Source organism: Burkholderiaceae bacterium, from assembly GCA_024235995.1.
GTDB lineage: Bacteria > Pseudomonadota > Gammaproteobacteria > Burkholderiales > Burkholderiaceae_C > Ottowia.
The window spans coordinates 1004546-1116484 of the sequence record JACKLI010000001.1 but is presented as its reverse complement, the minus strand read 5'-3'; the positions used below and the strand labels follow the sequence as shown (position 1 = coordinate 1116484).

Genomic DNA, 111939 nt, shown 5'->3' with positions numbered 1-111939 from the left:
GCCGCCCGCCTGGAGGCGCGCAACGCCCGCGCCGACCACCAGCTCACCGCCGTCAGCCCGCAGCAGGCGCTGGCCAACGAGCTGCAGCGCTGCGCCGTGCTGCCGCCCTTCTACAAGAGCGACTGCGAGGCGCGCGTGCGCGGCCAGGCCGGCACCGTCTCGGGCAGCGTGATCGGCGGCGGCATGATCCGCGAGACCGTCACCACCATGCCCAAGGAGCAGTTGCAGACGCTGCAGCGCAACCCGCAGGAAATGGACTTTCCCAAGCCCCTGCGCCAGCGCTGACCGGCACGTCAGCGCAGCAGCGCCACCGCGGCTGAAAAGCTGAAGAAGGCAAGCGCCGTCGACACCAGGATCACGCGCGCCACGCGCCCGTTGTCGGCGCCGAAGCGCTCGGCCAGCAGCGACACGTTGCTGGCCGCGGGCAGGGCGGCCGTCAGCACCAGCGGCGCCAGCAGCGCGGCCGGCCAGGCCCCGGCACGCACGGCGGCGGCGCCCAGCGCCCACACCAGGGCCGGGTGCACCGCCAGCTTCAGCAGCACGATCAGCCCCACGTCGTTCGGCGCACGCGCCGCGCCGGCGGCGGGCGCGCCGGTCTGCATCTGCGAGCGCGCCAGCACCGCGCCGATGGTGAACAGCGCCACCGGCGAGGCCGCATCCGCCAGCAGCTCGACCGTGCGCCCGATGGGCGCCCACGGCTCGAAGCCGGTGGCGCCGGCCAGCGCGCCCAGCAAAATCGACCACGGCATGGGGTTGCGCAGCACGCCCTGCAGCGCCCGGCCCAGGGCCTTGGCCGCGCCGTGCTCGCCGGCCGCGCCCCACTGCGACAGGCCGATGCACACCGAGGTGGTCACCACCAGGTCCACCAGCAGCGTGGCCATCACCGGCCCCAGCGCGCCCTCGCCCAGCAGCGCCAGGATCAGCGGCACGCCCATGAAGCCCGAATTGGGAAAGACGGCCACCAGCGCGCCCATGGCCGCGTCCGGCCAGCTGGCGCCGCGCCGGCGCGCCCAGCCCGCCGACACCGCCACCAGCAGGGCGGCCGCCAGCATCCAGATCAGCGCCACCACCGGGCTGAACAGCTGCGCCACCGGCGTGCCGCTGCCAAAGCGGTACAGCATGCACGGCAGCGCGAAGTACAGCACGAACATGTTCAGCCCCGCCACCGCGTCCAGCGGCAGCAGGCGCGCGCGGGCGGCCAGGTAGCCGCACAGCACCAGGGCGAAGAAGGGAAAGGTGACGGCAAGGATGCCGGACAGCGCCTGCATGAGGACGCGAGCGTAACAAGAGCGCAACCCGCGGCTCCCGCGCAGGCCGCCCGCTATGATCGGCGCTGCGCATGTCCGACCGCCTGAACCTCGCCCAGCAAGACGCCGTCAACCACCTGCGCGGGCCCTGCCTGGTGCTGGCCGGCGCGGGCTCGGGCAAAACGCGGGTCATCACGCACAAGATCGCGCGCCTGATCCAGACCGGCGTGGCGCCTTCGCGCATCGCCGCCATCACCTTCACCAACAAGGCTGCCGCCGAGATGCGCGAGCGCGCCCGCGGCCTGGTGGGCAAGGCCGCCGGCGAGGTGCTGATCTGCACCTTTCACGCGCTGGGCGTGCGCCTGCTGCGCGAGGACGGCGCGGCGCTGGGCCTCAAGCCCCAGTTCAGCATCCTGGACAGCGACGACGTGCTGAGCCTGCTGAAGGACTGCGGCGCGACGACCGACGCCGCCACCGCGCGCCAGTGGCAATGGGCCATCAGCGGCTGGAAGAACGCTGGCCTGGATGCCGCCGGCGCGCTGGCCCAGGCCCGCGGCGAGGGCGAGCGCCAGACCGCGCTGCTGATGGCGCGCTACCAGGAGCGGCTAACGGCCTACCAGAGCGTGGACTTCGACGACCTGATCGGCCTGCCGCTGCGTTTGCTACAAAATCATGAGCAGGTGGCGGATAAGTGGCGCGGGCGACTGGCCCATATCCTTGTCGATGAATACCAGGACACCAACGCCACGCAGTACGAGCTGATGAAGCAGCTGGTGGGCCGCGCCGGCCACTTCACCGCCGTGGGCGACGACGACCAGAGCATCTACGGCTGGCGCGGCGCCACGCTGGACAACCTGCGCCGCCTGCCGCAAGACTACCCGCAGCTCAAGGTCATCAAGCTGGAGCAGAACTACCGGTCGACTTCCGCCATCCTGCGCGCGGCCAACAACGTCATCGGCCCCAACCCCAAGCTGTTTCCCAAGCGGCTGTACTCCGAGCTGGGCGAGGGCGAGCCGGTGCGCGTGGTGGATTGCGACCACGAGCAGCACGAGGCCGAGCGCGCCGTGGCGCGCATCCAGGGCCTGCGGCAGAGCTCGCCGCACAAGGAGTGGCGCGACTTCGCCATCCTGTACCGCGCCAACCACCAGGCCAAGGTGTTCGAGCAGGCGCTGCGCCGGGCGCAGATTCCGTACAAGGTCTCGGGCGGGCAGAGCTTCTTCGACCGCGCCGAGATCAAGGACCTGTGCGCCTGGCTGCGCCTGTGGATCAACGAGGACGACGACCCGGCTTTTCTGCGCGCCGTCACCACGCCCAAACGCGGCATCGGCCACCAGACGCTGGCCGCCCTGGGCGAGTTTGCCGGCAAGGCGCATCTGTCGCTGTTTGGCGCGCTGTTCGCACACAGCCTGCCGGCCGCCCTGCCCGCGCGCGCCATCGCCGGCTTGCACGAGTTTGGCCGCGCACTCAACGACCTGCGCCACCGCGCCGGCCACACGCAGGGGCACGAGGCGGCACGCGCCTTTTTGGCCGACTGGTTGAAAGACATTGGCTACGAGCAGCACCTGCACGACAGTGCCGACAGCCCCGCGCAGGCCGCCGCGCGCTGGGCCAACGTGCTGGACTTTTGCGACTGGATGGCCGGGCGATGCGGCGGCCAGATCGAGGACGCGGCGGGCGTCAGCCTGCGCACCGAGCCCAAGACCCTGCTGGAGGTGGCGCAGACCATCTCGCTGATCTCCACCCTGAACGAGCGCGAGCAGGACCCCAACGTGCTCACCCTGTCCACCCTGCACGCCGCCAAGGGCCTGGAATGGCCGCACGTGGTGCTGGCCGGCGTCAACGAAGGCCTGCTGCCCTTTCGCCCCGACGAAGACGCGGGCGCCGCCGCGCAGGCCGCGCGCATCGAGGAGGAGCGCCGCCTGATGTACGTGGGCATCACCCGCGCCAAGGTGACGCTGGCCGTCAGCTGGACGCGCCGGCGCAAACGCGGGCGCGAGGTGGTGGCCGCGCAGCCCAGCCGCTTCATCGCCGAGATGGCGCTGGACCAAAACACCGTGCGCGAGGACCCGCGCGAAAAGCTCAAGGCCCTGCGCGCCGAATTTGCCCGCCGCGCGGCCGACGCCTCGGCCGCCGCGCCCACGGGCTCGGCGGCGTAGAGTCTCGCTCAGGGCCACCGGCCCGCCTTGCCGCACCATCATGAACACGCCATGGACCACGGGTTTGCGCCAGCCGGGCGTGGCCGCCGTCCTGGGCGCCGCGCTGCTGTTCGGCGCCGGCACGCCGCTGGCCAAGCTGCTGCTGGCGCAGGCCAGCCCCTGGCTGCTGGCGGGCCTGCTCTATCTGGGCTCGGGGCTGGGCCTGGGCGCCGTGCGCCGGCTGCGGCGCGCGCCGGCGGTCCAGCTGTCGCGCGCCGAGTGGCCCTGGTTGGCCGGCGCCGTGCTGGCCGGCGGCGTGGTCGGCCCGGTGCTGCTGATGCTGGGCCTGACGCGCATGCCGGCATCGGGCGCGTCGCTGCTGCTCAACGCCGAAGGCGTGTTCACGGCCCTGCTGGCGTGGCTGGCCTTCCGGGAAAACGTCGATCGCCGCATCGCCCTGGGCATGACCGCCATCGCGCTGGGCGCCGCGGTGCTCAGCTGGCCCGGCCAAGCCCGCTTTGCCGGTGCCTGGCCGGCGCTGGCGGTGCTGGGCGCCTGCCTAGCCTGGGCCATCGACAACAACCTGACGCGCAAGGTGTCGCTGGCCGACGCGAGCTGGATCGCCTCCGTCAAGGGCCTGGCGGCCGGCTCGATCAACCTGGCGCTGGCCTTCGGGCTGGGGGCCACGCTGCCGCGCGCGCCGGTCGTCGCCGCGTCCCTGCTGGTCGGGTTTCTGGCCTATGGCGTCAGCCTGACCTGGTTCGTGCTGGGCCTGCGGCACCTGGGCACGGCACGCACCGGGGCGTACTTTTCGATCGCGCCGTTTTTCGGCGCCGTGCTGGCGGTGGCGCTGGGCGAGCCCGTTACGGTGCCGCTGCTGCTGGCCGGCGCGCTGATGGCCGTGGGCATCTGGCTGCACCTGACCGAGCGCCACAGCCACGAGCACACGCACGAACCGCTGGCGCACGAGCACATGCACGTGCACGACGCGCACCATCAGCACCGGCACGATCCGCCCGTCCCGCCGGGCACCCGGCACAGCCACTGGCACCAGCACGAAGCCCTGACGCACACGCACCCGCATTTTCCCGATGTCCACCACCGCCACAAGCACTGACGCGCAACGCACGCACCCCGGCAAGACCGCCTGGAAGGCCGTCCAATTTTCTATGGTTTTGATAGCTTCTTGCGCGCTGTCTGCCTGCGCCACAGGCCCATTCGATTCAAAACCCGGCGTCCAGGCCAAGGCGCCAGCCAGCACGGTCAACCCGGCCTGCCCCGACCTGGCCCGCTGGGGCGCGCCCCAGCTGTACGGCAGCTGGACCTTCGAGCTGAGCGCGCTGGGCCAGCGCGGCCGCATGCAACTGCGCCAGCACCCCGACTTCGCCGCCAGCCTGCGCGGCGAGCTGGACTACGGCGGCGCGCACGCCATCGCCTCGGGCGACCTCGAGGACGGCGAGCTCAACCTGGACGAGTCGCGCGACGGCAAGAGCCTGTACGCCTTCTGGACCGGCCAGCTGGTGCCGGCCCGCTGCGGCCGCGAGATCCGCGGCACCTGGGAGCAGGTGCCGAAGGCCGGCCAGCCGGCGCTGAAAAGCCCCTTCGTGCTGCGGCGCGTGGACGGCGGCGATCGCTGGTGATCCATCGGCTCAACGCCGTATCACGGCCCGGTAGCTGAACTGATCGGGGCGAAAGTAAACGTCTGAATACAGAAGCGGCATCCCCGTGATGTCATAGGGCACGAAGCGCATCTGCAGCAGCGGCGCATCACTGCCCACCCCCAGCAAGGCTCCGCGCGCACGTCCGGCCCGCACGGCGGTCGCCGTGATCTGGGTGTGATCGAGGCGCATGTCCAATGCATCCTCCAGCAGAGTCATGGCGTCCTCCTCGTGAATGCGCCGCGCCAGCAGCTCTCGGCCTTGGGTCGGTTCGTAGTAGGCATGCACGATCGATGCCGGCACGTCGTCGATCAGGCGCAATGCGCGAACCTCGGACACGAGCGCGCCACGCTCCAGACGCAAGGCCTGCGCCACGCGCGCAGGCACCGGACAGCTTCGCGCACTCAACAGCCGGCCGCTGGGCACGCGCCCGTGCGATCGAACCAGGTCATTGAATCCAGCCAGCATGCCCAGGCGCGGCGCCCCCGCCGGCCGGGTGACGAAGCTGCCTTTTCCATTGATGGTGTGGATCAGGCCGTCGGCCTGCAGCTCAGCCAAGGCCTGGCGCACGGTGATCCGGCTGACGCCAAAGATCTGCTGCAGCCTGGCCTCGGACGGGAGCTTCTGGTCGGCCAGCAACCGCTTGTCCAGGATATCTTGGCGCAATCGCGCCTTGATCTGGGCAAAGCGCGGCAGCGCCACAGGCCGTCGCGGCTGGGGCTTGGTCGTGACGGGCTTGTCGGTGGGGGCCGGTGCGGCGGAAGACAAGACAGGTACGGCGCGGTTCATGGCAAAAAACTCAGGGAAGGCATTTCAGTATATCCATCACCTGTCATAACAGCTATTGCGCCCGATCCGATTCGAACCTATCATGACAGGTCAAATCGCTGTGCCCGCATCCATCCTCTCAGGAGATCTGTCATGAAGCACCGTTCCATCATCCGCACCATCCTGGCATCGGTCCTTTGCACGGGCCTCGCCGTGCCCGCGCTGGCCGCAGACCCCTATCCAGTCAAACCCATCAGGGTCATCGTTCCCTATGCCGCAGGCGGCGTGGTCGACGTGCAGACACGCGCGGTCACGGAATCGATGGCGCAGTTTCTCAAGCAACCCATCATCGTCGAGCCACGCCCTGGCGCCAGCGGAAGCATCGCGGCCGAAGCCGTGGCTCGGGCAGAGCCCGATGGCTACACATTGCTGGTATCGGCTTCCTTCCTGTTCACGCAACCACTGCTGGAAAGCCACCTGCGATGGTCGATCAAGCAGTTCACGCCTGTCGGCCGCTTCGCTCTGTCCCCCAGCTATTTCGTCGTTCCCAACAACTCACCGGCAAGAACCCTCAAGGAATTCGTGGATTACGCCAAGAAGGCCAGCCCTCCCCTGCAGTATGCGAACGGCGGAGATGGCGCCCCGCAAACAATGGCAACGGAACTCTTCCGCGTTGCGGCCGGCATCAAGCTGGAGCCGGTGATGTACAAGGGCGCGCCACCGGCCGTGCCCGATCTGATCAACGGGAGGGTTGCGCTTGGCGTCCTGCCATCGACAGTGGGCTTCCCACAGATCAAGGGAGACCGGCTGCGCGCACTGGCCAACGCAAGCGATCAGCGCTCATCCCAACTGCCGGGCGTGCCAACCATCGGCGAGGCCGGCTTCCCCTCGGCCACGGTCAATTCGTGGTATGGCCTGCACGCTCCCGCAGGAACTCCGCCCGAAATCATCCGGATACTGAGCGAAGCGATGAAAGCCGCGACCGCCATGCCGGAGGTGAAAACGCGCCTGGAAGCAGCGGGTGGCGAAGTGGCATACATGGGCACGGCGGACTTCACCCAGTTCCTGAGCAACAACGCCAAGCAATGGGCAGATGCCGTCAAGTTGATCAAGACCAACTGATCGACCTTCCATGAAGACTCGCCCTGAAGCGGAATACACCGCGCTGATCGACACCCTGCGCGAGTTCATCGACGCCGAGGTGATTCCGCGCGAAGACCTGAAGACCGCGCATGACAGCGACGCGGTGACATGCATGGCCAGCGAGCTGAACGCCCTGGCTCGCGCACGCGGACTGGGCGCGCCGCGCGCTCGCGTGGAAGACGGCGGCCTGGCACTCAGCTGGACCGAATGCTGCGCCTACCTGGAGCAGGCCGGCCGCAGTTTTCTGGGCCCGCAAGCGCTGGGCTGCGCTCCTCCCACACAGCCGGACGTGTTCGCCCTGGACGCACTGGCCAGTCCCGCACAGCGCCAGCGCTACCTGGAACCCCTGATGCGCGGTGAGCGCAAGTCCTGCTTTGCCATGACCGAACCCGCCCCCGGTGCCGGCTCCGATCCGCGCATGCTGAGCACCCGGGCGCGTCGTGACGGAAACGGCTGGGTGATCGACGGCCACAAGTGGTTCATTTCGGGCGCCATGCGGGCGGACTTCGCCATCGTGGTGGCGCGCACCGAACACGGGCCTTCGTGGTTCCTGGTGGACGCCGGCACGCCCGGCTTCGAGATCGTGCGCGACATTCCAACCATGGAGCCGTTTGACACGGGCGGTCACGCCGAGATTCGGCTGGACGGCTGCCGGGTGGGCGCCGACGCGCTGGTCGGCGAAGAGGGACAGGGCCTGGCGCATTCGCAACTGCGGCTGGAAGGCGCCCGCCTGTTCCACTGCATGCGCTTCATCGGGCTGGCCTCGCGCGCCATGGCAATCGCCCAGGACTACGCCTTGCAGCGGGAATCGCAAGGCGCCAAACTGGCCGAACACCAGATGGTTCAAGCCATGATCGCGGACGCGCACATTCAACTCTACGCCGCGCGCATGATGACGCTGGACGTGGCGCGCCGGCTCGACGCCGGCGAGTCCATCCGCCACCATTCCTCCATGGCCAAGGTCTTCGTGGCCGAGGCGGTCTACAGGGCGGCCGACTCGGCGGTGCAGATCTGCGGCGCGCTGGGCGTGTCCGAGGATGTGCCCGTGTCCATGATCCTGCGCATGCTGCGGCCCTTCCGCATCTATGACGGGGCTTCCGAAGTCCACCGCTCGGCCATCGCCCGGCGCGCGCTGCGCCACCGCCTGCCTGCTTGAGAGCCTGCCCATGAGCGATACCCCCGACCTGGCGCACTTTCGCCAGGACATTGACCGCTTCGTGCGCGAACGCCTGCCTGCCGGGCTGCGACAGACCGTGCGCCAGGGCCAGCAGCCCACGCGGGAGCAATTGACCGGCTGGCACGAGGTGCTGGCGGCCGAGGGGCTGCTGGTGCCCCACTGGCCGGAACCATGGGGCGGACGCGGCTGGAGCGTGCGCCAGCAGATGGTCTTCGACGAGGCGATGGCGCTGGGCGACGCTCCCGAGCTGAACGCCATCACCTTCGACATGATCGGCCCGGTGCTGATGCGCCACGGCAGCCCCGAACAACAGCAGCGTTTTCTGCCCGCCATCGCCTCCGGGCGCCAGTGGTGGTGCCAGGGCTATTCGGAGCCGAATGCCGGCTCGGACCTCGCCAGTCTGGCCACGCGCGCGCAGCGCGACGGCGACGACTACGTGGTGAACGGCTCCAAGATCTGGACCTCCTACGCCCAGTACGCCGACTGGATGTTCGCGCTGGTACGCACCCGCCGGGAAGGCAAGCCGCAGGAGGGCATCAGCTTTCTGCTGATCGACATGCGAAGTCCCGGTATCACCGTGCGTCCCATCGTGGGCGTGCACGGCTGGGTGGTGTTCAACGAAGTGTTCCTGGACGGCGTGCGCGTGCCGTCAAGGCAGCGTGTCGGCGAGGAAAACCACGGGTGGACGGTTGCCAAGTCGCTGCTGGAGTTCGAGCGGCTCAAGCTGGCGCGCATCGGCGAGAACAAGCGCCGCATGGCCCGCGCCAGGGAGGTGGGGCTGACCCGCTGGCGCGAGGGCCGGCGCGTGGCGGATTGGCCGTGGTACCGCGCGCGCTTCGCCGACCTGCGGGCGCGCCTGATTGCCCTGGAAGCCAACACGGAACGCTTTGTGGCGCGTCAGATGGCAGGCGAACAAATCGGCCCCGAAGTCTCCATGCTCAAACTGCGCGGCAGCCGCCTCATCCAGCAGTGGGAGGAGTTGATTGTCGACGCCCTGGGTCCCGAGGCTGCCCCGCTGTCGCCGCACTGGCTGCAAGCCAGGCCCGGCGCCGCGCCACTGGACGCGCTGGCCGGCACCGCCTCGTCGCGGCGCTTTCTCGCACGCGGATACACCATTGCCGGGGGTTCCAGCGAGATTCAGCACAACATCCTGGCCAAGCAGGTGCTCGGACTATGACAATGGACATCGATACGCGGCGGATGCTGGTCGACAGCGCTCGCCGCTGGGCTGCGCAAGCGTGCGGCAAGGCCGACCGCGAGCAAGCCAGCGCCCACCCGTCCGGCTGCCCACCGGAGCGCTGGCGCGCTCTGGGCGAGCTCGGATGGCTGGCCATGGCCGTGCCGGAGGCCGATGGCGGCCTCGACGCCGGGATGCCAGCACTGTGCCTGCTGGCGGAGGAACTGGGCCGTGCCCTCCTGGTCGAGCCGTTCGTGTCCTGCGCCATCACGGGATGCGGCCTGCTGGCCGACGCCGCCGCCATGGGGACGGAGCGGAGTGCGTGGCTCGCGGCGCTGGCCACGGGCGAGCGGCGTGTGGCCTGGATGGCGTGGGAGCCCGATGGCACCGCCGGGAGCATGCCCTCGGCCACGGCCGCCGCCGACGGCGCCGAATGGCGCCTGAACGGGAGCAAGGGGCTCATGCCGGGCGCCGGCGGAGCCGACGCGCTGCTGGTCACGGCCCACATGCCGGGCAGCTCGGACCGTGTGGGCCTGTTCCTGATCGAATCCGGCATATCGGGTATCCTCCTCGACGACACCCTGCTCTACGACGGCCGCCACGGCGCGCGCCTGAGCATGGCCGATGCGCATGGCCGCCTGCTGCGCAACGGTCCGGCCGGGGCCATGGCAGCTCTGCTGGAACCCGCGCTGGCGCGCGGGCGCATCGCGCACTGCGCCGAAACCCTGGGTACCGCACAGGCGGCGTTGGAGATCACGCTCGACTACGCCCGCTCGCGCAAGCAGTTCGGGCGACCGCTGAGCGGCAACCAGGTCATCCAGCACCGCTTGGTGGACCTGTATGTCGAGCAGCAGGAAACGCGCGCGCTGTGCCTGGCTGCCGCCGAGGACAGCACGCCCGAGCGTGTCGCCGCGCTCGGCGCGCGGGTTGCCGAGGTGGCGCGCCTCACCTGGAGCGAGGCCATCCAGCTGCACGGCGCCATCGGCATGACCGAGGAATACGCGCTGGGCGAATACGTCCGGCGCCTGGCGCTGGCCGCCGACCTGTACGGCAGCGCCGACAGCCATCTGGAACACCTGGCCGGCCTCTCACTGGAAATCAACCCATGACTTCACCCGGTATTCCCAAGGACGCGGTGCTGACCGAACGCCGCGATGGCGTGATCCAGCTCACGCTGAACGCGCCGCACAGCCGCAACTCGCTGCAATCGCCCGGCATCTACGAAGGCCTGATGGCGGGGCTGGACGAGCTGGAAAGCAACCCCGGCCTGCGCGCGGCCATCATCACGGGCGCCGGCGGCGCCTTCTGCTCCGGCGGCGACCTGCGTGCCCTGGCCCGCGGCAGCGAGGACGAAGTGCGCGCCAGCATGGCACGCAACACATGGCTGTATCGGCGCATCGCGCTGTCCGACAAACTGGTGCTGGCCGCCGTGGACGGCCCGGCCTACGGCGCCGGCCTGGGCCTGGCCGCGGCCTGCGACTGGGTCGTGGCGGGGCAGACCGCCCGGTTCTGCTGCGCCTTCACACGCGTCGGCGCCATGCCCGACGCCGCATTGTTCTGGTCCCTTCCGGCGCGCGTGGGCATCGCCCGGGCGCGCCGCATGATGCTGTGGGCCACCGAAGTCGATGGCGCCGAGGCGCTGGCGAGCGGCCTGGCCGACGACCATGCCGTCGCCGACGGCGCCCTTGCCCTGGCGTCGACCTGGGCGCGGCGCGCGGCCGCAGGCCCCATCCGCGCTTACGGCCGCATCAAGGCGGGCCTGCGCCAGGCACCGATGTCGATCGAACACGCCCTGGGCTTTCAACTCGACAACGCGCCAGGGCTCTTCGCCAGCGCCGACTTCAAGGAAGGCGCCGCGGCCTTCTTCGAAAAGCGCGCGCCACGCTTCGGGCTGAACGGGACATCACCATGAATGCAACCGCCTCGCTCCTTCCGGCGATGGACGACCCGCCGCTGCACGGCGTGCGCGTGCTGGATGCCGGGCAGTACATCGCCGCACCCGCCGCCGCCCAGACACTGGCCGACCTGGGCGCCGATGTCATCAAGCTGGAGCCGGCCGGCGGCGACGCCTCGCGCCACGTCGGCTGGACGAAGGATGCCTACGGCCCCATGTTCAGCGCCTACAACCGCGGCAAGCGCTCGGTGGTGCTGGATCTGCGCAGCGAAGCCGGGCGCAGCCAGGCCCGGCGCCTGGCGCTGAGCTGCGACGTGGTGCTGGCCAACGCCCGCCCGGGCGCGCTGGAAAAGCAGGGCCTGGGCGCCGCACAGCTGATGGCCGAATCGCCCCGTCTGATCTACGGCCGCGTCAGCGCCTTCGGCCAGCAGGGGCCGGCCAGCATCCGCCTGGGCTTCGACATCGCCGCGCAGGCCGAGAGCGGCATGATGAGCCTGAACGGCGAGTCCGACCGCGATCCGGTGCGTGTCGGCTTCACCGTGGTTGACCTGCTGGCGGCCAATTCCCTGACGACCGGCGTGCTGGCCACCTTGCTGCGCCGCGGCCGCACCGGGCGGGGCGGCCTGGTCGACCTGTCGCTGATCGACGTGGCGGTCTGCGCCCTGGCGAATGCCTGGACCGAATACCACTTGACTGGACAGATGCCCCTGCGACGGGGCAATGGGCAGCCCTCAGCGGCACCTGCGGCGGACGTGATCACCACCCGCGACGGACAGATCGTGCTCTCGGCCTACATGCAAGAGCATTTCGCTCGCCTGTGCGCGACCATTGGCCAGCCGCATCTGGCCCACGACGAGCGCTTCGCCACCAACCAGGCGCGGGTGGCCAACCGACCTGCCCTGGTGGCGGTACTGCGCGACGCGCTGAGCCATTTTGACTCCGACACGATTGTCGACATCCTGGCCCAGGGCGGCATCGTGGCGGGGACCATCCGCACGATGGACCGTGTCCAGCCAGGACACGCCGGCGTCAGCGCCGACCTGTTCACGGCGGTGGAAACACCAGGCCGGGCGCCCGTGCGCGTGCCGGGCCTGCCCTTCAGCCTGGACGGCGCGCGGCAGCCGGCCGGCCGACTACCCGCAGTGGGCGAACACACGCAGCAGGTGCTGGCCGAACTGGAGATACCGCAGGCCTAGGAAGCTGCTCGCCTACACCCGCCCGTAGACCGGAATCAGCGCGCCGTGAATGGCGCGCGCGGCATCCGAGGCCAGGAACGCAATCACCTCAGCCAGCGCGGCAGGCGCCACCCAGCGCGTGGGGTCGGCGTCGGGCATGGCAGCGCGGTTGGCGGGCGTGTCGATGGTGGACGGCAGCACACAGTTGACGTTGATGCCCGCATCGCGCAGCTCGGCCGACATGGATTCGGTCAGGCGCATCAGCGCGCTCTTGGCGGCGCTGTAGGCACCCATCTGCGCGCCGCCCTTGACACCCCCGCCGGCGCCCACGGTGACGATGCGGCCTGCACCCTGCGCCAGCATGCGCGGCACCACGGCGGCGGCCACGTGGATCAGGCTGGCGGCGTTCAGGTTCATCATGAAGTCCCACGCACTGGCCGGCGTGGCGTGCACCGGCTCGCCCATGTGAAAGCCTCCCGCCAGGTGGCACAGCACATCGACGCGGCCGGCCGGGCCCAGCGCCGCGTGCACGCGCTCGGCCACTTCATCGCGCGCCAGCAAATCCACCGCCAGCAGTTGGGTGCGCGCCAGCGCGCCGAAGTGGCTGGCCAGCGCCTTGGCATCGCGGTCGAGCAGCACCAGTTGCGCGCCCTGGTCGTGAAAGCGCCGCACCACGGCGGCGCCCAGTTGCCCGGCGGCGCCGGTGATCATGACGACGGGGGCGCTCATGGTTTGTTCTCCGGATTGCGTTTGGCCGCGTGGTAGCGCCCGCTGCCGCGCGTCAGCACGCGGTCGCTGGGCAGCACGTCGCCCGGCACCAGCGCCCGCTCCTGCGTCACGCGCGCATACACCGGGTCGAAATCGGTGTGGGCCAGCGCCAGCAGCTGGTCCAGGTTGTCGAGCACGAAGTACGTTTCCTGAAAGTCGTCGATACGGTAGCGCGTGCGCATCACGCGCTCCAGCTCGAAGCCGATGCGGTTGGGCGAAGCGTCCTCCAGCGCAAACACCGATTCGGTGGCGGACGAAACGATGCCCGCGCCGTAGATGCGCAGGCCATCGGGCTGGCGCACCAGGCCGAACTCCACCGTGTACCAGTACACGCGGGCCAGCAGGTCGAGCACGCCCTCCTTCTTGGCGCGCAGGCCGCCCTGGCCATAGGCCTGGATGAACTCGGCCATCACCGGGTGCATCAGCATGGGCACGTGGCCGAACACGTCGTGGAACACGTCGGGCTCTTCCAGGTAGTCGAGCTGGTCGGGCCGGCGAATGAACTGCCCGGCCGGAAAGCGCCGGTGCGCCAGGTGGTCGAAGAACACCTCGTCGGGCACCAGCCCCGGCACCGCCACCACGCGCCAGCCGGTGCGCTTGTGCAGCACGTCCGACAGGCGCTCGAAGTCGGGAATCTGGTCGTGGCGCAGCGGCAGGTCCTTCAGCCCGCTCAGAAAATCGTCGCACGCCCGGCCCGGCAGCAGGCGGCTCTGGCGCTCGAACAACGTCTTCCAGGTGGCGTGCTCGGCGGCGGTGTAGCTGGCCCAGCCTTGGTCGATCGTCCAGTCGGCCGAAGGCGGCGTGGCGTTGCCGGCGGCCAGGCCGTGCTTGTCGGTGGTGGCGGATGCATTCATGGTGTCGGCTCCTGGGCTTGCTGCGCCAGCGCAGCCGCCACGCGGTCCATGGTGCGCGCCAGCTCGACGTCCTTCATCGACAGGCCGCCCGCATCGTGCGTGGTCAGCGTCACCTGCACGCGGTTGTAAACGTTGAACCACTCGGGATGGTGGTTGCGGCGCTCGGCCACCAGGGCGATCTGGCTCATGAAGCCGAAGGCCTGGGCAAAGTCGCGGAAGGTGAATTCGCGCACGATGAGTCCGCCGCGCGCGGCGTCGAAGCGCCAGTCGGGTAGCGTTTGCAGCAAGGCTCTGGCGTCGGTGGGCGTGAGTTTCATGAGTGAAGTCTCCTGATAACTCAATTGTCGCGCGCTCACGCGCACATTTCCGGCGTTCTGGCTACCCCGCGGTCGACCCGGCGCTCAAGGGACCGGCAAATCAAGACGCAAGACCCCGCTGACCATCCAGCAAGGCGAAGATCAACGCCATGACCGGGCTGGCACCCCCCGCTCACTCCACCGTCACGCTCTTGGCCAGGTTGCGCGGCTTGTCCACGTCCGTGCCGCGCGCCACCGCCGTGTGATAGGCCAGGAGCTGCAGCGGCACCACGTGCAGGATGGGCGAGAGCAGGCCGACGTTCTCGGGCATGCGGATGACGTGCAGGCCTTCGCTGCTGTCGATGCGGCTGTCGGCGTCGGCCAGCGCGTACAGCACGCCGCCGCGCGCGCGCACTTCCTGCATGTTGCTCTTGAGCTTTTCCAGCAGCGCGTCGTTGGGCGCCACCACCACCACCGGCATGGCGCTGGTGACCAGGGCCAGCGGGCCGTGCTTGAGTTCGCCCGCCGCATACGCCTCGGCGTGGATGTAGGTGATTTCTTTCAGCTTGAGCGCGCCCTCCTGCGCGATGGGGTAGTGTAGGCCGCGACCCAGGAAGAGCGCGTTTTCCTTGGCCGCGAACTGCTCGGCCCAGCCGATGACCTGCGGCTCCAGCGCCAGCACGGCCTGCAAGGCCACCGGCAGGTGGCGCAGGGCCTTGAGGTGCGCGGCTTCCTGCTCGTCCGTCAGGCGTCCGTGCGACCTGGCCAGCGCCAGCGTGAGCAAAAACAGGCCCACCAGCTGCGTGGTGAAGGCCTTGGTGCTGGCCACGCCGATCTCGACGCCGGCGCGGGTCAGAAAGGCCAGCTTGCATTCGCGCACCATGGCGCTGGTGGCCACGTTGCACACCGTCAGCGTGTGGCGCATGCCCAGGCCCTGCGCGTGGCGCAGCGCGGCCAGGGTGTCGGCGGTCTCGCCCGACTGCGAGATGGTCACGACCAGCGTGTCGGGGTCGGGCACCGAGGTGCGGTAGCGGTATTCGCTGGCGATCTCGACCTGGCAGGGCATGCCGGCCACGCTCTCCAGCCAGTACTTGGCCACGCTGCCGGCGTAGTAGCTGGTGCCGCAGGCCAGGATCAGCACCTGCCGCACGCGCGCGAAGGTGGGATGGGCGCCATCGCCCGGCGCGTGATGGGCGGCGGCCTCGAACAGCTCGGGCACCACCGCCTTCACGCCCTCCAGCGTGTCGGCCACGGCGCGTGGCTGCTCGAAGATTTCCTTTTGCATGTAATGGCGATAAGGCCCCAGCTCGGCCGCGCCGCTCATGGCCTGCACGGTGCGCGCGGCGCGTTCGGCGGGCCGCCCGTCGCCGTCCACGATCCAGTGCTTGCCCAGCTGCACGTCGACCACGTCGCCTTCTTCCAGATAGACGATCTGGTCGGTCACGCCGGCCAGGGCCATGGCGTCGCTGGCCAGAAAATTTTCCTTGCCGTCGGCGCCCAGACCCAGCACCAGGGGCGAACCCTGGCGCGCGCCCACCAGGCGCTGCGGCTCGTCGCGGTGCAGCACGGCGATGGAATAGCTGCCGCGCAGGCGCTTGACGGCGGCCCGCACGGCCTCGGCCAGATCGCCCTCGTACAGGCTGTCGATCAGGTGCACGATGACCTCGGTGTCGGTCTGGCTGGCAAACGCGTAGCCGCGCGCGGCCAGCTCGGCATGCAGGGCCTCGTGGTTCTCGATGATGCCGTTGTGCACCAGCGTCACGCGTGGCGCGCGGTCGTCGGCCTCGCGTGCATCGGGCCCGCAGCTGACGTGCGGATGCGCGTTGGCCACCGCGGGCGCCCCGTGGGTGGCCCAGCGCGTGTGGGCGATGCCGGTGGTGCCCTGCAGCCGCTCGCGCTCGCACTGCGCCGCCAGGTCAGCCACGCGGGCGATGCCGCGCACGCGCCGCAACGCGCCCGCCGACGCGTGCACCGCCACACCGCACGAGTCATAGCCCCGGTATTCCAGCCGCTGCAGGCCCTGCACCAGGATGGGCACGATGTTGCGCGTGGAGACCGCGCCGACGATTCCGCACATGAGAAGGCTCCCGTGGATTGAACGGGATCGATCGTAAATAGAGCAAGCAGAAATATGGGATTGATTTGAATTTGATTTTGAAATATTATTTCTTTGATTGGTGAATACGAAATTTACAGTTGATTTTCGATCATTTATGGAATTTGACGCCATCGATTGGCATCTGTTGAACCTGCTGCAGCACGATGCCGCCGCCAGCAACCAGGCCCTGGCCGAGCGCGCCGGCGTTTCGCCGCCCACCGCCCTGCGGCGCGTGCGCCGCCTGCATGAGGCGGGCCTCATCACCCGCACCGTGGCGCTGCTGGACGAGGACCGCCTGGCGGCCCTGCAAGGCCACGGCCTGAGCGCCATCGCCGAGGTCGCGCTCGACCGCCAGGGTGCCGAGCACCTGGACGCGTTCGAGCACCGGGCGGTGGCCGAGTCCGCCGTGCAGCAGTGCTGGCGCGTGGCGCCCGGGCCCGACTTCATGCTGGTGCTGCGCGTGCCCGACATGCCAGCCTACCAGGCGCTGGCCGAGCGCCTGTTCACGCAGGATGCCAACGTGCGCAACGTGCGCACCTTCTTTGCCACGCGGCGCGCCAAGTTCAGCACCGAAGTTCCGCTGGGGGCCGCCCCGCGCGACACGTGAGGCGGGGCGGGCCTCGATCTCGTGACGAAGCTCGCCCGCCACAGCCTGGTGGCCGCCACGTCGCCTGATGCCGAAACGGTGGGCCAGGACCGGCGGCCATCGCCACCGACACGGCGCGCCTGAAGACCGACGACGGCCGCTCGTAGCCGGGCCGAATCCACGAGGCTGCGCGAGCGTGGGCGCACCGCATCTCGGGTGAAAACCCTGAGCGGGGAAGGCAAACCACCCGCGCATAATCGGCCCGTTTTGACCGGCGCCCCTTGGCGTCGGCGCTATCAGGTTGATATGGGCGCATGAGTTCAGACATCATTTTGGAAACCCGCGGGCTGGTGAAGGAGTTCAAGGGCTTTGTCGCGGTCAACGGTGTCAACCTCAAGGTCCGGCGCGGCACCATCCACGCGCTGATCGGCCCCAACGGCGCCGGCAAGACCACCTGCTTCAACCTGCTGACCAAGTTTCTCGAGCCCACGCGCGGCACCATCCTGCTGGAAGGCAGCGACATCACGCGCGAGAAGCCCGCCCAGGTGGCGCGCCGCGGCATGGTGCGCTCGTTCCAGATCTCCTCCACCTTCCCGCACATGAGCGTGCTGGAGAACGTGCGCGTGGCGCTGCAGCCCACGCTGGGCACGGCCTTCAACTTCTGGCAGTCCTCGCGCACGCTCGAGCAGCTCAACGGGCGCTGCATGGAGTTGCTCGACCACGTGGGGCTGGCCGAGTTCGCGTCCCTGCAGGCCATCGAGCTGCCCTACGGCCGCAAGCGCGCGCTCGAGATCGCCACCACGCTGGCGATGGACCCCAAGCTGCTGCTGCTGGACGAACCCACCCAAGGCATGGGCCACGAGGACGTGGAGCTGGTCACCCAGCTGATCCAGAAGGTGGCGGCCGACCGCACCGTGCTGATGGTGGAGCACAACATGAGCGTGGTCGGCCAGATCGCCGACACCATCACCGTGCTGCAGTTCGGCGAAGTCATCGCCGAGGGGCCGTACGCCGAGGTCTCGCGCAACCCGAAGGTGCTCGAGGCCTACATGGGCAGCACCGACGACGCGCTCGAAGGCATTGGCGCATGAAGAGGGCCATCGACGAATGACTGCATCCACCGCCATCCGCTTCAAGGACGTGCACGCCTGGTACGGCGAGTCGCACATCCTGCACGGCGTCAATTTCGAGGTCAAAAGCGGCGAGGTGGTCAGCCTGCTGGGCCGCAACGGCGCCGGCCGCACCACCAGCCTGCGCGCGCTGATGGGCCTGGTGGGCAAGCGCACCGGTGCCATCGAGATCAACGGCCAGGACACGGTGCGCCTGGCGCCGCACCACATCGCCAAGCTGGGCGTGGGCTACTGCCCCGAGGAGCGCGGCATCCTGACCTCGCTGAGCTGCGAAGAGAACCTGATGCTGCCGCCCAAGGTGGCCGAGGGCGGCATGAGCGTTCAGGAAATCTACGACATGTTCCCCAACTTGAAGACCCGCCGCAACAGCCCGGGCGGGCGCCTGTCGGGTGGCGAGCAGCAGATGCTGGCGGTGGCGCGCATCCTGCGCACCGGCGCCAAGATCCTGCTGCTGGACGAGATCTCCGAGGGCCTGGCACCCGTCATCGTGCAGGCCCTGGCGCGCATGATCCGCGAGTTGCGCGCGCGCGGCTTCACGGTGCTGATGGTGGAACAGAACTTCCGCTTCGCCGCGCCGCTGGCCGACCGCTTCTACATCATGGAGCGCGGCCTGATCCTGCGCGAGTTCACCGCCGCCGAGCTGCAGGGCAACATGGACATGCTGCACCAGTATCTCGGCGTCTGATATTCGGTCTTTCACACCCACCTCGAGGAGTACCCCCATGAAACGCAAACTGCTTTGCACGCTGATCGCCGGCCTGGGCCTGGCGCTGTCCGGCGCGGCCCAGGCCGCCATCTCGGGAGGGGTGGTCAAGATCGGCGTGATGAACGACATGTCCGGCCCGTATGCCGACCTGACCGGCACCGGCTCGGTGCTGGCCGCCAAGATGGCCGCCGAGGACTACGCCAAGGCCACCGGCTCCAAGCTGAAGATCGAGATCATCTCGGCCGACCACCAGAACAAGCCCGACGTGGGCTCCAGCATCGCCCGCAAGTGGTACGACACCGAGGGCGTGGACATGATCACCGACGTGCCCACCTCGTCGGTCGCGCTGGCCGTGAGCCAGGTCACGACCGAAAAGAACAAGGTCAACGTCAACACCGGCGGCGGCTCGTCCGACCTGACCGGCAAGGCCTGCTCGCCCAACTTCGTGCACTGGCTGTACGACACCTGGATGCTGGCGCACGGCACCGGCAGCGCGGTGGTCAAGGCGGGGGGCGACAGCTGGTTCTTCCTGACCGCCGACTACGCCTTCGGCCACGCGCTGGAGCGCGACACCAGCGAGGTCGTCAAGGCGTCGGGCGGCAAGGTGCTGGGCGGCGTCAAGGTGCCGCTGGGCACCAGCGACTTCTCGTCCTTCCTGCTGCAGGCCCAGTCGTCCAAGGCCAAGGTCGTCGGCCTGGCCAACGCGGGCGCGGACTTCACCAACTCGGTCAAGCAGGCGGCCGAGTTCGGCATCGTCAAGGGCGGCCAGAAGATGGCCGGCCTGCTGGTGTTCATCACCGACGTGCACGGCCTGGGCCTGCAGACCGCGCAAGGCCTGCAGCTGACCGAGACCTTCTACTGGGACCACGACGACGGCACGCGCGCCTGGAGCAAGCGCTTTGCGGCCGCCAACGGCGGCAAGTACCCGTCGGCCGACCATGCCGGCGTGTACGCCAGCGTCCTGCACTACCTGAAGGCGGTCGACGCGCTGCAGGACGACACCGACGGCAAGGCGATCGTGGCCAAGATGAAGGCCATGCCGACCGACGACATCCTGTTCGGCAAGGGCACGATCCGTGCCGACGGGCGCAAGCTCCATCCCGCCTACCTGTTCGAGGTCAAGAAGCCGAGCGAGTCCAAGTATCCGTGGGACTACTACAAGCTGATTCAGACCATTCCCGCCGACAAGGCATTCCGCCCGCTCGACGAGGGTGGCTGCCCGCTCGTCGCCAAGAAGTGACCCTGGCCCGAGCATCGAAGTCAGGAATCGGCGCGGGCACACCGCGCCCACGCCGGTTCCTCCCGCCCGCTGCCGCCCCGCAAGCACCGCAATGACAGGTGGCAGTTGTTGATCAGGCACGTCGCACTGATCGGTTTTTTTGAGAGGAAGCAACCATGAAACGCAAACTGTTGTGCTCGTTGATCGCCGGACTGGGACTCGTGGTCGGAGGCACGGCGCAGGCCGCGATTTCGGGTGGCGTGGTCAAGGTGGGTGTCCTCAGCGACATGTCCGGCCCCTACGCCGACCTGTCGGGTCCCGGTTCGGTGGTCGCCGCCAAGATGGCGGTCGAAGACTATCTCAAGCAAACCGGCTCCAAGCTGAAGGTCGAGATCGTCTCGGCCGACCACCAGAACAAGCCCGATGTGGGCTCCAGCATCGCCCGCAAGTGGATCGACTCCGAAGGCGTGGACATGATCCTGGACGTGCCCACGTCCTCGGTGGCGCTGGCCGTCAACCAGGTGGTCAAGGAAAAGAACAAGGTCATGGTGAACTCCACGGGCGGCACGTCCGACCTGACCGGCAAGGCCTGCACGCCCAACACCGTGCACTGGACCTACGACACCTGGATGCTGGCGCACGGCACCGGCAGCGCGGTGGTGAAGGCGGGGGGCGACAGCTGGTTCTTCCTGACGGCTGACTACGCCTTCGGCCACGCCCTCGAAAAAGACACCTCGGAGGTCATCAAGGCGGCCGGCGGCAAGGTGCTGGGCAGCGTCAAGGTGCCTCTGGGCACGACCGACTTCTCGTCCTTCCTGCTGCAGGCGCAAAGCTCCAAGGCCAAGGTCATCGGCCTGGCCAACGCCGGCGCCGACACCATCAACTCGATCAAGCAGGCCTCCGAATTCGGCATCGTCAAGGGCGGCCAGAAGATGGCGGGCCTGCTGGTGTTCCTGAGCGACATCCACGGCCTGGGCCTGCAGACGGCGCAAGGCCTGCAACTGACCGAAACCTTCTACTGGGACATGAACGACGGCACGCGCGCCTGGTCCAAGCGCTTTGGCGCCCTGCACGGCGGCAAGATGCCGACCATGGTGCAGGCGGGGGTGTACGCCGGTCTCCTGCACTACCTGAAGGCGGTCGACGCCATTCAGGAGGACAGCGATGGCGCCAAGGTGGTGGCCGAGATGAAGAAGCTGCCCACCGACGACCCGCTGTTCGGCAAGGGCACGATCCGCGTCGACGGCCGCAAGATCCACCCGGCCTACCTGTTCGAGGTCAAGAAGCCGAGCGAGTCCAAGTATCCGTGGGACTACTACAAGCTGATTCAGACCATTCCGGCCGACCAGGCCTTCCGTCCGCTCAACGAAGGCGGCTGCCCGCTGGTCAAGTCCTGACCGGCCCCCGGACGGCCGGGCCCGCACCGCACGACATGAAGGTTTTCGCGCATGTTTGACATCCCGATCCAGGCCCTGATGGGGCAGCTTCTCATCGGCCTGATCAATGGCTCCTTCTACGCCTTGCTGTCGCTGGGCCTGGCCGTCATCTTCGGCCTGCTCAACATCATCAACTTCGCGCACGGCGCGTTCTACATGATGGGCGCCTTCGGCGCCTACCTGCTGCTGAGCAAGCTGGGGCTGAACTACTGGTGGTCGCTCATCGTGGCGCCGGTGGTGGTCGGCGCCATCGGCGTGGTGCTGGAGCGCACCATGCTCAAGCGCCTGTACCAGCTCGACCACCTCTACGGCCTGCTGCTGACCTTCGGCCTGGCCCTCGTCATCCAGGGGCTGTTCCGCAACGAGTACGGCTCCTCCGGCCTGCCCTATGCCATTCCCTCGCAGCTGCAGGGCGGGCAGAGCCTGGGCTTCATGTTCCTGCCCAACTACCGCGCCTGGGTCATCGTGGCCTCGCTGGTGGTGTGCCTGGCCACCTGGTTCGTCATCGAGCACACGCGGCTGGGCGGCTACCTGCGCGCGGCCACCGAGAACCCGCAGCTGGTGCAGGCCTTCGGCATCAACGTGCCGCGCATGGTCACGCTGACCTTCGGCTTCGGCGTGGCGCTGGCCGCGCTGGCCGGCGTCATGGCCGCGCCCATCTACCAGGTCAGCCCGCTGATGGGCGAGCAGATCATCATCGTCGTGTTCGCCGTGGTGGTGATCGGCGGCATGGGCTCGATCATGGGCGCCATCGTCACCGGCTTCGGCCTGGGCCTGGTCGAGGGCCTGACCAAGGTGTTCTATCCCGAGGCTTCGACCACCGCCATCTTCATCATCATGACCATCGTGCTGCTGGTTCGCCCGGCCGGCCTGTTTGGCGCCCAGAAGTAAGCCCATGAGCACTGCTGCAACCTCCTCCTCCGGACCCCAGACCACGCCGCCGCACGACTCGAGGCGCACGCACGCCCTGGTGTTCGCCATCATGGCGCTCATCCTGGTCGGCGCCCCGCTGGTGGGCGTGTACCCGGTGTTCATGATGAAGGTGATGTGCTTTGCCCTGTTCGCCTGCGCCTTCAACCTGCTGCTGGGCTTCGGCGGGCTGCTGTCCTTCGGCCACGCCATGTTCCTGGGCGGCGCCGGCTATGCCGCGGCCCATGCCGCCAAGGTGTGGGGCTTCACGCCCGAGCTGGCCATTGCCTTCGCCACCCTGTGCACCACCGCCCTGGGCTGGGTGACGGGCCTGCTGGCCATCCGCCGCCAGGGCATCTACTTCGCCATGATCACGCTGGCGCTGGCGCAGATGGTGTTCTTCTTCTCGCTGCAGGCGCCCTTCACCCATGGCGAGGACGGCATCCAGGCGGTGCCTCGCGGCCACCTGTTCGGCCTGATCGACCTGTCCCAGACCTTCGCCATGTACGGCTTCGTGCTGGTGATCTTCCTGGCCGGTTTCGCGCTGATCTACCGCATCGTCCACTCGCCCTTCGGCCAGGTGCTGCAGGCCATCCGCGAGAACGAGCCGCGCGCCATCTCGCTGGGCTACGACGCCGACAAATTCAAGCACCGCGCCTTCGTGCTGTCGGCCGCGCTGGCCGGCCTGGCCGGCGCCACCAAGGCCATCGTGTTCCAGCTGGCCTCGCTCACCGACGTGCACTGGGGCATGTCGGGCGAGGTGGTGCTGATGACGCTGCTGGGCGGCATGGGCACCATCTTCGGGCCCGTGGTGGGCGCCGCCACCATCGTGACCATGCAGAACTACCTGGCCGAGCTGGGCTCCTGGGTGACGGTGGTGCAGGGTGCCATCTTCGTGGTCTGCGTGCTGCTGTTTCGCCGCGGCATCGTGGGCGAGATCGGCAACCTGCTCAAGAAGTCGCTCTGATTGCCGTGAAGGGGGCGGGCCGTGTCCACGCGCCCTCGGCACTGGCACGGGGTTGCCGGTCACCAGCACCCAGTCATACTATTCATTTGATAGCTTGCCGCGCTTGTCTGACGCGGGCGATCGGGCTATTTCGTTCTGAATTCCCCTAGCATGACGCGCCCCGCGCTGTCCCCCCGCCAGCTGGTGGCCGGCCTGTCGGTGGCGCAGCTGATCAGCTGGGGCAGCGTGTTCTACGGCTTCGCGCTGTTCATGGAGCCGGTCGAACGCAGCCTGGGGCTGGACCGCGCGCAGTCCTCGCTGGCCTTCAGCCTCGCGCTGCTGGCCGAGGGGCTGGCGGCCTACGCCATCGGCCGCTGGATCGACCGCGGCCACGAGCGCGCGGTGATGGCCGGCGGCTCGCTGCTGCTGGGGCTGGGCCTGCTGGCGCAGGGCATGGCCAGCTCGCTGGCGGGTTTTTACGCCGCCTGGCTGACCCTGGGCCTGGGCATGGCGGCCACGCTGTACACGCCGGTGTTCGCCGTGGTCACGCGGCGCTTTCCGGGCGACTATCGGCGCGCCATCATCACCCTCACCTTTCTGGGCGGGCTGGCCAGCACCGTGTTCATCCCCCTGACCGACGCGCTGATCCGCACCCTGGGCTGGCGCGCGGCCTCGGGCGTGCTGGCGGCCATCAACCTGGGCGTGGCCCTGCCGCTGCACCTGGCCCTGCTGCGCGGCGCGCCGCCGCGGCCGGCTTTGGTGCACGCCGCGCCCACGGCCCCGCTGGCCGCGCACCTGCGCAGCCCCGTGTTCTGGCGGCTGGGCGCCTTCATCGTGCTGGCGATGGCCGTGACCGCCGCCGTGCCCCCGCACCTGGTCAGCCTGCTGCGCGAAAGCGGCCTGCCCCCCGCCTGGGCCATCGCCGTGCCCGCCAGCATCGGCGCGCTGCAGGTGCTGGGCCGGCTGCTGCTGTACTGGGGCGACCGGCGGCTGGACGTGCACGCCACCAACCGCTGGGCGCCGCTGGGGGTGCCGCTGGCCCTGCTCGTACTGCTGCTCGGCTTCGGCCACGTCGGGGCCACCCTGGTGTTCGCGCTGCTGTTCGGCATCGGCAACGGCATGCTGACCATCGTCAAGGGCACGGTGATGGCGCAGTACGTGAGCGCCGCGCACGTGGGCGCGCTCAACGGTGCGCTGGGCCTGCCGCTGGCCCTGGCGCGCGCCGCCGCGCCGCTGGCCGTCGGCCTGCTGTGGTCGCCCGTGCACGGCTACGCGCCGGGCGTGCTGATGCTGGCGCTGCTGGCCGCCACCGGCGTGGTGCTGCTGTGGCGGGCGCAGGCGCTGCACGCCACGCACCCGAGCTGACCGCCGCACGGGCGGGCGGGCTCAGAAGCTGTGAATGAATCGCGAGTGCCCGAAAGGATCGCCCAAACGCGTCCGATCAAGGCGCAAAGCGCAGACGTAGCTCGGGCTACGGCGAGCATTTGCAACGCCGAGCGGGCGGGTTTTGGCGATCAAGGCGGGCATGAGGGGTTCGTTCACAGCTTCTCAGCTCTTGTCGGGCGGCGTGGGCAACAGCCAGCCGGGCAGGCTGCGGGCACGCGGGGCGGGCGCCTTGGCGGCGGACTTCTTGGCGGGTGTCTTGCGCGCGGCCTTCTTGCGCTTGGCCGTCGCAGCCTTCCTGGCCGCCGCCGGGGGCTTGGACGCATCGGCGGGCGCGCCGGCCGGCGCCAGGTCGGTCGGCTCGGCCGCCGGCATGGCGCGCGCCGCCTCGCGCAGGGTCTGCGTGGCGATTTGCTGAAACTGCTGCGTCAGCGCGCCCCACCACTGGAGCGGATCGGTCCCGCCGGCGCTGGCTGGCGCGGCGGCCAAGGGCTTGGCGGCGGCCGGGCGGCGCGGCGCCTTGGCTGGGGCGGCCGCCTTGGGTTCGTCGGGCTCGGCGGGCTCAGGCGCGGGAGCCGCCGCGGCGGCTCCCGCGCCCTTGTCCGGATAGGGCCAGCCGCTGCCGCCCTCGGGCATCGGTGCCGGAGCCGGCGGCGCGGCGGACGGCATGGTGAAGGCCTGCGCCACTTCGGCCATGCTCAGGTTCATGCCCCGCAGCGTAAGCAGGGTCATCTTCTGCACTTCCAGCGCCTGCACGGTGGCCTTGAGCGCCAGCAGGTTCTGCTCCAGCCAGAACTGCACCGTCTTCAATTCGGCGATGCGCTGCTCCAGCTCCTCGACGTTGACCGTGGGCGCCACCCAGTGGCCCAGGCCCGTGGCCGCCGCCCCCCCGGCGTTGCCGGCGGTCAGCTGCTGCAAAAACTCGAACCCCGGGATCAGCTTGCCGAAGGCAAACGGTGCCTGCTCGCTCATGCTCTCGCTCCTCGCGCGGGCCCAGCCCCGCGTGGGCGCAGCTTAGCGCAGGCGCGGCCCAAGTCAACGCCCGTGCGCGGGGCCGTGACCCATGCCCTGCCCCATGGCGCCGCCGTTGAGCGCACGCACCGTCACCTGCACGTCCAGCGCGGTCGTCGCGCCCTTGGCGTCGCGCAGCTGCAGCGTCAGGGGCAGCGTGGTGCCCGCCGCCAACGGCGCCTTCAAATCGAGCAGCATGACGTGCAAGCCGCCCGGCTTGAGCGTCACCGCCTGGCCGGGCGGCAGGGCCAGCGAGGCCAGCGGGCGCATGCGCATGACGTTGCCGTCCATGGCCATCTCGTGCAGCTCGGCCGTGGCCGTCGGCGAGGACACGCCCACCAGCGTCGCGCCCTGCGGCGCCATCAGGGTCATGAAGGCCCCGGTGGCGCCCTGGCCGGGCACGGTGGCGCGCGCCCACGCATCCTGCACCTGCACCACCGGCTGCGCCCACGCGGCGCTGGCCGCCACGGCGCTGGCCAGCGCCACCATCAGCCGCCGTCTCGAAAACAATCCCAACATGCTTGCACCTCGCAACATCGATGGCCGATTATGCCGATCGATCCTGCGCAACCGACGCAGCCCCCGGCCATGGCTAAACTGCCGCCATGCGCAAGCAATTCACGCTGTCGACCAAGCTGCTGGCCATGGGCTTGGGGGCGCTGCTGGTGGCCCTGACCGCCATCGGCTTCACGCTGTGGGTGACCTGGCAGCTCGAAGGCGGCGCCGCCGCCGTCAACGAGGCCGGCCGGCTGCGCATGAACTTTCTGCGCATGGAGCTGGCGCAGCAGAACGAGACGCCCCATGCGCTGGCCCAGCTGGAGCAGCGCTTCGACGAGGGGCTGGAGCTGCTGCGCACGGGCGACCCGGCACGCCCCCTGTTCGTGCCCTGGAACGACGAAACGCGTGCGCAATACGAACACATCCGCGCCGAGTGGCAGGCCATGCAGCAGCAGTGGGGCAAGGCTCCGCCGGCGGCAAGCACCGCCGCCGCCGTGGCGCGCGGCGACGCCTTCGTCGGCGAGATCGACAACTTCGTGCAGGCCATCGAGCAGCGCATCATGCGCTGGACGGCGATCCTGCACCTGTTCCACCTGTTCCTGGTGGCCCTGGCCATCGGCTCGGCCGTGGCTTTCGTGGCGCTGAGCTATCTGCTGGTGCTCAACCCCGTGACGCAGCTGCAGCAGGCGCTGGCGCGCGTGCGCCAGGGCGACCTGGGCACGCGCCTGGAGGTGCAGTCCAACGACGAGTTCGGCCAGCTGGCGGCCGGCTTCAACCTGATGGCCCATGCGCTGCAGGGCTCGCGCGAGGACCTGGAGCGCAAGGTGCGCGAGAAGACCGCCAGCATCGCGGTGCAGAACCAGCGCCTGTCCGCGCTGTACGCGGTGAGCGCGCTGGCGGCCGAGGCCAACCACCTGGAGGTGCTGGCCCAGGGCTTCGTGCAGCAGATCCGCGGCGTCTCCGGCAGCGACGCGGCCGCGCTGCGCTGGTCGGACGAGGCCAACCAGCGCTACGTGCTGCTGGCCGCCGACGGCCTGCCGCAGTCCCTGGCCGAGCAGGAGCATTGCCTGAACACCGGCGCCTGCGAGTGCGGCCAGGCGCGGGCGCAGGCGCAGATGCGCGTGATCCCGATCGCGCCGGCCGGACGGCTGAAGCTGCCGCACTGCCGCGAGGCGGGCTACGAGACCATCGTCAGCATCCCCGTGCAACTGCACCAGCGGCTGCTGGGCGAGGTGACGCTGTTCTACCGCACGACGCTGGATCTGTCGCCGGACATGCGCGAACTGCTGTCCACCATGGCGCGGCACCTGGCCAGCTCGATGGAGGGGCTGCGCGCCACGGCGCTGGAGCGCGAGGCCGCCGTGGCCGAGGAGCGCAGCCTGATCGCGCGCGAGCTGCACGACTCCATTGCCCAGTCGCTGGCCTTTCTCAAGATCCAGACCCAGCTGCTGCGCGACGCCGTGGCCAAGGGCAACACCGCCGCCCGCGACCGCAGCATGGCCGAGCTGGACGCGGGCGTGCGCGAGTGCTACGCCGACGTGCGCGAGCTGCTGGTGCACTTTCGCACGCGCACGCAGGACGAGGACATCGAGCAGGCACTGCGCGCCACGCTGTCCAAGTTCGAGCACCAGACCGGCCTGGGCACCACGCTGGACATGGCGGGCCAGGGCCTGCCGCTGGCGCCCGACGTGCAGATCCAGGTGCTGCACATCGTGCAGGAGGCGCTGTCCAACGTGCGCAAGCACGCCGGCGCGCGCCACGTGCAGCTGCGCGTGCAGCGCCACCCGGGCTGGCGTTTCGAGGTGCACGACGACGGCAGCGGCTTCGACCCTGAGGCCGTGCCGCCCGACTCGCTGCACGTGGGCCTGGGCATCATGCGCGAACGCGCCCGGCACATCGGCGCCCAGCTGCGGCTGGAATCCAGCCCCGGCGCCGGCACCTGCGTCACCCTGGAGCTGCCCGCCGCCGGCGCCGACGAGCGCGCGCCGGCCTTTCCCACGCCCTTCATCGCCGCCGCATGACCGCCACGCCCATCACCCTGTTCCTGGTCGACGACCACACCCTGCTGCGCCGCGGGCTGGTGGCCCTGCTGTCGCAGTACGACGACCTGCGCGTGGTGGGCGAGGCGGGCGACGCCGCCCAGGCGCTGCACCTGCTGCCGCAGCTGCGCCCCGACGTGATCCTGCTGGACAACCACCTGCCCGGCGTGCGCGGCGTAGACGCCATCGCCGGGCTGCGCGAGGCCGCGGGGGGCAGCCGCGTGATCATGCTCACCGTCAGCGAGGACGGCGCGGACCTGGCCACCGCGCTGCGCCACGGCGCCCAGGGCTATCTGCTCAAGACCATCGACGGCGACCTGCTGGCGCAGGCCATCCGCCGCGCCGCCCGCGGCGAGCCGGTGGTCAGCCCCGAGATGATGGGCAAGCTGGTGGCGGCCTTCCAGTCGCAAGGCGCGCCCGAGCCCGGGCCGCAGCAGCCCGCGCCCGAGGAAGACGCGGCGCCGCAGCTGTCGCCGCGCGAGCAGGAGGTGCTGCGCGAGATCGCCCGCGGCGCCAGCAACAAAGAGATTGCGCGCACGCTGGATATCGCCGAGACCACGGTGAAGATCCACGTGCAGCACATCCTGCGCAAGCTGGGCCTCAGCTCGCGCGTGCAGGCGGCGGTCTACGCCTCGGACCGGCAACGCATCGAATAGGGTTGCTTCTTTTTTGATAGCTTTTCGGGCAATGTCGATGCGGGCCAGATCCGGATTTCATCAAAACCCCAGGCGCTGCCCCTAGTTCTTTGGAAGTAGGCGCCTGCCGGGTGCCATCGTTCTTCTGCACCCGCCCATGCCTTCCACGGAGGTATGGGAAAACCCTGAGTGCTGCGCGAACATCCATGCCATCCCTCAAGAAAGGACGACAGCATGGCATCCGCGTCGCTTCCCGCGGCACAAGATTCGCGCCGCAACCGGCAGGCCTGGTCGGTGCTCATCGTGAGCACCCTGGCCTTCACCGTCTGCTTCATGGTCTGGATGATGTTCGGCGTCATCGGCATCCCGATCAAGAAGATGCTGAACCTGAACGCCACCGAGTTCGGCCTGCTGACGGCCATGCCCGTGCTGGCGGGCTCGCTGATCCGCGTGCCGCTGGGCATCTGGACCGACAAGTACGGCGGGCGCATCGTGATGACCGTGCTGATGGCCGTCACCGTGCCGGCCATCTGGGTGATGGGCTACGCCACGCAGTACTGGCACTTCCTGGTCATCGGCCTGTTCGTGGGCCTGGCCGGCGGCTCGTTCTCGGTGGGCACGCCCTATGTGGCGCGCTGGTTTCCCAAGAACCGCAAGGGCATGGCCATGGGCGTGTACGGCGCGGGCAACTCGGGCGCGGCCGTCAACAAGTTCGTCGCGCCCGTCATCCTGGTGGCCTTCGGCTGGGCCGCGGTGCCGCACGTCTACGCGGCCATCATGCTGGGCACGCTGGTGCTGTTCTGGCTGTTCAGCTACAGCGACCCGACGCACCTGGTGCCCAGCAACGTCACCTTCACCGAGCAGCTCAAGGCGCTGAAGGACCCCAAGGTGCTCAAGTACTGCCAGTACTACAGCATCGTGTTCGGCGGCTACGTGGCGCTGAGCCTGTGGATGGTGCAGTACTACGTGGGCGAGTACGGCCTGGACATCCGCGTGGCGGCGCTGCTGGCCGCGTGCTTCTCGCTGCCGGGCGGCGTGCTGCGCGCCATCGGCGGCGTGCTGTCGGACAAGTACGGCGCGCACAGCGTCACCTGGTGGGTGATGTGGGTGTGCTGGATCTGCCTGTTCCTGCTGTCCTACCCGCAGACCGACTTCACCGTCACCACCGTCAACGGCCCCAGCACCTTCCACATCGGCCTGAACGTCTACCTGTTCACCGCCATCATGGCCGTGCTGGGCATCGCCATGGCCTTCGGCAAGGCCAGCGTGTTCAAGTACATCGGCGACGACTACCCCGACAACATCGGCGCCATCAGCGGCATCGTGGGCCTGGCCGGCGGCATGGGCGGCTTCGTGCTGCCGATCATGTTCGGCGCGCTGATGGACCTGACCGGCATCCGCTCCAGCGCCTTCATGCTGATGTACGGCGTGGTCTGGGTGTCGCTGATCTGGATGTACTTCACCGAGGTGCGCCGCACCGACCTGATGACCCCCCAGGGCGCGCACGCCGCGGTGCCCGCCACCCGTTGATCCCACCGGAGATCCCATCATGTCCCCCAACGCCGTTTCGCAAGGCAGCGCCCAGAAAGGCCGGCTGCTCACGCTCTGGACCCCGGAAGACAAGTCCTTCTGGGAGCGCGAGGGCGAGGCCGTCGCCAAGCTCAACCTGTGGATCTCGGTGCCCGCGCTGTTCCTGGCCTTCGCCATCTGGCAGGTCTGGAGCGTGGTCGCCGTCAACCTGCCGGCGCTGGGCTTCAAGTACTCCACCAACCAGCTGTTCTGGCTGGCGGCGGCGCCCGCGCTGTCGGGCGCCACGCTGCGCATCTTCTATTCCTTCATGATCCCGGTGTTCGGCGGGCGGCGCTGGACGGCGCTGTCCACCGCCTCGCTGCTGATCCCGGCCATCGGCATCGGCATGGCGGTGCAGGACAACACCACCGGCTACCCCACCATGCTGGTGCTGGCGCTGCTGTGCGGCCTGGGCGGGGGCAACTTCAGCTCCAGCATGGCCAACATCAGCTTCTTCTTTCCCAAGGAGCGCAAGGGCTCGGCCCTGGGCGTCAACGCCGGCCTGGGCAACCTGGGCGTGTCGGTGGTGCAGTTCCTCAGCCCGCTGGTGATCACGCTGGGCATCTTCGGCGTCTTCGGCGGCGACTCCCAGGTCATCCTGAGAAACGGCGAGCCCCAGCACGTCTGGGCGCAGAACGCCGCCTTCATCTGGGTGCCATGGATCGCCATTGCCTCCATCGCCGCCTGGTTCGGCATGAACGACATCGCCGACGCCAAGGCCAGCTTCGCCGCACAGGCCGCCATCTTCCGCGCCAAGCACAACTGGATCATGTGCTGGCTGTACCTGGGCACCTTCGGCTCCTTCATCGGCTTTGCCGCCGGCTTTCCGCTGCTGATGAAGGCGCTGTTTCCCGGCATCAACCCGCTGGCCTACGCCTGGCTGGGACCCCTGGTGGGCGCGCTCACGCGGCCCTTCGGCGGCTGGCTGGCCGACAAGATCGGCGGCGGCGTGGTCACCTTCTGGAACTTCGTCGTCATGGCGCTGGCCGTGCTGGGCGTGCTGTACTTCCTTCCCAAGGGCCTGAGCGCCTACGCCCTGCCCTTCGGGCCGGCCGAGGGCAGCTTCGCCGGCTTCTTCGTGATGTTCCTCATTCTGTTTTGCACCACCGGCATCGGCAACGGCTCGACTTTCCGCATGATCCCGGTGATCTTCCTCAACCAGAAGCTGCACGCGCTGCGCGGCAACGACGAAGCGGCGCGCGTGCAGGCCATCAAGGAAGGCAACACCGAAGGCGCCGCCGCCGTCGGCTTTGCCGGCGCCCTGGGCGCCTACGGGGGCTTTTTCATTCCCAAGAGCTACGGCAGCTCCATCACCGCCACCGGCGGCCCCGAGCTGGCGCTGTGGATCTTTACGGTTTTCTACGCATTGTGCGTACTCATCACATGGTGGTATTACGCACGCAAGAACGCCGAGATGCCCTGCTGACCGCGCCTCGACAACGATTTCCTAGGAGCAACCCCCGATGAGTCACTTCCTCGACCGCCTCTCGTATTTCGCGCAGCCACGCGAAACCTTCTCACAGGGCCATGGCCAGACCAACGGCGAAGACCGCACCTGGGAAGACGCCTACCGCGACCGCTGGGCGCACGACAAGATCGTGCGCTCCACCCACGGCGTGAACTGCACCGGCTCGTGCTCGTGGAAGATCTACGTCAAGGGCGGCATCGTCACCTGGGAAACCCAACAGACCGACTACCCGCGCACGCGGCCCGACCTGCCCAACCACGAGCCGCGCGGCTGCGCGCGCGGTGCCAGCTACAGCTGGTACCTGTACAGCGCCAACCGCGTCAAGTACCCGCTGGTGCGCGGGCGCCTGCTCAAGCATTGGCGGGCCGCGCTGGCCGTGGCCAAGAGCCCGGTGGACGCCTGGGCCGCCATCGTCGAGAACCAGGACGCGCGCCGCGAATGGCAAAAGCAGCGCGGCCTGGGCGGCTTCGTGCGCAGCAGCTGGGACGAGGTCAACCAGCTGATCGCCGCGGCCAACGTCTACACCATCAAGCAGCACGGGCCGGACCGCATCATCGGCTTCTCGCCGATCCCGGCCATGTCCATGATTTCGTACGCCGCCGGCAGCCGCTATCTGAATTTGATCGGCGGCGTGCCGATGAGCTTCTACGACTGGTACTGCGACCTGCCGCCGTCCAGCCCGCAGGTGTGGGGCGAGCAGACCGACGTGCCCGAGAGCGCCGACTGGTACAACTCCAACTTCATCATCGCCTGGGGCTCCAACGTGCCGCAGACGCGCACGCCGGACGCGCACTTCTTCACCGAGGTGCGCTACAAGGGCGCCAAGATCGTCTCCGTCACGCCCGACTACTCCGAGGTCGCCAAGCTGGCCGACCTGTGGCTGCACCCCAAGCAGGGCACCGACGCGGCCGTGGCCATGGCCATGGGCCACGTGATCCTGAAAGAGTTTTACTTCGACAAGCGCTCGGCCTACTTCGACGACTACGCGCGCCGCTACACCGACCTGCCGCTGCTGGTGGTGCTGAAAGAGAAACAGCTGCCCGACGGCCGCAGCGCCATGGTGCCCGACCGCTACGTGCGCGCCAGCGACTTCGCCGGCCAGCTCGGCCAGGCCAACCACCCCGACTGGAAGACCGTCGCCTACGACGTGGATGGCAAGGTGGCGCTGCCCAACGGCTCCATCGGCTTTCGCTGGGGCAAGGAAGGCCGCCCCGACCAGGGCCTGTGGAACCTGGAATCCAAGGAAGCCCAGGGCGGCAGCGACGTCAAGCTCAAGCTTTCGGTGCTGGAGGACGGCGCCCAGGCGCACGAGGTGGCCGACGTGGCCTTCCCCTACTTCGGCGGCATCGACACGCCGAACTTCCACGCCAACGACCAGGGCGGCGACGTGCTGGTGCGCCGCGTGCCCGTCACCCACCTCGATCTGAACGGCGAGGGCGCGCAGGGCCGCGTGGCCGTGGCCACGGTGTTCGACCTGCAGGTGGCCAGCTACGGCGTGCCGCGCGGCCTGCCCGGCGAGCCGCAGGACGGCGGCTACGACGCCAACACCCCCTACACCCCGGCCTGGCAGGAGCGCATCACCGGCGTGCCGCGCGACCAGGTGATCGCCGTGGCGCGCCAGTTCGCCGACAACGCCGACAAGACCCAGGGCCGCTCCATGGTCATCATCGGCGCGGCCATGAACCACTGGTACCACTGCGACATGAACTACCGCGGCATCATCAACATGCTGATGATGTGCGGCTGCATCGGCCAGTCGGGTGGCGGCTGGTCGCACTACGTGGGCCAGGAAAAGCTGCGCCCGCAGACCGGCTGGACGGCGCTGGCCTTTGCGCTCGACTGGATCCGCCCGCCGCGCCAGCAGAACAGCACCAGCTTCTTCTACGCCCACACCGACCAGTGGCGCTACGAGAAGCTGGGTGTCGAGGAAGTGCTCTCGCCGCTGGCCGACAAGAAGGCTTATCAAGGCTCGATGATCGACTTCAACGTGCGCTCCGAGCGCATGGGCTGGCTGCCCAGCGCGCCGCAGCTGCAGACCAACCCGCTGCAGGTGGTGAAGGACGCGCAGGCCAAGGGCATGGACCCCAAGGACTACGTGGTGCAGTCGCTCAAGAACGGCGCGCTCACCCTGAGCTGCGAGGACCCGGACAACCCGCTGAACTGGCCGCGCAACATGTTCGTGTGGCGCTCCAACCTGCTGGGCAGCTCGGGCAAGGGGCACGAATACTTCCTCAAGCACCTGCTGGGCACCAGCAACGGCGTGCAGGGCAAGGACCTGGGCCCGCAGGATGCCAAGCCGCAGGAGGTGAAGTGGCACGCCAACGCGCCCGAAGGCAAGCTGGACCTGCTGGTCACGCTGGACTTCCGCATGAGCACCACCTGCCTGTACTCCGACATCGTGCTGCCCACCGCCACCTGGTACGAGAAGAACGACCTCAACACCAGCGACATGCACCCCTTCATCCACCCGCTGTCGGCGGCGGTGGACCCGGCCTGGCAGTCGCGCAGCGACTGGGAGATCTACAAGGGCTTCGCCAAGGCCTTCAGCGAGGTCTGCGAAGGCCACCTGGGCGTCGAGAAAGAGGTGGTGCTCACCCCCATCATGCACGACACCCCCGCCGAGCTGGCCCAGCCCTACGGCGTCAAGGACTGGAAGAGCGGCGAGATCAACCTGATCCCCGGCGTGAGCGCGCCGCAGGTCACCGTGGTGGAGCGCGACTACCCCAACACCTACAAGCGCTTCACGGCCCTGGGGCCGTTGATGGACAAGGTAGGCAACGGCGGCAAGGGCATCGCCTGGAACACCGAGACCGAGGTGGCGCAGCTGGGCGACCTGAACGGCCGCGTGCGCGAGGAAGGCGCCACGCAGGGCCGCCCGCGCATCGTCAGCGACATCGACGCTACCGAGACGGTGATGATGCTGGCGCCCGAGACCAACGGCCACGTGGCCTGCAAGGCCTGGGAGGCGCTGGGCAAGCAGACCGGGCGCGAGCACGTGCACCTGGCGCTGCACCGCGAGGACGAGAAGATCCGCTTTCGCGACATCCAGGCGCAGCCGCGCAAGATCATCTCCTCGCCCACCTGGAGCGGGCTGGAAAGCGAGAAGGTCAGCTACAACGCCGGCTACACCAACGTGCATGAGCTGATCCCATGGCGCACCCTCACCGGGCGCCAGCAGTTCTACCAGGACCACCCCTGGATGCGCGACTTCGGCGAGGGCTTCGTGAGCTACCGCCCGCCGGTGCACCTGAAGGCGCTGCACGAAGTCGAGGGCAAAAAGCCCAACGGCAACCCCGAGATTGCACTGAACTTCATCACCCCGCACCAGAAGTGGGGTATCCACAGCACGTACAGCGACAACCTGCACATGCTCACGCTCAACCGCGGCGGCCCGGTGATCTGGCTCAGCGAGGACGACGCCAAGCGCGGCGGCATCGCCGATAACGACTGGGTCGAGCTGTTCAACGCCAACGGCGCCATCGCGGCGCGCGCGGTGGTCAGCCAGCGCGTCAAGCCCGGCATGGTGATGATGTACCACGCGCAGGAGAAGATCATCAACACCCCGGGCTCGGAGATCACGGGCACGCGCGGCGGCATCCACAACTCGGTCACGCGCATCGTGCTCAAGCCCACGCACATGATCGGCGGCTACGCGCAGTACAGCTACGGCTTCAACTACTACGGCACCATCGGCACCAACCGCGACGAGTTCGTGCTGGTGCGCAAGATGCGCCACGTGGACTGGATGGACCAGCCCGTAGACACCGCTACTGCCCATGCCTGAACGAGAAGGAGAGACACGATGAAAATACGCGCGCAAATCGGCATGGTGCTGAACCTGGACAAGTGCATCGGCTGCCACACCTGCTCGGTCACCTGCAAGAACGTCTGGACCAGCCGCCCGGGCGTCGAATACGCCTGGTTCAACAACGTCGAGACCAAGCCCGGCATCGGCTACCCCAAGGAGTGGGAAAACCAGGACAAGTGGAACGGCGGCTGGACGCGCCACGCCGACGGCTCCATCACGCCGCGCCAGGGCGGCAAGTGGAAGCTGCTGATGCGCATCTTCGCCAACCCGAACCTGCCGCAGATCGACGACTACTACGAGCCCTTCACCTTCGACTACGACCATTTGCAGTCGGCGCCCGAGATGAAGGCCGCGCCCACCGCGCGCCCGCGCAGCCTGATCACCGGCCAGCGCATGGAGAAGATCGAATGGGGCCCCAACTGGGAGGAAATCCTGGGCGGTGAATTTTCCAAGCGCAGCAAGGATGTCAACTTCGAGCAGGTCCAGAAGGACATGTACGGCCAGTTCGAAAACACCTTCATGATGTACCTGCCGCGCCTGTGCGAGCACTGCCTGAACCCGGCCTGCGTGGCCTCGTGCCCCTCGGGCTCGATCTACAAGCGCGAGGAAGACGGCATCGTGCTGATCGACCAGGACAAGTGCCGCGGCTGGCGCATGTGCGTGTCGGGCTGCCCGTACAAGAAGATCTACTACAACTGGCAGACCGGCAAGGCCGAAAAATGCCTGTTCTGCTATCCCCGCATCGAGGCCGGCCAGCCTACCGTGTGCTCCGAGACCTGCGTGGGCCGCATCCGCTACCTGGGCGTGCTGCTGTACGACGCCGACCGCATCCAGGAAGCGGCCAGCGTGGAGCGCGACCGCGACCTGTACCAGGCGCAGCTGGACATCTTCCTCGACCCGCACGACCCCGAGGTGATCCGCCAGGCCCGGCTCGACGGCATTGCCGACAACTGGCTCGAGGCCGCCAAGAACAGCCCGGTCTACAAAATGGCCGTGGACTGGAAGGTGGCCCTGCCGCTGCACCCCGAATACCGCACCCTGCCCATGGTCTGGTACGTGCCGCCGCTGTCGCCCATCACCTCGGCGGCCAACGCCGGCCAGCTGGGCATCAACGGCGAGATCCCCGACGTGTCGCAACTGCGCATCCCCGTGCAGTACCTGGCCAACCTGCTCACCGCCGGCGACACCGGCCCGGTGGTGCGCGCGCTCGAGCGCATGCTGGCCATGCGCGCCTACCAGCGCGGCGTGCACGTGGACAAGGTGCAGAACATGGCGGTGCTGCAGCAGGTCGGCCTGACGGCGCATGACGTGCAGGACATGTACCAGGTGATGGCGATCGCCAACTACGAGGACCGCTTCGTGATCCCGTCCACCCACCGCGAATACGCCGAGAACGCCTTCGACGTGCGCGGCGGCTGCGGCTTCTCGTTCGGCAACGGCTGCTCCGACGGCGCCACGCCCATCAGCATCTTCGGCAGCAAGAAGAAGCGCACCATCCCCGTCAAGGCCGTGGTCTGAGGAGCTCGCCCATGTTCAACAAACCTCCCGAGAGCATGCGCCTGACGCTGCGCGCGCTGGCGCGCCTGCTGGCCTACCCCGACGCCGAATTGCGCGCACAGCTGCCGGCGCTGATCGACGCCCTGCAGGCCGAGCAGACCTTGCCCGCGGCCCGCGTGGCCGAGCTGCAGGCCCTGGCGCAGCAGCTCGGCGCGATGGACCCGTACGAGGCCGAGGAGCGCTACGTCGAAACCTTCGACCGCGGCCGCCGCACCTCGCTGCACCTGTTCGAGCACATCCACGGCGACTCGCGCGAGCGCGGCCCGGCGCTGATCGATTTGACGCAGACCTACGAGAAAGCCGGCCTGCGCCTGGACACGACCGAGCTGCCCGACCACCTGGGCGTGGTGCTGGAGTTCGCCTCCACCCAGCCGCCCGCGGTGGCGCGCGAGTTTCTGGCCGAGATGGCGCATGTGCTGGGCGCCCTGTTCAGCGCGCTGCAGGCCAAGGACAGCCCCTACGCCAGCGTGGTCGCCGCCGTGCTCGAGGCCGCCGGCGAAAAAGCCCAGGCCGTGGCCATCGCGCCCGAGCCCGAACTGGACGAAGCCTGGGCCGAACCCGAGGCCTTCGACGGCTGCGCCACGCGCGGGCAGAACCGCCCCGGCCAGCCCCAAACCGTTCATTTCGTGCGCAAGGCACGTTCCGCCTCTTCTTCCCAAGGAGTCTCGCCATGAGCGCCTGGATCGACCACTTCCTGTTCGGCCTGTACCCCTACATCTGCCTGGCCGTGTTCTTCATCGGCAGCTGGGTGCGCTTCGACCGCGACCAGTACACCTGGAAGAGCGACTCCTCGCAGCTGCTGCGCACCGGCAGCCTGCGCTGGGCCAGCAACCTGTTCCACATCGGCGTGCTGTTCCTGTTCTTCGGCCACTTCGTCGGCATGCTGACGCCGCACGCGGTGTACGAGCCCTTCATCAGCGCCGGCCACAAGCAGGTGCTGGCCATGGTCTCGGGCGGCATCGCCGGCCTGCTGGGCTTCATCGGCGTCACGCTGCTGCTGCACCGCCGCCTGTCGGACGCGCGCATCCGCGCCACCAGCAAGACCAGCGACATCGCCCTGCTGTGGATCTTCTGGGTGCAGCTGGCGCTGGGCCTGGCCACCATCCCGCTGTCGGGCCAGCACCTGGACGGCTCGGTCATGATCCGTCTGGCCGAATGGGGCCAGCGCATCGTCACCTTCCGCGCCGACGCCGTCGACATGCTGGCCGGCATCAGCCCGGTCTTCAAGGCCCACCTGTTCCTGGGCATGACGGTGTTCCTGATCTTCCCGTTCACCCGCCTGGTCCACATCTGGAGCGGCTTCGGCACGCTGGCCTACATCCTGCGCCCCTACCAGCTGGTGCGCGCCCGCCGCCTGAACCTGCCAGCGGGACACAACCAGCCGCGCCGTTCGCTCTGAAAACAATAGCTTCTTGCGCTTGATGCAAGCCGGCCAGAGCCCGATTTGACCTGAAACCCCCGCAATGGCGGGGGATACAGCCACCACCGGGCCGCCCCGCCACCCTTTCCAGGACCACCGCCATGACCACCTCCACCTGCGGATCGCCCACCTGCGGCTGCGGCGGCAGCGACAGCGCCGCCCCCGCCGTGGACACCCCCATCGTCCCGATCGCGCGCATCAACGGCGTGGCGCTGCACGCGCCCGGCGAGCAGCTGCCGGCCGATCTGCTGCGCCAGCGCGCCTGCACCGAGCTGCTGCGCCAGCAGGCGCAGCAGGAGGGCCTGCTGTCGCCGGACGACACGCCCGGCCTGGACGGTGCCACCAGCGAGGCCGCCACGCAGGCCATCGAGCAACTGCTGGAGCGCGCGCTGCAGGTGCCCGAACCCACCGAAGAGGCCTGCCGCCGCTACCACGCCGCCCACCCCACGCTGGGCGGCGAAGGCGAACGCCTGCGCCTGCGCCACGTGCTGTTTGCCGTCACCCCGGGCGTCGACGTGAAGCTGCTGCGCCAGCGCGCCGAGGCCGTGCTGCTGGACCTGCGCTGCGCCGACGATGGCGGCGCGCGCTTTGCCGAGGCCGCGCGCCAATGGTCCAACTGCCCCAGCGGCCAGCAGGGTGGCGAGCTGGGCTGGCTGAGCCAGGCCGACTGCGCGCCCGAATTTGCCCGCGACATCTTCGGCAAGGCCGAGGTCGGCGTGCTCTCGCGCCTGGTGCACAGCCGCTTCGGCTTGCACGTGGTGGAGGTGTGCGAGCGCCAGCCCGGCCAGGTGCTGCCGTTCGAAGACGTGCAGGCCTCGGCGGCGCTGCTGCTGCGCCAGCAGACCTGGGTCAACGCCCTGCGCCAGTACCTGCAGCTGCTGGCGGGCGCGGCCGAGGTCGAGGGCGTGCAACTGGACGCCGCCGACACGCCGCTGGTGCAATAAGCGGGCGCTCTGGCGACCGCATGATCCTGGAAAACCAATGGGCCTGAACACCGAAATCACCTGTTTCGACGACCTGCTGCGCGCCGCGCACGAACGCCGCGAGCGCCTGCTGCTGGTGTTCGCCGGCGCCGAACTGCCTGCGGACGCCACACCCGAGCAGCGCGCGCGCTTTGCCCAGGGCGAGGGCGGCGCGCTGGTGCCGCTGATGTGCGTGGACAAGCCGCCCGAGGAGCTGGCCTCCTTCGACGCGCTGCGGCGCGAATCGCAGCAGTTCGAAAATCCGCAGCAACCCTGGCGCCTGGTGTTTGCCGCCGCGCTGGCCGGCACGCCGGGCCAAACGCCGTCGGAGGGCGACATCGACCGCGCGCTGCAGCGCATGGTCGACGCCGTCAAGGCCGGCACCTTCGGCGCCTACCTGCCCTTCAACCGCGACGGCGTGCCCGTGCAACTGGGTCAATAGCGGGGCGCGCGCCGCTCGCGCAGGCTGGCCACGCCCTCGTGCACGTCGGGGCCGCCAAAGCCCATGAACTCCAGCGCCAGCGAGGTGTCGAAGCTGGGCCCCGCCTGGCGGTACCAGTTGTTGAGCGAGTACTTGGTCCAGCGGATGGCGCTCTGGCTGCCGGCGGCCAGCTTGTCGGCCACTTCGTAGGCCTTGGCCAGCAGCTGGTCGTCGTCCACCGCCAGCGACACCAGGCCGATGCGCTCGGCCTCCTCGCCGCTGACGGCCTCGCACAGCATCAGGTGGTACTTGGCCTTGGCCATGCCGCACAGCAGCGGCCAGCAGATGGCGGCGTGGTCGCCCGCGGCCACGCCCAGGCGGGTGTGGCCATCGACGATCCGGGCGCTTTTGGCGGCAATCGACACGTCGGCCAGCAGGCCGGCCACCAGCCCCGCGCCCACGGCCGGGCCGTGCATGGCGCTGACGATGGGCTTTTCGCAGTTGATGACGTTGTAGACCAGGTCGCGCGCTTCCTTCCACACGCGCGAGCGCACGGCGAAGTCGCTGGCCATGTCCTGCACCAGGGCCAGGTCGCCCCCACCGGAGAAGCCCATGCCCTCGCCGCGCAGCACGGCCACGCGCACGCTGTCGTCGCGGTCGATGTCGCGCCAGATCTCGCTCAGCTCCCAGTGGCCGTCGTGGCCGGCGGTGGGCAGCTTGCCGTTGGCGGCCTTCATCTGCAGGTCGATCACGCAGCCGCCGTCGCCCCGGCGCGTGATGTGGAAGGTCTGGTAGCGGCTGTAGTCGATGGCGGGAGCGGTCATGGTTGCGGCCTTTCGCTTGGCTGGGTGGATGGGATCGGTCGACCCCGATCGTAGCGGCGCCGGCCGCCCGCGCATTGCACAATGCCGGCCAGCGCCGCCCTTCCTGGCGCCCCCGCCATGACCTACAGCTTCGTCTCGGCCACCATCCTGCTGCTGCTGATCACCGATCCGCTGGGCAACATCCCGATCTTCGCCAGCGCGCTGAAGGTGGTGCCCGCCGCGCGCCGCCCGCGCGTGATCCTGCGCGAGGTGCTGATCGCCTTCGGGCTGCTGCTGGCCTTCATGTTCGTGGGCGACGCCTTCCTGCGCGTGATGAACCTGTCGCAGCTGGCGCTGCAGCTGGCCGGCGCGGTGGTGCTGTTTCTGATCGCGCTGCGCATGGTGTTTCCGCCGCCGCCCGGCCCCGACGAGGAAAGCGCGGCCGAGCCCCTGATCGTGCCGCTGGCCGTGCCGGCCCTGGCCGGCCCCTCGGCGCTGGCCACCGTGCTGCTGCTGGTCAGCCAGGCACCCGAGCGGCGCTGGGAATGGGTGGCCGCCCTGAGCGTGACCATGGCCGTGTGCGCGCTGGTGCTGGTGCTGGCCGAGCGCATCCAGCGCTGGGTGGGCCCGCGCGTGCTGCAGGCCTTCGAGCGCTTGATGGGCCTGATTTTGGTAGCGGTGGCGGTCGAGATGCTGCTGCGCGGGCTCAAGTCGCTCGCGCCGCAGCTCTGACGGCCGCCGTCAATCGAGCTTGACGCCCGCCGACTTGATGACGGGGCCCCAGCGCTTGGCCTCGGCGCGCGCCATGTCGAAGAACTGCTGCGGCGTGCCGGGTTGGGCCTCCATGCCGTAGTCGTGCATGCGCTGGACGACGGCCGGCGCCTTCAGCGCGGCGTTGATGGCGCCGTTGAGCTTGGCCACCACGTCGGCCGGCATGCCGGCCGGGCCCAGCAGGCCCTGGAAGGCGTAGACCTCGCTGTCCTTCACACCGCTTTCGGCCAGCGTGGGCAGGTTGGGCAGTTGCGGCACGCGCTGGGCCGAGCCGATGGCCAGCGCGCGCACCTTGCCGCTGGTGATGGTGGGCAGGCCCGCGGGCAGGTCGAGGAACATGCAGTCGACCTGCCCGCTCATCACGTCCTGCATGGCCGGCGCCGCGCCGCGGTAGGGGATGTGGGTGATGAAGGTGCCGGTGCGGTTCTTGAACAGCTCCATCGCCAGGTGGTGCGGCGAGCCATTGCCCGGCGAGGCGTAGTTGACCTTGCCCGGATGGGCGCGCAGGTAGGCCAGGAACTCCTTCAGCGTCTGCGCCGGAAACTTGGGCGTGACCACCAGCGCCAGCGGAAAGCGGCCGAACGCGCCGATGTAGCTGAAGCTCTTGGCCGGGTTGAATGGCAATTTGGAAAACAGGTATTCGTTGTAGGCCAGGATGGCGTTGTCGGCCGACATGACGGTGTAGCCGTCGGGCTTGGCCGTGGCCACCAGCTCGCCGGCGATGTTGGTCGAGGCGCCGGGGCGGTTGTCCACCACGATCACCTGCTGGTTCAGCGCCGGCCGCATGGCCTCGGAGATCACGCGCGCCAGCGCGTCGGTGCCGCCGCCGGCCGGATAGGGCACCACCCAGCGAATCTGCTGTGTGGGCCAGCCGCCCTGCGCGCGCGCCCAGGGCGCGGCCAGCGCGGCGGGGGCCAGTGAGATGAAGTGTCGGCGTTGCATCGAAAGTCTCCTGTGAATGGTTTGTTCTGGCAATCGAAGGCCATCCAGCGCGCCAGCCACACGCCTTGCGTGGGTGCCTTGCGCTGGATCAACCGGGTGGCGAGTTTAGGGCCAAAGGCGCCACCCGCTGGTCGATGGCGCCAAACACCAGTTGGCCGTCACGGCTTTTCATCTCGATGCGCACGCGGTCGCCAAAGCGCATGTACTCGGTCTTGGGCGCACCGTCCAGCAGGGTCTCCATGGCGCGCTTTTCGGCGATGCAGCCGTAGCCCTTGGGCCATTCGCGGCGGCCGTTCCTGTCCACCCCCGGGTTGCTGACGGTGCCGCTGCCGACGATGCTGCCCGCGCGCAGGCGGCGCGTGCGCGCGGCGTGGGCGATGAGCTGGCCGAAGTGAAAGCGCATGTCGGGCCCGGCCTCGCACAGGCCCACCTTGCGGCCGTTCCAGCTGGTCTGCAGGGCCAGGTGCACGCGCCCGCCCTGCCAGGCCTCGCCCAGCTCGTCGGGCGTGACGGCCACCGGGCTGAAGGCGGTGGCGGGCTTGCCCTGCACCAGGCCCAGGCGGGTCTCGACCTCGCCGGCGATCAGGTGACGCAGGCTGACGTCGTTGGCCAGCATCAGCAGGCGAATGGCGTCCAGCCCCTGCTCGGCCGTGGCGGCCATGGGCACGTCGGCGGTGACGACGGCCAGCTCGGCCTCGAAGTCGATGCCCATGGCCTCGTCGGGCACCACGATGTCGTCGCAGGGGCCCAGAAAGTCGTCGCTACCGCCCTGGTACATCAGCGGCTCGGTGTAGAAGCGCTCGGGCACGTCGTCGCGGCCGGCGGCACGCACCAGCTCGACGTGGTTGAGGTAGGCCGAGCCGTCCAGCCACTGGTAGGCACGCGGCAGCGGCGCCATGCACTGGGCGGGGTCGAAGGCGAAGGGGTGGCGCGCGCGGCTGTGGTTGAGCGCGTCGGACAGGTCCTGCAACTGGGGCGCGATGAAGTTCCAGTCGTCCAGCGCCTGCTGCAGGCGGCTGGCGATGCCGGTGGTGTAGTGCGCCGTGCCCAGGTCGCGCGAGACCACCACCAGTTGCCCGTCGCGCGAGCCGTCCTTGTACGTTGCCAGTTTCATGGGCAGCGAGTGTAGGGGCTGCGGCCGGGGGGCAAAGGCGACGCTGAACAAGCCCCAAAACCCTGTCGGCCTTGAAAGCCGCTCGTTCGTTCTCATCTGCATGGGGCACACTGGTGTGCGTCCATGACCTGAAAGGCCCTCGCAAACCTCATGAACACGCTCTACGACTCCGACAGCTTCGTGGTGGTGCATCTGCTGCCCGACGAGCCCGCGCGCGCCGACGACGACGCGGGCGAGCCCACGCTGGCACGCCACGGCTTCGAGATCGTGGACAAGCGCTCGGGCAAGGAGGTGTACCTGGACGGCCTGTGGGCCGAGCTGTTCCAGCGCCGCATCACCGAGTGGCAGCAGAACACCCCCACGCAGGAAGAGGTGGAAGACACGCTGGAGGGCTACGCCGAGCTGGCGCAAAACCCGGTCGTCCTGCACTGATCCGATCCCGCACACCCAGCCCAGGGGCCCCGAGCGGCCCCTTTTTTCGTTTCATGACGCGGCGCGCCGCCAGCGCCGCCGCTCCAGCCAGCCAAACAGGGGCTCGGCCAGCAGCAGCACGGCCACCAGCCGGCACACCTGAAAGGCGGTCACCACCGCCACGCCCAGTTGCAGCACCTGCGCCGTGATCGCCATCTCGGCGATGCCGCCGGGCGCGGTGGCCAGCATCAGCGTCACCGGGTGCAGGCCGGTGAGCCCGGCCAGCAGCCCGGCAAAGCCGGCGCACAGCGCGATCATGCCCAGCGTGCCGACGGCAGCGGCCAGCAGCCAGCGCGGCGCGGTGCGCAAGAACGGGCGCGAAAAGCGCACGCCCAGGCTGACGCCGATCACCAGCTGCGCGGCGTTGGTCAGCACCTTGGGCACGGCCGACGCATGCACGTCGGCCATGGTCAGGGCCATGGTCACCAGCAGGGGGCCGATGAACCACGGGTTGGCGCGGCGCGTGCGGCTCATCAGCCAGGCGCCGGCGCCGGTGGCCAGGCCCAGCCACAGCAGGCCCGGCCATTCGGCGGCGGCGCGGCCGGGCGGCGTGGCGTCCAGCACCGGCAGCTGCCAGTGCTGGCGCGCCCACTGCATGGCAAAGGGCAGCACCAACACCACCACCGTCATGCGCACGCTGTGCGCCGCGGCCACCAGGTCGGCGCGGGCGCCGGCGCGCTCAGCCAGCAGCGTCATCTCCGACGCGCCGCCGACCGAGCTGGCGAACCAGGCCGTGGCGCGCCGCTGCGCGGGCGTCAGGCCGGCGCCGGCCGCGCCCAGCGCCCGCTGCATCCAACCGCCGAACAGCGCGCCCAGGCCCAGCGCAAACAGCACGGCCAGCGCCACCGCCCACCACAGGCCCAGCACCAGCGCCGTCACCTGCGGCGTGAAGTACAGGCCCAGCGCCGCGCCGATGACCCACTGCCCGGCGTTGCGCAGCGCGATGCTGCTGGCGGCCGGCCAGCCGGCCATGCGGGCCGCCGCCGTGGCCAGCAGCGGGCCGATCATCCACGGCACCGGCACGCGCGCACGCACGGCCAGCAGCGCGGCCAAGCCGGCCAGCGCCAGCGTCAGCCCGACGCGCAGCCCGCGCGCCGCGTCCCCGTGGTTCATCCCCGCCATCAACTTAGGGCCTGCTCACGCCATGAGAGAGGATCGCGTTGCCTCGCCAAGGGGCTGGATGCAAGGCGCCCGTGCGCTGGCCAAGGCTTGCGCCTTGCAAGCGCGGGCAACGCCGCAGACGGCCCCTTGGCGAGGCAACCCGAAGGGAAGCTCATGACAGCCCGCCCCTCGGCGTTGCGCTTCTTGTGCGTGCCGACGCACGCACGGCGGCGCGCGCCTTGATGGGCAGGCTGTCATGAGCTTCGCGACCCCTTTCATGGCATGAACAGGCCCTAGTATGGCGCCATGCGCCGCATCACCCTGCTCGCCACCGCCACCCTGGCCGCCCTGCTGTTGGCCGCCTGCGCCACGCCGGCGCGGCTGGACGAGGCCGAACGGGCCCGGTTGGCCGCCCTGCTGCCCGCCGATGTGCTGCTGCTGGGCGAGCAGCACGACGCGCCCGAGCACCACCGGCTGGAGCGCGCCACGGTGCAGTGGCTGGCCGCGCGCGGCCAGCTGGCGGCGCTGGTGCTGGAGATGGCCGAGCAGGGCCACGACACGGCCGGCCTGCCGCCCGGCGCCAGCCAGGCCCAGGTGCGCCGCGCGCTGGCCTGGGACCAAGCCGGCTGGCCCTGGGCCGACTACGGCCCGGTGGTAATGGCGGCGGTGCGCGCCGGCGTGCCGGTGTGGGGCGCCAACCTGCCGCGCGCCGACATGCGCCACGCGATGCAGGACGCCAGCCTGGACACCCGCCTGCCGCCCGCCGCCTGGGCCGAGCAGCAGCGCCGCATCCGCGCCGGCCACTGCAACCTGCTGCCCGACCGCCAGATCGTGCCCATGACGCGCATCCAGGTCGCGCGCGACGCGGCCATGGCCGACACCGTGGTGCGCGCGCTGCAGCCGGGCCGCACGGTGCTGCTGGTGGCGGGCAACGGCCACGTGCAGCGCGGACTGGGTATTCCGCAGTACCTGCCCGGCAACATCAAGGCCAAAGTGGTTTCAGCCCGCACGCAGCAAGCGCAGAAAGCTATCGAAAAAGAAGCGTCTGGCGTGCAACCCGACGCGGGCGCCGACCAGGTCTGGCCCACCGCGCCGCTGCCCCCGCGCGACCCCTGCGCCGCCCTGCGCTGAGCCTGGCTCAGCTCAGTTGCTCAGTACTGGTAGGGGTTGTTGGGCCGCCGGTCGTAACGGTTGGGCACGCCATCGCGGTCGTGGTCGCGGCGGTGGCGCATGTCGCGGTGATGGCCGTTGCTCCAGGGCGGCGGACCGGCATGCCCCGGCTGGCGCTCCCAGCGCTCGGGCCGGTACACCCAGCGCGGGCCCTCGGCCACCCACATGGGCGCCACGTAGGCATAGCCCGGCCGCGCGGCCACCCAGTAGCCCCGGCGCCAGATGTAGTGGCCGTGTCGCCATTCGTAGTGCCCCGGCGCCCAGACGTAGCCGGGGCGCGCCATCGGCATCACCTCGGGGCGCGGCGGCGGGGGCGGGCCGATCTGCACCGAGAAGTAGGCCTGGGCCTGCGCTGCGGTGGGCAGCGCCAGGGCGCCGATCGAGGCCGCCAGCACGGCGGCGGACAGCAGGACGGGTTTGAGCATGTCGAAGTCTCCTGAGTGGCGAAGCTGCACCCCATTTCAACGCATGAACCGCGTGGCGGCCGTAAACGGCAGGCAAAGCCATGCAAAAGATTGAGCCGGCAGGCCCGCAAGGCCCCTGCGACAATCAGCGCCGATGCAAGACACCTACATTCTCACCCTGTCCTGCCCGGACCGCCCGGGCATCGTGCATGCCGTCTCGGGCTTTTTGCTGGAGCACGGCGGCAACATCGAGGAAGCAGCGCAGTTCAACGACGCCGGCAACGGCCTGTTCTTCATGCGCGTGCAGTTTTCGTGCGCGCCCGGCAGCCCCGACGCCCTGCGCGAGGGCCTGACCGGGCTGGCCGAGCGCTTTGCCATGCACTGGCAGCTGCACCCGGCCAGCCAGCCCATGCGCGCCGTGATCTTCGTCAGCCGCGAAGGCCACTGCCTGAACGACCTGCTGTTCCGCTGGAAGTCCGGCCTGCTGCCGCTCGACATCCGCGCCATCGTCAGCAACCACCGCGACTTCTACCAGCTGGCGGCCAGCTACAACGTGCCGTTCCACCACATCGCCGTCGGCAAGGCCAACAAGGCGCAGGCCGAGGCGCGGCAGCTGGAAATCATCGACGGCGAAGGCGCCGAGCTGGTGGTGCTGGCGCGCTACATGCAGATCCTGTCGGACGAGCTGTGCCAGCGCCTGGCCGGGCGCGCCATCAACATCCACCACAGCTTTCTGCCCAGCTTCAAGGGCGCCAAGCCGTACTACCAGGCGCACGCGCGCGGCGTCAAGCTGATCGGCGCCACCGCCCACTACGTGACGGCCGACCTGGACGAAGGCCCGATCATCGAGCAGGACGTGGCCCGCGTGGACCACGGCAAGACGGTGGAAGACCTGACCGCCATCGGCCGCGACACCGAAAGCCAGGTGCTGGCGCGCGCCGTCAAGTGGCACAGCGAGCACCGGGTGCTGCTGTCGGGGCAGCGCACCGTGGTGTTTCGCTAGATCAAAACGAGGGCCTGCGGGGCCAGCTCCCAGGCGGCCTCTGAGCGCGCCCATGCAAGCACGCAGGCACTGGCGCGCACCAACGCCGTTGGTGCCAGCGCACAATATTTCGGCGGCTGATTCGTCTACCCGACATGGACGCCCCGGTCGGCCCATCGCCGTCAGCCCCTTTTGCCGTGCCCAACAACGCCTCGCGCTTCACCGACATCGTGGCGCGGGAGCGCGCACGGCTCGGCAGCTTCATCCGCCGGCAGGTGCGCAACGCGGCGGACGCCGAGGACATCCTGCAAGAGGTCTTGCTGGAGTTCTACCTCGCCACCGACGCCATCGAGCAAGCCGGCGCATGGCTGTTCCGGGTGGCCAAGAACCGCATCGTCGACCGCGCACGCAAGAAGAAGGAAGAACCCGCAGCACCTCCGACCGGGGACGATGACGGCCAGCGCTGGCTGGAAGAAACGCTGCCCGATCCGGCGGCTGGCCCCGACGCGGCCTATGCCCGCTCCGTGCTGCTCGGCTCCATTCATGCCGCGCTGCAGGCGCTGCCGCCTTCGCTGCGCGACGTTTTCCTGGCGCACGAGATCGAAGGCCTGTCATTTGCCGAGATGTCGGCGCAATGGCGGGTACCGCAGAACACCTTGCTGGCGCGCAAACGCCGTGCGGTGCTCGCTCTGCGCGCCCGGCTGCAGGCTGAGTACGGCGACCTCGTCGTCTAGCACCCACACCCCATCATTTCTGGAGAGAACCATGCGCATTTTCCCGCTTGCCCTGATCGCCATCGGCGTGATCGGGGTGCTCAAGCACTTTGGCCTGATCGACCCTGAGTTCATGCGCCTGTTCTGGCCCTTGCTCCTGATCGCCATCGGTGTGGTCATGCTGATCGCCGGCCCGCGTTGTCGCGCCGGCGCGCGCGAACGCATGCACGGGCAGTGGGAGCGGCGCATGCACCGCCGCTTTGGCCCCGGATGGAACAGCCTGAGCGAAGAAGAGCGAGACCGCTTTCGCGCGGGCATGAACCGATGGCAGACCCGCGACGGCAACGGCGGCAAGCCCGGCGACGCACCCACCGAGCCGCCCGCCCCCAACGGGCCCCGCTGACGCCGGGCCGCTGCGCGCCTTGCACACGCCCTTTTCAATCACTTGCTTCAACTCAACCCGGGACACACCATGAGAATCCTTCCCCTTGCCCTGATCGTCATTGGCACGCTCGGCGTTGCCAGGTACTTGGGCCTGATTCCGGTCGGCATGTTTCCGCTGATCGGCCCGGTTTTGCTGATCGCGCTCGGCGCGGCCCTGCTGCTGAGGCGCCCATGCCACGGCCGTGGCGCGTGGCGCGATCGCGGGCCTAAGGGCGACAAGCCGGCGCTGCCCGCCGGGCCCCCGCAGTAAACGCCCTGGCGGCCATGGCCGCCTCCAGGTCCTGGCTCATGCCCAGCGACAGGGTGCCCAGCCCCAGCCCGGTCGCGTTCACCTGGTCAAAAATGGCTCTGGCCCGCATGTAAACAGCGCGAGCAGCTCCAGAAGCAGGAGCAAACTCGGCGATGACCATCGGGCCTGGGTGCACGCCTGCAAAGGCGACAAGCCAGGCAGCGCGCACGGCCTCGGGGCCGAAGGTCTTGGGCACGGCCAGCAGTGCGACATCCTGCACGTTCCGCCCGTCGGCCGGGCCGGCCGTTGCGATTCGGGTACGAACCGGCTGGAGATTGGCTGCGATCATCGTCATAATCGGTCGACGTATCAAACTGCAACCATCCTCCAGCCAACCTTTACTGCGAAACGCCGTGGACATCACCCAACTGCTGGCTTTCAGCGTCAAGAACAACGCCTCCGACCTGCACCTGTCGGCCGGCCTGCCGCCCATGATCCGCGTGCATGGCGACGTGCGGCGCCTGAACGTCGAGCCGCTCGATCACAAGCAGGTGTTCGCGATGCTCTACGACATCATGAACGACACCCAGCGCAAGGTGTACGAGGAAAACCTGGAGGTGGACTTCTCGTTCGAGATCGAGGGCCTGGCGCGCTTTCGCGTCAACGCCTTCAACCAGAACCGCGGCGCCGCCGGCGTGCTGCGCACCATCCCCAGCAAGATCCTGACGCTGGAGCAGCTGGGCTGCCCCAAGATCTTCGGCGAGCTGGCGCTCAAGCCGCGCGGCCTGGTGCTGGTCACCGGCCCCACCGGCTCGGGCAAGTCCACCACGCTGGCGGCCATGGTCAACCACCTCAACGAGATGGAATACGGCCACGTGCTGACGGTGGAAGACCCGATCGAGTTCGTGCACGAGTCCAAGAAGTGCCTGATCAACCAGCGCGAGGTGGGCCCCATGACGCACAGCTTCGCCAACGCCCTGCGCTCGGCCCTGCGCGAGGACCCCGACGCCATCCTGGTGGGCGAGATGCGCGACCTGGAGACCATCCGCCTGGCCATGACGGCGGCCGAGACCGGCCACCTGGTGTTCGGCACCCTGCACACCTCCAGCGCGGCCAAGACCATCGACCGCATCATCGACGTCTTTCCGGCCGAGGAGAAGGAGATGGTGCGCGCCATGCTGTCCGAGTCGCTGCAGGCCGTCATCTCGCAGACGCTGTGCAAGCTCAAAGACGGCTCGGGCCGCGTGGCGGCGCACGAGATCATGATCGGCACGCCGGCCATCCGCAACCTGATCCGCGAGGCCAAGGTGGCGCAGATGTACTCGGCCATCCAGACCGGCCAGGGCATGGGCATGCAGACGCTGGACCAGACGCTGACCGACCTGGTGCGCCGCAACGCCATCAGCTCGGCCGAGGCGCGCGGCAAGGCCAAGATCCCTGAAAATTTCCCTGGCTGAACATGGCCCCCACGCTCCGCTGCTGCGCATGCTGTGCTGCCCCCCAAGGGGGCCCCGGCCGCCTTGGGGCGGCCCGGCGGCGGCCGGCGCGGCTGTAGACGCCCAATCTTCAACGACCCCTCGCCAGGAGCCCTTTCATGGAACGCGACCAGGCCAGCAAATTCATCAACGACCTGCTCAAGCTGATGCTCTCGCGCCAGGGCAGCGACCTGTTCATCACGGCCGACTTTCCGCCCGCCATCAAGGTGGACGGCAAGATCGCCAAGGTGTCGCCGCAAAACCTCACGCCGGCGCACACGCTGGCGCTGGTGCGCGCGGTGATGAACGACAAGCAGGCCGCCGAGTTCGAGCGCACCAAGGAGTGCAACTTCGCCATCGCGCCGGCCGGCATCGGGCGCTTTCGCGTCAACGCCTTCGTGCAGCAGGGCAACGTGGGCATGGTGCTGCGCGTGATCCCGGCCGAGCTGCCCACCATCGACGGCCTGGGCCTGCCCCGGATCCTGAAGGACGTGGCCATGAGCAAGCGCGGCCTGGCCATCCTGGTGGGCGCCACCGGCTCGGGCAAGTCCACCTCGCTGGCGGCCATGGTCGATTGGCGCAACATCCACAGCTACGGCCACATCATCACGGTGGAAGACCCGGTGGAGTTCGTGCACCCGCACAAGAACTGCATCGTGACGCAGCGCGAGGTCGGGCTGGACACCGACGACTGGGAAGCCGCGCTGAAGAACAGCCTGCGCCAGGCGCCCGACGTGATCCTGATGGGCGAAATCCGCGACCGCGAGACCATGGAACACGCCGTGGCCTTTGCCGAGACCGGCCACCTGTGCCTGGCCACGCTGCACGCCAACAGCGCCAACCAGGCGCTCGACCGCATCATCAACTTCTTCCCCGAGGAGCGGCGCGCCCAGCTGCTGATGGACCTGTCATTGAATTTGCGCGCGCTGATCTCGCAACGCCTGATCGCCAAGCAGGACGGCAAGGGCCGCACGGCGGTGATCGAGGTCATGATCAACTCGCCCTTCATCTCCGACCTGATCTTCAAGGGCGAGGTCGGCGAGATCAAGGAGGCGATGAAGAAAAGCCGCGAGCTGGGCATGCAGACCTTCGACCAGGCGCTGTTCGACGCCTTCGAGGCCAACCTCATCACCTACGAGGACGCGCTGCGCAACGCCGACTCGGCCAACGACCTGCGCCTGCAGATCAAGCTGACCAGCAAGCGCGCCAAGACGCCGGACCTGGCCGCGGGCACCGAGCACCTGCAGATCGTCTGACCCGACCCCGCGGCGGCGCCCTCCGGCTTCCTACAATGGCCGGATGAACACCTCCATTGCCGCCAAAACCTACGAACCCTGCCCGCCGCGCACCGTGGCCTTCCTGGGCCTGGGCGTGATGGGCGCCCCGATGGCGGGCCACCTGGCCCGCGCGGGCCACGCGGTCACGGTCTACAACCGCACCGCGGCCAAGGCGGCGGCGTTTTGCGCCCAGTTTCCGGGCACGCGCCACGCCGCCACGCCGGCCGCCGCCGCCGCGGGCGCCGACTTCGTGTTCAGCTGCGTGGGCAACGACGATGACCTGCGCTCGGTGGTGCTGGGCGACAGCGGCGCCCTGGCCGGCATGCAGCCGGGCGCCATCTTCGTGGATCACACCACCGCCTCGGCCGACGTCGCGCGCGAGCTGGCCGCGGCGGCGCGCTCGCGCGGCCTGCACTTCGTCGACGCGCCGGTGTCCGGCGGCGAGGCCGGCGCGCAAAACGGCGTGCTGACGGTGATGTGCGGGGGCGAGGCCGCCGCCTTCGAGCAGGCCAGGCCCGTGGCCATGGCGTTTGCCCGCGCGGTCACCCTCATGGGCCCCAGCGGCGCCGGCCAGCTCACCAAGATGGTCAACCAGATCTGCATCGCCGGCCTGGTGCAGGGCCTGGCCGAGGCCATTGCCTTCGGCCAGCGCGCGGGGCTGGACGTCGAGCAGGTGCTGGGCGTCATCGGCAAGGGCGCGGCGCAAAGCTGGCAGATGGACAACCGCGGCAAGACCATGACCGCGGGGCGCTTCGACTTCGGCTTTGCCGTCGACTGGATGCGCAAGGACCTGGGCCTGGTGCTGGGCGAAGCCAAGCGCAACGGCGCGCGCCTGCCGGTGACGGCCCTGGTCGACCAGTTCTACGCCGACGTGCAGGCCATGGGCGGCGGGCGCTGGGACACGTCCAGCCTGATTCGCCGGCTGAAATAAGCGGCTGGGTACACGCCCGAATGGACCGGGTGGCCGCGGAGCAGGCCATGCGCGGGCACCCCTGGCCGGGGTTTCCCCGGTCAGCGGGTGCGCCCCCTCGCAGGGGGGAAGCGAAGCGGAACGAAGTCCGCGCAGCTTGGGGGTGAGCCTATTTCACCGGCGGCAGCGGCCGCACCTCGACCGGCGGCTGCTGGATGACGGTGGGCTGGCTCACCGGATGCACCTCGACCGCCGGCGCGGCGCTGGAGCCGTTGGACGGCACCGTCGTGACGGGCGCCGGCGAGGGGGTCGTGCCGGTGGCATCGGCCGGGTGCAGCGCCGCCTGCTCGCTGATGGTGTCGATGATGCGCACCACCCGCTGCACGCCGGGCACGGTGCGCGCCACCTCGGTGGCCAGGGCCTCCTCGCGCTGGGTCAGGCGGCCCATCAGGTAGACTGTGCCGCGCTCGGTCACCACCTTGATGCTGTTGGCCGGCACGCCGTTGGCATCGATCAGCTTGGCCTTGACCTTGCCGGTCAGCACCGTGTCTTCCGAGCGCTGCGCGATGCTGGTCTCGGGCATCACCGCCAGCTCGTCGACGACGCCCGCCACGTCCGGCGTGCCGCGCACGGCCTCGGCCGCCAGCTGCCGGTCCTGCGCCGTGGCCACCTCGCCGGTGATCAGCACCTTGCGAAAGTAGCTGGTGATGCTGACGTGGCCGCGGCGCGCGCCCAGCGCGTCGTTGACGCGGCTGGAGGCGCGCAGCTCGATGCCCTGGTCGGCCAGCTGGGTGGCGGTGCTGCGCCGGTCGGTGGCCACCAGGCCGCCCGCGGCGGCGGCGCCACCCACCACGGCCACCGCGCAGCCGCCCAGAGCCAGCGTGCCCAGCACCAGGCCCAGGGCCGTCCATCGTTGCATCCGGGTTGTCATGAAGCACTCTCCTCGTCGCCAAGCAGTTGTTGATCCAGGCCATCGCACAGGCAGTGCAGCACCAGCAGGTGGGCCTCTTGAATGTGGGCGGCGTGCTCGCTGGGCACGCATACCTGCACGTCGGTGTCGCGCAGCCGGCGGCCCAGCTCGCCGCCACCATGGCCCGTCAGGGCCACCACGCTCATGTCGCGCTCGTGCGCGGCCTCGACCGCGCGCAGCACATTGGCGGCCTGCCCGTGGGTGGACAGCACCAGCAGCAAATCGCCCGCGCTGCCCAGCGCGCGCACCTGCGCGGCCAGGGCGTCGTCGTAGTCGCCGCGCCCGGCCACGGCCGTCAGCGTGGCGGCGTCGGCGCCCAGGGCGAGGGCCGGCAGCTCGGGCCGCGGGCGGCCGAAGCCCCCCACCAGCAGCGCCACCAGGTACTGCGCCAGCGCGCCCGAGGCGCCGTTGCCGCAGGCCAGCACCTTGCCGCCACCCGTCACGCAGGCCAGCACCGCCTGCGCCGCCTCGGCAATGGGCCGCGCCAGCGCCTCGGCCCACTGGTAGTGCAGGTCGGCGCCGTCGATGAAGCGCTGGTGGATGCGTTGCTCGTGCATTGATAGAAATGATAGCAGCGCCGCATGCACCGGCGCGGGACGATTGTCAGCAAGTGCGACCGCACGCGCCGGCCGTCAAGCCATGGTCATGAGCTGCGCGTTGCCGCCGGCCGCCGCGGTGTTGGTGCTGACCGACTGCTCGTGGCACAGCGCCGCCAGCTCGTAGCCCTGCCCGGCCAGCAGCTCGTCGCTGCTGCGGCTTTCGATGCGCACGATGGCACCCTCGCGCGCCGCCACGCGGGCCGTGAGGGCCAGCAGCGCGTCGCCGTCGCCCTCGAACAGCACGGCCGCCACCGGGCACGCGCCATCGTCCAGGCTGGCGTCGGTGGCCTCGTGCAGCCAGGCGTGCGCCTCCTCTCCGGCCGCCGCGCGCAGCGTCTGCCACAGGGCGGCGCAGCCCGCATCCGCCCGCGGCAGCACCACGTGGCAGGGGTTGCCGCTGGCGAGCGCCGCGGCCACCTGCGCGACGAGACCCAGCGGGGTGCGCGGCAGGGCCCACACGGGGCCGCGCGGCAGCAGGCGGTAGCGGTTGGCTTCGCCGGTGGGGCCGGGCAGCAGCCAGCTGGCGCCGGCGCGCGCGGCGTCCTGCGCGGCGGCGAGGGCGGCGCGCGCCGGCGCGGGGTCGGCGCCGGGCAGCGCGGCCTGCTGCAGCGACCGCAGCAGCGCCAGCGGGGGCGGCGGCGCCTCGGCGCGCGGCAGCGCGGCCAGCGCGGCGTTGGGCCGGCCCTGCACCAGCCGGTACAGGTACAGCGGCCCGCCAGCCTTGGGGCCGGTGCCCGACAGGCCCATGCCGCCGAAGGGCTGCACGCCGACCACCGCGCCGATCACGTTGCGGTTGACGTAGAGGTTGCCCGCCTGCACGCGGTCGGTGAGGCGGGCGATGGTCTCGTCGATGCGGCTGTGCACGCCGAAGGTGAGGCCGTAGCCGCTGGCGTTGATGTCGGCGACGAGGGCGTCGAGCTGTTCGCGCCGGTAGCGGACGACGTGCAAGACCGGCCCGAAAACCTCCTGGGTCAAGCGCGCGCAGCCATCGATTTCGATGATCGCCGGGGCCACGTAATGGCCATGGAGCGCGGGCGGCAGGGGCAGGCGCGTCACCGCCTGCCCGGCCTCGACCAGCTGCCGGATGTGGGCCTCGATCCGCGCGCGCGCCGTCTCGTCGATCACCGGGCCGATGTCGGTGCCCAGGCGGTCGGGATTGCCGACGCGCCACTCCTGCAGCGCGTCCCGGAGCATGGCGAGCTGCCGCTCGGCGATGTCTTCCTGCAGGCACAGCAGGCGCAGCGCGGAGCAGCGCTGGCCGGCCGAGTCGAAGGCGGAGGCGAGCACGTCGGCGACGACCTGCTCGGCCAGCGCCGACGAGTCGACCACCATCGCGTTCTGTCCGCCGGTCTCGGCGATCAGCGGAATGGGCTGGCCGCCGGGCGACAGGCGCCGCGCGAGCTGGCGCTGGATCAGCCGCGCCACCTCGGTGGAGCCGGTGAACAGCACGCCCGCCACCCGCGGGTGCGCCACGAGCTGCGCGCCCACCGTCTCGCCGGGGCCGGGCAGCAGCTGCAGCGCGTCCGGCGGCACGCCGGCCTCGTGCAGCAGGGCGGTCATGGCGGCGGCGGTGAGCGGCGTCTGCTCGGCCGGCTTGGCCAGCACGGTATTGCCGGCGGCCAGCGCGGCGGCGACCTGGCCGGTGAAGATGGACAGCGGGAAGTTCCATGGGCTGATGGCCAGCACCACGCCCAGCGGGCGCTCGGCCGCGTTGTCGAAGCGCGTCGCCACCTGCGCGCCGTAGTAGCGCAGGAAGTCGGCCGCCTCGCGGATCTCGCCCACGGCGTTGGCCAGCGTCTTGCCGGCCTCGCGCTGGATCAGGCCGATCAGCGGCTGGCTGCGCTGCTCCAGCAGGTCGGCGGCGCGCGCCAGCACGTCGGCGCGGCCGGCCGGCGGCGTGCCGGCCCAGATCGGCAGCACGGCGGCGGCGCGCTCGGCGGCAGCCTGCACCTCGTGCGGCGCGGCCTCGCGCACCCAGCCCACGGTGTCGGCCAGCTCGGCCGGGTTGGCCAGCGCCTGCCAGCCCTCGGCGCGCGCCGGGTCGACCGGCGGCGCGACACCCGGGGGCGCGGCCAGGTGCCGCTGGCCGCTGCCGGCCAGCAGCGCGGCCGACAGCGAGGCGAGCTGCTGCTCGTGCGCCAGGTTGAAGCCCTGCGAATTGGCCCGCGCCAGCGCGCCCTGCCCCGCGAACAGCGCGCGCGGCAGCGGGATGCGCGGGTGCGGCGCGCCCAGGCGCCCTTCCTCGCGCGCGATCCGCAGCACCTCCTCCACCGGGTCGGCCACCAGCTCGGCGACCGGCACGCCGGCGTCGCCGATGCGGTGCACGAACGAGGTGTTGGCGCCGTTTTCCAGCAGGCGGCGCACCAGGTAGGCCAGCAGCGTCTCGTGGTTGCCCACCGGCGCGTAGATGCGGCACGGCCGCGCCAGCTTGCCCTCGGCGGCCGGCCCCACCACCTGCGCGTACAGCGGCTCGCCCATGCCGTGCAGGCACTGGAACTCGTACTGGCCGCTGTAGTAGCTGCCGCCCACGGCCTGCGCCAGATGGACGATGCTGGCCAGCGTCTGCGCGTTGTGCGTGGCGAACTGCGGGTACACCGCGTCGGTCGCCTCCAGCAGCTTGCGCGCGCAGGCCAGGTAGCTGACGTCGGTGTAGGCCTTGCGCGTGTAGACCGGGTAGCCGGCCAGGCCATCGATCTGCGCGCGCTTGATCTCGCTGTCCCAGTACGCGCCCTTCACCAGCCGCACCATCAGCCGGCGGCGGCTGCGCCGCGCCAGATCGACAAGGTGGTCGATCACCTGCGGGCAGCGCTTTTGATAAGCCTGCACGACGAAGCCGATGCCGTTCCAGCCCCTGAGGCTTGGCGCGGCGCACAGGGCTTCGAGCAGGTCCAGCGACAGCTCCAGCCGGTCGGCCTCCTCGGCGTCGATGTTCATGCCGATGTCGTAGCGCCGGGCGAGCTCGGCCAGGTGCAGCACGCGCGGCAGCAGCTCGGTCATCACGCGCTCGTACTGCGCGCGGCAGTAGCGCGGGTGCAGCGCCGAGAGCTTGATCGAGATGCCCGGCCCCTCGAAGATGCCGCGCCCGTCAGACGCTGCTCCGATCGCATGGATCGCCTGCTCGTAGGCGGCCAGGTAGCGCCGGGCGTCGGCCTCGGTGGTCGCGGCCTCGCCCAGCATGTCGTAGCTGTAGCGAAAGCCCAGCCGCTCGTGCGCGCGGCTGTTGGCCAGCGCCTCGGCGATGTGCTGGCCGGTGACGAACTGCTCGCCCATCAGCTTCATCGCGCGGTGCACGCCCTGGCGGATCAGCGGCTCGCCGCCCTTGCCGATCACGCGCGTGAGCGCCGCCGACAGGCTCTTCTCGCTGCTGGTGGCCGTCAGCCTGCCGGTCAGCACCAGGCCCCAGGCGGCGGCGTTGACAAACAGCGAGGGCGAACGCCCCACGTGCGCGCGCCAGTCGCCGTGGCTGATCTTGTCGCGGATCAGCGCGTCGCGCGTGGCCTTGTCGGGGATGCGCAGCAGCGCCTCGGCCAGGCACATCAGCGCCACGCCCTCCTGGCTGGAGAGCGAAAACTCCTGCACCAGCGCCGCCACGCCGCTGGCCACCGGCGCGTCGCGCAGGCCCTGCACCAGGCGCGCGGCCAGCGTGCGCACGGCATCGGCCTGCGCCGCGTCCTCGGTGCGCGCCAGCGGCAGCAGCATGGGCAGGCATTCGGTCTCGGGCCGGTGCCAGGCGGCGGTGATGGCGGCGCGCAGCTCGGTCTGCGGCAGGATGGACTGGGCGAACGCCAGGAAAGGTTGCACCTCATTGGTGGCATCAGGTTGCACCTCCTGCATGCCTTCGTGCCCGGGCGCCGGCGCATCCAGCGCGATGCGGATGCTGGAAGCCCCGCGTTCCAGCGCGTCCACGTACTGCAGCACGGCCTGCTTGAGCAGCCAGTGGGGCGTGCGCCCCAACCGGTGCGCGGCCGCGCGGATGCGCTCGCGCAGCGCGTCGTCAACCTTGATGCCGATGGTGGTGGACATGCGAACCCCGGAGAAATCGATGTTCTGGAATTCTGCCGAGGTTGCACCTTTTGAAAAACAGGGTTAACCCTTGATTTAAAACTCACCCGCCCGCATCGAAGGCCGCCTGCAGCCACTCGATGCGCTCGCCATCGATGGCCACCACGTCAAAGCGGCAGGGTGGCGGCGCGGGCAGGCGCAGCAGGTAGTGCCGGGCCGCGAACACGATGCGCCGGCGCTTGGCCGCGCCCACGCTGGCCGCGGCGCCGCCCTGCGCGTCCGACGCGCGGGCACGCACCTCGACAAACACCAGCGTGCCATCGCTGTCGCGCAGGATCAGGTCGATCTCGCCGCCGCCGCGCCCGGGGGTTCGATAATTGCGCTCGACCAGGCGCAGGCCCGCGCGCTCCAGGTGCGCCAGCGCCAGATCTTCGGCGGCTGTGCCGCGCACGCGGGTGCTGGCGCCCCGCTTCAGCCAACCCATGACCCGAGCGCCCCTGTCCATGCCCGATTCCTCCCTTGTTGGCAAGGCCGATCTCCAGCCCGCGCTGGCCGCGGCCGCGGCGGCGGCCGGCGCGCAGCATTATCCGGCCGGCGCCCTGTACGTGGTGGCCACGCCCATCGGCAACCTGGCCGACATCACCCTGCGCGCGCTGCACGTGCTGGGCCTGGCGGACGCCATCGCCTGCGAGGACACGCGCCACACCCAGCCCCTGCTGCGCGCCTGCGGCATCGACGGCAAGACGCTGATCGCCCTGCACCAGCACAACGAGGCCGAGGCCGCGCAGGGCGTGATCGAGCGCCTGCACGCCGGCCAGCGCGTGGCCTGCGTCAGCGACGCCGGCACCCCCGCCGTGAGCGACCCCGGCGCGCGCCTGGTGGCTGCCTGCCGCGCCGCCGGCCTGCGCGTGCTGCCACTGCCCGGCGCCAGCAGCGTCACCACCGCCCTCAGCGCCGCCGGCCTGGCCGGCGACGGCAGCTTCGTCTTCGAAGGCTTCTTGCCCAGCAAGAGCGGCGAGCGCGCCAGCGCCGTGCAGGCCCTGGCGCAACAGACCCGCGCCGTGGTGCTGCTGGAGGCGCCGCACCGCATCGCCGCCCTGGCCGACGCCCTGGCCGCGCTGGGCCAGCGCCCCGTCACCGTGGCACGCGAGCTGACCAAGCAGTTCGAGCAGATCGCCACCCTGGCCTGCGCCGACCTGCCCGCCTGGCTGGCTGCCGACGCGCAGCGCCAGCGCGGCGAATTCGTGCTGGTGCTGCACCCCGCCGAGGCCGCGACCGGCGAGGACGAGAGCGAGCGCGTGCTCAAGCTGCTGCTGGCCGAGCTGCCTTTGAAAACCGCCGTGAAACTGGCGGCCGACATCACCGGCGCCGCGCGCAATGGCCTGTACGAGCGGGCGCTGGCGCTCAAGCCCGGCCATTGATTTTCATGAATCAAATCAGCCGCCAGCGCGCGATTTACAAGCCCAAGAAGCTATTATCAAAATAGCAATGCACGGCCACCAGCGCCGACCATGACTTTCGTCGCTTTACCCAGCGCAGCCTTGACATCCCGCGCCCGAGCTGCTGAAGGCCAGCACGCTGGCGCAGGCCCGGCGCCTGACGCAGCGCCAGGCCGAGCTGCTGACTACGCTCAACGCCATGGTCAGAACCGGCAAACACTGGGACATATCGATTCACGGCGCTTGACTTGGAAGACGGTTACTCCATCGATCAGCCGCGTCGGCGCAAGACCGCAAAACCCAGAACCATCAACCCGGTCAGCACCAAGCCACCCGTCCCATTGAGGGTGGGGACGGGTTTGGGCGCCAGCGCTTCCTGCAGCGCGGCGTTGGAGATACCCAGGAACATATCGATGGTGCTGTGCCCCGGCTCGGTGCTGACCCGGATGCTGCACACACCGCCGCGGTGAATCATCAGGCCGAACGTCGTATTGTCATTCGGCGAGCCGCCAGTCCGTGGGTCGGTAACCAGCCAGAAATTGTCCGAACCGGTGGATTGGAACTCCGCGGTTTGCGGCAACGGATCGGTCACCGCAATCTTGAGCCATTCCGAGCTGCTGGCATCCAGCTGGGCGCCGTTGCAACCAAAAAAGCGCAACTGGGCATGGTCACCCCCATCCACATCGTGCAGGAACAAGACCGTGCCAATGGGCAGCGGCTGGCCATTGCTGGTGGCAATCTCCAGCAGGCTGGGGTTGGCCGCACGGTTGGCCAGATGCTCGAACAAGGGGACTCTCGCCGCCGTCGGCAAACCAATGTCGTCTGGAAGCTTGGCCAGCGGATACATCCCCAGGTAGTCCGAGCTCCAGTTCTGTCTGACGATCGAGTGGCCATCGGTTGTCCGCACGGTCAAGGGAATCGGCCCCAGTTGCCCCGTGATGCTGGTATAGCCTGTTCCATTGACACTGGATGAATAGAACGTCCAGTCCTTGAAATACTGCGAGTGCGCCGCCACCGTCTGGTCGGCGTGGGCCGCAGCCATGGCGCCCACGGCCCAGGCCAGCAAGAACGCCGCACGCACCCGGTTGATCCACTGGTTCATGTCTTCAATCTCCATCTTTTTCGGCCGATTGTTCGCGGCTGTCAGGGCCCAGCACCCGGTGCACAGCAGGGCACGTCCATCGAAAATTCCATTAGCACGTCGAGTCTGCCACGGCATTGATTGGATTTAAATTTGAGCCAAGAAAAATTCGACATGCCGTGATATTTATTCCGTTTTGCCGTATTTTCATGGCTGTGCCGGTGTAGAAATCAATGGAAGCCGAGGTTTGGTTGAGGCACGAAATCCGACCTGGCTGGGAGCGCCGGCGTCTCGCCGGCAGGGGCGCCTTTTGCCGGCGGAGTGCCGGAGTTTTCCCAAGGGCTGGCCCCGGCAACTCCCAATTGAACGAAAAGGGAAATCAGGCAGCCAGCAACCGACAGCAAGAAATGCGCGAGAGCGCTTCACCCATCGCTTTGCGGGCGATCGCTGTGTCGTAGTTGACCTATCCTCGAAACCACCATCCGTCGCTGAGTCCGAAGTATCGGCATAGCCGAAGGTCGGTATCGGCGGTGATGGCCCGCTTGCCGGCAACGATATCGCCGATTCTTTGCGGGGGAACGCCGATGTCCTTGGCCAGACGATACTTTGTCAGACCCAGGGGCTTGAGGAATTCTTCTTCCAGCATTTCGCCGGGGGAAACAGGAGGTACGGTACGTATGGTCGAATGCCTTCAGTGATAGTCAACGATCCCGACGTTCTTACGGCCGTCTGGGGTCCAGATCGAGGCCAGGACCAAAGCGCGCTGATGCTGCCCATCTTCTGGCTTGCATCAGCCCGCGACGACTTGTGCCAGATTGTTGCCTACATCGCTCGCGAAAACCCGCCCGCGGCAAGGCGGATGAAAACGCGCCTGGAGGGCATCCATGCTGCCGACCGCGGAACACCCGTGCCTGTACCCACAGAGCGACCGCGCACCCACCGGGTACGCGGGAAATCGTGGCACACCCCAACTACATTGATTTGTACCGAGTGGCCGCAGCTCGCATCGAGGTTGTAAACGTGGTGCATGCCCGCCGCCAATTTCCCGTTGCCTCGAACGCAGCCAGGTCGGGTTGAGTAGCGAACCCGACGCGCCCCTGAACCAACAACCACCGGCTAAAGCCGGTGGGTTGAGACTCCAGGCACTGAAAGTGCACCGCCCACGCGTTGGCTTCACGACGCGTCAAGCCCAGGCGGCTCTGCCCTGAAATTGTCATTAGGGTTCGGCTCGAAGTGGTGCTCCAAATACTCCTTGATCATCTCTTCCGTCATCTGCCCTACGTCGCTGCCCATTACTCCAGAGGGGCAAGGCAGCAAGGCGGGGGCTGAATTCATCGCCGTGCCTCTGAGGGCATCGCGGCCCCTGACGCCCCCATGGCCGGCGCTCCCTGCGCCCCCGCGCTCAGTGGAAAAACGCGTACCCCACCAGCACCGCCACCACCAGCCCCACCGCGTCGGCCAGCAGCGCGCAGGCCAGGGCGTGGCGGGTGTGCTTGACGCCCACGCTGCCGAAGTACACCGCCAGCACGTAGAAGGTGGTCTCGGTGGAGCCCTGGATGATGGCGGCGAGCTGACCGGGGAACGACGCCACGCCGTGGGTTTGCATCACGTCCACCATCAGCCCGCGCGCGCCGGAGCCGGACAGCACCTTCATCAAACCCACCGGCACGGCGGGCAGGAAGTCGGTGGGCAGGCCGGCGGCCGCCACGGCCCAGGCGATGCCGCCCATCAGCCCGTCCAGCAGGCCGGCGGCGCGAAACACGGCAATGGCCGCCAGCATGGCCACCAGGTAGGGAATGATCTGCACGGCGACGGCAAAGCCCTCCTTGGCGCCGTCGACGAAGGCCGAATACACGTCCACGCGCCGGATGAGCCCCGCGGCGATGAACAGCGCGACGATGCCCAGGATGGCGCCGGCGCCGATCACGCCCATCCATTGCGCGGCCTGATCGGGCGGCAGGCGCGCCAGCCACCCCACCAGCGCGCCGGTGACGCCGGCAAAGCCCGCCAGCGGCAGCAGCAGGCTGGCGCGCCAGAGCGCGATGCGCTGCACCCACGCCACGGCCAGCAACGCGACCACCAGGGTGATGGCGGTGACCAGCAGCGTGGGCAAAAAAATGTCGGCCGCGTTGAAGTGCGCCAGCCCCTGCTGGACGGCCAGGGTCTGGCGGATGGCGATGACGGAGGTGGGGATCAGCGTGAGCCCAGCGGTGTTGAGCACCAGGAACATGATCTGCGCGTTGGTGGCGGTGTCGGGCCGGTCGTTGAGCGACTGCAGCTCCTGCATGGCCTTCAGGCCCAGCGGGGTGGCGGCGTTGTCCAGGCCCAGCAGGTTGGCGCTGATGTTGAGCGTCATGGCGCCGTGCGCCGGGTGGCCGGCCGGCACGCCGGGGAAGATCTGGCGCATGACGGGCCGCACCGCGCGCGCGAAGTGCTCGATCATGCCGGCGCGCTCGCCGATCTTCATGAAGCCCAGCCACAGCGCCATCATGCCCGTGAGGCCCAGCGCGATCTCGAAGCCCGTCTTGGCGGCACCGAACAGCGCCTCCATCTGGCGCGGAAAGGCGCCCAGGTCGCCCATCAGCGTCTGCGCCAGCGCGGCGACGAAGGCGCTGAGGAAGAAGCCGAGCCAGACGTAGTTCAGGGCCAAATCGGGCTCCAGCGCGGGTGCATCAAGCGCAGGTAGCTATCAAATTGATTGTATTTGAAGCCTGCGCGCGCTCACGCCCCGCAGCACTTCTTGTACTTCTTGCCGCTGCCGCAGGGGCAGGGGTCGTTGCGGCCCACCTTGTCGCTGTGCACGGGCGCCACGCGCGGGCCCAGGCTGCGCGCGATGGCGTACAGGTCGTAGATGGCCCAGATGGCCTCGCCGAAGGCGTCGAAGCGCGCCTGGCTGACGCTGGGCGGGTCGGCCTCGTCGTACAGGTTGACGGCCGGCGGGTCGCGCTCGTCCTCCAGCAGGTCGGCCAGGCAGTCCAGCGCGTCGGCCATGGATTCGGCGATTTCCTTGTCGCGCGGCGGCGCCCAGTCGTCGGCCCAGTATTCGGTGGCGTCCAGAAAGCCGGCCGCCCACACCTGGGCGAAGGGCGGCGGCTCGCCGTCCGCCGCGGCCTCGGCGCGGTCGGCCTCGGGCAGGCTGGCCAGCAGGCCGCGCCAGTCCAGCACGCCGGGGTCCAGCGCGCGCTCGTCGTTCAGGTCGTCGACGGCCGACTGCAGGCCGGCGCGCAGCTGCGCCTCGCGCGCCAGCCAGTGCATCATGAAGTGCGTGCGCTCGCCCTCGCTGGCGAAGATGGCACCACCGCCCGGGCCGAACAGCATGGGCAGCCACTCGTCGGGCGGCACGGCGCGGCGCGTGCACAGCAGCGCGGTCAGCACGCCCTCGCAGTATTCCCACTGCGGCGTGTCCTCGGGATGGCGCTCGCGCAGCGCGTCCAGTGCGTCTTCCAGCGCGCCCAGGGTGGCGCCGACGGGGTCCTCGTCGTCGGGGTCCAGGGAGGCGGGGGGAGCGTCGGCGTCGTGGGTCATGGCATGGCTTGGAATGAGACGAGGGATGGTAACCGCGTGGGCGCTCAGGCCCGGCGCCGGCGCAGCCCAAGCCCCATCACCGCCCCCACCACGATCAGCGCGCCCAGCACCTGCAGCGGCGCCACGGCCTGGCCCAGGATCAGCCAGCCCAGCACCAGGGCGAACACCGGCTCGACGTTGAGCACCGGCGAATGGCCCACCACGCCCAGCCGCGGCAGCACGGTGAACAGCAGCGTGATGCCGGTGCCGTACAGCACGGTCAGCAGGCCCAGGCCCCACCAGCCGGCGGGCGCCGTGGGCAGGGCCAAGCCGCCCTGCGCCAGCGCGGCGGCCATGGCCACCACCGCGACCACGGCCATCGAGCCGAAGGTGCGCACGCGGCCGTCCAGGCGCCCGGCCTCGTGCTGGGTCAGCACCAGGGCCAGGCCGAACAGCGCGGCGGCCACCAGCGCAAAGCCCACGCCGGCGCCGATGGCGCGCCACTGCCCGGCCGCGCCCAGGCCCGAGGCGGCGCCCAGCACGTCGAGCGCCAGCACCAGGCCCAGCAGGATCACCGGCATGGCCAGCAGCACCGCGCGCTCGGGCCGGTGCTGGTAGAGCACGCGCGCCCACAGCGCCGTCATCAGCGGGAAGCTGTTGAACACCAGCAGCGCCAGCACCACTGGCAGGCGCGCCACCGCCGCGTACAGGCACAGGCTTTGCACGCCGATCAGCACGCCGATGGCGGGCAGCGCGCGGCGCTCGCGCGCGCTCAAGGCCACCGGCACGCGCTGCAGCACCAGCAGCGCGCCCACGGCCAGCGCCGTGCCGGTGCTGCGAAACGCCACCGCCGTGGCCACCGTCACGCCGTGGTCGAACGCCAGGCGCGCGGCCACGTGGTTGCTGGCCATCAGCAGCGCGATCAGCGTCAGCGCCAGAAAGCCGGCCCAACGAGGGCCGGACGGCGCCATCAGTAAAGGCCCAGCTGGCGCGCGTGCAAGCGGGCCAGGCCCAGCAGCGCGTCGGTGAAGGGCGTGGCCACACCGGCCAGCTGGCCCAGCTCGCGCACCGCGCCGACCAGCGCGTCGATCTCCACCGGCTTGCCGGCGCGCACGTCCTGCAGCATGGAAGGCGTGAACACGCCCAGCTTGCGCGTGACCCGGTGGCGGTCCTCGGGCGTCTCGGTGATCGGCACGCCGATGCGCGCGCCGATCTCGCGCGCCTCCAGCATCACGGCGCTGACGAAGCCGCGCGCCAGCTCGTCGTCCAGCACGCGGTCGGCCGTGACGCCGGTGAAGGCGCTGATGGGGTTGATCGTCATGTTGCCCCACAGCTTGTACCAGACGTCCTTCTGGATCTGCGGCGACACCGTGGTGTCGAAGCCGGCGGCGCGCAGCAGCGCCGCCAGCGCCGCCAGGCGCGGCGAATCGCCGCCGGCCGGCTCGCCCACGATCAGGCCGTTGCCGAAGTGGCGGCGCACCACGCCCGGCGCGTCCAGCGAGCAGCTGGCGTGCACCACGCAGCCGATCACCTGACGCGCGGGGATGGCGCGCTCGATCGCGCCGTCCGCATCGACCGAAGCCAGGCGCGTGCCGGCCAGCGCGCCGCCGAAGCCCTGCAGAAACCACCAGGGCACGCCGTTCATGGCCGTCAGCACCACCGTGCGCGGGCCCAGCAGCGGCGCGATGTGGCGCGCCACCTCGGCCATGGCCGGCGCCTTGACGGCCACGATGACGAGGTCCTGCTCGCCCAGCTCGGCCGGGTCGGCGGCGGCCTGCACCGCGAAGGCGCGCTCTTGCGGCTGGCCGTCGGCGCCCGCCTCGACCAGGCGCAGGCCATGCTCGCGCAGGGCCGCCAGCGTGGCGCCGCGCGCCACGCAGCCGAGCCGCGCGCCCTGCGCCGCCAGGCGCGCGCCCATCCAGCCGCCGATGGCACCCACGCCGTAGATCGTGATTTTTTTGAACATATTGCTTTCCAGCGCGCGTCCAACCAGCGTAAGAAGCTCTAATTTTTATAGCTTTGGTCGATGCGATCGATCTGCCGCACCAGCGCGTCGAACACGTCCTGCCCGGCGCCGCGGCGCGGGTCGAACTGGAACGAGTCGCGCGTGCACTGCGCGGCAATGGCCTCGGGCACGGGCAGCGGCGCGCCCATGCTTTGCGTGGCCAGCTGTACCTCGCAGGCGCGCTGCAGCGTCCACAGCACGGCGAAGGCCAGCGGCAGCGTCTCGCCCCAGGAAAGCAGGCCGTGGTTGCGCAGGATCACCGCGGGCCGGCCTGCGATGCTGGCGACCACGCGTGGCCCTTCGTCGGCGCGGATGGTGATGCCCTCGAAGTCGTGATAGGCCACCAGACCGTGCAGCTGCGCGCTGTAGAAGTTGCTTTGCGACAGGCCCGAGGCCAGCGAGGCCACGGCCACGCCGGCGGTGGTGTGCGTGTGCATCACGCAGTGCGCGCCCGCCACCCCGCCGTGGATGCAGCTGTGCAGCACGTAGCCGGCGGGGTTGATGGGGTGCTCGGAGCCATCCAGGACCTTGCCCGCCAGGTCGATCTTGACCAGGTTGCTGGCCGTCACCTCGCTGTAGTGCAGGCCGAAGGGGTTGATGAGAAAGTGCCTGTCGCCCCCCGTGGCGCTCTCGGGCACGCGCAGGGTGATGTGGTTGTAGATCATCTCGGTCCAGCCGAGCAGGGCGAACACGCGGTAGCAGGCGGCCAGTTGCAGGCGCGCGGCCCATTCGTCGGGATGCACCCGGCCTTCGAGCCGGCGCACGGCGGGGCCGTTCACTGGACAGCCCTCCGCGCTGCGCGCTGCGGGATTCGCGCTTGGGAGCGGCCCGGCGCGCTCATGCCTGTTCCTTGAAGGCCTTGGCCAGGCGCGTGGTCTCGCGCGCCAGGCTGACGGTGTCCAGGCCCACGGCGACGAAGCTGGCGCCCCACTGCAGGTAGCGGTGCGCCAGGGCCTCGTCCACCGCCAGGGTGCCGGCGGCCTTGCCGGTGGCGACGATGCGGCGCGTGGCGCTCTCGAACAGCGCCAGCATCTCGGGATGGCCGGGCTCGCCCCGGTGGCCCATCGAGGCCGACAGGTCGGCCGGGCCGATGAAGATGCCGTCCACGCCGTCCACCGCGGCGATGGCCTCCAGGTTGTCGATGGCCGTGCGCGTCTCGGCCTGCACCAGCACGCACAGGCGGTCGTTGGCCTCGTGCACGTAGCGCGGGCGGCGCCCCCAGCGCGCGGCGCGCCCGCCGGCCATGCCGCGGATGCCGCCGCCGCCGTCGTCGTCCGGGTAGCGCGCGGCCCGCACGATGGCGGCGGCCTGCTCGGCCGTGTCCACCATGGGCACCAGCAGGGTCTGCACGCCCAGGTCCAGGTACTGCTTGATCAGCATCTCGCCCACGTGGCCCAGGCCCATGGGCAGGCGCGCGATGGGGTGCGCCGCCGGATAGGCGGCCAGGGCCTGCAGCTGGTAGAGGATGCTTTGCAGGCTGTGCGAGGTGTGCTCGCCGTCGATCAGCAGCCAGTCGAAGCCCGCGCCGGCGGCAATCTCGCCCACCAGGGTGTTGGGCAGGTTGAGCCAGTAGCCGATCTGGGGGCGCTTTTCAAGCAGCGCCTGCTTGAACAGGTTGGGTGGGGTTTGCATGGATCGCTCCTTCAGACGAACTTGAATGCCAGCTTGCCCAGCGGCCCGTAGTCGGCCTTGAACACATCGCCCGCCCGCGCCGCCACCGGCCGCGTGAACGAGCCGGCCAGCACGATCTGGCCGGCCTTGAGCGTCTCGCCCCAGCGCGCCAGCTTGCCCGCCAGCCAGGCGATGCCGATGGCCGGGTCGCCCTGCACGCCGGCGGCCAGGCCGGTCTCTTCGACCACGCCGTTCTGCCGCAGGATGGCGCCCACCCAGGCGCGGTCGATGGCGCGCGGGTCGGCCCGGCCCGCACCGATCACGATGCCGGCGTTGGCCGCGTTGTCGCTGATGGTGTCGAAGACCTTGCGCATGGCCCGCGTGTGGCGGTCGAACTGCTCGATGCGCGCGTCGATGATCTCGATCGCCGGTGTTACATATTCGGTAGCATCCAGCACTTGCTCCACGCCGGCTTCAGGCCCTTTCAGGTCGGACTTGAGGACGAAGGCCAGCTCCACCTCGACGCGCGGGGCGATGAAGCGCGAGGCCGGGATCTCCAGCACCTGGCCCGGCGTGCAGGTGTAGCGCATCGAGTCGAGCAGGGTGCCGTAGTCGGGCTCGTCGATCTGGCTGCTGATCTGCATGGCGCGCGAGGTCAGGCCGATCTTGTGGCCGATGACCTGGCGCCCCTCGGCCCGTTGCAGCGCCACCCAGGCGCGGCCGATGCGGTAGCCGTCCTCCACCGTCATGCCGGGAAAGCGCTTGGAAAAGTGCTCGAGCTGCACGCGCGACGTTTCGCTGGCGTGCAGCTCGGCGGCCAGGGTTTGGATCTGCTCGTCGGTCAGCATGACAAATCAGGATTTGCGAAACAGCGGGTGCAGCGTGCTGTGCTTGGCGTCGAACACCTCGGGGCCCTCGTCGACCTGCACCGTCAGGCCGATGTGGCGCGTGGCCATCACGGGGTCGAGCCGCCCGCGCAGCGCGGCCGTCACGGCCTCGCCGGCGCGCTGCTGCGTGGCCGGGCCGCGCCCGCGCGCCATGCGCAGGTTGGCGTACATGAAGGCGTACTCGCCCGGGTCGCTGCCACCAATGCCCGTCTTGCCGGCGCCGGCCGCGCGCCCGGCCGCGCCGCCGTCGGCCAGCGCGAAATGCGGCGCCGGGTAGGCCAGCACGCGCGTGCCGCCGGTGGGGAAAACCTGGGCGCCGGCCTCGTCGCGCACGGCCAGCATGGCGTCGGCGGCCTCGCGGCACAGGCGGGGCATGTCGACGATGGCGTCGAGGTTGCCGGAATAAAGAATCACCAGATGGGGCATGTCGTTCTCACAGTCTCGCAACAGATTTGAAACTCGTCGCACGCGAGGCCTCGGGCGGTGGCACGGCGGCGCCGTCCTGCGGCGTGACCGGAAAGACGGCGTTGATCTGGCCCGTACCCGAGGCGGCGAAGTAGGGCGTGACGACTTCCGCCCGGCCGTCGTAGGCCGACCAGCCCAAAGCGCCCAGCAGCATCGCCGTGTCGTGCATGAAGCCTTCGCCATGGCCCTTGCTCGCGTACTCCGGCAGCATGGCACAAAAATCGGCCCATTCGCCGGCTTGCCACATGCCGATCACCTGGTGGTCCAGCCGCTCCAGGAAGGGGCTCCAGATCTTGAAGGCGAATTCGGGCGCCAGGCCGTTTTGCGCAAAGCGGTGCGACAGCGAGCCGCTGGCCAGGAAGGCCACGGTGCCGTCGTAGTGCTTTTCAACGGCCTCGCGCATGGCCCAGCCCAGGCGGGCGCTGTCGTTGAGGTAGTGGCTGGTACACAGCGCCGACACCGATATCACCTTGAAGTGCTCGTCCGCGTTCATGTAGCGCATGGGCACCAGGGTGCCGTACTCGGGCTGCAGCGAGGTGGCGTCGTGCGCCAGCGTCTCCACGCCCTGTTCGTTGCAGGTCCTGGCCAGCAGCCGCCCCAGTTCGGGGTTGCCGTCGAAGGCGTAGGCCATGTTGCTGATGAAGTGCGGCAGCTCGTTGCTGGTGTAGGTGCCGGCCCAGCGCGGCGCGCAGTTGAGGTGGTAGGTGGCGTTGACCAGCCAGTGGGTGTCGAACACCACCAGCGTGTCCACCCCCAGCGCGCGGCAGCGCCGGCCGATTTCGCGGTGGCCCTCGATGGCGTCGGCGCGCGTGCCGTGGCGCGGGCCGGGCAGCTCGCTCAGGTACATGCTGGGCACGTGGGTGATCTTGGCGGCCAAGGCGAGTTTGCCCATGGTTTGTCTCCTCGCGCGGTGGTGGATCAGGCCTCTTGCGTGATGCCGGCCTGGCGAATGACCTGCGCGTAGCGCGCGATCTCGTCCTGGATGAAGGCGCCGAACTGCGCCGGCGTGCCCGACTTGTCGGCGATGCCGCCCTTGTGCAGCGCCTCGGCCACCGCGGGTGCGCGCAGCGCCTGGTTCACCGCCGCGTTCACGCGCTGCACGATCTCGTCGGGCACGCCGGCGGGCGCCAGCATGCCGTTCCACGAGTTGGACTCCACCCTGGCGCCCTGCTCGGCCAGCGTGGGAATGTCGGGCGCGTATTGCGAACGCTGGACCGTGGCCATGCCGATGGCCACCAGCTTGCCGGAGGCCACGTGGCCGCGGAACTCGGGCCAGTTGCCGAACATCATCGACACCTGCCCGCCCAGCAGGTCGGCCAGCGCGGGCGCCTGGCCCTTGTAGGGCACGTGCACGATGCCGGGGGCGTTGAGCGCGGTCTTGAGCATCTCGCCGGCCAGGTGCGCCGAGGTGCCGTTGCCGAACGAGGCGTAGCTGAGCGGCTTGCCGGCCCTGGCCTGCGCGGCGATGTCGGCCACCGTCTTCAGGCCGCTGCCGGGGTGCGTGGCCAGCACGTGCTCGGACAGGCCCATCAGCGCCACCGGGCGCAGGTCCTTGACGCTGTCGTAGGGCAGCTTTTTCACCAGCGTCTGGTTGACGCAGAAGCTGTTGGCCACGGTGACGAAGCTGTACCCATCGGGCGCCGACTTGGCGATGTTGTCGACCCCGATCACGGTGCCGGCACCGGGGCGGTTCTCGACCACCACGGTCTGCCCCAGCGACTTGCCGAGCTCGGCCGCCACCAGGCGCGTGACGTAGTCGGTGGTGCCGCCGGGCGGAAAGGGCACCACCCAGCGCAGCGGCCTGGCCGGCCAGGCCTGGGCGCGCGCGGCCAGCGGAAACACGGCGGCCGCGGCGGCGGCCTGGACGAGATGGCGACGTTGCATGGTTTCAAGCTCCCCAATGCGGAATGTGGTGCGCGCCCATGGACACCGCGATGTTCTTGGGCTCCAGAAAAACCTCGTAGCTCCAGGTGCCGCCCTCGCGCCCGGTGCCGCTGGCCTTGGTGCCGCCGAAGGGCTGGCGCAGATCGCGCACGTTCTGGCTGTTGACGAAGCACATGCCGGCCTCGATGGCGGCAGCCACGCGGTGCGCACGGCCGATGTTCTCGCTCCAGACGTAGCTGGACAGGCCGTACTGGATGTCGTTGGCCAGCTCGATCGCGTGCGCCTCGTCCTTGAACGGGATCAGGCAGGCCACGGGGCCGAAGATTTCGTCCTGCGCGATCTGCATGCGGTTGTCGACGTCGGCGAACACCGTGGGCCAGACGTAGTTGCCGCCCCTCACGCGCGCGGGCAGCTCGGCGGCGTAGGACGGGCGGTCGATGCCGCCGCACAGCAGGGTGGCGCCCTCCTTCGGGCCCAGCTCGATGTAGTGGCGCACCTTGGCCAGGTGGTTCGGGCTGATCATCGGGCCGACGATGGTCTGCTCGTCCTGCGGGTCGCCCACGGTGATTTTCTTGGCGCGCTCGACAAAGCGCTGCACGAAGTCGGCGTAGATACCCTGCTGCACCAGGATGCGGCTGCCGGCGGTGCAGCGCTCGCCGTTGTTGGAGAAGATCATGAACACCGCGGCGTCGAGCGCCCGGTCCAGATCGGCGTCGTCAAAAATCACGAACGGGCTCTTGCCACCCAGCTCCATGCTGAACTTCTTCAGGCCCGCGGTCTTGACGATGCGGTTGCCGGTGGCCGTGGAGCCGGTGAAGCTGATCGCGCGCACGTCGGGGTGGGCCACGAGCGGCTCGCCCGCCTCCTTGCCGAAGCCGTGCACCACGTTCAGCACGCCGGCCGGAATGCCCGCCTCCAGCGCCAGCTCGCCCAGGCGCGCGGCGGTCAGGGGCGAGAGCTCGCTCATCTTGAGCACCGCGGTGTTGCCGAAGGCCAGGCACGGCGCCACCTTCCACGTCGCCGTCATGAAGGGCACGTTCCACGGGCTGACGAGCGCGCACACACCCACCGGGTGGAACAGCGTGTAGTTCAGGTGCGTGGGCGTGGGGTAGGTGTGGCCGTCGACGCGCACGCACATCTCGGCGAAGTAATGAAAGTTGTCGGCCGCGCGCGGCACCAGGCCCTTGCCGGTCTGGGCGATCACCTGGCCGGTGTCGTCGGTCTCGGTGCGGGCGATCTCGGGCACGTGCCGGGTGATCAGATCGCCCAGCGCGCGCAGCTTCTTCGCGCGCTCGGTGGCGGGCAGGCCGGCCCACTTGGGAAAGGCCGCCTTGGCCGCGGCCACCGCCGCGTGCACCTCGGCCTCGCCACCGCTGGCGACCTCGGCCAGCACCTCTTGCGTGGCGGGGTTGACGGTCTCGAAACGGTCACGGCCGGCGACCGCCTTGCCGTCGATGAGATGATCGATTTTCATAGCTGTTCAAGCTTTATTGGTGCGGGCTGCAACCCGATTCGATTCAGAAACGATGGTGCTCTGCAAGGCGCCGATGCCCTCGATCTCGCACACCACGACCGAGCCCACCGGGCAGTCCACCACGCCGTCGGGCGTGCCGGTCAGGATCACGTCGCCGGGGTACAGCGTCATGAAGCTGGTGAAGTACTCGATCAGCGTGGGCACGTCGAACACCATGTCGGCGGTGCTGCCCCGCTGGGTGATCTCGCCGTTGACGGTGGTCTGCAGCTTCAAGGCCATCGGGTCGGGCACGTCCCGGGCATCGACCAGCCAGGGGCCGATGGGGGTGCAGGTGTCGCGGTTCTTCACGCGCAGGTTGGGGCGGTACCAGTTTTCCAGGTAGTCGCGGATGGCGTAGTCGTTGGCCACGGTATAGCCGCGGATGAAGTCGTAGGCGTCGGCCTTCTTCACGCGCCGGGCCTCGCGGCCGATGACCACCGCCAGCTCGCATTCGTAGTGCATGTTGCGCACGCCGTCGGGGCGCACGGTGCAGGCGCGATGGCCGATCAGCGAGGCCGCGCCCTTGGCGAAGGCCAGCGGCTCCTCGGGCGGCTTGAAGGCCAGCTCCTTCGCGTGGTCGGCATAGTTCAGCCCCAGCGCCAGCACGGTGCGCGCGCGCGCCGTGGGCGCCAGCGGCGGCAGCCAGACCACGTCGTCGAACGACAGCCGGCGGCCCCTGAACGCGGGCGTGAGCAGTTCGAGCTGGCCGTCGCGCTCGATCGCGTCGTGCACGGCGCCGGCCCAGGCGATGCGGGCGTGTTTCATGATGACGAGGCCCCCACGCTCCGCACTGGCGTGTCTGCGCTGCCCCCCGAGGGGGCCTTCGCGCCTTGGGGCGGCCCGGCGGCGCTCACCTCCTCCACCAGCGTGTGCGTCAGCGGCGCGAGGCCCGGCGCGGCCATCTCGATGCGGTCGCCGGCCCTGGCGCGCGGGCGCGTGCCGTCCGGCAGGCAGTCGGTGCCGAGCAGCAGCACGTCGCCGGGCTGCAGGGTCATGAAGGCGCCGACGTCGGCCAGCAGCGTGGCGGCGTCGCGCACCAGGGTGGACAGGTCCACCGTCTGCACCCGCGCGCCATTGACGCGCACCTCGATCTTCAGCGCCTTCACAGCCACCTCGCGCAGCGGCGTGACCGATGGGGCGCAGACCAGGAAGCCATCGCGGTTGCGGTAACGGATGGCCGGGCGGTAGTAGCTGGCGTGCGGCAGGCTCAGGTCGTCCAGCAGCACGCAACCGGCCACGCGGGACAGGCCATCGACTTCAATATTAATAGCTGCCTGCGCTTGATGGGTGCCGGCTGCGCCCCCATTCGTTTCAAAATCGCCGATCACCAGCCCCAGCGTGGCGCCCAGCTCGACCTCGCCCGTCACCGGCACGGCCGCGCCCGCGGGCGCGAAGGTGTTGGCGGTCTTGACGTAGAGCACCGGCGCCTGCGGCGCGGCCTGGTAGGGCGCCTCGGCCATCCTGGGCGCCCACAGCGCCCATTCGCGCCGAAAGTTCAGCAGCGGGCCGTACACGGTGCCGCGCGGCAGCCACGGCATGTCCAGCGTCATCGCACGCTCTCCTCTTGTTCCTCGGCAGCCTCGGCGGCCACATGCGGCGGCAGCGCGATCAGTTCGTCCAGCAGCGCGTACAGCTGCACCAGGCGCGACTGGCCCAGGTGCGCCGCCAGGTCCTCGTACTGCGCCTCGATCGAGCCCGACAGCCCGTCGGCCAGCGCCAGCCCCTCGTCCGTCGCCCAGACCAGGGTGCGCCGCGCGTCCTCGGCGCTGCGCTGGCGCGTGACCAGGCCGTCACGCTCCATGCGCGCCAGCATGCCCGTCAGGCTGGGGCCCAGGATGTAGGCGCGCTCGGCCAGCTGGCCCGTCTCCAGCCCGTCCTCGGCGTGCTCGCGCAGCACGCGCAGCACGCGCCACTGCTGGTCCGACAGCCCATGCGCGCGCAGGGCCGGCCGGCGGTGCTGCATCAGCGCCTCGCGCGCGCGCAGCAGCAGCAGGGGCAGGTTGCGGTGGACGAACGGTGCGGCGCGGGGCATTTATTTAATATATTAAATTTATTCCGGCAACGCAAGAGGGTCAGAATGCCCCCATGAGTTCGTCCCTTTTGCAACACCGCCTGGGCCTGCGCTGGCCCCTGCTGCAGGCGCCCATGGCCGGCGCACAGGCCAGTGCCATGGCGCTGGCCGTCAGCGGCGCCGGCGCCTTGGGCGCCCTGCCCTGCGCCATGCTGGCGCCCGACGCGCTGCGGCGCGAGCTGGCCGTCATGGCCGCCAGCGGCCTGCCTTACAACGTCAACTGGTTCTGCCACACGCCGCCGGTGCCGGACGCCGCGCGCGAGGCCACCTGGCGCGCGGCACTGAAGCCCTACTACGACGAGCTCGGCCTGGACATCGACGCGGTGCCAGCCGGCCCGGGCCGCGCGCCCTTCAGCGCCGAGGCCGCCGAGCTGATGGCCGAATGCAAGCCGCCGGTGGTCAGCTTTCACTACGGCCTGCCCGCGCCCGAGCTGCTGGCGCGCGTCAAGTCCTGGGGCGCTTTCGTCCTGTCGTCGGCCACCACCGTGCGCGAGGCGCTATGGCTTGAGGAGCATGGCGCGGACGCCATCATCGCGCAGGGGCTGGAGGCCGGCGGGCATCGTGGGCATTTTTTGCCGACGGGCCGCCCCGAGGCAAAAACAGCCCCCTCAGGGGGCAGCGCACCACGCGAAGCGGGGGAGCGTGGGGGGCATTTTTTACCGACGGGCCGCCCCGAGGCAAAAACGGCCCCCTCAGGGGGCAGCGCACCACGCGAAGCGGGGGAGCGTGGGGGGCATTTCCTCAGCGACGACTTGAGCGAGCAGATGGGCACCTTCGCGCTGCTGCCCCAAGTGGTCGCCGCCGTTCGCGTGCCCGTCATCGCCGCTGGCGGCATCGCCAGCGCGGCCGGCGTGCGCGCCGCGCGCGCCTTGGGCGCCCAGGGCGTGCAGGTGGGCACCGCCTACCTGTGCGCCGACGAGGCGCTGACCACGCCCGCGCACCGCGCCGCGCTGCAGAGCGAAGCCGCGCGGCACACCGTGATCACCAACCTGGTCACGGGCCGGCCGGCGCGCGGCATCGTCAACCGCGTGATGCGCGAGCTGGGGCCGATGAGCCGCGCGCCCTCGGCCTTTCCGCTGGCCACCGCCGCCATGGCCTATTTGCGCGCGCAGGCGGAAAAGCAGGGCCGCCTGGACTTCACCCACTTCTGGAGCGGCCAGAACGCCAGCGGCTGCCTGAGCGCGCCGGCGGCCGACATCACGCGGGAGCTGGCGCGGGGCTTTGAAAGCGGCTGATCCTTGGCCTGCGGCGCTCGCCATGCACGCGCATCCCGTGTAAGCTTTGCCCCTGGATACCGCCATGTCGCTGCCCCTGTCCCAACCCCGCTTTGACGCATCGCAGTATCTGGCCTGGGAAGAAGGCCAGGCGGACAAGCACGAGTACATCGACGGCGAGGTCTTTGCCATGGCCGGCGCCTCCGAGGCGCACGTCACCATTGCCGGCAATCTCTACATGGCCCTGCGCAACCATCTGCGCGGCGGCCCCTGCAGCGTGTTCATTGCCGACATGAAGCTGCAGGTGGCCGAGGACAACGCCTTCTTCTACCCCGACGTGTTCGTCACCTGCGCCCCGGCCGACCGCGCGCAGAGCCATTGCAAGAGCGCGCCGACGCTGGTCATCGAGGTGCTCTCGCCCAGCACCAGCGCGTTCGACCGCGGCGCCAAGTTTGCCGCCTACCGCAAGCTGGCCAGCCTGCGCGAATACGCCGTCATCGACAGCGAGCGGCAAGGCGTGGATCTGTTTCGCCGCGACAGCGAGTCCGGCCACTGGGTGCTGTACCCCTTCGAGGCCGGCGACGAACTGCACTGCGCCAGCGTGGGCCTGCGCCTGCCCATGGCCAGCCTGTACGAAGACGTGCGCTTCGAGGCCTGAAGCCGCGCTGGCTACGCCATCGGCACCTCGATCGCCTGGGCCGGCCCCGCCGGGGCGTGCAGCCAGCGCGCTGCCGCGGCCTGCAGGGCCTGCGAGTCGCCGGTGCTGAACAGCTGCAACGCGCTGGCGCCGCCGCCCGGCGCCAGGCCATCGGCGCGCTGCAGCAGGCGGCGGGTGTGGCGCGCCACGGGCGCGCCGGTTTCCACCAACTGCACGCCAGGGCCCACCAGATTGCGCAGCACGTCTTGCGCAAAGACGTAGTGGGTGCAGCCCAGCACCAGCGTGTCGATCTGGCCGCCTTGAGCGCCAAATGGGCCCGTAGCCCCGATGTATCTTGCGCACAATGCTTTCATTTTGATAGTCCACACGCCACCCGACGCAGGCTCGGCGGCGGCGCGCTCGATGGCATCGGCCAGGCCGTCGCAGGGCTGCAGCGCAAAGTCCGCCTGCCCCTGCAGCGACTGCAGCAGCCGCGCGAACTTGCCGCTGGCCAGCGTGCCGCGCGTGGCGAAGACGCCGATGCGCCCGGTGCGCGTGACCGCCACGGCGGGCTTGAGCGCCGGCTCCACCCCCACCACGATCAGGCCCGGGTGCTGCTGGCGCAGCCGGGCGATGGCCGCCGCCGTGGCGGTGTTGCAGGCCACCACCAGCGCCTTGATGCCGTGCCGGGCGCGCAGCCAGCCGGCGATGGCCAGCGCGCGCCCGGCCACGAAGGCATCGCCGCGCTCGCCATAGGGCGCGTGGCCGGTGTCGGCCAGGTAGACGAAGCGCTCGTGCGGCAACTCGGCCTGCAGCGCGCGCAGCACGCTCAGGCCGCCAACGCCGCTGTCGAACACGCCGATGGGGGCGCGGGAAGAAGACACGTTCACGGACTGCACAACCGGGCATTGTCCGCCTGCCTCGCTACCATGCACGCCCATGGCCCAACCCAAGACCGTCTACACCTGCAACGAATGCGGCGCCAGCAGCGCGCGCTGGCTGGGCAAGTGCCCCAGCTGCGGTGCCTGGAACGCGCTGGTGGAGAGCGTGGCCGAGGCGCCGGCCGCCGGCAAGAACCGCCTGGGCGGCGCCTTCAGCGCCCTGGCGCCCAGCGCCGCCGTGCAGCCGCTGGCGGCCATCGAGGCGGTGGACGTGGCGCGCACGCCCACCGGCCAGGCCGAGCTGGACCGCGTGCTGGGCGGCGGCATCGTCGAGGGCGGCGTGGTGCTGATCGGCGGCGACCCGGGCATCGGCAAGTCCACACTGCTGCTGCAAGCGCTGGATGCGCTGCAGCGCTCCGGCATGCCAGCGCTGAGCGCCGCACGGCCGCCCGAAGGCGCGAACGCCCCCTCGGGGGGCAGCGCACCTCGCGCAGCGGGGGAGCGTGGGGGCACCTTGTACGTGACAGGAGAAGAATCGGGCGCGCAGGTGGCGCTGCGGGCGCGGCGCTTGGGCATCACGGGCTCGCAGGTGGCGGTGCTGGCCGAGATCCAGCTTGAAAAAATCCTGGCCACGCTGGGCGCGCAGCAGCCCGCCGTGGCCGTCATCGACTCGATCCAGACCGTCTACAGCGACCAGCTCACCAGCGCGCCCGGCAGCGTGGCGCAGGTGCGCGAGTGCGCCGCGCACCTGACGCGCTGGGCCAAGGCCAGCGGCTGCACCATCGTGCTGGTGGGCCACGTGACCAAGGACGGCCAGCTGGCCGGCCCGCGCGTGCTGGAGCACATGGTGGACACAGTGCTGTACTTCGAGGGCGACACGCACAGCAGCTTTCGCCTGATCCGCGCCATCAAGAACCGCTTCGGCGCGGTCAACGAGATCGGCGTGTTCGCCATGACCGAGCAGGGCCTCAAGGGCGTGAGCAACCCCAGCGCCATCTTCCTGAGCCAGCACGCCACGCCGGTGCCCGGCAGCTGCGTGCTGGTGACGCTGGAGGGCACGCGGCCGATGCTGGTCGAAATCCAGGCGCTGGTGGACTCGGGCGGCGTCAGTCCGCGGCGCCTGTCGGTGGGGCTGGAGCGCGACCGCCTGGCCATGCTGCTGGCGGTGCTGCACCGCCACGGCGGCGTGGCCACGGGCGACCAGGACGTGTTCGTCAACGCGGTGGGTGGCGTGCGCATCAGCGAGCCCGCCGCCGACCTGGCGGTGCTGCTGGCCATCACCGGCAGCCTGCGCGCCAAGCCGCTGCCCAAGGGTTTCATCGCGTTTGGCGAGGTGGGCCTGGCCGGCGAGGTGCGGCCCGCGCCGCGCGGGCAGGAGCGGCTGCGCGAGGCGGCCAAGCTGGGCTTTTCGGTGGCGGTGGTGCCCAAGGCCAATGCGCCGCGCAAGGCCGACCGCGCGCTGGAGGGCCTCACGATCCACGCCGTCGAGCGCGTGGACGAGGCCATCGCGCTGGTGCGTCAATTGGATTGAACCCCACGCGCGAATCGACATCGAACAGCCCGCTGTCCAAAGCATGCGATTGGTGCTAAAACGACCTCACGCGGTAGCCTGAATACCGCAATGGCGCGGCACGGCCCGCCCGCGAGCCTGCCGCAATGGGAGCTTGTATGGATGTCATCAGCAACTCCGCCGCGCGCCATGCGCGCCTGCGCGAAGAGGAACTGTCGATCGACGAATACCTCGCCCTGTGCCAGAGCGACCCCATGGCCTACGCCAGCGCCGCCCAGCGCATGCTGGCGGCCATCGGCGAGCCCGAAATGGTGGACACGCGCAAGGACCCGCGCCTGTCGCGCCTGTTCGCCAACAAGGTGATCCGCCGCTACCCCGCGTTTGCCGAGTTCTACGGCATGGAGGACGCCATCGAGCAGGTGGTGAGCTTTTTTCGCCACGCGGCGCAGGCGCTGGAAGAGCGCAAGCAGATCCTGTACCTGCTGGGCCCGGTGGGCGGCGGCAAGAGCTCGATCGCCGAGCGCCTGAAGTACCTGATGCAGAAGGTGCCCTTCTACGCGCTCAAGGGTTCGCCGGTCAACGAGTCGCCCCTGGGCCTGTTCGACGCCGCCGAGGACGGGCCGGTGCTGGAGGAGCAGTTCGGCATCCCGCGCCGCTGCCTGCAGCACGTGCTCTCGCCCTGGGCCGTCAAGCGGCTGGAGGAGTACGGCGGCGACATCCGCCACTTCCGCGTCGTCAAGCGCTACCCCAGCATCCTGCGCCAGGTGGCCATTGCCAAGACCGAGCCGGGCGACGAGAACAACCAGGACATCTCCAGCCTGGTGGGCAAGGTGGACATCCGCAAGCTGGAGAACTTTGCCCAGGACGACACCGACGCCTACAGCTACTCGGGCGGCCTGTGCCTGGCCAACCAGGGCCTGCTGGAGTTCGTGGAGATGTTCAAGGCCCCCATCAAGGTGCTGCACCCGCTGCTGACGGCCACGCAGGAGGGCAACTACAAGGGCACCGAGGGTTTTGGCGCCATCCCGTTCGACGGCCTGGTGCTGGCGCACAGCAACGAGAGCGAGTGGAAGGCGTTTCGCAACAACCGCAACAACGAGGCCTTCCTCGACCGCATCTACATCGTCAAGGTGCCCTACTGCCTGCGCGTGAGCGAGGAGGTGAAGATCTACGAGAAGCTGATCCGCGAGTCGTCGCTGGCCGACGCCGTGTGCGCGCCCGGCACGCTCAGGATGATGGCGCAGTTTGCCGTGCTCACGCGCCTGAAGGAGCCCGAAAATTCCAGCATCTTCAGCAAGATGCAGGTGTACGACGGCGAGAGCCTGAAGGACACCGACCCGCACGCCAAGAGCTACCCCGAGTACCGCGACTACGCCGGCGTGGACGAGGGCATGAGCGGCATCTCCACGCGCTTTGCCTTCAAGATTTTGTCCAAGGTGTTCAACTACGACAGCACCGAGGTGGCGGCCAACCCGGTGCACCTGATGTACGTGCTGGAGCAGCAGATCGAGCGCGAGCAGTTTCCGGCCGACCTGGAGACGCGCTACACCGGTTTCATCAAGGAATACCTGTCGCCGCGTTACGCCGAATTCATCGGCAAGGAGATCCAGACCGCCTACCTGGAGAGCTACAGCGAGTACGGCCAGAACATCTTCGACCGCTACGTGACGTATGCCGACTACTGGATCCAGGACAGCGAGTACCGCGACACCGACACCGGCGAGGTGTTCGACCGGAACGCGCTGAACGCCGAGCTCGAGAAGATCGAAAAGCCCGCCGGCATCGCCAACCCCAAGGACTTTCGCAACGAGATCGTCAACTTCGTGCTGCGCGCGCGCGCCAACAACCAGGGCAAGAACCCGAGCTGGACCAGCTACGAGAAGCTGCGTGCGGTGATCGAGAAGAAGATGTTCTCCAACACCGAGGAGCTGCTGCCCGTCATCAGCTTCAACGCCAAGGCCAGCGCCGACGAGGCCAAGAAGCACGAGGACTTCGTCACCCGCATGGAGTCCAAGGGCTACACGCCCAAGCAGGTTCGCCTGCTGTGCGAGTGGTACCTGCGCGTGCACAAAAGCTCGTAAATGGCACACCCCCAGTCTCCACTCGCTGCGCGATGTTTCGCCTTCCCCCTTGCAGGGGGCACGCCCTCTGGCCGGGGAAACCCCGGCCATGGGCTTACGCGCATGGCCTGCTCCGCGGCCTTTGGGCTCTTGGTGTTTCATGCGATGCGGATGGCGCGAAGCGCCATGGATAACTAAGATGGCCTTGCACATCATCGACCGCCGCCTCGCCGGCAAGAACAAGTCGGTGGGCAACCGCGAGCGCTTCATCCGCCGCTACAAGCAGCAGATCGCCGAGGCGGTGCGGCGCGCCGTGGCGCAGCGCGACATCCGCCACATCGAGCAGGCTGAGAACGTCACCATCCCCAGGAAGGACATCCACGAGCCGACCTTTCACCATGGCCCGGGCGGCGTGCGCGACACGGTGTACCCCGGCAACGTCGACCACGTGCGCGGCGACCGCATCGCGCGACCCCAGGGCGGCGGCAACGGCGCGGGGCGGCAGGCCAGCGACAGCGGCGAGGGCGAGGACGACTTCACCTTCACCCTGACCAAGGAAGAGTTCATGCAGCTCTTCTTCGAGGACCTGGCGCTGCCGCGCCTGCTGCGCACCCACATCGGCGAGACGCCGCAGTACAAGACGCGCCGCGCCGGCTTCAGCCACGACGGCACGCCGCACAACCTGGCGGTGCTGCGCACCATGCGCGGCGCCCTGGGCCGGCGCATCGCCCTGGGCAAGCCGGCCAGCCGCGAGCTGCAGGCGCTGCGGCAGCAGCTGGACGATCTGCTGGCGCAGGACGACGGCACCAGCGAGGCGGCGGCCGAGCTGCAGCAGCGCATCGAGGCGCTGCGCGCGCGCCTGGGCAAGGTGGCCTTTCTCGACCCGATCGACCTGCGCTTTCGCAACCTCACGCGCGTGCCGGTGCCCAGCAGCCAGGCGGTGATGTTCTGCCTGATGGACGTGTCGGGCTCGATGGACGAGCAGCGCAAGGACCTGGCCAAGCGCTTCTTCATCCTGCTGTACCTGTTTCTCACGCGCCACTACGAGAAGATCGAGATGGTCTTCATCCGCCACCACGCACAGGCCGACGAGGTGGACGAGGACACCTTCTTTCACGCCACCGAAAGCGGCGGCACCGTGGTCAGCAGCGCGCTGGTGCTGCTCGAGCAGATCGTGCGCGCGCGCTACCCGGCGCAGGACTGGAACATCTACGTCGCCCAGGCCAGCGACGGCGACGACTACGGCGACGACAGCGCCATCTGCCGCAAGCTGCTGGCCGACAAGATCCTGCCGCTGGTGCGCTACTACGCCTACGTGCAGGTGGCGCCCGAGGAGCAGAACCTGTGGCAGCAGTACAGCCAGCTGCCGCCGCTGTTTCCCTGGTTCGCCATGCGCAAGGTGGACGAGGCCGGCGAGATCTACCCGGTGTTCCGCGAGCTGTTCAAGAAGGAGGGGGTTGCTTCATGATCCTCTCGATGTACCCCGTGCTGGAGCGGCGCAGCGGCCACCACCACCGCAAGCCGGGCGGCGCCGGCGAGCGCGGCGCGCGCGACGTGCCGACCGCGCCGCTGCCCGCCGGCAAGCGCCCCGCGCACCCGCTGCCCGACCCGAGCGACTGGAGCTTCGAGCTGATCGAGCGCTACTACGGCGCCATCGCCGCCACCGCCGAGCGCTTCGGCCTGGACACCTACCCCAACCAGCTGGAGGTCATCAGCGCCGAGCAGATGATGGACGCCTACGCCAGCCTGGGCATGCCCGTGGGCTACCGCCACTGGAGCTACGGCAAGGCCTTCCTGGCCGTCGAGCGGCGCTACCGGCGCGGGCAGATGGGCCTGGCCTACGAGATGGTGATCAACGCCAACCCCTGCATCAGCTACCTGATGGAGGAAAACTCCACCGCCATGCAGGCGCTGGTGATCGCGCATGCGGCCTACGGGCACAACAGCTTCTTCAAGGGAAACTACCTGTTCGGCATGTGGACGGACGCCGGCAGCATCATCGACTACCTGATCTATGCGCGCGAATACATGGCGCAGTGCGAGGAGCGCCATGGCCTGGACGCGGTCGAGCAGCTGCTGGACTCGTGCCACGCGCTGTCCAACTTCGGCGTCGACCGCTACCGCCGCCCGTCCAGGAAGAGCCTGGCGCGCGAGCGCGCCGAGCACGAGCAGCGCGAGGCCTACGCCCAGCAGCAGGTCAACGTGCTGTGGAGCACCCTGCCCACGCGCCGGGGCAAGGGCAGCGCCGCGGCGCCCGAGAACGAGCGCTTTCCCAAGGAGCCGGAAGAAAACATCCTGTACTTCATCGAGAAGAACGCCCCGCTGCTGGAGCCCTGGCAGCGCGAGATCGTGCGTATCGTGCGCAAGATCGCGCAGTACTTCTACCCGCAGCGCCAGACCCAGGTGATGAACGAGGGCTGGGCCACCTTCTGGCACCACACCCTGCTCAACACGATGTACGACGAGGGCTGGCTGACCGACGGCGTGATGATCGAGTGGCTGGCCTCGCACACCAACGTCATCTACCAGCCGCCGGTGGAGCACCCGGCCTACAGCGGCATCAACCCCTACGCGCTGGGCTTCGCCATGTACCGCGACATCCGGCGCATCTGCGAAAGCCCCACCGACGAAGACCGCCGCTGGTTCCCCGAGCTGGCCGGCACGCCCTGGCTGCCGGCGCTGCACCACGTGATGCGCAACTACAAGGACGAGAGCTTCGTCGGCCAGTACCTGAGCCCGCAGCTCATCCGCCAGCTGCGCCTGTTTGCCATCCACGACGACGCCCGCGAGCGCGAGCTGCTGGTGAGCGCCATCCACGACGAGGACGGCTACCGCGAGCTGCGCCAGCTGCTGTCGCGCCAGTACGACCTGGGCGTGCGCGAGCCCAACATCGAGGTCTGGAACGTCAACCTGCGCGGCGACCGCTGCCTGACGCTGCGCCACACCCCCGTGCAGGGCCGCCCGCTGGCCGACGACGCGCCGGAGGTGCTCAAGCACGTGGCGCGCCTGTGGGGCTTCGGCGTGCAGATCGAGAGCGTGGGCGAAGACGGCGCCCTGCCCGTGCTGCTGCACAGCGTGCCGGCGCCGAGCCCCTGACGGCGGCTCCGGCCCATGCGGGCCCAGGGCCGACGGGTTTCATGCCTTTTTGGTCAATTTTTATTGACTTTCATACGAAACAAAGTATAATGAAAAGGCTTCAGCGGCGCACCGCCTTGGTGCTGCGTGGCTGAAGGTCGGGGCGTCCAGCGCCGCGACGCCTGCCTTTCACGCACGCCGCCTTCAGGGCGGCCCGGAAGGCACCCAGGACTTGCTGGAGCCAGCACGCGCTCCACATCGCCCGCCCAGGGGTCGAACGCCGGTCGCACCGGCCCGCATCCGGCCCCGCCCAACTCGATTGATCGCGCCGCGCGCGCCGGAGCGCCCCTCGGGGCCGCACCCGGCCTTGCCGTCGCCAAGCAGGGGAAAAGCGCATGGCCAAGACCATCCAGATCGAACACGTCTTCAAAGTCTTCGGCGACGAGCCGCAGCAGGCCCTCGCGCTGGCGCGCCAGGGCCATTCCAAGCAGGACATCGTGGCGCAGACCGGCCAGTCGATCGGCGTGTTCGACGCCAGCTTCACCATCCAGGCCGGCGAGATCTTCGTCGTCATGGGCCTGTCGGGCTCGGGCAAGTCCACCCTGGTGCGGCTGATCAACCGCCTGATCGAGCCCACCGCCGGGCGCATCCTGGTCGACGGCGAGAACATCAACGACTACGGCGAGGCGCAGTTGCGCGCCTTTCGCCGCAAGGACATCAGCATGGTGTTCCAGTCCTTCGCGCTGCTGCCGCACCTGACGGTGCTGGACAACACCGCCTTCGGGCTGGAGCTGGCCGGCGTGGACAAGGCCGCGCGGCTGGCGCAGGCGCGCGCCGCGCTGGCCCAGGTGGGGCTGGAGGTGTGGGCCAACGCCTACCCCGACGAGCTGTCGGGCGGCATGCAGCAGCGCGTGGGCCTGGCGCGCGCGCTGGCGGCCGACCCGTCCATTCTGCTGATGGACGAAGCCTTCTCGGCGCTCGACCCGATCATCCGCACCGACATGCAGGACGAGCTGCTGCGCCTGCAGCAGGACAAGCGCCGCACCATCGTCTTCATCTCGCACGACCTGGACGAGGCCATGCGCATCGGCGACCGCATCGCCATCATGAAGGACGGCCAGGTGGTGCAGGTGGGCATGCCCGAGGAAATCCTGCGCGCGCCGGCCGACGAATACGTGCGCAACTTCATCCGCGGGGTGGACGCCGCCGCCGTGTTCAAGGCCGGCGACATCGCGCGCAAGACGCAGGTGGAGGTGTCCGAAAGCCCCACGCGCGGCTGCCGCCCGGCCCTGAAGCGCCTGCAGCAGCAGGACCGCGAATGGGGCTACGTGGTCAGCCCCGGCCACGCCTTCCTGGGCGTGGTGTCGGCCGAGTCGCTGCGCCAGGCGCTGCGCGGCCACGAAGGCCCGCTGGGCCTGCGCCAGGCCTTCGTGCCGGACGTGGCGCCGGTGGCCGCCGACACGCCCATCAGCGAGCTGTACGGCCTGATGGTGCAGTGCCCCTGCCCGCTGCCGGTGGTCGACCCGAACGGGCGCTTTCTGGGCGCCATCAGCAAGACCACGCTGCTGAAGTTCCTGGACCCCAGCACCGACCCGCACGGCAACCCCCTGCCGCAGCCCGCCGACGCGGCCGCCGTGGCCATGGCCGCCTGAACGGAAAAAGCCTCATGAGCGACAACGCCAACGACCCCTGGAGCGCCGCCGCCGGCACCCCGGCGGCCGCCAACCCCTACGCCACGGCGGACGCCGCCGCCAGCCCCTACCAGGCCGCCCCGCCCGCGCCCGGCGGCGACGCCTGGCTGCAAGGCGGCACGCCGGCGCCCGGCACCGACTTCCTGGCCAGCGCGCCGGTGCCCGCGCCCGCCGCCGGGCACGGCTGGTCCCTGAGCCAGTTGTGGGACGGGAGCCTGCCGGTGCAGGATGGGATCAACCAGGGCCTGGACTGGCTGGTGCTGCACTTTCGGCCGCTGCTGCATTCGCTGCGCGGGCCGGTCGACGCCCTGCTGGGCGGCGTGGAGGCGGCCCTGCAGTACCCGCCCACCGGCGTGATGATCGCCCTGCTGGCGCTGCTGGCCTGGCAGCTGGCGGGCAAGGCGCTGGGCCTGGCCACGCTGGTGTCGCTGGCGGTGGTGGCGGTGCTGGGCATCTGGCCCGAGGCCATGGTGACGCTGTCGCTGGTGCTCACCTCGCTGCTGTTTTGCGTCGTCATCGGGCTGCCATTGGGCATCTGGCTGGCCCGCAGCGAGCGCGCGCAAAAGTGGGTGCGCCCGATCCTGGACGCCATGCAGACCACGCCGGCCTTCGTCTACCTGGTGCCCGTCGTCATGCTGTTCGGCATCGGCAACGTGCCGGGCGTCATCGTCACCATCATCTTCGCGCTGCCGCCGCTGGTGCGCCTGACCAACCTGGGCATCCGCCAGGTGCGCCCCGACCTGGTGGAGGCCGCGCGCGCCTACGGCGCCTCGCCCTGGCAGCTGCTGGTGAAGGTGCAGCTGCCGCTGGCCATGCCCTCGATCATGGCCGGCATCAACCAGACGCTGATGCTGAGCCTGTCGATGGTCGTCATCGCCTCGATGATCGCCGTCGGCGGCCTGGGCCTGATGGTGCTGCGCGGCATCGGCCGGCTGGACATGGGCCTGGCGGCCGTCGGCGGCCTGGGCATCGTGATCCTGGCCATCGTGCTCGACCGCATCACCCAGACCATGGGCCAGCCCCGGCGCGGCCAGCGCCAGCGCTGGTTCCAGCGCGGGCCGGTCGGCCTGGCGCGGCGCCTGCTGGGCGCGCGTCCCGCCGCGCCCACCGCGCCCTCTGCACCCACTTCCCGCACCTGACGGCCCACCCTGTTTTTGTACCCCCAAGGAGACCCTTGCCATGACATCCATCCCCTCCACCACCACCCGACGCGGCCTGCTGGCCGCCTTCAGCCTGGCCGCGGCCGCCATGGCCACGCCCGCGCTGGCCGCCGGCGACTTGCCCGGCCAGGGCGTCGTCGTGCAGCCGCTCAAGAGCACCATCGCCGAGGAAACCTTCCAGACCGAGATCGTGATGAAGGCGCTGGAAAAGCTGGGCTACGACGTCAAGCCGATCAAGGAAGTGGACTACCCCGCGGCCCACCTGGCCATCGCCAGCGGCGACGGCACCTTCCTGGCCGACCACTGGGACCCGCTGCACGCCGACTACTACAAGAACGCCGGCGGCGACGCCAAGCTGTGGCGCGACAACGCGTACTCCACCGGCGCGCTGCAGGGCTACCTGATCGACAAGAAGACCGCCGACCAATACAAGATCACCAACATCGCGCAGTTCAAGGACCCGAAGATCGCCAAGCTGTTCGACACCGATGGCGATGGCAAGGCCGACCTGACCGGCTGCAACCCCGGCTGGGGCTGCGAGCGCGTGATCGAGCACCAGCTGGACGCCTACGGCCTGCGCGGCACGGTGACGCACGTGCAGGGCAACTACTCGGCGCTGATCGCCGACACCATCGCGCGTCACCAGCAGGGCAAGCCGATCTTCTATTACACGTGGACGCCCTACTGGGTCAGCAACGTGCTGGTGCCGGGCCGGGACGTGAGCTGGCTGCAGGTACCCTTCTCCTCGCTGCCGGGCGAGCAAAAGGGCCTCGACACCCAGTTGCCCAACGGCCAGAACTACGGCTTCGTCGTCAACACCCAGCGCATCCTGGCCAACCGCGCCTTCGTGGACGCCCACCCGGACGCCAAGAAGCTGTTCTCGGAGATGAAGCTGCCGGTGGCCGACATCAACGCGCAGAACAAGGCCATGCACGACGGCGCCAACAAGCCGGCCGACATCGCGCGCCACGTGGACGGCTGGATCAAGGCGCACCAGAAGACCTTCGACCGGTGGATCGCCGACGCCAGGGCGGCGGCCAAGCCCTGATTTCAAGCCAAATCGGCTTTTCGCCCCCGTCAAACAAGCGCAATCAGCTATTTTTACGATAGCAATCCGACGCCCCGCGGCGGCCGGCGACAATAGCGGCATGACCTGGCAACGCCTGCTTGCAATTCTTCTGGCCGTGGCCCTGGGCGCCGGCGCCTGGCGCGCGGGGGGCTGGTCGGGCCTGGCCCTGGTGGGCAGCGCGCTGGTGCTGTGGGGCCTGCTGTACTACAACCAGATCCTGGCGGTGATGAGGCGCGCCGCCGACCGGCCGATGGGCTACGTCGACAGCGCGGTGATGCTCAACGCCAGGCTGCACGCCGGCCAGCCGCTGCTCAAGGTGTTGGCGCTGACGCGCGCGCTGGGCGAACCCCTGACCGAGGTCGGCGCCGACCCCGAGACCTACCGCTGGACCGACCCGGGCGGCTCCTGGGTGACGGCCGAATTCAAGGGCGGCAAGCTGATCCACTGGCAGCTGGAGCGCCCGGCCCCCGAGCCCGCCGCCGCAACCCCGGGCGAGCCCTGACAGGCGGCTGAAATACCACTCCTGAGCCAGGATGGATCAAGACCCCATCGGTCAGGCTCGACAAGTGATGGTGCGCGGGCTCAGGAAGGTCACTCCGATGTTCGTGCTGAACATGGCTGCCTACAACCTGGTGCGTATGCGTTCGCTGGAGTAAGTGTGCTCGCAGAGCGCCCGATACGCGTTAAGGGGCGCAGACCAAGGCCTGCGCGGTTGGGGTCGAGCTCCCCATGCGTCTTTGGGCTTTCATGATCGCCGCAGCGATCCGGATCACGCGCCCAACGAGGCAGGTCTGGGTTTGACGGCGGGCACTTCAGCTGCCTGCCAGGGGTTTCAATTTACCCCTCGAATAAGTGGAACGGACTACAAAACACATCGGAAAACAACTATGTCACAGTTTCCGAAGCGCCCATTGTTGCGTCCCATCAAATGCTCACTAGACTTTCGCCCGTCCGCCAAGTGGCACTGGATAGCGGACCCAGAGTAGCTCGAAATTACTCGTTTTGACCGACTGTTCCAGGCCAAAGGCAACGATGTCCTGTCGTCACGTCAACCGTTGTCAGACGCGCTTGACGACCCAGTACATCGACGTAACCAACTCTCCAAATCGTAGAAAGTATAACCGTGAAACTGAAAGCTATCGCAGCCGCACTGGCCTGCCTCGCCTTGTCCAGCCTGGCGTCCGCCCAGGTCATCAACAACGACTCCAATCAAAGTCAAAGTCAAAGTCAAAGCCAAGAGTCAATGAACGTGCAAGGCGAACCCGGCACGGGCACCGGTACGGCCAGCAGCTCGCAACAGGCCGCTCAGACCCAAGCCCAAACCATCAGCACCTCTTTGAACAACAGCGGTAACGGCGGCGCAGGTGGTGCAGGCGGCGTCGGTAACGGCGGCACAGGTGGTACCGGCGGCACTGCGAACAGCCACGCCACCTCCAGCTCTGGCGGCAACGTGATCAACACCGCGCTGACCGTCCAGGGCGACACCGTGACCTACCAGGCCCAGGCCCGCGATCCGGTCAGCACCGCTTATGCCGCCCCCCTGGCTGCCGCCAACGGCACCTGCATGGGCTCGTCGTCGGCGGGCGCCCAGGGCATTGGCTTCGGCCTGAGCCTGGGCACAACCTGGCGTGACGATGGCTGCGACGCGCGCTACGACGCTGTGGCCCTGCAAGCCATTGGCGAAACGGTGGCCGCACGCGTCCGCCTGTGCCTGAAGCCGGAAATCGCCGAAGCCTTCGAGCGCGCCGGCAAGCCCTGCCCCTCTTCAACGCGCAAGACCGCAACCGCTGCGGGCAGCGCGTCGAACCCGGGCATGGCCGTGGCAGGCAACGCGCAATTGCCTGGCGCCTACCTGAACTGAGCCTGAGCGGCTGTGACACCGCGCGCGTCTGGCAGGGGCGAAGGACCAGCAGCAGGGTGATTGAAAAAAAGCCTGGCCGCGCAGCATGCGGCCAAAGCTCCGGCAGCACTTACAGCGTGCCAGCAGCCGCTTCTTCAGCAACGTGTGAAGGCAACGCCGAACCAGTCCCGTACGCGTCGCGCATCCCTGATTGGGGTGGTCTGCAGCGTTGCCAATACTCGCGATAGCCCCAGCTATCGCTGCGCTTTGCGCCTTGCATCCCATCCCCAATCAGGGCGCACGCCATTGCAGGGACTGGTTCAACGTTGCCCTAAAATCAGTGGCTTGTGGCCGACGCCCCATGCGGCGCCGCCGTGTTGGCACCCCCTGGAAGACCCGAACCATGAGCACTCCCGCACCCTCGCTCGACGACCGCGACGGCAAGATCTGGCTGGACGGCCAGATGGTGGATTGGCGCGACGCCAAGGTCCACGTCCTGACCCACACCCTGCACTACGGCTGCGGCGCCTTCGAGGGCGTGCGCGCGTATGAAACCGCCACGGGCACGGCGGTGTTTCGCCTGGAAGACCACACCCAGCGCCTGCTCAACAGCGCCAAGATCTTGCGCATGAAGGTGCCCTTCAGCGCCGAGCAGCTCAATGCCGCGCAAAAAGAGGTGGTGCGCGCCAACGGCCTGAAGAGCTGCTACCTGCGCCCGCTGGTGTGGATCGGCTCGGAGAAGCTGGGCGTCTCGCCCAAGGGCAACCGCATCCACGCCATGGTGGCGGCCTGGTCCTGGGGCGCCTACCTGGGCGAGGACGGCATGAAGAAGGGCATCCGCGTGCGCACCAGCAGCTACGCGCGCCACCACGTCAACATCACGATGACGCAGGCCAAGACGGTCAGCAACTACACCAACTCGATCCTGGCCAACATGGAAGCCACCGACGAGGGCTACGACGAGGCCGTGCTGCTCGACACGTCCGGCTTCGTCAGCGAAGGCTCGGGCGAGAACCTGTTCGTCGTCAAGGACGGCACGGTGTACACGCCCGACCTGTCGGCCGGCGCGCTCAACGGCATCACGCGCAACACCGTGCTGCACATCTGCCAGGACCTGGGTATCCCGCTGGTGCAAAAGCGCATCACGCGCGACGAGTGCTACATCGCCGACGAGATGTTCTTCAGCGGCACGGCGGCCGAGGTCACGCCGATCCGCGAGTACGACCGCATCCCCATCGGCGCCGGCCAGCGCGGCCCCATCACCGAGAAGATCCAAAGCGCGTTCTTCGACATCGTGAACGGCCGCAACGCCAAGTACGCCCACTGGCTGGCCAAGGTTTGAGCGGGAGTACCGACGACATGCGCAGCGCCCCCGTGATCGAACTGCAGGCCGCCGACCTGACGCCCGACGGCGAAGTCTTCTGCCCCAACCCCAAGGCCGACATGAAGCTGTGGAACACCCACCCGCGGGTGTTCCTCAAGCTGAGCGTGACCGGCCACGCCAAGTGCCCCTATTGCGGAACCGAATACCACGTGCAGCCCGGGCAGGCGCTGGCGCACGTGCACGCGCACGCGCACCACTGACGCGGCCGGGGTCTGCCGCACCCATGGCCTTGCTCCAGGGGGTCCCGCCCGCCGCGGCCCTGATGAATGCGGCGGCGTTCCTGCTGCTGGCGCTGTCGCTCGGCCTGCGCTCGGGCTATTCGCTGGGCGCCGTGCTGCTGCTGGCGCTCGGGCTGGCGGCCTGGCCCGGCGTGCTGGCCGGGCGCGTGCGCTGGTCGCTGCCGCTGGCGGCCTGGGCCGGCTCGGTGGCGCTGATGGGCGGCGTGTGGAGCATGCACATCGTCGACGCCAACGGCCACCTGATCACCGACTCGCTGGGACTCGACCGCTGCATCAAGTACCTGGGCGCCCTGCTCATACTGCCGGCGCTGCTGGTGCGCCGCCCCGCGGCCGCCGCCCTGCGCTGGGGCTGCGCGCTGGGCGCCATCGGCGCCGGCCTGACGGCGCTGTGGCAACTGCAGGTGCAGCACCTGGAGCGGGCCGAGGGCTACACCAACGCCATCCAGTTCGGCAACCTGGCGCTGCTGCTGGGGCTGTGCAGCGCCATCTGGGTGCTGCAGGAGCGCCCGCCGCGCGCGCAGGCCCTCGTCGGCTGGGTGGGCGCGGCGATGGGCCTGCTCGCCAGCCTGGCGTCGGCCAGCCGCGGCGGCTGGGTCATGCTGCCGCCGCTGATGCTGCTGATCCTGTGGCTGCAGCGCGCGCCCGGTGCCGCGCCGGCGGGGCGGCGGGCGGCGCGCGCCGTGCTGGTCACCGCCACCATCTGCACCGTGCTGGCCACGCTGCCGGTGGTGCAGCAGCGCGCCGAGCTGGCCGCCGACGAGCTGCAGCGGCAGGCGCAACAGGGCGCGGGCACGTCCGTCGGCCTGCGCGTGGCCTTCTGGCGCCAGGCCTGGGCCGACGGCCTGGAGCAGCCTTGGGTGGGCGTGGGCCAGCTGGGCTACGAGCAGCGCCAGCGCGCGGCGGTGGCACAGGGCACCATGCCGGCGCTGGCCATCCGCTACAACCACGCGCACAACGAATGGCTGGACATGTTCGCCAAGCGCGGCCTGCTGGGCGTGCTGGGCCTGCTGCTGTTCTACGCCGTGCCGGGCGTGCTGTTCGGGCACGCGCTGCGCCAGGCGGGCGGCGACACGCCCGCGCAGCGCGCGCGCCGCGCCGCCGCGCTGTGCGGATTGACCACGGTGCTGGCCTACCTCGGCTTCGGCCTGACGCAGGTCATGTTCGCCCACAACAACGGCAACCTGATGTATTTGCTGACCGTCTCGCTGTGGCTGGCAGTAAGCTGGCATGGCGCGGGCGGCCCAGCCGGCGCGGCGACGGAGCCCCAGCAATGACCGGGCCCGGCGCGCACGCTGCATCACCCGCGCCGGCGCTGCGCGTGCTGCACTTCGTCTCGGGCGGCTTCTCGGGCGCCACCCAGGTGGCGATCGACCTGTGCGGCCCGCAGTCGGGGCAGGACACGCTGCTGGTGCTGCGCCGGCGCCACTCGATCGACCCGGCGCCGCGCGTGGCCCAGCTGCGCGCCCAGGGCCTGCAGGTGGAGGTGGTGCCGCGCTGGTCGCACTGGGCCACCATCCGCGCGCTGATACGCCTGTGCCGCGACTGGCGGCCCGACGTGCTGGTGGCGCACGGCTTCAGCGAGCACCTGTGGGGCCGCTACGCCGGCCTGTGGGCGGGCGTGCCGCGCCTGATCCAGGTGGAGCACAACACGCGCGAGCGCTACGGCTGGTGGCGCCTGCGGCAGTCGCTGTGGCTGGCGCGGCGCACCGAGCGCATCATCGGCGTGTCGCGCGCGGTGCGCGACGCGCTGGTGGCGCGCGGCCACCCGGCCGAGCGCTGCACCGTGGTGCTCAACGGCATCGACCTGGCCCGCTGGCAGGGCGGGCGGCCCTGGGACGAGCGCGAGGACGCGCTCGTCATGCCGGCGCGCTTTGCCGGGCAGAAGGATCACTTCACCCTGATCCGCGCCGTCGCCCTGCTGGCGGCGCGGGGGCTGCGCCCGGTGGCGTACCTGGCCGGTGAGGGCAAGTCGAGCTGGCGCGCGCGCGCCGAGCGGCTGGCGCGCGAGCTGGGCGTGGCCGATCAGGTGCGCTTCCTGGGCCATGTGGACGACATGCCCGCCCTGCTGGGGCGCGTCAGACTGTGCGTGCTGGCCACCCACTACGAGGGCCTGGGCCTGGGCCTGATCGAGGGCATGGCCGCGGGCTGCTGCGGCATCGGCAGCGACGTGGAGGGCGTGCAGGAAATCCTGACGCACGGCGAAACCGGCTTTCTGGTGCCGCACCAGGACGCCGCCGCCCTGGCCGACACGCTGGCCGAGCGCCTGCGGGACCCGGAAGGCAGCGCCCGCATCGCCGCCGCCGGCCAGCGCCACGTGCAGGCCACGTTCGACCGCCAGCGCATGCGCCAACAATACCTGGCGCTGTTTCGGCAGCCGCCGCGCTGATCACACGCCGAGGACCGGCCAAAAGAGCCGCCGCCTCGAGGGCGGCGGGAAAGTCAAGGTGGTGTGAATGCTCTCCTCCCGGGCGCGGCATTCTTGAACCAAGATACGCGTGACAGCAGCGTTGGGTTCACTATAGCCAAGCATTTGTCACCCAAACGACTGACACTGGCGCAAAAGCAAGGCGGTCGTGAATTAATGCTCAACCCGTCCAGTGCGGCCTGCATCGGCCAAGGGCAGGCACAGCGTGAAGCGCGCACCGCCGCCGGGGTACTCGCCGCAGCGCACGCTGCCGCCGTGGCGCTGGGCGATCGAGCGCACCAGCGCCAGGCCCAGGCCCACGCCACCCTCGCGCTCGCTGGCGCCGGGCAGGCGGTAGAAGGGCTCGAAGATGCGCTCGCGCTGCCCGGGCGGCACGCCCGGCCCGTGGTCATCCACCTGCAGCACCGCCTGCGCGCCATCGACCGACAGCGTCACGTCCACGGCCAGTTGCTGCCCGGCGCGCCGGCCGTGGCGGGCGGCGTTCTCCAGCAGGTTGCGCACCGCGCGCCGCAGCAGCTTGGACACGCCGCGCACCAGCACCTCGCCGGTGCCGGGCGCCAGGCTCAGCTCGGCATCCACGCGCGCCGCCTCCTCGGCCACCAGGCCCACCAGGTCGATCGGCTCCAGCGTGCCCAGGTCGGTCTGCGGCGCTTCCAGCCGGCTGGCCAGCAGGATTTCGTCGACCAGCTGGTCCAGCTCGGCGATGTTGCGCTGGATCTCGGCTCGCGCACTGGCCTGTGCGTCGCCCGCCTCGCCGCCGCCGGGCCGCCCCAAGGCGGCGAGCGCCCCCTCGGGGGGCAGCGCACCATGCGCAGCAGGGGAGCGTGGGGGCATCAGTTCTATGGCCATGCGGATGCGTGTCAAGGGCGAGCGCAGCTCGTGCGACGCATTGGCCAGCAGCGACTTCTGCGACTGCAGCAGCGCGGCTTGGCCTTGCATCAGCTCCTCGATGCGCCCGGCCGCGGCGTTGAAGTGGCGCGCCAGGTCGGCCACCTCGTCGCTGCCGGCCGCCGGCACGCGCTCGCCCAGGTGGCCTTCGCCCCAGCGCTGCACGCCGCGCTGCAAGGCTTCGAGCCGCTGCGTCAAACGCCGGGCGATGGGAAACACGCCCAGCATCACGGCCAGGCCGGCCAGGGTGATGATCCCGATGAAGCCATAGGGCGGGCGCAGCCAGGTCAGCAGCCGGCGCGCGCCCCGCGGGCCCGCACGCGCCTCGGACGGCCGGGGCGGCGCCAGCTCGAGGTTGAGCACTTCGCCATCGTCCAGCGTGACGGCAAACTCGGTGCCATGGCCCGGCCCGCGCCGGATCAGCGCCGCCGCGCTGCCGATGCGCTCGCCCGACTCGTTGCGCACCACCAGCTCGCGCGGGGGCTGGCGCAGGCGGGCGCGCTCGCGCTCGCGCTCGGCCTGGTGCCAGGCCCAGCCCAGCACCAGGCTGAGCAGCAGCACGCTGCCGGCCACCGCGAGCCAGATGCGCACGTACAGCTTGCCGGCGATGGGGTTGGGCATGTCAGTCTTGCTGGCGGGCAAACACGTAGCCGACCCCGCGCACGGTGACGATGCGCCTGGGGTTCTTCACGTCCTGCTCGATGGCGGCGCGGATGCGGCCGATGTGCACGTCGATCGAGCGGTCGAACGCCTCCAGCTCACGCCCGCGCACCGCTTCCATGATCTGCTCGCGCGTGAGCACGCGGCCGGCGCGCTCGGCCAGCGTGACCAGCAGGTCGAACTGGTAGCTGGTCAGCTCGCAGGGCACGTCGCCCACGGTGACGGTGCGCGCGTCGCGGTCGATCTCCAGGCTGCCGAAGCCCATGCGCTGGTGCTCGGGCGTGGCCGCGCCCTGGCGGCGGCGCAGCACGGCGCGGATGCGCGCCAGCAGCTCGCGCGGCTCGAAGGGCTTGGGCAGGTAGTCGTCGGCGCCCAGCTCCAGGCCGATGATGCGGTCCATCGGGTCGCCCTTGGCGGTCAGCATCAGCACCGGCACGCGCGCGTCCTCGCCGGGCAGCGCGCGGATGCGCCGGCACACCTCCAGGCCGTCGATGCCGGGCAGCATGAGATCGAGAATGACCAGGTCGACCGGCGCGTCCTGCAGCATCGCCAGGCCCGACTCGCCGTCGCCCGCGTGGGTCAGCACGTAGCCCGACTGCCGCAGGTATTCGCCCACCATGCCAGCCAGCCGGGCGTCGTCTTCGATCATCAACAGGCGGGCGGTGCTCATTAAATAACCTCCGTGCTTTGCACTGCGGTATGAGCCCCCTTCGGAGCGGCCGGGCGGGGGCTCATGCGTTTGCTCGGGAGAGTCTGATGTTCCATCCATCATCGGGCAGGTACCGCCCGGGGGCTTGTCGCGCGGGTAAAGATAGGTAAACGAACGCAGCTCAATAAAATGCTATTTAATCAATAGCTCCTTGCGCCTTGTCCATGCCGGCTACCCATCGATTTGTCTCAAAATCACGCTGCCCGGACCGGGCGCCGCAGGTGCCACAGCAGCACCAGCAGCAGCATGGGCGGCAGGGCCGTCAGGCCGGTGGCGGCAAAGGCGATCTGGTAGGCCCCCATCAAGCCGTGCGCGGGCGTGAGCGCGTCCACCGCCACGCCCGAAAAGCCCTTGAGGAACTTGCCCAGCAGCGCGTAGGTGGACGACAGCATCGCGTACTGCGTGGCGGTGTAGCCCAGGCTGGTCAGGCTGGACATGTAGGTGACCAGCGCCACGCCGGCAAACGCCTGCGCAAAGCTGTCCAGCGACATGACGGCCGCAAACATCGCATCGCCCGGCACCACGGGCAGCAGCGCAAACGCCGCCGTGCCCAGCCCCTCCAGCAGCAGGCCGAGCACCAGCGTGCCCAGCAGACCCATGCGCAGCGCGCACAGGCCCGCCACCGCCAGGCCGGCAAAGGTGGCGATCAGGCCGAAGGTGCCGCGCACCACGGCCACGGTGTCCTTGGACAGGCCCAGGTCGTGATAGAAGGGGTTGTACATGGGACCCATGATGAAATCGGGCAGGCGGTACAGCGCCACCGCCAGCAGAATCACCAGGCCCACGCTGCCGTGCTTCTTGAAGAAGTCGGTGAAGGGGCCCAGCACGGCGTCGAGCAGCCCGCGGCGCGACCACAACGGCGGCCTGGCGTGCAGCACGGCGTCGGCACGCGCCGGCTCGAAGGCAAAAAAGGTGGCGACGATGCCGATGCCCATCAGCACCGCCATCGCCCCGTACGACAGCGGCCAGCCGATGCGCTGCGCGGCGGCGATGATGGCGGCGTCGGCGATCAGCAGGGCCACGCGATAGCCCAGTTGCGCGGCGGAGGTCAGCAGCCCCACTTCGTCGGCGTGGCTGGCCGCCTCGATGCGCCAGGCGTCCACCGCGATGTCCTGCGTGGCGCTGGCAAAGGCCGTCAGCAGCGCAAAGGCGCCGATCACGCCCAGCCCGGCCGACACGCCCACCGACGCCATGCCGATCAGGCCCGCCACCACCAGCAACTGCGACAGCAGCATCCATCCGCGCCGCCGGCCCAGGCGGCCCAGCAGGGGCACGTCCAGCCGGTCCACCAGCGGCGACCAGTACACCTTGAAGGCATAGGCAAAGCCCACCCACGAGATGAAGCCGATCGCCTTCAGGCTGGTGCCCTCGTCGCGCAGCCAGTAGCCAAAGGTGTTGGCCGTCAGCAGAAACGGCAGCCCCGAGGCAAAACCCAGCCCCAGCATGACCAGCACCTTGGGCTCGCGCAGGCCGCGCAGCACCTCCAGCGCGCTGCGCTTGCGCGGCGGTGCGGCCGGCGCGGGGGTGGTGGGCGCAGCGGGTTGCGTCATGGCGCCACGCGCCTCATTCATCGTGGACAAAGGGGTTGGTCTTGCGCTCCTGGCCAAACGTGCTCTCGGGCCCGTGGCCGGGGATGAACACCGTCTCATCACCCATCGGCCACAGCCGCTGGCGGATGCTGGCGATCAGCTGCTCGTGGTTGCCGCCCGGAAAGTCGGTGCGGCCGATGCTGCCGGCAAACAGCACGTCGCCCACGAAGGCACGCTGCGCCTGCGGCGAATGAAACACCACGTGCCCCGGCGTGTGGCCCGGGCAATGGCGAACATCAAGCACGCATTGGCCCACCTGCACCGTGTCGCCATCGTGCAGCCAGCGCGTGGGCACGAAGGGCTCGGCCGCCGCAAAACTGAACATGCGGCCCTGCTCGGCCAGGCCGTCGATCCAGAACTGGTCGCCCTCGTGGGGGCCGATGATGGGCAACTGGTGGCGGCGCGCCAGCTCGGCCGTGCCGCCGGCGTGGTCGATGTGCGCGTGCGTCAACCAGATCTGGCGCAAATCAACCCCCAGGCGCTGCACCGCGGCCTCGATGCGCGGCAGATCGCCGCCCGGATCGATCACTGCCGCTTCCATCGTCTGCCCGCACCACACGATGGAGCAGTTTTGCTGGAAGGGGGTGACGGGGATGGTCTGGTAATGCAGGCGGCAATCGGGGGCTGTCATGGACGGGGCGGACACGGAAATCAAGTGTGATTGTCCATGGTTTGCCCGGCCATCCTAGACGATGCCGATGTGCATCAGGTTGGTGGTGCCGCTCTGGCCGAAGGGCACGCCGGCGATCGCCACGTAGGGGTCGCCCGCCTGGCCGAAGCCTTCGCGGCGCACCAGGTCGCCGGCCAGCATGCGCACCTCGTTGAACTCGGTGACCTCGCTCACGTGCAGCGAATGCACGCCCCAGGCCAGCACCAGGCGGCGCGCGGCCGCCAACTGCGGCGTGAGGCTGAGGATGGGCGCTTCGGCGCGCTCGCGCGCGACGCGAAAGCTGGTGGCCCCCGAGTGCGTGGCGCAGACGATGGCCGCCGGGCGCAGCAGCGCCACGGCGCGGCGCATGGCGCAGCACACGGCGTCGGGCACGCTGGTCTGGCCCGGGACGTTGGCGCTTTGCGAGGCCTCCAGAAACTGGCGATACAGCGGGTCGGCCTCCACGCGCTCGACGATGCGGTTCATGATGCGCACGGCCTCGAGCGGAAACTTGCCGCTGGCCGATTCGGCCGACAGCATGACGGCGTCGGCCCCGTCGTAGATGGCCGCGGCCACGTCGGAGGCCTCGGCGCGCGTGGGCACGGGGCTTTCGATCATCGATTCGAGCATCTGCGTGGCGACGATGACCGGCTTGCCCAGCTTGCGGCAGGCACGCACGATGCGCTTTTGCAGCGGCGGCACGTTTTCGGCCGGCATCTCCACGCCCAGGTCGCCGCGCGCCACCATCACCGCGTCGGTGGCGGCGATAACGTCTTCCAGGCGGTCGATGGCCGAGGGCTTTTCCAGCTTGGCCACCAGGCCCGCGCGCGTGCCGATCAAGGCGCGCGCCTCGTGCAGGTCCTCGGGGCGCTGCACGAAGGACAGCGCCACCCAGTCCACCTCCAGCTCCAGCGCCACCGCCAGGTCGCGCCGGTCCTTGTCGGTCAGCGCCGAAATCGGCAGCACCACGCCGGGCACGTTGACGCCCTTGCGGTCGGACAGCTTGCCGCCCACCAGCACCGTGGTGTCGGCGCCGCCGGCGTCGCAGCGCTCGACTTTCAGGCGCAGCTTGCCGTCGTCCAGCAGCAGCTCGGCGCCGGGCACCAGCGCGGCAAAGATCTCGGGGTGCGGCAGGGTGACGGCCTTCGCCGTGCCGGCCATCGGCGCCAGCTGCAGGCGAAAGGCCTGGCCCACCGTCAGCTGCACCGGCCCGCCCTCGAAGGTGCCCACGCGCAGCTTGGGGCCCTGCAGGTCGGCCAGGATGGCGATGGGGCGGCCGTGCTTGCGCTCGATGGCTCGCAGCGCCGCCACGCGGGCGCGGTGGTCGTCGGCCACGCCGTGGCTGAAGTTGAGCCGGAACACATCGACGCCGGCCAGGAACAGCTGCTCGATGACGGCGGGGTCGCTGCTGGCGGGGCCCAGCGTGGCGACGATCTTGGCGTTGCGGGTGCGGCGCATGGGTGGCGCTCCTTCAAACGGATGGGGTCAAACGCCGGTGACGAGCAGGGCGCGGAAGTCGTTGACGTTGGTGCGCGTGGGCCCGGTGACGACCGAGTCGCCCAGCGCCTGGAAAAAGCCGTGGCCGTTGTTGTCGGCCAGCTCGTCCCTGGGGCGCAGGCCGGCGGCCCAGGCACGTGCCAGCGTCGTCGGGTCGATCAGCGCGCCGGCGATGTCCTCGGCGCCGTCCACGCCGTCGGTGTCGCAGGCGATGCCGTAGACACCCGGCTGGCCGTCGAGCGTGATGGCGCTCGACAGCAGGCACTCCACGTTGCGTCCGCCGCGGCCCTGGCCGCGCAGCGTGACGGTGGTTTCGCCGCCCGACAGCAGCACGCAGGGCGCCGGCGCCGGCTGGCCGCGGCGCGCCACCTGCAGCGCCATACCGGCCAGCACCTTGCCGACCTCGCGCGCCTCGCCCTCGAGCGAGTCGCCCAGGATGAAAGGCGCCACGCCCGCCGCGCGCGCCACGGCGGCGGCGGCCTCCAGCGCCATTTGCGGCGCGGCGACGATGCGCGCCTCGGCGCGCGCCAGGCGCGCGTCACCGGGCTTGATCGATTCGCCCGCGCCGCTTTCGAGCAAGCGGCGCGCGGCCGGCGGCAGGGCGATGCCGTAGCGCTGCACGATGGCCAGCGCGTCGGCGCAGGTGCTGGCGTCGGCCACCGTGGGGCCGGAGGCGATGTCGGGCAGCTGGTCGCCCGGCACGTCGGAGATGAGCAGCGTGAGCACGCGCGCCGGATGGCAGGCCGCGGCCAGGCGCCCGCCCTTGATGGCCGACAGGTGCCGGCGCAGGCAGTTCATCTCGGCAATGCTCGCGCCGCTGGCCAGCAGCGCCTTGTTGACGGCCTGCTTGTCGGCCAGCGTCAGGCCCTCGCCCGCCAGCGGCAGCAGCGCCGAGCCGCCGCCCGAGATCAGGCACAGCACCAGGTCGTCGGCGCCCAGGCCCTGCACCATGGCGAGCAGCCGGCGCGCGGCGGCCTCGCCCGCGGCATCGGGCACGGGGTGGGCGGCCTCCACGATCTCGATGCGCTCGCAGGGCGCGCCATAGCCGTAGCGCGTGACCACCAGGCCCTCGACGCGCTCCAGGCCCCGGCCGCGCCAGTGCGACTCCACCGCCTGCGCCATCGCGGCCGAGGCCTTGCCGGCGCCGATGACGAGCACGCGCCCGCGCACCTGCGCCAGGTCGGGCAGGAAGCGCGGTACGCACAGCGCCGGCTGGGCGCTGGCGACCGCGGCGTCGAACATCTGCCGCAACAGCGCGCGGGGGTCGGATGGGGCCTGGCTCATTGGACTTTCCTCCGCGCTGGCGCGCTGCGGGATTCGCGCTTGGGGGCGGCCCGGCGCGCTCATGCACTGTCCTCAAGGGGGTGGATCAACCGGCCTTCTGGCCGATCTCGAAGTTCGACAGTTTCTCCAGCGCGCGCACCATGCCCGAGTGGTCCCAGGCCTCGCCGCCGTGCGACACGCAGGCGGAAAAGAGCTGCTGCGCGTTGGAGGTGGCCGGCAGCGCCAGGCCGAGCTGGCGCGCGGCGGTGAGCGCCAGGTTCAGATCCTTCTGGTGCAGCTTGATGCGAAAGCCCGGATCGAACGTGCGCTTGATCATGCGCTCGCCCAGAATCTCGAGGATGCGCGAGGTGGCCAGGCCCCCCAGCAGCGCCTGGCGCACCTTGGCCGGGTCGGCCCCGGCGCGCGCGGCGAACAGCAGGCCCTCGGCCACGGCGTTGATGGTGAGCGCCACCACGATCTGGTTGGCCACCTTGCAGGTCTGGCCGTCGCCCGTGCCGCCCACCAGCGTGATGTTCTTGCCCATCAATTCCAGCACCGGCCGGGCGCGCTCGAAGGCTGCAGGCTTGCCGCCGCACATGATGGACAGCGTGGCGTTGCGCGCGCCCACGTCGCCGCCGGAGACCGGCGCGTCCAGGTAGTCGCAGCCCAGCGCTTCGATCTTGGCGGCGTATTCCTTGGTCTCGACCGGCGAGATCGAGGACATGTCGATCACCAGCTTGCCCTTGGACAGGCCCTCGGCCACGCCGCCCTCGCCCAACAGCACCTGGCCCACGTCGGGGGTGTCCGGCACCATGACGATGATGATCTCGGCCGCCTGCGCCACGGCCTTGTTGCTGGGGCAGCGGGTGACCCCGGCTTGCTGCAGCGCCTCGGGCGTCTGGCCCCGGGTGTTGACGAACAGCTTGTGGCCGGCGGCGGCCAGGTGCCCGGCCATGGGCGTGCCCATGATGCCCAGGCCGATGAAACCGATGTTGAGGGATTGCTTGCTCATGGTGTCTTCCTTGTTTATGGCATGAGGGCCTTGATCCAGCCCAGGCCTTCGGTGGTGTGGCCGGCCGGCTTGTATTCGCAGCCGATCCAGCCGGTGTAGCCGATCGCGTCCAGGTGCCTGAACAGGAAGGCGTAGTTGATCTCGCCCGTGCCCGGCTCGTTGCGGCCGGGGTTGTCGGCCAGCTGGATGTGGGCGATGCGCGCCAGGTGCTTTTGCATGCTGGCGGCCAGCTCGCCTTCCATGCGCTGCATGTGGTAGATGTCGTACTGCAGGAACAGGTTGTCGCTGCCGACTTCGTCCAGCAGCGCCAGCGTCTGCGCGCTGCCGTGCAGGTAGAAGCCCGGAATGTCGAAGGTGTTGATGGGCTCGACCAGCAGCTTCAGGCCGGCCTTTTTCAGCGCGGCGGCGGCGTAGCGCAGGTTCTCGACCAGCGTGCGGCGCAGCTGGGCGTCGGGCACGCCCGCCGGCGCCTTGCCCGCCAGGCAGTTGAGCTGGCCCACGCCCAGCGCCCCGGCGTAGGCGATGGCCTGGGTCACGCCTTCGCGAAACTCGGCCGTGCGGTCGGGGTGGCAGGCAATGCCGCGCTCGCCGCCGTCCCAGTTGCCGGCCGGCAGGTTGTGCAGCACCAGCTGCAGGCCGTTGGCATCCAGCAGCTTTCGAATCTGGTCGGCCTTGAAGGCGTAGGGGAAGAGGAATTCGACGGCCTTGAAACCGTCCTTGGCGGCCAGCGCGAAGCGGTCGAGGAACGGCACCTCGTTGTAGAGCATCGTCAGGTTGGCGGCGAGCTTGGGCATGTCAATCACTCCAATCTTGGCAAACATTCAGTCGAGCATGGAAACGGTGGTCGCGGTGGGCACGTCCTGCTTGCCGGCCGCCATCTCCTCGAACTCGGTCACATTGTCGATCTCGGTGCCCATGGAGATGTTGGTCACGCGCTCGAGGATCATCTCGATCACCACCGGCACCTGGAACTCGGCCATCAGCGCCTCAGCCTTGCGGATGGCGGGCGCCACCTCGTCGGGCGAATGCACGCGGATGGCCTTGCAGCCCATGCCCTCGGTGACCTTGACGATGTCCATGCCGTAGCCCTGCACCTCGGGCGAGTTGACGTTGTCGTAGGCGAGCTGCACGCAGTAGTCCATCGCAAAGCCGCGCTGGCTCTGCCGGATCAGGCCCAGGTAGCTGTTGTTGACCACGATGTGGATGTAAGGCAGCTTGAACTGCGCGCCCACCGCCAGCTCCTCGATCAGGAACTGGAAGTCGTAGTCGCCCGACAGCGCCACGATCTTGCGCTTGGGGTCGGCCACGCGCACGCCCAGGGCGGCCGGCAGCGTCCAGCCCAGCGGACCGGCCTGGCCGGCGTTGATCCAGTGGCGCGGCTTGTACACGTGCAGGAACTGGCCGCCGGCGATCTGCGACAGGCCGATGACCGAGACGTAGCAGGTGTCCTTGTCGAAGGCATTGTTCATGCACTGGTACACGCGCTGCGGCTTCATCGGCACGTTGTCGTAGTGGGTCTTGCGCAGGTACTGGATATCCTTCTTGCGGCCCTGGCACTCCTGCGCCCAGGCCGAGAAGTCGCGCAGCTTGCCGGCCTGCTTCCACTCCCTGGCCACTTCGACGAAGAGCTTGAGCGCAGCCCCGGCGTCGGACACGATGCCCAGCTCGGGCGTGAAGATGCGGCCGATCTGCGTCGGCTCGATGTCCACGTGCACGAAGCGGCGGCCCTTGCAATACACCTCGGGCGAGCCGGTGTGGCGGTTGGCCCAGCGGTTGCCGATGCCCAGCACGAAGTCGCTCGCCAGCAGGTTGGCGTTGCCGTAGCGCTGCGAGGTCTGCAGGCCCACCATGCCGGCCTGCAGCGGGTGGTCGTCGGGCAGCGTGCCCCAGCCCATCAGCGTGGGCACCACCGGCACGCCGATCAGTTCGGCGAACTCGACCAGCAGGTCGCTGGCGTCGGCGTTGATGACGCCGCCGCCGGAGACGATCAAGGGCTTGTCGCACTCGTTCAGGATGGTGAGCGCACGCTCGACCTGCTTGCGCGTGGCGGCGGGCTTGTAGACGGGCAGCGGCTCGTAGGTGTCGATGTCGAACTCGATCTCGGCCATCTGCACGTCGAAGGGCAGGTCGATCAGCACCGGGCCCGGGCGGCCCGAGCGCATCAGGTGGAAGGCCTGCTGGAACACGCGCGGCACCTGCGCCGGCTCGAGCACGGTGGTGGCCATCTTGGTGACGGGCCGGGCGATGCTGGCGATGTCCACCGCCTGGAAGTCTTCCTTGTGCAGCTTGGCGCGCGGCGCCTGGCCAGTGACGCACAGGATGGGAATGGAGTCGGCGCTGGCCGAGTACAGGCCGGTGAGCATGTCGGTGCCGGCCGGGCCGCTGGTGCCCAGGCACACGCCGATGTTGCCGGCCACGGCGCGGGTGTAGCCCTCGGCCATGTGCGAGGCGGCCTCGACGTGGCGCGCCAGCACGTGGCCGATGGTGCCGCGCTCCTTGAGCTGGGCGTAAAACGGGTTGATGGCGGCACCGGGCACGCCGAAGGCCTGCGTCACGCCTTCCTTTTCCATCACCAGCACCGCGGCCATCGCGGCCTTCATCTTGGCCATGCTTTGCTCCTTGTGTCCATGGGCGCCGATGGTGCCGGCGCTGGCCGCATGGGGGAAGGCCAAGGCCCGCATATGACCCATTCCGCCATGGAATAAATGCCGGCGCCACGGTAGGATGCGCCCATGGATCGCTTTCAGGCCATGCAGATCTTCGTGCGGGTGGTGGAGACCGGCAGCTTCAGCAAGGCCGCGGCCGAGCTGGGCACCACCCAGCCCACCGCCACCAAGGCCGTGGCCGAGGCCGAGCGCCACCTGGGCGCGCGCCTGCTGCACCGCTCCACGCGCGGCGTCACGCCCACCGAGGCCGGCGCGCTCTACCACGAGCGCTGCAAGGCCATCCTGCGCGAGGTGGAGGACGCCGAAAGCCTGGCCGGCCTGGCGCAGGCCGGCAGCAGCGGCACGCTGCGCATCAATTCGTCGGTGGCCTTCGGGCGGCGCGTGCTGATCCCGCTGGTGCTGCGCTACATGGCCGAGCACCCCGGCCTGCAGATCGATCTGGGCTTCGACGACCAGTACGTCAACCTGGTCGAGCAGGGGGTGGACGTGGCCATCCGCATCGGCCGCCTGGCCGACTCCAGCCTGGGCGCGCGCCATCTGGGCATCAACCCCTGGGTGCTGACCGCCGCGCCGGCCTACCTGGCGGCGCACGGCCAGCCGCGCACGCCCGCCGAGCTGTCCACCCACGCCTGCCTGATCTACAGCAGCGTGCAGGGCGACGCGCGCTGGCTGCTGCACGGGCCGGGCGGCGAGGACCTGTCGATCCCCGTGCGCGGGCCGCTGCGCAGCAACAACCTGTCGGCCGTGCTGGCCGCCTGCCGCGCCGGCATGGGCCTGGCCATGCTGCCCTGGTACGTGGCGCGCGAATCGGTGGCCGAGGGCCATCTGCTGCCCCTGCTGGAAGACCACGCGCTGCCGGTGCAGGAGATGCACGCCGTCTTTCCATCGCCCAAGCTGGTGCCGGCCAAGGTCACCGGCTTCATCGCCTGGCTGCAGCTACAACTGGACGGGGCGTGGTGGATGCGGGGGTTTTGATGGGGCCTGCGCCGCAAGCCTCATCGTCAGCGCGCCATCAACCCCAGGACCGTGTCAGGAGTTCGTCCAGCGCATCGGCGATCATCACAGGGGCGAAGAATGCCCGTCGGCAAACGAGCCGATCGCCGCATGCACCGCATTCCAGTCGGCCGCGCAGGCGCCGGCCCTTTGCTGGCGCTGGCGCCGCGCTGCTTCCTGGGCCGTGACGAACTGCGCCAGCAGGGATTTCATGGTGGCCGGCAGGTTGTCGGTGTAGGTCCGGGCCTGCGCCACCAGGGCTTCGTTGAGCGTGGGGTTGACAGGCTGCTTGCGGGCCAGGGCGGGATCGGCGGGCATTTCGATTCCATTCGTGCGCATTTGATGGCGGCAAGTCAAATCGTCATCGCATCCTCGATCGTGATCGGCGCGTGGTCGTTCAAGCTGGATCGGCAGACGGCGCTGCTGGAATATGCCGCGCCAAATCCATGCTGTCGTGCAGCACGCGCAGCACTTCGATGGCGTGCGCATCGGCCACCCGAAAAACCACGAAGTGCCGTCCCTTGCGGCCATGCCGTGCCACGTGCAGGGTACGCACGTTCGGGGCAATGTCGCTGCGCATGCGCACACCGGCCATATCCGGCCCGCCACCCAGGGCCTCGATCGCAGCAATGACGGTTTGCGCATAGTGCTCGGCCTGTGCGGGCCCAAAGTGCCTGGCCGTCCATTGCAGGATGTCGCTCATGTCGGCTTCGGCCTGCCGGGCCAGCCGAATGCGCCACATCACGCTCACTGAACGGCCCTCCGCGCTGCGCGCTGCGGGATTCGCGCTTGGGAGCGGCCCGGCGCGTGAGTTGGACCAGCCCTCCGCGCTGCGCGCTGCGGGATTCGCGCTTGGGAGCGGCCCGGCGCGCTCATGCCTTTTTGATGGCTCGGGCCGCCAGGGCTTGCAGGTGCTCGCGCAGGGGCAGCGCCGAATCAAAGGTCTCGAATCGGCCCGCGGCGAAATCCTCGATGCCCACGTTCACGGCTGCGCGCAAGGCCTGCAGGCGCAACGCATCTTCCGCCTCGCGCTGTTCGACCAAGCGCAATCCTTCGCGCAGCACTTCGCTGGCGTTTTGGTAGCGACCGCTGCCCACCAAGTGTTCGACCAATGACGTTTGATGCGGGGTCAGTACGACATTACGCGTCGGCACGGCGATCTCCGGTTGAGTTTGATTGGCAAATTATGCCAACAGCAGCCTCATCTTAATCTTATTCAAATCGTCATCTCGTACTCGATCGTGATCGGCGCGTGGTCGGAGAACTTCTCGGCCTTGTAGATCGCCTCGCGGCGTGCCTTGTCCGCCATGGCGGGCGTGGCCAGGTGGTAGTCCAGCCGCCAGCCCACGTTCTTGGCGTAGGCCTGGCCGCGGTTGCTCCACCAGGTGTAGGCCGCGTCGGTGGCCTCGGGCTGCAGGCGCCGGTACACGTCCACCAGGCCGCCTTCGGTCAGCACGCGGGTCATCCAGGCGCGCTCTTCGGGCAAAAAGCCGCTGTTCTTCTGGTTGCTCTTCCAGTTCTTGAGGTCGATCTCCTGGTGCGCGATGTTGACGTCGCCGCACAGGATGAATTCGCGCTCGGCCTTCAGGCGCTGCAGCACGGGGTAGAAGCCGTCCAGAAACCGGAACTTGGCCTCCTGCCGCTCGGGCCCCGAGGAGCCGCTGGGAAAGTAGCAGCTGATGACCGAGAACCGGCGCCGCGGGGTGTCGAAGCGCAGCTCCACGTAGCGGCCCTCGGCGTCGAACTCGGCCATGCCGAAGCCGGTGACGACGTCGCTGGGCGCGTGGCGCGTGTAGACGCCCACGCCGGCGTAGCCCTTTTTCTCGGCCAGGTGAAAGTGGCCCTGCATGCCGGCCAGCACCTCGAAGCGGCCCGCTAGGTCGGGCATCTGGGCCTTAACCTCCTGCACGCAAATACAATCCGGCGCGTGCTGCTCCAGCCAGGCTTCGACGCCCTTGGTGGCGGCCGAGCGGATGCCGTTGAGGTTGAGGCTGGTGAGTTTGAACAAAAGGACGTCTCCCATGAGCGCAACACAGGCAGGCAGCGGGCAAGACCAGCTGGCGCGCGAGTTCGTGCAATTTGCCATCGACAGCGGGGTGCTGCGCTTTGGCGACTTCAAGACCAAGGCCGGGCGCCAGTCACCCTATTTCTTCAACGCCGGCCTGTTCGACGACGGCGCCAAGCTGGGCCGCCTGGCGCAATTCTATGCACGCGCGCTGCTGGCCTCGGGCATCGAGTTCGACGTCATCTTCGGCCCCGCCTACAAGGGCATTCCGCTGGGCGCGGCCGTCGCCGTCGAGCTGGCGCGCCTGGGCGTGAACAAGCCCTTTGCCTACAACCGCAAGGAGGCCAAGGACCACGGCGAGGGCGGCACCCTGGTGGGCGCCCCGTTGCAGGGTCGGGTGCTGATCGTGGACGACGTGATCTCGGCCGGCACCGCGGTGCGCGAATCGATCGCGCTGATTCGCGCGGCCGGCGCCACGCCGCACGCGGTGGCCATTGCCCTCGACCGGCAGGAGAAGGCCACCGAAAACGGCCAGGATGTGCCCTGGAGCGCCGTGAATTACGTCCGCGACCAGCTGGGTTTGCAGGTCTGCGCCATTGCCAAGTTGGCACATTTATTGCAACTTTTGAAGACGGAAACCACGTTTTTGCCATACTACGACGCCGTGGCCGCGTACCGCGCGCGCTACGGCGTCGATTGAACCACCAAGCCGATGAACACCGCCCAGACCCTGCGCCGCGCCCGGCGCCTCGCCACCCTGGCCCTGCTGGGCGGGAGTCAGGTCTGGGCGCAGCAAAGCGCCATCTACACCTGCACCGACGCCCAGGGCCGGCGCATCACCTCCGACCGCCCCATTGCCGCCTGCATCGACCGGCCGCAGCGCGAGCTGAGCAACAGCGGCGCCACGCTGCGCGTCATCCCGCCCACGCCGACCGCGGCCGAGCGCGACGCCCAGCGTGCCCACGAGCGCGAGGCGGCGCTGGCGCGCCAGCGCGCGCGCGACGCCATCCGGCGCGACCAGGTGCTGCTCACGCGCTACCCGGACGCCGCCACGCACGACCTGGAGCGCAAGAAGGCCCTGGCCCAGACCCAGGCCGTGATGGACGCGGCCGAGCAGCGCATCGCCCAGTTGCAGGCCGAGCGCAAGGCGCTGAACGAGGAGATGGAGTTCTACCGTCAGAACCCCGCCAAGGCCCCGGCGCGCGTACGCCGCGGGATCGAGGACAACGAGCAGGCGCAGCGCGATCAGCGCCACGCCATTGCCGCCCAGCAGGAAGAGCAGGCGCGCATCAACGCCCGCTTCGACGCCGAGGCGGCGCACCTGAAAACCCTGTGGGCCGGCGCGGCGCCCAAGGACGGCGAAGCCAGCCGCCCCTGAAAACCCGCCTCGCGCCAGCTGGCTGGGGGCGGCCCAACCTCCCCATCAGGCCAGCCGGGCCTTGAGCAGATCGCTCGCCTGCTGCGGGTTGGCCTTGCCCTTGCTGGCCTTCATCACCTGGCCGACCAGGGCGTTGAAAGCCTTGTCCTTGCCGGCCTTGAACTGCGCCACGTTGTCGGGGTTGGCGGCAATGACCTCGTCGATGATCTTCTCCAGCGCGCCGGTGTCATTCATCTGCTTGAGGCTCCTGGCCTCGATCACGGCGTCCACCGCGCTGCCCTCGCCCGACCACAGCGCATCGAACACCTGGCGCGCGGCGTTGTTGGAAATGGTGCCGTCCTGGATGCGGCCGACCAGCTGCGCCAGTTGCACGGCCGAGACCCTGGCAGCCTCGATGCCGATCTCCTCGGCGTTCAGGCGCTTGGAGACCTCGCCCATCACCCAGTTGCTGGCCGGCTTGGGCTGACCGCTGGCCTGGGCTGCCTCTTCGAAATAAGCCGCCATTGCGGGCGATTGCGTGAGCGTGCTGGCGTCGTACTCGGGCAGGCCGTACTGCTGCACGAAGCGCTCGGCCATGGCGCGCGGTAATTCGGGCATTTGCCGGCGTGTTTCTTCGATCCATTGCTCCGAAATGCAGAGCGGTGGCAAGTCCGGGTCAGGGAAATAGCGGTAGTCGGCCGAGTCTTCCTTGGTGCGCATGGCGCGCGTCTCGCCCGTGTCGGGGTTGAACAGCACGGTGGCCTGCTGGATGGCGTGGCCGTCTTCCAGCTGCTCGATCTGCCAGCGAATCTCGTAATCAATCGCCTGCTGCATGAACTTGAAACTGTTCAGGTTCTTGATCTCGCGGCGCGTGCCCAGCGGCGCGCCCGGCTTGCGCACGCTGACGTTGGCGTCGCAGCGAAAGCTCCCCTCCTGCATGTTGCCGTCGCACACACCGATCCAGGTGACGATCTTGTGCAGCTCGCGCGCGTAGGCCACGGCTTCCTCGCTGCCGCGCAGGTCGGGCTCGGTGACGATCTCCAGCAGCGGCGTGCCGGCGCGGTTCAGGTCGATCCCGCTCATGCCCTGATAGTCCTCGTGCAGCGACTTGCCGGCGTCTTCCTCCAGATGGGCGCGCACCAGGCGTACGGTTTTCTTCTCGTCGCCGACGAAGAAGGACACCGTGCCGCCCTGCACCACCGGAATCTCGAACTGGCTGATCTGGTAGCCCTTGGGCAGGTCGGGATAAAAATAGTTCTTGCGGGCAAAAACACTGCGCGACGCAATGTGGGAGCCGAGCGCCAGTCCCAATTTGATAGCGCACTGCACCGCCTCGCGGTTCATCACCGGCAGCGTGCCGGGCAGGGCCAGATCGACCGCGCAGGCCTGGGTGTTGGGCGCGGCGCCAAACGCGGTGGGCGCGCGGCTGAAGATCTTGCTGTGGGTCTGCAACTGGGCGTGGGTCTCGAAGCCGATGACGACCTCGTAGCCGTGGATGAGTTTGGGGGCGCTCATGTCAGAAGCCCTCCGGATGGCGGAGGTGGAAATCGGTGGCCTGCTGCAGGCGGTGCGCCACGTTCAGCAAACGCCCTTCCTGCAGGTAGTTGCCGATCAGTTGCAGGCCCACGGGCATGCCGCCTTCGCCCAAGCCGGCCGGCACGCTCATGCCCGGCAGGCCGGCCAGGCTGGCGGGCAGGGTGTAGACGTCGGCCAGGTAATCGGCCAGCGGGTCGCGCTCGGCGCCCAGCGCCCAGGCCACGGTGGGCGCCACCGGGCCGGCGATGACGTCGCACTGCTTAAATGCGGCCTGAAAGTCGTCGGCGATCATGCGGCGCAGCTTTTGCGCCTGCAGGTAGTAGGCGTCGTAGTAGCCGTGCGAGAGCACGTAGGTGCCGGTCATGATGCGGCGCTTGACCTCGGCGCCGAAGCCTTCGGCGCGGGTCTTCTTGTACATGTCCTCCAGGTCGGCGTAGTCCCTGGCGCGGTGGCCGAACTTGACGCCATCGAAGCGCGCCAGGTTGGAGCTGGCCTCGGCCGGGGCGATGATGTAGTACACCGGAATGGCCAGCTCGGTGCGCGGCAGCGAGATCGGCACACGGCGCGCGCCCAGCTTTTCCAGCTCAGCCAGGGCCGCCTCGATGGCGGCGCGCACGTCGGGGGCCAAGCCGTCGCCGAAGAACTCCTGCGGCACGCCGATGCGCAGGCCGTCCAGCGAATCGCTCAGGCTGCGCGTGAAGTCTTCCGCCGGCACGTCGAGCGAGGTGGAGTCGCGGTCCAGGTCGGGCCCGCACATGCTTGATAGCAGCAGCGCGCAGTCCTCGGCGGTGTGCGCCATGGGGCCGGCCTGGTCCAGGCTGGAGGCGAAGGCGATCATGCCGTAGCGGCTGGCGCGGCCGTAGGTGGGCTTGATGCCCGTCAGGCCGCAAAAGCTGGCCGGCTGGCGGATGGAGCCGCCGGTGTCGGTGCCGGTGGCGGCCGGCGCCAGGCCCGCGGCCACGGCGGCGGCGCTGCCGCCCGAGGAGCCGCCCGGCACGCG

The 111939-nt window shown here is 69.5% G+C and carries 107 protein-coding genes and 1 pseudogene (2 of these 108 only partly in view); 58 read left to right on the top strand and 50 right to left on the bottom strand.

From position 1 onward, the window contains the following. Positions 1-285: the 3' portion of a hypothetical protein gene (locus H6927_05505; protein ID MCP5217551.1), read on the top strand. Its footprint begins 96 nt before the window's first position; the window shows 285 of its 381 coding nt (coding positions 97-381); the start codon falls outside the window, past its left edge; it ends in the stop codon at positions 283-285. 8 nt (positions 286-293) lie between these two features. Here the strand turns inward: H6927_05505 and H6927_05500 are convergent, their stop codons facing one another. Continuing rightward, positions 294-1259 (bottom strand): AEC family transporter, encoded by a 966-nt coding sequence (locus H6927_05500; GenBank protein ID MCP5217550.1) that lies wholly within the window; start codon positions 1257-1259, stop codon positions 294-296. An 80-nt stretch (positions 1260-1339) separates the two neighbouring features. Here H6927_05500 and H6927_05495 point away from each other — a divergent pair, with 80 nt between their 5' ends. From H6927_05495 to H6927_05485, 3 genes are read left to right on the top strand one after another with little or no spacing between them, the layout of a single operon-like run. Continuing rightward, positions 1340-3403, top strand: a complete 2064-nt coding sequence (locus H6927_05495) for a UvrD-helicase domain-containing protein (protein MCP5217549.1) — start codon at positions 1340-1342, stop codon at positions 3401-3403. Positions 3404-3443: 40 nt separating this feature from the next. Continuing rightward, entirely contained in the window at positions 3444-4499 is a 1056-nt protein-coding gene (locus H6927_05490) for an EamA family transporter (protein ID MCP5217548.1), read from the top strand. Next, positions 4474-5022 (top strand): hypothetical protein, encoded by a 549-nt coding sequence (locus H6927_05485; GenBank protein MCP5217547.1) that lies wholly within the window; start codon positions 4474-4476, stop codon positions 5020-5022. Before H6927_05490 ends, H6927_05485 begins: the two co-directional genes overlap by 26 nt. A gap of 9 nt (positions 5023-5031) precedes the next feature. Here the strand turns inward: H6927_05485 and H6927_05480 are convergent, their stop codons facing one another. Continuing rightward, on the bottom strand, positions 5032-5829 hold the full coding sequence (locus H6927_05480; protein MCP5217546.1) for a GntR family transcriptional regulator: 798 nt from the start codon (positions 5827-5829) through the stop codon (positions 5032-5034). A 132-nt stretch (positions 5830-5961) separates the two neighbouring features. Between H6927_05480 and H6927_05475 the strand changes: the two genes are divergently transcribed. From H6927_05475 to H6927_05450, 6 genes are read left to right on the top strand one after another with little or no spacing between them, the layout of a single operon-like run. Then, positions 5962-6930 carry a tripartite tricarboxylate transporter substrate binding protein gene (locus H6927_05475; GenBank protein MCP5217545.1) on the top strand — a complete coding sequence of 323 codons (969 nt, stop codon included), beginning with the start codon at positions 5962-5964 and terminating at the stop codon, positions 6928-6930. 10 nt (positions 6931-6940) lie between these two features. Beyond that, a complete protein-coding gene (locus H6927_05470; GenBank protein ID MCP5217544.1) occupies positions 6941-8107 on the top strand; it encodes an acyl-CoA dehydrogenase family protein in 1167 nt (388 codons plus the stop codon). A gap of 10 nt (positions 8108-8117) precedes the next feature. After that, positions 8118-9305, top strand: a complete 1188-nt coding sequence (locus H6927_05465; GenBank protein ID MCP5217543.1) for an acyl-CoA dehydrogenase family protein — start codon at positions 8118-8120, stop codon at positions 9303-9305. Beyond that, on the top strand, positions 9302-10414 hold the full coding sequence (locus tag H6927_05460; protein ID MCP5217542.1) for an acyl-CoA dehydrogenase family protein: 1113 nt from the start codon (positions 9302-9304) through the stop codon (positions 10412-10414). The genes H6927_05465 and H6927_05460 overlap by 4 nt, the downstream gene beginning before the upstream one ends. Continuing rightward, the gene (locus H6927_05455) at positions 10411-11217 is read left to right on the top strand and encodes an enoyl-CoA hydratase/isomerase family protein (protein ID MCP5217541.1); all 807 of its coding nucleotides are present in this window, start codon (positions 10411-10413) and stop codon (positions 11215-11217) included. The genes H6927_05460 and H6927_05455 overlap by 4 nt, the downstream gene beginning before the upstream one ends. After that, a complete protein-coding gene (locus tag H6927_05450) occupies positions 11214-12395 on the top strand; it encodes a CoA transferase (GenBank protein MCP5217540.1) in 1182 nt (393 codons plus the stop codon). Before H6927_05455 ends, H6927_05450 begins: the two co-directional genes overlap by 4 nt. A gap of 12 nt (positions 12396-12407) precedes the next feature. Here the strand turns inward: H6927_05450 and H6927_05445 are convergent, their stop codons facing one another. The 4 genes from H6927_05445 to glmS form a co-directional block, all read right to left on the bottom strand. Then, a complete protein-coding gene (locus H6927_05445; GenBank protein ID MCP5217539.1) occupies positions 12408-13103 on the bottom strand; it encodes an SDR family NAD(P)-dependent oxidoreductase in 696 nt (231 codons plus the stop codon). Next, a complete protein-coding gene (locus H6927_05440; protein ID MCP5217538.1) occupies positions 13100-13996 on the bottom strand; it encodes a phenylalanine 4-monooxygenase in 897 nt (298 codons plus the stop codon). The genes H6927_05445 and H6927_05440 overlap by 4 nt, the downstream gene beginning before the upstream one ends. Then, positions 13993-14313 carry a 4a-hydroxytetrahydrobiopterin dehydratase gene (locus H6927_05435; protein ID MCP5217537.1) on the bottom strand — a complete coding sequence of 107 codons (321 nt, stop codon included), beginning with the start codon at positions 14311-14313 and terminating at the stop codon, positions 13993-13995. The genes H6927_05440 and H6927_05435 overlap by 4 nt, the downstream gene beginning before the upstream one ends. Positions 14314-14485: 172 nt before the next feature. Continuing rightward, positions 14486-16369, bottom strand: a complete 1884-nt coding sequence (gene glmS, locus H6927_05430; protein ID MCP5217536.1) for a glutamine--fructose-6-phosphate transaminase (isomerizing) — start codon at positions 16367-16369, stop codon at positions 14486-14488. Between the two features lie 136 nt (positions 16370-16505). On the opposite strand from glmS, the gene H6927_05425 reads away from it, so the two are divergent. From H6927_05425 to H6927_05390, 8 genes are all read left to right on the top strand, one after another. Then, complete coding sequence (locus H6927_05425) at positions 16506-16997, top strand: Lrp/AsnC family transcriptional regulator (protein ID MCP5217535.1); 492 nt, start codon at positions 16506-16508, stop codon at positions 16995-16997. Positions 16998-17290: 293 nt separating this feature from the next. Then, the gene (locus H6927_05420; protein ID MCP5217534.1) at positions 17291-18067 is read left to right on the top strand and encodes an ABC transporter ATP-binding protein; all 777 of its coding nucleotides are present in this window, start codon (positions 17291-17293) and stop codon (positions 18065-18067) included. Between the two features lie 16 nt (positions 18068-18083). Further along, positions 18084-18791 (top strand): ABC transporter ATP-binding protein, encoded by a 708-nt coding sequence (locus tag H6927_05415; GenBank protein MCP5217533.1) that lies wholly within the window; start codon positions 18084-18086, stop codon positions 18789-18791. Between the two features lie 37 nt (positions 18792-18828). Further along, on the top strand, positions 18829-20052 hold the full coding sequence (locus H6927_05410; protein ID MCP5217532.1) for an ABC transporter substrate-binding protein: 1224 nt from the start codon (positions 18829-18831) through the stop codon (positions 20050-20052). 155 nt (positions 20053-20207) lie between these two features. Next, entirely contained in the window at positions 20208-21428 is a 1221-nt protein-coding gene (locus H6927_05405) for an ABC transporter substrate-binding protein (protein MCP5217531.1), read from the top strand. 51 nt (positions 21429-21479) lie between these two features. Beyond that, the gene (locus H6927_05400) at positions 21480-22358 is read left to right on the top strand and encodes a branched-chain amino acid ABC transporter permease (GenBank protein ID MCP5217530.1); all 879 of its coding nucleotides are present in this window, start codon (positions 21480-21482) and stop codon (positions 22356-22358) included. A gap of 4 nt (positions 22359-22362) precedes the next feature. Further along, positions 22363-23343 carry a branched-chain amino acid ABC transporter permease gene (locus H6927_05395; protein ID MCP5217529.1) on the top strand — a complete coding sequence of 327 codons (981 nt, stop codon included), beginning with the start codon at positions 22363-22365 and terminating at the stop codon, positions 23341-23343. Positions 23344-23493: 150 nt separating this feature from the next. Then, positions 23494-24687, top strand: coding sequence for an MFS transporter (locus tag H6927_05390; protein MCP5217528.1), 1194 nt, complete (start codon positions 23494-23496; stop codon positions 24685-24687). A 183-nt stretch (positions 24688-24870) separates the two neighbouring features. On the opposite strand, the gene H6927_05385 is transcribed toward H6927_05390, so the two are convergent. After that, positions 24871-25677, bottom strand: a complete 807-nt coding sequence (locus H6927_05385; protein ID MCP5217527.1) for a hypothetical protein — start codon at positions 25675-25677, stop codon at positions 24871-24873. 63 nt (positions 25678-25740) lie between these two features. Next, on the bottom strand, positions 25741-26235 hold the full coding sequence (locus tag H6927_05380) for a copper chaperone PCu(A)C (GenBank protein MCP5217526.1): 495 nt from the start codon (positions 26233-26235) through the stop codon (positions 25741-25743). An 86-nt stretch (positions 26236-26321) separates the two neighbouring features. Between H6927_05380 and H6927_05375 the strand changes: the two genes are divergently transcribed. The 10 genes from H6927_05375 to H6927_05330 all read left to right on the top strand — a co-directional run bounded on the left by H6927_05375 (position 26322) and on the right by H6927_05330 (position 40114). After that, complete coding sequence (locus H6927_05375; protein MCP5217525.1) at positions 26322-28235, top strand: type IV pili methyl-accepting chemotaxis transducer N-terminal domain-containing protein; 1914 nt, start codon at positions 26322-26324, stop codon at positions 28233-28235. Beyond that, positions 28232-28909, top strand: a complete 678-nt coding sequence (locus H6927_05370; GenBank protein ID MCP5217524.1) for a response regulator — start codon at positions 28232-28234, stop codon at positions 28907-28909. The genes H6927_05375 and H6927_05370 overlap by 4 nt, the downstream gene beginning before the upstream one ends. 213 nt (positions 28910-29122) lie before the next feature. Next, on the top strand, positions 29123-30418 hold the full coding sequence (locus H6927_05365) for a NarK/NasA family nitrate transporter (GenBank protein ID MCP5217523.1): 1296 nt from the start codon (positions 29123-29125) through the stop codon (positions 30416-30418). Between the two features lie 19 nt (positions 30419-30437). Beyond that, the gene (locus H6927_05360; protein MCP5217522.1) at positions 30438-31883 is read left to right on the top strand and encodes an MFS transporter; all 1446 of its coding nucleotides are present in this window, start codon (positions 30438-30440) and stop codon (positions 31881-31883) included. Positions 31884-31920: 37 nt separating this feature from the next. Then, the gene (locus H6927_05355) at positions 31921-35709 is read left to right on the top strand and encodes a nitrate reductase subunit alpha (protein MCP5217521.1); all 3789 of its coding nucleotides are present in this window, start codon (positions 31921-31923) and stop codon (positions 35707-35709) included. A gap of 18 nt (positions 35710-35727) precedes the next feature. Continuing rightward, positions 35728-37251, top strand: a complete 1524-nt coding sequence (gene narH, locus H6927_05350) for a nitrate reductase subunit beta (protein MCP5217520.1) — start codon at positions 35728-35730, stop codon at positions 37249-37251. An 11-nt stretch (positions 37252-37262) separates the two neighbouring features. Continuing rightward, positions 37263-37964, top strand: a complete 702-nt coding sequence (narJ, locus tag H6927_05345) for a nitrate reductase molybdenum cofactor assembly chaperone (GenBank protein ID MCP5217519.1) — start codon at positions 37263-37265, stop codon at positions 37962-37964. Then, a complete protein-coding gene (gene narI / locus H6927_05340; protein ID MCP5217518.1) occupies positions 37961-38689 on the top strand; it encodes a respiratory nitrate reductase subunit gamma in 729 nt (242 codons plus the stop codon). The genes narJ and narI overlap by 4 nt, the downstream gene beginning before the upstream one ends. A 122-nt stretch (positions 38690-38811) precedes the next feature. After that, positions 38812-39654 carry a peptidylprolyl isomerase gene (locus H6927_05335; GenBank protein ID MCP5217517.1) on the top strand — a complete coding sequence of 281 codons (843 nt, stop codon included), beginning with the start codon at positions 38812-38814 and terminating at the stop codon, positions 39652-39654. Between the two features lie 37 nt (positions 39655-39691). Next, positions 39692-40114, top strand: coding sequence for a ribonucleotide reductase subunit alpha (locus H6927_05330; GenBank protein ID MCP5217516.1), 423 nt, complete (start codon positions 39692-39694; stop codon positions 40112-40114). Here H6927_05330 and H6927_05325 read toward each other — a convergent pair. Further along, positions 40108-40917 (bottom strand): enoyl-CoA hydratase/isomerase family protein, encoded by an 810-nt coding sequence (locus tag H6927_05325; protein ID MCP5217515.1) that lies wholly within the window; start codon positions 40915-40917, stop codon positions 40108-40110. The two genes, H6927_05330 and H6927_05325, sit on opposite strands and share 7 nt — an antisense overlap. A 117-nt stretch (positions 40918-41034) precedes the next feature. Between H6927_05325 and H6927_05320 the strand changes: the two genes are divergently transcribed. Then, entirely contained in the window at positions 41035-41628 is a 594-nt protein-coding gene (locus H6927_05320) for a MarC family protein (protein ID MCP5217514.1), read from the top strand. A 9-nt stretch (positions 41629-41637) separates the two neighbouring features. Here H6927_05320 and H6927_05315 read toward each other — a convergent pair whose 3' ends face one another. After that, positions 41638-42609 carry a tripartite tricarboxylate transporter substrate binding protein gene (locus tag H6927_05315; protein ID MCP5217513.1) on the bottom strand — a complete coding sequence of 324 codons (972 nt, stop codon included), beginning with the start codon at positions 42607-42609 and terminating at the stop codon, positions 41638-41640. A gap of 88 nt (positions 42610-42697) precedes the next feature. Then, complete coding sequence (locus H6927_05310) at positions 42698-43723, bottom strand: fumarylacetoacetate hydrolase family protein (GenBank protein ID MCP5217512.1); 1026 nt, start codon at positions 43721-43723, stop codon at positions 42698-42700. 150 nt (positions 43724-43873) lie between these two features. On the opposite strand from H6927_05310, the gene H6927_05305 reads away from it, so the two are divergent. Continuing rightward, entirely contained in the window at positions 43874-44155 is a 282-nt protein-coding gene (locus H6927_05305; GenBank protein MCP5217511.1) for a DUF3567 domain-containing protein, read from the top strand. A gap of 51 nt (positions 44156-44206) precedes the next feature. On the opposite strand, the gene H6927_05300 is transcribed toward H6927_05305, so the two are convergent. Beyond that, on the bottom strand, positions 44207-45307 hold the full coding sequence (locus tag H6927_05300; GenBank protein ID MCP5217510.1) for an AbrB family transcriptional regulator: 1101 nt from the start codon (positions 45305-45307) through the stop codon (positions 44207-44209). A 294-nt stretch (positions 45308-45601) separates the two neighbouring features. Between H6927_05300 and H6927_05295 the strand changes: the two genes are divergently transcribed. Then, positions 45602-46426 carry a ChaN family lipoprotein gene (locus tag H6927_05295; protein ID MCP5217509.1) on the top strand — a complete coding sequence of 275 codons (825 nt, stop codon included), beginning with the start codon at positions 45602-45604 and terminating at the stop codon, positions 46424-46426. 20 nt (positions 46427-46446) lie between these two features. Here the strand turns inward: H6927_05295 and H6927_05290 are convergent, their stop codons facing one another. After that, a complete protein-coding gene (locus H6927_05290) occupies positions 46447-46890 on the bottom strand; it encodes a YXWGXW repeat-containing protein (GenBank protein MCP5217508.1) in 444 nt (147 codons plus the stop codon). A 133-nt stretch (positions 46891-47023) separates the two neighbouring features. Here H6927_05290 and purU point away from each other — a divergent pair, with 133 nt between their 5' ends. The 4 genes from purU to H6927_05270 all read left to right on the top strand — a co-directional run bounded on the left by purU (position 47024) and on the right by H6927_05270 (position 49258). Next, positions 47024-47872: a formyltetrahydrofolate deformylase gene (gene purU / locus H6927_05285; protein MCP5217507.1), complete on the top strand. Its 849-nt coding sequence runs from the start codon at positions 47024-47026 to the stop codon at positions 47870-47872. A 134-nt stretch (positions 47873-48006) separates the two neighbouring features. Next, complete coding sequence (locus tag H6927_05280) at positions 48007-48585, top strand: sigma-70 family RNA polymerase sigma factor (protein ID MCP5217506.1); 579 nt, start codon at positions 48007-48009, stop codon at positions 48583-48585. Positions 48586-48616: 31 nt separating this feature from the next. Next, positions 48617-48967 (top strand): hypothetical protein, encoded by a 351-nt coding sequence (locus tag H6927_05275; GenBank protein MCP5217505.1) that lies wholly within the window; start codon positions 48617-48619, stop codon positions 48965-48967. Positions 48968-49036: 69 nt separating this feature from the next. Continuing rightward, a complete protein-coding gene (locus tag H6927_05270) occupies positions 49037-49258 on the top strand; it encodes a hypothetical protein (protein MCP5217504.1) in 222 nt (73 codons plus the stop codon). Here the strand turns inward: H6927_05270 and H6927_05265 are convergent. Then, positions 49215-49592 carry a hypothetical protein gene (locus H6927_05265; GenBank protein ID MCP5217503.1) on the bottom strand — a complete coding sequence of 126 codons (378 nt, stop codon included), beginning with the start codon at positions 49590-49592 and terminating at the stop codon, positions 49215-49217. The genes H6927_05270 and H6927_05265 overlap by 44 nt on opposite strands. A gap of 58 nt (positions 49593-49650) precedes the next feature. Between H6927_05265 and H6927_05260 the strand changes: the two genes are divergently transcribed. The 3 genes from H6927_05260 (at position 49651) to H6927_05250 (ending at position 52920) form a co-directional block, all read left to right on the top strand. Next, positions 49651-50694 carry a type IV pilus twitching motility protein PilT gene (locus H6927_05260; protein ID MCP5217502.1) on the top strand — a complete coding sequence of 348 codons (1044 nt, stop codon included), beginning with the start codon at positions 49651-49653 and terminating at the stop codon, positions 50692-50694. 137 nt (positions 50695-50831) lie between these two features. After that, a complete protein-coding gene (locus H6927_05255) occupies positions 50832-51968 on the top strand; it encodes a PilT/PilU family type 4a pilus ATPase (GenBank protein MCP5217501.1) in 1137 nt (378 codons plus the stop codon). A 43-nt stretch (positions 51969-52011) separates the two neighbouring features. Then, positions 52012-52920, top strand: coding sequence for an NAD(P)-dependent oxidoreductase (locus H6927_05250; GenBank protein MCP5217500.1), 909 nt, complete (start codon positions 52012-52014; stop codon positions 52918-52920). Positions 52921-53068: 148 nt separating this feature from the next. On the opposite strand, the gene H6927_05245 is transcribed toward H6927_05250, so the two are convergent. The 4 genes from H6927_05245 to H6927_05230 all read right to left on the bottom strand — a co-directional run bounded on the left by H6927_05245 (position 53069) and on the right by H6927_05230 (position 58975). Next, entirely contained in the window at positions 53069-53830 is a 762-nt protein-coding gene (locus tag H6927_05245) for a BON domain-containing protein (GenBank protein MCP5217499.1), read from the bottom strand. Further along, a complete protein-coding gene (locus tag H6927_05240; protein ID MCP5217498.1) occupies positions 53827-54426 on the bottom strand; it encodes an SIS domain-containing protein in 600 nt (199 codons plus the stop codon). The genes H6927_05245 and H6927_05240 overlap by 4 nt, the downstream gene beginning before the upstream one ends. A gap of 75 nt (positions 54427-54501) precedes the next feature. Then, complete coding sequence (gene putA / locus H6927_05235) at positions 54502-58491, bottom strand: trifunctional transcriptional regulator/proline dehydrogenase/L-glutamate gamma-semialdehyde dehydrogenase (protein ID MCP5217497.1); 3990 nt, start codon at positions 58489-58491, stop codon at positions 54502-54504. 82 nt (positions 58492-58573) lie between these two features. Next, positions 58574-58975, bottom strand: a complete 402-nt coding sequence (locus tag H6927_05230; GenBank protein MCP5217496.1) for a YraN family protein — start codon at positions 58973-58975, stop codon at positions 58574-58576. Here H6927_05230 and rsmI point away from each other — a divergent pair. After that, positions 58974-59891, top strand: coding sequence for a 16S rRNA (cytidine(1402)-2'-O)-methyltransferase (rsmI, locus tag H6927_05225; GenBank protein ID MCP5217495.1), 918 nt, complete (start codon positions 58974-58976; stop codon positions 59889-59891). The two genes, H6927_05230 and rsmI, sit on opposite strands and share 2 nt — an antisense overlap. Positions 59892-60180: 289 nt before the next feature. On the opposite strand, the gene H6927_05220 is transcribed toward rsmI, so the two are convergent. The 16 genes from H6927_05220 to hpaR all read right to left on the bottom strand — a co-directional run bounded on the left by H6927_05220 (position 60181) and on the right by hpaR (position 74891). Then, the gene (locus H6927_05220; protein MCP5217494.1) at positions 60181-61011 is read right to left on the bottom strand and encodes a hypothetical protein; all 831 of its coding nucleotides are present in this window, start codon (positions 61009-61011) and stop codon (positions 60181-60183) included. 442 nt (positions 61012-61453) lie between these two features. Then, positions 61454-61669 carry a HigA family addiction module antidote protein gene (locus tag H6927_05215; protein ID MCP5217493.1) on the bottom strand — a complete coding sequence of 72 codons (216 nt, stop codon included), beginning with the start codon at positions 61667-61669 and terminating at the stop codon, positions 61454-61456. 723 nt (positions 61670-62392) lie between these two features. After that, the gene (locus H6927_05210) at positions 62393-63640 is read right to left on the bottom strand and encodes a hypothetical protein (protein MCP5217492.1); all 1248 of its coding nucleotides are present in this window, start codon (positions 63638-63640) and stop codon (positions 62393-62395) included. Between the two features lie 71 nt (positions 63641-63711). After that, complete coding sequence (locus H6927_05205) at positions 63712-64515, bottom strand: UPF0149 family protein (GenBank protein MCP5217491.1); 804 nt, start codon at positions 64513-64515, stop codon at positions 63712-63714. 44 nt (positions 64516-64559) lie between these two features. Continuing rightward, positions 64560-65465 (bottom strand): DMT family transporter, encoded by a 906-nt coding sequence (locus H6927_05200; GenBank protein ID MCP5217490.1) that lies wholly within the window; start codon positions 65463-65465, stop codon positions 64560-64562. Further along, a complete protein-coding gene (locus H6927_05195) occupies positions 65465-66460 on the bottom strand; it encodes a 2-dehydropantoate 2-reductase (protein MCP5217489.1) in 996 nt (331 codons plus the stop codon). Before H6927_05195 ends, H6927_05200 begins: the two co-directional genes overlap by 1 nt. Before the next feature lie 38 nt (positions 66461-66498). Next, positions 66499-67278 (bottom strand): class II aldolase/adducin family protein, encoded by a 780-nt coding sequence (locus tag H6927_05190; protein MCP5217488.1) that lies wholly within the window; start codon positions 67276-67278, stop codon positions 66499-66501. Between the two features lie 58 nt (positions 67279-67336). Beyond that, positions 67337-68131: an HpcH/HpaI aldolase/citrate lyase family protein gene (locus tag H6927_05185; GenBank protein ID MCP5217487.1), complete on the bottom strand. Its 795-nt coding sequence runs from the start codon at positions 68129-68131 to the stop codon at positions 67337-67339. Positions 68132-68142: 11 nt separating this feature from the next. Next, positions 68143-68958 (bottom strand): 2-oxo-hepta-3-ene-1,7-dioic acid hydratase, encoded by an 816-nt coding sequence (gene hpaH, locus H6927_05180; GenBank protein MCP5217486.1) that lies wholly within the window; start codon positions 68956-68958, stop codon positions 68143-68145. Positions 68959-68964: 6 nt separating this feature from the next. After that, a complete protein-coding gene (locus H6927_05175; protein MCP5217485.1) occupies positions 68965-69423 on the bottom strand; it encodes a 5-carboxymethyl-2-hydroxymuconate isomerase in 459 nt (152 codons plus the stop codon). Positions 69424-69430: 7 nt separating this feature from the next. After that, a complete protein-coding gene (hpaD, locus tag H6927_05170; GenBank protein MCP5217484.1) occupies positions 69431-70354 on the bottom strand; it encodes a 3,4-dihydroxyphenylacetate 2,3-dioxygenase in 924 nt (307 codons plus the stop codon). 26 nt (positions 70355-70380) lie between these two features. Further along, a complete protein-coding gene (locus tag H6927_05165; GenBank protein MCP5217483.1) occupies positions 70381-71346 on the bottom strand; it encodes a tripartite tricarboxylate transporter substrate binding protein in 966 nt (321 codons plus the stop codon). Between the two features lie 4 nt (positions 71347-71350). Beyond that, positions 71351-72820, bottom strand: a complete 1470-nt coding sequence (gene hpaE / locus H6927_05160) for a 5-carboxymethyl-2-hydroxymuconate semialdehyde dehydrogenase (GenBank protein ID MCP5217482.1) — start codon at positions 72818-72820, stop codon at positions 71351-71353. A gap of 6 nt (positions 72821-72826) precedes the next feature. Continuing rightward, the gene (locus H6927_05155) at positions 72827-73624 is read right to left on the bottom strand and encodes a fumarylacetoacetate hydrolase family protein (GenBank protein MCP5217481.1); all 798 of its coding nucleotides are present in this window, start codon (positions 73622-73624) and stop codon (positions 72827-72829) included. Continuing rightward, the gene (locus tag H6927_05150; GenBank protein MCP5217480.1) at positions 73621-74409 is read right to left on the bottom strand and encodes a fumarylacetoacetate hydrolase family protein; all 789 of its coding nucleotides are present in this window, start codon (positions 74407-74409) and stop codon (positions 73621-73623) included. The genes H6927_05155 and H6927_05150 overlap by 4 nt, the downstream gene beginning before the upstream one ends. Next, entirely contained in the window at positions 74406-74891 is a 486-nt protein-coding gene (gene hpaR / locus H6927_05145) for a homoprotocatechuate degradation operon regulator HpaR (GenBank protein ID MCP5217479.1), read from the bottom strand. Before hpaR ends, H6927_05150 begins: the two co-directional genes overlap by 4 nt. Positions 74892-74944: 53 nt before the next feature. Here hpaR and H6927_05140 point away from each other — a divergent pair. From H6927_05140 to H6927_05130, 3 genes and pseudogenes are all read left to right on the top strand, one after another. Then, positions 74945-75505: pseudogene (locus H6927_05140) on the top strand (nitronate monooxygenase). 189 nt (positions 75506-75694) lie between these two features. Continuing rightward, positions 75695-76165 (top strand): nitronate monooxygenase, encoded by a 471-nt coding sequence (locus H6927_05135; protein ID MCP5217478.1) that lies wholly within the window; start codon positions 75695-75697, stop codon positions 76163-76165. 64 nt (positions 76166-76229) lie between these two features. Further along, positions 76230-76802 (top strand): Uma2 family endonuclease, encoded by a 573-nt coding sequence (locus H6927_05130; GenBank protein MCP5217477.1) that lies wholly within the window; start codon positions 76230-76232, stop codon positions 76800-76802. 11 nt (positions 76803-76813) lie between these two features. Here H6927_05130 and murI read toward each other — a convergent pair whose 3' ends face one another. After that, on the bottom strand, positions 76814-77722 hold the full coding sequence (gene murI / locus H6927_05125; GenBank protein ID MCP5217476.1) for a glutamate racemase: 909 nt from the start codon (positions 77720-77722) through the stop codon (positions 76814-76816). Between murI and radA the strand changes: the two genes are divergently transcribed. From radA to H6927_05060, 13 genes are all read left to right on the top strand, one after another. After that, entirely contained in the window at positions 77721-79193 is a 1473-nt protein-coding gene (radA, locus tag H6927_05120) for a DNA repair protein RadA (protein MCP5217475.1), read from the top strand. The genes murI and radA overlap by 2 nt on opposite strands. Positions 79194-79330: 137 nt before the next feature. Further along, a complete protein-coding gene (locus H6927_05115) occupies positions 79331-81253 on the top strand; it encodes a PrkA family serine protein kinase (protein MCP5217474.1) in 1923 nt (640 codons plus the stop codon). A 178-nt stretch (positions 81254-81431) separates the two neighbouring features. Next, positions 81432-82700 carry a YeaH/YhbH family protein gene (locus H6927_05110; protein ID MCP5217473.1) on the top strand — a complete coding sequence of 423 codons (1269 nt, stop codon included), beginning with the start codon at positions 81432-81434 and terminating at the stop codon, positions 82698-82700. Further along, entirely contained in the window at positions 82697-84328 is a 1632-nt protein-coding gene (locus H6927_05105) for a SpoVR family protein (GenBank protein MCP5217472.1), read from the top strand. The genes H6927_05110 and H6927_05105 overlap by 4 nt, the downstream gene beginning before the upstream one ends. 374 nt (positions 84329-84702) lie before the next feature. Next, positions 84703-85959: a glycine betaine/L-proline ABC transporter ATP-binding protein ProV gene (proV, locus tag H6927_05100; GenBank protein ID MCP5217471.1), complete on the top strand. Its 1257-nt coding sequence runs from the start codon at positions 84703-84705 to the stop codon at positions 85957-85959. 14 nt (positions 85960-85973) lie between these two features. Next, complete coding sequence (proW, locus tag H6927_05095) at positions 85974-87137, top strand: glycine betaine/L-proline ABC transporter permease ProW (protein ID MCP5217470.1); 1164 nt, start codon at positions 85974-85976, stop codon at positions 87135-87137. Positions 87138-87177: 40 nt separating this feature from the next. Beyond that, positions 87178-88206, top strand: a complete 1029-nt coding sequence (proX, locus tag H6927_05090) for a glycine betaine/L-proline ABC transporter substrate-binding protein ProX (protein MCP5217469.1) — start codon at positions 87178-87180, stop codon at positions 88204-88206. A 100-nt stretch (positions 88207-88306) separates the two neighbouring features. Further along, positions 88307-88729, top strand: a complete 423-nt coding sequence (locus H6927_05085; protein MCP5217468.1) for a glycerate kinase — start codon at positions 88307-88309, stop codon at positions 88727-88729. Positions 88730-89350: 621 nt separating this feature from the next. Next, positions 89351-90088 (top strand): hypothetical protein, encoded by a 738-nt coding sequence (locus tag H6927_05080; GenBank protein MCP5217467.1) that lies wholly within the window; start codon positions 89351-89353, stop codon positions 90086-90088. 382 nt (positions 90089-90470) lie between these two features. Then, the gene (locus H6927_05075) at positions 90471-91409 is read left to right on the top strand and encodes a branched-chain amino acid transaminase (GenBank protein ID MCP5217466.1); all 939 of its coding nucleotides are present in this window, start codon (positions 90471-90473) and stop codon (positions 91407-91409) included. 17 nt (positions 91410-91426) lie between these two features. Beyond that, on the top strand, positions 91427-91651 hold the full coding sequence (locus H6927_05070; protein ID MCP5217465.1) for a zinc-finger domain-containing protein: 225 nt from the start codon (positions 91427-91429) through the stop codon (positions 91649-91651). A 23-nt stretch (positions 91652-91674) separates the two neighbouring features. Further along, positions 91675-92964, top strand: a complete 1290-nt coding sequence (locus H6927_05065) for an O-antigen ligase family protein (GenBank protein MCP5217464.1) — start codon at positions 91675-91677, stop codon at positions 92962-92964. After that, entirely contained in the window at positions 92961-94076 is a 1116-nt protein-coding gene (locus tag H6927_05060) for a glycosyltransferase (protein ID MCP5217463.1), read from the top strand. Before H6927_05065 ends, H6927_05060 begins: the two co-directional genes overlap by 4 nt. A gap of 192 nt (positions 94077-94268) precedes the next feature. Here the strand turns inward: H6927_05060 and H6927_05055 are convergent, their stop codons facing one another. From H6927_05055 to gcl, 9 genes are all read right to left on the bottom strand, one after another. After that, positions 94269-95624, bottom strand: coding sequence for a HAMP domain-containing protein (locus H6927_05055; protein ID MCP5217462.1), 1356 nt, complete (start codon positions 95622-95624; stop codon positions 94269-94271). A 1-nt stretch (position 95625) separates the two neighbouring features. Beyond that, on the bottom strand, positions 95626-96333 hold the full coding sequence (locus tag H6927_05050) for a response regulator transcription factor (protein MCP5217461.1): 708 nt from the start codon (positions 96331-96333) through the stop codon (positions 95626-95628). A 233-nt stretch (positions 96334-96566) separates the two neighbouring features. Then, positions 96567-97922: an MFS transporter gene (locus H6927_05045; GenBank protein MCP5217460.1), complete on the bottom strand. Its 1356-nt coding sequence runs from the start codon at positions 97920-97922 to the stop codon at positions 96567-96569. 13 nt (positions 97923-97935) lie between these two features. Further along, positions 97936-98571, bottom strand: a complete 636-nt coding sequence (locus tag H6927_05040) for an MBL fold metallo-hydrolase (protein MCP5217459.1) — start codon at positions 98569-98571, stop codon at positions 97936-97938. Positions 98572-98646: 75 nt separating this feature from the next. Beyond that, a complete protein-coding gene (gene pyk / locus H6927_05035; protein MCP5217458.1) occupies positions 98647-100068 on the bottom strand; it encodes a pyruvate kinase in 1422 nt (473 codons plus the stop codon). 27 nt (positions 100069-100095) lie between these two features. Beyond that, entirely contained in the window at positions 100096-101391 is a 1296-nt protein-coding gene (locus tag H6927_05030; protein ID MCP5217457.1) for a glycerate kinase, read from the bottom strand. A gap of 85 nt (positions 101392-101476) precedes the next feature. After that, complete coding sequence (locus H6927_05025) at positions 101477-102382, bottom strand: 2-hydroxy-3-oxopropionate reductase (GenBank protein ID MCP5217456.1); 906 nt, start codon at positions 102380-102382, stop codon at positions 101477-101479. A gap of 14 nt (positions 102383-102396) precedes the next feature. Then, complete coding sequence (hyi, locus tag H6927_05020; protein MCP5217455.1) at positions 102397-103176, bottom strand: hydroxypyruvate isomerase; 780 nt, start codon at positions 103174-103176, stop codon at positions 102397-102399. 27 nt (positions 103177-103203) lie between these two features. After that, positions 103204-104991, bottom strand: coding sequence for a glyoxylate carboligase (gcl, locus tag H6927_05015; GenBank protein ID MCP5217454.1), 1788 nt, complete (start codon positions 104989-104991; stop codon positions 103204-103206). A gap of 123 nt (positions 104992-105114) precedes the next feature. Here gcl and H6927_05010 point away from each other — a divergent pair, with 123 nt between their 5' ends. Then, positions 105115-106023 carry a LysR family transcriptional regulator gene (locus tag H6927_05010; GenBank protein ID MCP5217453.1) on the top strand — a complete coding sequence of 303 codons (909 nt, stop codon included), beginning with the start codon at positions 105115-105117 and terminating at the stop codon, positions 106021-106023. 84 nt (positions 106024-106107) lie between these two features. Here the strand turns inward: H6927_05010 and H6927_05005 are convergent, their stop codons facing one another. From H6927_05005 to xth, 4 genes are all read right to left on the bottom strand, one after another. Then, a complete protein-coding gene (locus tag H6927_05005) occupies positions 106108-106359 on the bottom strand; it encodes a type II toxin-antitoxin system CcdA family antitoxin (protein ID MCP5217452.1) in 252 nt (83 codons plus the stop codon). 79 nt (positions 106360-106438) lie between these two features. Further along, a complete protein-coding gene (locus H6927_05000) occupies positions 106439-106783 on the bottom strand; it encodes a type II toxin-antitoxin system RelE/ParE family toxin (protein ID MCP5217451.1) in 345 nt (114 codons plus the stop codon). A gap of 130 nt (positions 106784-106913) precedes the next feature. Beyond that, positions 106914-107195, bottom strand: coding sequence for a type II toxin-antitoxin system ParD family antitoxin (locus tag H6927_04995; GenBank protein MCP5217450.1), 282 nt, complete (start codon positions 107193-107195; stop codon positions 106914-106916). A gap of 62 nt (positions 107196-107257) precedes the next feature. Next, complete coding sequence (xth, locus tag H6927_04990) at positions 107258-108049, bottom strand: exodeoxyribonuclease III (protein MCP5217449.1); 792 nt, start codon at positions 108047-108049, stop codon at positions 107258-107260. A 13-nt stretch (positions 108050-108062) separates the two neighbouring features. Here xth and pyrE point away from each other — a divergent pair, with 13 nt between their 5' ends. Both pyrE and H6927_04980 read left to right on the top strand, forming a co-directional pair. Beyond that, on the top strand, positions 108063-108746 hold the full coding sequence (gene pyrE / locus H6927_04985) for an orotate phosphoribosyltransferase (GenBank protein ID MCP5217448.1): 684 nt from the start codon (positions 108063-108065) through the stop codon (positions 108744-108746). Between the two features lie 12 nt (positions 108747-108758). Next, on the top strand, positions 108759-109424 hold the full coding sequence (locus tag H6927_04980; GenBank protein MCP5217447.1) for a DUF4124 domain-containing protein: 666 nt from the start codon (positions 108759-108761) through the stop codon (positions 109422-109424). A 45-nt stretch (positions 109425-109469) separates the two neighbouring features. On the opposite strand, the gene gatB is transcribed toward H6927_04980, so the two are convergent. Together gatB and gatA are read right to left on the bottom strand one after the other, a co-directional pair. Beyond that, a complete protein-coding gene (gene gatB, locus H6927_04975) occupies positions 109470-110918 on the bottom strand; it encodes an Asp-tRNA(Asn)/Glu-tRNA(Gln) amidotransferase subunit GatB (protein MCP5217446.1) in 1449 nt (482 codons plus the stop codon). 1 nt (position 110919) lies between these two features. Further along, positions 110920-111939, bottom strand: the 3' portion of a protein-coding gene (gatA, locus tag H6927_04970; protein ID MCP5217445.1) for an Asp-tRNA(Asn)/Glu-tRNA(Gln) amidotransferase subunit GatA. It continues 447 nt past the right edge of the window; the window shows 1020 of its 1467 coding nt (coding positions 448-1467); its start codon lies off the right edge, out of view; its stop codon occupies positions 110920-110922.

What these genes read in the sequence shown, in the direction of transcription:
- H6927_05495 (MCP5217549.1), top strand. Translation starts at nt 1,340, where the DNA reads ATGTCCGACCGCCTGAACCTCGCCCAGCAAGACGCCGTCAACCACCTG.
- H6927_05490 (MCP5217548.1), top strand. Translation starts at nt 3,444, where the DNA reads ATGAACACGCCATGGACCACGGGTTTGCGCCAGCCGGGCGTGGCCGCC.
- H6927_05485 (MCP5217547.1), top strand. Translation starts at nt 4,474, where the DNA reads ATGTCCACCACCGCCACAAGCACTGACGCGCAACGCACGCACCCCGGC.
- H6927_05480 (MCP5217546.1), bottom strand. Translation starts at nt 5,829, where the DNA reads ATGAACCGCGCCGTACCTGTCTTGTCTTCCGCCGCACCGGCCCCCACC.
- H6927_05475 (MCP5217545.1), top strand. Translation starts at nt 5,962, where the DNA reads ATGAAGCACCGTTCCATCATCCGCACCATCCTGGCATCGGTCCTTTGC.
- H6927_05470 (MCP5217544.1), top strand. Translation starts at nt 6,941, where the DNA reads ATGAAGACTCGCCCTGAAGCGGAATACACCGCGCTGATCGACACCCTG.
- H6927_05465 (MCP5217543.1), top strand. Translation starts at nt 8,118, where the DNA reads ATGAGCGATACCCCCGACCTGGCGCACTTTCGCCAGGACATTGACCGC.
- H6927_05460 (MCP5217542.1), top strand. Translation starts at nt 9,302, where the DNA reads ATGACAATGGACATCGATACGCGGCGGATGCTGGTCGACAGCGCTCGC.
- H6927_05455 (MCP5217541.1), top strand. Translation starts at nt 10,411, where the DNA reads ATGACTTCACCCGGTATTCCCAAGGACGCGGTGCTGACCGAACGCCGC.
- H6927_05450 (MCP5217540.1), top strand. Translation starts at nt 11,214, where the DNA reads ATGAATGCAACCGCCTCGCTCCTTCCGGCGATGGACGACCCGCCGCTG.
- H6927_05445 (MCP5217539.1), bottom strand. Translation starts at nt 13,103, where the DNA reads ATGAGCGCCCCCGTCGTCATGATCACCGGCGCCGCCGGGCAACTGGGC.
- H6927_05440 (MCP5217538.1), bottom strand. Translation starts at nt 13,996, where the DNA reads ATGAATGCATCCGCCACCACCGACAAGCACGGCCTGGCCGCCGGCAAC.
- H6927_05435 (MCP5217537.1), bottom strand. Translation starts at nt 14,313, where the DNA reads ATGAAACTCACGCCCACCGACGCCAGAGCCTTGCTGCAAACGCTACCC.
- glmS (MCP5217536.1), bottom strand. Translation starts at nt 16,369, where the DNA reads ATGTGCGGAATCGTCGGCGCGGTCTCCACGCGCAACATCGTGCCCATC.
- H6927_05425 (MCP5217535.1), top strand. Translation starts at nt 16,506, where the DNA reads ATGGAATTTGACGCCATCGATTGGCATCTGTTGAACCTGCTGCAGCAC.
- H6927_05420 (MCP5217534.1), top strand. Translation starts at nt 17,291, where the DNA reads ATGAGTTCAGACATCATTTTGGAAACCCGCGGGCTGGTGAAGGAGTTC.
- H6927_05415 (MCP5217533.1), top strand. Translation starts at nt 18,084, where the DNA reads ATGACTGCATCCACCGCCATCCGCTTCAAGGACGTGCACGCCTGGTAC.
- H6927_05410 (MCP5217532.1), top strand. Translation starts at nt 18,829, where the DNA reads ATGAAACGCAAACTGCTTTGCACGCTGATCGCCGGCCTGGGCCTGGCG.
- H6927_05405 (MCP5217531.1), top strand. Translation starts at nt 20,208, where the DNA reads ATGAAACGCAAACTGTTGTGCTCGTTGATCGCCGGACTGGGACTCGTG.
- H6927_05400 (MCP5217530.1), top strand. Translation starts at nt 21,480, where the DNA reads ATGTTTGACATCCCGATCCAGGCCCTGATGGGGCAGCTTCTCATCGGC.
- H6927_05395 (MCP5217529.1), top strand. Translation starts at nt 22,363, where the DNA reads ATGAGCACTGCTGCAACCTCCTCCTCCGGACCCCAGACCACGCCGCCG.
- H6927_05390 (MCP5217528.1), top strand. Translation starts at nt 23,494, where the DNA reads ATGACGCGCCCCGCGCTGTCCCCCCGCCAGCTGGTGGCCGGCCTGTCG.
- H6927_05385 (MCP5217527.1), bottom strand. Translation starts at nt 25,677, where the DNA reads ATGAGCGAGCAGGCACCGTTTGCCTTCGGCAAGCTGATCCCGGGGTTC.
- H6927_05380 (MCP5217526.1), bottom strand. Translation starts at nt 26,235, where the DNA reads ATGTTGGGATTGTTTTCGAGACGGCGGCTGATGGTGGCGCTGGCCAGC.
- H6927_05375 (MCP5217525.1), top strand. Translation starts at nt 26,322, where the DNA reads ATGCGCAAGCAATTCACGCTGTCGACCAAGCTGCTGGCCATGGGCTTG.
- H6927_05370 (MCP5217524.1), top strand. Translation starts at nt 28,232, where the DNA reads ATGACCGCCACGCCCATCACCCTGTTCCTGGTCGACGACCACACCCTG.
- H6927_05365 (MCP5217523.1), top strand. Translation starts at nt 29,123, where the DNA reads ATGGCATCCGCGTCGCTTCCCGCGGCACAAGATTCGCGCCGCAACCGG.
- H6927_05360 (MCP5217522.1), top strand. Translation starts at nt 30,438, where the DNA reads ATGTCCCCCAACGCCGTTTCGCAAGGCAGCGCCCAGAAAGGCCGGCTG.
- H6927_05355 (MCP5217521.1), top strand. Translation starts at nt 31,921, where the DNA reads ATGAGTCACTTCCTCGACCGCCTCTCGTATTTCGCGCAGCCACGCGAA.
- narH (MCP5217520.1), top strand. Translation starts at nt 35,728, where the DNA reads ATGAAAATACGCGCGCAAATCGGCATGGTGCTGAACCTGGACAAGTGC.
- narJ (MCP5217519.1), top strand. Translation starts at nt 37,263, where the DNA reads ATGTTCAACAAACCTCCCGAGAGCATGCGCCTGACGCTGCGCGCGCTG.
- narI (MCP5217518.1), top strand. Translation starts at nt 37,961, where the DNA reads ATGAGCGCCTGGATCGACCACTTCCTGTTCGGCCTGTACCCCTACATC.
- H6927_05335 (MCP5217517.1), top strand. Translation starts at nt 38,812, where the DNA reads ATGACCACCTCCACCTGCGGATCGCCCACCTGCGGCTGCGGCGGCAGC.
- H6927_05330 (MCP5217516.1), top strand. Translation starts at nt 39,692, where the DNA reads ATGGGCCTGAACACCGAAATCACCTGTTTCGACGACCTGCTGCGCGCC.
- H6927_05325 (MCP5217515.1), bottom strand. Translation starts at nt 40,917, where the DNA reads ATGACCGCTCCCGCCATCGACTACAGCCGCTACCAGACCTTCCACATC.
- H6927_05320 (MCP5217514.1), top strand. Translation starts at nt 41,035, where the DNA reads ATGACCTACAGCTTCGTCTCGGCCACCATCCTGCTGCTGCTGATCACC.
- H6927_05315 (MCP5217513.1), bottom strand. Translation starts at nt 42,609, where the DNA reads ATGCAACGCCGACACTTCATCTCACTGGCCCCCGCCGCGCTGGCCGCG.
- H6927_05310 (MCP5217512.1), bottom strand. Translation starts at nt 43,723, where the DNA reads ATGAAACTGGCAACGTACAAGGACGGCTCGCGCGACGGGCAACTGGTG.
- H6927_05305 (MCP5217511.1), top strand. Translation starts at nt 43,874, where the DNA reads ATGAACACGCTCTACGACTCCGACAGCTTCGTGGTGGTGCATCTGCTG.
- H6927_05300 (MCP5217510.1), bottom strand. Translation starts at nt 45,307, where the DNA reads ATGAACCACGGGGACGCGGCGCGCGGGCTGCGCGTCGGGCTGACGCTG.
- H6927_05295 (MCP5217509.1), top strand. Translation starts at nt 45,602, where the DNA reads ATGCGCCGCATCACCCTGCTCGCCACCGCCACCCTGGCCGCCCTGCTG.
- H6927_05290 (MCP5217508.1), bottom strand. Translation starts at nt 46,890, where the DNA reads ATGCTCAAACCCGTCCTGCTGTCCGCCGCCGTGCTGGCGGCCTCGATC.
- purU (MCP5217507.1), top strand. Translation starts at nt 47,024, where the DNA reads ATGCAAGACACCTACATTCTCACCCTGTCCTGCCCGGACCGCCCGGGC.
- H6927_05280 (MCP5217506.1), top strand. Translation starts at nt 48,007, where the DNA reads ATGGACGCCCCGGTCGGCCCATCGCCGTCAGCCCCTTTTGCCGTGCCC.
- H6927_05275 (MCP5217505.1), top strand. Translation starts at nt 48,617, where the DNA reads ATGCGCATTTTCCCGCTTGCCCTGATCGCCATCGGCGTGATCGGGGTG.
- H6927_05270 (MCP5217504.1), top strand. Translation starts at nt 49,037, where the DNA reads ATGAGAATCCTTCCCCTTGCCCTGATCGTCATTGGCACGCTCGGCGTT.
- H6927_05265 (MCP5217503.1), bottom strand. Translation starts at nt 49,592, where the DNA reads ATGACGATGATCGCAGCCAATCTCCAGCCGGTTCGTACCCGAATCGCA.
- H6927_05255 (MCP5217501.1), top strand. Translation starts at nt 50,832, where the DNA reads ATGGAACGCGACCAGGCCAGCAAATTCATCAACGACCTGCTCAAGCTG.
- H6927_05250 (MCP5217500.1), top strand. Translation starts at nt 52,012, where the DNA reads ATGAACACCTCCATTGCCGCCAAAACCTACGAACCCTGCCCGCCGCGC.
- H6927_05245 (MCP5217499.1), bottom strand. Translation starts at nt 53,830, where the DNA reads ATGACAACCCGGATGCAACGATGGACGGCCCTGGGCCTGGTGCTGGGC.
- H6927_05240 (MCP5217498.1), bottom strand. Translation starts at nt 54,426, where the DNA reads ATGCACGAGCAACGCATCCACCAGCGCTTCATCGACGGCGCCGACCTG.
- putA (MCP5217497.1), bottom strand. Translation starts at nt 58,491, where the DNA reads ATGTCCACCACCATCGGCATCAAGGTTGACGACGCGCTGCGCGAGCGC.
- rsmI (MCP5217495.1), top strand. Translation starts at nt 58,974, where the DNA reads ATGCCCGATTCCTCCCTTGTTGGCAAGGCCGATCTCCAGCCCGCGCTG.
- H6927_05230 (MCP5217496.1), bottom strand. Translation starts at nt 58,975, where the DNA reads ATGGACAGGGGCGCTCGGGTCATGGGTTGGCTGAAGCGGGGCGCCAGC.
- H6927_05220 (MCP5217494.1), bottom strand. Translation starts at nt 61,011, where the DNA reads ATGAACCAGTGGATCAACCGGGTGCGTGCGGCGTTCTTGCTGGCCTGG.
- H6927_05205 (MCP5217491.1), bottom strand. Translation starts at nt 64,515, where the DNA reads ATGACCCACGACGCCGACGCTCCCCCCGCCTCCCTGGACCCCGACGAC.
- H6927_05200 (MCP5217490.1), bottom strand. Translation starts at nt 65,465, where the DNA reads ATGGCGCCGTCCGGCCCTCGTTGGGCCGGCTTTCTGGCGCTGACGCTG.
- H6927_05195 (MCP5217489.1), bottom strand. Translation starts at nt 66,460, where the DNA reads ATGTTCAAAAAAATCACGATCTACGGCGTGGGTGCCATCGGCGGCTGG.
- H6927_05185 (MCP5217487.1), bottom strand. Translation starts at nt 68,131, where the DNA reads ATGCAAACCCCACCCAACCTGTTCAAGCAGGCGCTGCTTGAAAAGCGC.
- hpaH (MCP5217486.1), bottom strand. Translation starts at nt 68,958, where the DNA reads ATGCTGACCGACGAGCAGATCCAAACCCTGGCCGCCGAGCTGCACGCC.
- H6927_05175 (MCP5217485.1), bottom strand. Translation starts at nt 69,423, where the DNA reads ATGCCCCATCTGGTGATTCTTTATTCCGGCAACCTCGACGCCATCGTC.
- hpaD (MCP5217484.1), bottom strand. Translation starts at nt 70,354, where the DNA reads ATGGGCAAACTCGCCTTGGCCGCCAAGATCACCCACGTGCCCAGCATG.
- H6927_05165 (MCP5217483.1), bottom strand. Translation starts at nt 71,346, where the DNA reads ATGCAACGTCGCCATCTCGTCCAGGCCGCCGCCGCGGCCGCCGTGTTT.
- hpaE (MCP5217482.1), bottom strand. Translation starts at nt 72,820, where the DNA reads ATGAAAATCGATCATCTCATCGACGGCAAGGCGGTCGCCGGCCGTGAC.
- H6927_05155 (MCP5217481.1), bottom strand. Translation starts at nt 73,624, where the DNA reads ATGAAACACGCCCGCATCGCCTGGGCCGGCGCCGTGCACGACGCGATC.
- H6927_05150 (MCP5217480.1), bottom strand. Translation starts at nt 74,409, where the DNA reads ATGACGCTGGACATGCCGTGGCTGCCGCGCGGCACCGTGTACGGCCCG.
- hpaR (MCP5217479.1), bottom strand. Translation starts at nt 74,891, where the DNA reads ATGCCCCGCGCCGCACCGTTCGTCCACCGCAACCTGCCCCTGCTGCTG.
- H6927_05135 (MCP5217478.1), top strand. Translation starts at nt 75,695, where the DNA reads ATGGGCACCTTCGCGCTGCTGCCCCAAGTGGTCGCCGCCGTTCGCGTG.
- H6927_05130 (MCP5217477.1), top strand. Translation starts at nt 76,230, where the DNA reads ATGTCGCTGCCCCTGTCCCAACCCCGCTTTGACGCATCGCAGTATCTG.
- radA (MCP5217475.1), top strand. Translation starts at nt 77,721, where the DNA reads ATGGCCCAACCCAAGACCGTCTACACCTGCAACGAATGCGGCGCCAGC.
- murI (MCP5217476.1), bottom strand. Translation starts at nt 77,722, where the DNA reads ATGGGCGTGCATGGTAGCGAGGCAGGCGGACAATGCCCGGTTGTGCAG.
- H6927_05115 (MCP5217474.1), top strand. Translation starts at nt 79,331, where the DNA reads ATGGATGTCATCAGCAACTCCGCCGCGCGCCATGCGCGCCTGCGCGAA.
- H6927_05110 (MCP5217473.1), top strand. Translation starts at nt 81,432, where the DNA reads ATGGCCTTGCACATCATCGACCGCCGCCTCGCCGGCAAGAACAAGTCG.
- H6927_05105 (MCP5217472.1), top strand. Translation starts at nt 82,697, where the DNA reads ATGATCCTCTCGATGTACCCCGTGCTGGAGCGGCGCAGCGGCCACCAC.
- proV (MCP5217471.1), top strand. Translation starts at nt 84,703, where the DNA reads ATGGCCAAGACCATCCAGATCGAACACGTCTTCAAAGTCTTCGGCGAC.
- proW (MCP5217470.1), top strand. Translation starts at nt 85,974, where the DNA reads ATGAGCGACAACGCCAACGACCCCTGGAGCGCCGCCGCCGGCACCCCG.
- proX (MCP5217469.1), top strand. Translation starts at nt 87,178, where the DNA reads ATGACATCCATCCCCTCCACCACCACCCGACGCGGCCTGCTGGCCGCC.
- H6927_05085 (MCP5217468.1), top strand. Translation starts at nt 88,307, where the DNA reads ATGACCTGGCAACGCCTGCTTGCAATTCTTCTGGCCGTGGCCCTGGGC.
- H6927_05075 (MCP5217466.1), top strand. Translation starts at nt 90,471, where the DNA reads ATGAGCACTCCCGCACCCTCGCTCGACGACCGCGACGGCAAGATCTGG.
- H6927_05070 (MCP5217465.1), top strand. Translation starts at nt 91,427, where the DNA reads ATGCGCAGCGCCCCCGTGATCGAACTGCAGGCCGCCGACCTGACGCCC.
- H6927_05065 (MCP5217464.1), top strand. Translation starts at nt 91,675, where the DNA reads ATGGCCTTGCTCCAGGGGGTCCCGCCCGCCGCGGCCCTGATGAATGCG.
- H6927_05060 (MCP5217463.1), top strand. Translation starts at nt 92,961, where the DNA reads ATGACCGGGCCCGGCGCGCACGCTGCATCACCCGCGCCGGCGCTGCGC.
- H6927_05055 (MCP5217462.1), bottom strand. Translation starts at nt 95,624, where the DNA reads ATGCCCAACCCCATCGCCGGCAAGCTGTACGTGCGCATCTGGCTCGCG.
- H6927_05050 (MCP5217461.1), bottom strand. Translation starts at nt 96,333, where the DNA reads ATGAGCACCGCCCGCCTGTTGATGATCGAAGACGACGCCCGGCTGGCT.
- H6927_05045 (MCP5217460.1), bottom strand. Translation starts at nt 97,922, where the DNA reads ATGACGCAACCCGCTGCGCCCACCACCCCCGCGCCGGCCGCACCGCCG.
- pyk (MCP5217458.1), bottom strand. Translation starts at nt 100,068, where the DNA reads ATGCGCCGCACCCGCAACGCCAAGATCGTCGCCACGCTGGGCCCCGCC.
- H6927_05030 (MCP5217457.1), bottom strand. Translation starts at nt 101,391, where the DNA reads ATGAGCCAGGCCCCATCCGACCCCCGCGCGCTGTTGCGGCAGATGTTC.
- H6927_05025 (MCP5217456.1), bottom strand. Translation starts at nt 102,382, where the DNA reads ATGAGCAAGCAATCCCTCAACATCGGTTTCATCGGCCTGGGCATCATG.
- hyi (MCP5217455.1), bottom strand. Translation starts at nt 103,176, where the DNA reads ATGCCCAAGCTCGCCGCCAACCTGACGATGCTCTACAACGAGGTGCCG.
- gcl (MCP5217454.1), bottom strand. Translation starts at nt 104,991, where the DNA reads ATGGCCAAGATGAAGGCCGCGATGGCCGCGGTGCTGGTGATGGAAAAG.
- H6927_05010 (MCP5217453.1), top strand. Translation starts at nt 105,115, where the DNA reads ATGGATCGCTTTCAGGCCATGCAGATCTTCGTGCGGGTGGTGGAGACC.
- H6927_05005 (MCP5217452.1), bottom strand. Translation starts at nt 106,359, where the DNA reads ATGCCCGCCGATCCCGCCCTGGCCCGCAAGCAGCCTGTCAACCCCACG.
- H6927_05000 (MCP5217451.1), bottom strand. Translation starts at nt 106,783, where the DNA reads ATGTGGCGCATTCGGCTGGCCCGGCAGGCCGAAGCCGACATGAGCGAC.
- pyrE (MCP5217448.1), top strand. Translation starts at nt 108,063, where the DNA reads ATGAGCGCAACACAGGCAGGCAGCGGGCAAGACCAGCTGGCGCGCGAG.
- H6927_04980 (MCP5217447.1), top strand. Translation starts at nt 108,759, where the DNA reads ATGAACACCGCCCAGACCCTGCGCCGCGCCCGGCGCCTCGCCACCCTG.
- gatB (MCP5217446.1), bottom strand. Translation starts at nt 110,918, where the DNA reads ATGAGCGCCCCCAAACTCATCCACGGCTACGAGGTCGTCATCGGCTTC.